We start from the raw sequence: 115343 nt of genomic DNA on the forward strand, positions 1-115343 counted from the left end.
GGTGGCGTGGGACGAGTGGGGCAAGAACCCCGCCCGCGCCGCGGGTGCGGTCACTTTCAACGTGCTGACGACGGTGTTCACCGGCGGTGCGGGTGGTGCGGCGGCGGGTGCGGGCAAGGCCGGCGCGGTAGCCAAGGCGCTGTCGGTGGCGGGCAAGGCGGGCCGGGTCATCGACCCGATGACCTACATCGCCAAGGGCGCCGGTGCGGGCCTGTCGAAGATCGGCGACATCACCAAGGGCCTGAAGGGCGTCGGCACCATCGACATCCCGGCACTGCCCGAGAACGCGGTCACGCTGCCGAAGGGATCGTCGGTGCTGCCGGACGGGACGGTGCACCTGCCGGAGGGTGCGGCGGCCCCGGCAGGGCTGCACGAGCTGCCGGGTGGCGGGTTCAAGGTGCCTGAGGACGTGCCGGTGGTGCACGAGGACGCGTTGCCGGTGAAAGCCGAGAGCGGCGATCCGACCCTGTACGCCGACAGCAACGGGAACATCGTGGACGGGCAGGGCAAGGTCCTGCTGGACGTGGACAAGCCCGGTACGCAGGACGTCGTGGACCGTCCCGCGGGCCCGGAGAGCACGGGTCCGGCGGGCGCGGACGTGCCGCGGGTGGACTCCCCGGCGAAGGTCCCGGCGCTGGCGGGCGCGGCCCCGCACACGGTGGACGCGGGCACCCACCTGAACCTGGCAAACAGCCTCGACACCAACCTGGGCGACGTCGGCCGGGCCACGGACAACCCGGCCACCACCCCGGCTGTCCACGCCGGAGGGGACGTACCGACGGTGCATGCCGGTGGTGACATCCCGACCGCGAGTGCGACGGGCAACCACCTGCCCGCCGGCCGGACCGACGACGTGCCGGCAGGCCATGCCGACGACCTCGGCCACGGCCCTTCCGCAAGCCACGAACCGCGAGGCCACTCCGGCGGTACGGATGGAGGCGGTAGCCACGCCGCCGGAGGCCACGACGGGGCAGGAACCGGCGGCCATGAGGGCACCCCCACGGATGGCGGCGGTGAGTCACCGGGACAGGGCGGTACGGGCTCAGGAGGCAGCGACGGCCCCTCCGGGCATGGCCCCGGCGAGCAGCCCGGCTGGGGCGGTGCGGAAGACGCCCCGGGGTGGGAGAGGCCATCGGACGACTCGGGTCCACTGGATCGAGGCGGTGACGCCGAGCAGCGGGTCCGCGAGCAGATTCGTGGAACGAAGGTCAAGCCGGGTGACGTCGATGCAATTCTCGACACTCTGGGCAACAGCCCGGCCGGCAAGGAGATCGCCGACACGATCGCTTCCGGACGCTTCCGGGACGCACAAGGCTTCTCCGACGTGGTGTCCAACCTTTCGCGACCGAGTGAACTTCCTGGCTCTCTCGAACAGATCCGTCTGGCCAACCGGCTCCACGAGAGCGGGTTGACCGACATCTCGTTCGAAGTGAAACAAGGCGGCCACGAAATCAAACCGGGTGTCTTCACGGGACCGAAGACGGACCTCGACCTCATGGCTCGGGATGCGAGCGGAAACGTCCACGGATGGCAATTCAAGGACATGACGGGGGCGGACTCGCCTGTCGAGGCGAGCAAGGTGGTGCGCAACATCTTCAAGAAGATCGCACAGCTCACGGATTCCAGCGCCGACGTGCGGACCTTCGTGGTCGACACCAAGACCCCCGCCCTCGACATGGCAACGGAAATCGGACGACTGCAGAAGGGTTACGAGGGCAAGAACGTACAGTTCGTCATCCGGTGCCCTGACGGCATGTTCATGATTCCTCGTGGTGGTACATTCACGCCGGAAGGAGCGCTGTGATCACCTCTACCCCCGTCGCCCGCTGGACCTGGGGACGTGACGACGAGTCGGCCGACGCCTTGGTTTGCTGTCTGCGGGACCTGCTTACCGCTTACCGCGTACTGGCTGATCACCGACTGGCAACGGATGCGCCCCTTGTTCATGTCTCGGTGTCTGAGGCTCGTAAGTCGAACAGTCTCCTCTTCAAGGGGACGCTCTCCACGGAGGCTCGTACGCCGGGCGAGTGGGACGCCGCGCGAGCTGCCGCGCAGCTGGCTGATCGGGTAAGGGCGGGAATGCGCGCCGGTGACATCGGTTCCGTGGACGCCTACGCCGAGTGCTCGGGCGATATCGTTACGGGCGCCGAAGGGGAGGTGGTCCGGCAGGAGAAGCTGTTCCGGCTCGGGGCTTCCTCATTTGCCGAGTTCGTCACTGTCGACCTGGTGACACACACCGATGCATGGCTGCCCTATGACCTCGAGGGGCGGCAGCAGTACGAGATCCACGCTGCAAACAGCCCTCGCTTGTCGGCGGCACTGAGCGCCCTGTCCGAGGTTCTCGCAGCAGAGACGGACCCGGACGACCCGACATACTTTTCAAAGCCCACCCAAAGCGGCGCCGACAACTTCTTCAATGCCGACGGTGCTGCATCGGACGTGTGGTCCAGTTTCGAGGTGCCGACCCGGTACGACGTCTTCACGCATGCTCCCGGGTTCGGACGCATCGGTTACCGTCGGACGGCTGAGGGTGAGGTTCTGTACGTGCCGGTCCGCGGAGCGGAAGGCGAGTTGCTCGGCTACCTGTGGGCCTCCGACGCGGACAACGCCGCGAGCTTCGAGCCAGCGGACGTCGGCGACGATGCGACCTACCGTGCAGGATTGACCTGGCTTGAGCGTCTGCGGGCTGCGCACGACCGAGGAATGTCGCCATCGGAGGCGCTGGCCGAGTTGTCGGCGACGTCTGACACCAGTGCAGGCCTCGTGGATCCGGCGAGCCAACCACGTACCGCCGTCCTCGCCGTCCTGCGCGACCGACAGCAGGACTGACGCACCCTCCCCCCCCCGCTCGCCATGACCGGCTTCGCGCGTGACACGGACAACCGCCTCCAGCAGCCGTCCCGGTCCAGCGCAACCGGTGTGGCGAAGCAGTTTCGGCGTGAATCTCCTGGCGGGCTGTCAGCGACCAGTGGTGCCCGGCGCGGAGAAGTGCTGGGGCCGAGCTCAAGCACTTCAAGCTTTTCTAGGGAGAAACGCGTTGGTCTCGATCATCACCCGCCACCCCTTTCCCACGGGGAATGCGGAAGAGGGCATCGCCGTCCTTCAGGAGAATGCACATGACCTGCTCGAGGGACTGGAGGCGGATCCGAGCAGTTTGGGCGATGCCCTGAGCACGACTCTCACCCTTGCCGAAGCTCACTGCCTCATGGATCCACGGGCAGCGATCTACCCCACGCGGGACGCCTGGGTGACCGCGATGCAGGTCGGTTCCGCCGTGTTCGCCACCGCATTGGCGCCCAAGGGGAACGTGCGCTGCCGCATCGCGCACAAGGACCTCACCCTGCAGGCCACAGGCCCGCAGTGGTACGTGCACCCCGGGGCATGGCTCACGGCCTTCTACTTGGCTGTGGCGTGCCGGGAGAAGGACAGGATCACGGCACTGTGCCAGGTTCCCTTGTCCCTGCTGCGCGAGAACGGCGCGCAGTTCGAGGAGCATGACTACGCCTGGATCGACACCCTCCAGACCTACTGGCTCGGAGGTCAGGACCTCGTTCCCAAGTTGGTCTCGGCAGTGGACGGCACCGACCCCGACACCGTCTCCGACCCGGAAACGGTGAGCAAACTCGTTTACCCGCCGATGGAAATGTTCCATCGCTTCATCCGCAAGGATCACGAGGGCTTCACTCGCGCGCTGACCCAGGCACTCGAACTGCACAAGCAGTACTGGAGCGAGGAGGACCGCGCGGTCAACATCGGGGGACTCGTCGCCTTGGCCCCGCTCGCCATCGTCTGCCTCGCCCATGACGCGGGCATGCCCATCGAGGTCGAGTCCGAGTACCTGCCTGCCGTTCTAATCGGACGCAACTGGTGCGGAGAATTTCCCACCTGACGTGCCCCTGAGATCCCGTCCGTCATGGTTCAGCACGGCCCGCCCGGTAAGTCGAGAAGCGGTTACAGCCGAGGCGCGCATTTCCCCGGAGCACAGGAGCTGCTTCCGTCGGTGACGTCGCCGACGGAAGCACAGCTACTCAGAGGGAGCAAGTGGTCACCCGCGTAACCCGCCATGAGTTCCGCACGGACAACGCGGCCGAACTCATGGCGCCCATCCTCAAGAGCGCCAAGGACGTACTCGACCACGTCGAGACCTCGGAGGACGATCGGTAAGACGCCCTCCCGACCGCGCTCACCGTCGCGAAGTGGCGCTGTCTGACGGATCCGACAGCAGATGAGTTTCCGTCATGGGAGGCGTGGGTCACCGCCATGCAGATCGGCTCCGGGCTCTTCGCCGCCGGCGGTGCCGGCGAGGGCACCGTGCCGTGCCAGGTGGGCAGCACCGGTGAGGTCAAGCACCTCCCCTGACAGGTTCTGACGGTGTCCTACGGCAGGTGCCGGTAAGCGATCGGTTCGGCTTCCCGCAGTGGCATCTTGACCAGCGTTCCCGACCTGTTGATGAGGAGTTCGGGAATCTCGTCCTCGTAGAACCGCACTTGGCCGATGACTCCGTCGGCCCTCGCGTTGAACGCGAGCATCTCCGCCAGTGCGACCAGCTCGGGCAGGAGCTCCGCGTGGATCTCCTGGCGAGCCGTCAGGGACCAGTGGTCGGAGGCCTGGACGAGCCGGCCGGTCAGTAGTCCGCCGATGCGCGTGGCCGGGCCCCGGTCCGCGAGCAGGGGGACGAAGTCCGGCCAGTCCACCTCGCCGCTGCCGTCGTCCGGGCTGTCGCCCTCCAAGTGACGGCGGAGGTGCGCGAGTACGGCGTCCGGCAGGTTCGGCGACAGGTCGAGGGCCAGGTCAACGGCGAACACGTCACTCATGTGGGGTGAGTCTAGGACCGGATGGAGCCGGGAGCAGACACGGGGCACCCACCCCGTAGGGTCACCGGTATGACACCGGACGACCTCGCCGATTGCGAACTGCCGATGCTCTCTGCCGCACAGGCCACGCACCTGCGCGCACTCGCCTCCCCGCACTACCGGGAGGGACACCAGTACTCCCTCGCGTCCTTGGCGCGCACGTGCAGCGGGACGCCGGAGGAGCGCTGGCCCGAACTCGTCGCCGCGCACTTCGACCGCCTGCGACAGGCGAGCCAGGGCGATGAGAGCGCGGAGGAACTGCTCCGGGGTGTGCACGCCCGGCTGCTGCCCGTCGACTCGATTCCTTCCGAACTTCTCGGCTCCCTGCGGTACGCGCGCGTCGTGGCCGACGGCCTGGTCTTCGCCTACGCCCTGGACGGGTCCACCAGTGTGCGGCTCCTCACCGACCGGGACGTGGAGCGTGCCGGGCTCCAGGCCCTCGGGGAGGCGGCGCGCGCAAACCTGATGCAGGTGCCAGTGCGCCACGAGGAGGTGGGCGTCGAGGGCGGGGCGAGGCTGCATTCCGTCTACGGGGACTCCCCGTTCGTCGCCGGCCAGGCGCTGTTCCTCGCGGAAGTCGCCTGGAAGGTCGTCGGCGAGGCGATTCCGGACGCCGGTGCCCTGGTCGTGGTGCCCACGCAGCACAACCTGGTGTACCACCCGATCGCGGACGGTTCCGTCGTGGAGGCCGTCAACAGCCTCGCCGCGTATGCCCTGGGCGCCCACGAGGACGGTCCGGGCGCGCTGTCACCGCGCGTCTACTGGTGGCACCGCGGCTCCCTGACCTCGCTCACGGTCATCGATCACGAGACCCTCACCTTCTCCGTGCAGCCGCCGCCGCACCTCTTGGGCCTGATGAAGGGCCTGGTCCGTCTCGACCGCGCCGGCCGTCTCGCCACCCGCGTCGCCGCTGAGCCTGCCGGGCTGGGCGAGCTCATGCGGGGTGCCGCGGAGTCGATGGACCACCTCGTGCAGGACCCGGCTACCCTGGCCGACGCGTTCCGCTCCATCGTGGCACTCGCCCACGCGCGCTGCGCCTACGATCCGGACGTGGCGCACATCGACACGTGGGACGCGTGGGCCACCGCGGCTCGGCTCGGCTCCGCGCTGTTCACCGGCGCGCCGTCACAGGAGTGCCGCCTGGGCGAGGACCTCGTCTGGCAGGTGCCCGCCTTCCCGGCCGAACCGCCCGCGGACGCCCGGGGCTGGCTCGACGCCCTCTACCTCGCGGTCGTGTGCCGCCAGACGGACCGGATCGCACGGCTGTGCCGGGTGCCGTCGGAGACACTGCGCGAGGACGATTCCGTGGACGAGTACGTCCTGCACTGGATCGACACCCTACGGGCCTACTTCTCGGACGGCCCCAGCATGGATGACGTCGTCCAGAAGCTGATCGCCACCATCGAGACGTCGGGGCGGGACGGCGTGACCCGCGCGCCGACAGAGTTCGTGAACGCGATCGACTACCAGCCCGCCGCCCTCTTCCACCGGCTCATCGCGCGTGACCACGACACCTTCGCCAAGACGCTCGCCGAGGCCGTCGCGGAGCACGGCGGTTACTGGGGCGAATCGGCGGCCCCGCGCGCCCGGGTGGCACTCGGGCCGCTCGCGATCGCGAGCCTCGCCTACGACTACGGGTTTCCCGTCGATCCCGCGCAGCGCTGTCTGCCCGCGCACCTGCTCAACCGTCAGCGGCTGGGGGAGAGCTCCTGACGACCGGGGTCGCAGACCCTGCTAGAACAGGCTCAGCAACGCCTCCGCCGGGTCCGTCAGGCTCGTGTCGCCGCCGGGCAGGGGCAGTTCGAACCACACCGTCTTGCCCCGGGGCGTGCGGCGGGAGCCCCACGCGGCGCTCAGGAGGCCGACCAGTTGGAGTCCCCGGCCGCCCTCGTCGGTGTCGCGGGCCCGGCGGCGGCGGGGCTGGACCAGGCCGGAGTCCCACACCTCGCAGACCAGGGTCCGGTCGAGCAGGAGGCGCAGCCGGATCTCGCCCTCGCCGTAGCGCAGGGCGTTGGTGACCAGTTCGCTGACCAAGAGCTCCGTGGTGTCGACGAGGGGTTCCATGTCCCAGGCGAGCAGCTGGGCGCGGGCGTACTCGCGGGCCCGGCCCACGCTGCGCGGCTCGCGCGGCAGGGTCCAGTCGCCGACGGATTCCGTCGGCAGGCCCTGGACACGTGCCATCAGCAGCGCGATGTCGTCCTCGCCGTGATGGGTGTCGAGGGTGTTGAGGACGTGGTCGCAGACGTCCTCCAGCGGCTGGGCCGGGTCGGAGAGGGCGCTGACGAAGGCCTGGAGGCCTTCGTCCAGGGGGTGGTCGCGGCTTTCGACCAGGCCGTCCGTGTAGAGCGCGAGCAGGGCGCCTTCGGGCAGTTCGACCTCGACCTCCTCGAAGGGCTCCCCGCCGACGCCGAGCGGCATGCCCGGCGGCACGTCGAGCATCAGCGCCGCCTCGCCCGGCTCGACCAGCACCGGCGGCAGATGGCCCGCGTTGGCGAAGGTACAGCGCCGGGTGACGGAGTCGTAGACGGCGTAGACGCAGGTGGCGAGGTACACCTCCGACAGGTCGGCCTCGCGGGGGCGGCGGGCCGCCCGGGTCGCCTGCTGGACGCCCCCGGGCGCGCCGAGGCCACGGGCGATCTCGTCCAGCTGGGAGAGCACTTCGGCCGGTTCGAGGTCGAGCTGGGCCAGCGTGCGGACCGCCGTGCGCAGTTCACCCATGGCGACGGCGGCGCGCAGGCCGCGGCCCATGACGTCGCCGACGACCAGCGCGGTGCGGTGCCCGGGCAGTTCGATGACGTCGAACCAGTCGCCGCCGACCTCGCTCGGCCGGCCGGTGTTGACGTTGCCGGGCAGATAGCGGCAGGCGATGTCGAGGCCGGAGGCCTCCGGGTCGCCGGGCGGGAGCAGGGACCGCTGCAGTATCAACGCGCGTTCGTGTTCGCGTCGGTAGAGGCGGGCGTTGTCGATGCAGACCGCGGCCCGGGCGGCGAGTTCGACGGCCAGGTCCCGGTCGCGGTCGCCGAACGGCTCGCTGCCCTTGGTGCGGGCGAACTGCACGAGTCCCACGACGGTGTCGTGGGCGACCATCGGCACGGCGAGCGTGGACTGCACGAGCCCGCCGTCCTCGCCCGGGACGGTCTGGGGCCGGGCGGTGCGCAGGGCGTCCGCACAGGGCGAGTTGAACGGGTAGTGGTGGACGGCGCCGACCGCGACGGGCACACCGGCGCCCGCGAAGGGCGCGTCGGAGACGGCGCTGGCGAACGCCACCCGGCGCAGCTCTGCGCTGCCGTCGGCGAGCCCGGGCGGCGTCTCGTCGCCGGCCAGCAGGCCCTGGTAGAGGTCGACGGTGGCCAGGTCGCAGAAGCCCGGGACGACGACGTCGAGGAGCTGCCGGGCCGTGGTCTCCAGGTCGAGGGAGTTGCCGATACGGGCGCCGGCCTCGTTCAGCAGGGCCAGGTTGCGCCGGGCGGCGGCGGCCTCGCGGGCGGCGGCGCGGCGAGCGGTGATGTCGATCCCGAGCCAGGCGATCCCGATGGGACGGCCCGAACCGCTGTGCACGCGATAGAGGTTGACGGACCAGTGGCGGCGCTCGTCGGAACCCGGCACGAAGCCGGTGACGTGCATGTCGGTGATGGAACTGCCGGTCTCCAGCACCCGCCGCAGCGTGGCGGCGACCCGGTCGGCCTCGCCGCGCTGGAGGTAGTCGTGGACGCCCTTGCCGCGGTGGTCGTCGACGTCACCGCCGAAGATCGACGCGAACCGCTGGTTGACGCGGCGGACCCGCAGATCGGTGTCGATCAGCAGGAAACCGAACGGGGATTGACTGAAAATGGCCTGCGAGGCGGCGAGGTCGGTCTCGATGCTGCGCAGGGTGCGCACGTCGACGACGATGCATACGGCGGCCTTCTCGCCCTCCTCGGTGCGCGTCGGCATGACGTACACCTCGGCGAGCCCCTCGTGGCCGCATTCCCCCTCGGCGCCGCTGGGCATCCGGAAGGGCACCACGCCGGTCCACTCGCGACCGTCGAGGATCTCGGCCATCTTGCGCATACCGCGCTCACGGTGGCGCGGGTCGATGAACGCCTCGATGGGGTCCATGCCCACGGCACGGTCGGCGCGGATGCCGAACAGGTGCTCGGCGCGCAGGCTCCACTGGTCGACGAGCCCGTCGGGGCCGATGGAGAAGGACGCGACCTTGATGTAGTCGTAGATGGAGCCGGGGGGACTGCTCTGCCACATGGCGTCCCCCTGCGGGACCCCGTCGGCGGCGAGCGCACCACCCACCGCGGAGGCCAGGCCGTCGGCAGCCCTCGCCCTCGCGCCCTCCGACGGGTCCTCGGACTCCGTGGCCTTCGCTGGTATCTCGCTCACGCGAACCGTCCCCTCCAGCTCACCGCGTCCGGCACCGGTCACCGGGGGCGGCTGCCCGCAGTATCCAGCACTACGGTGCCGCACAACACGGTGTTCACGATCACAGCACGGTCCCGATGGTTTTCGGTCCGGACCGTGACAACACTGCCAGTCTTCTAACCAGGGGACACGCCATCGAATCCCATGCACCGGCAACCGCCACTGGCCTGAACCAATCGCTCTACAGCGGCGATCCGTACGTACACCGGATATTCACTCCGGCACCGCGAGTTCGAACCACACCGTCTTGCCCGTGGCACCGGGCCGGGTGCCCCAGCGACGGGAGGAGGACGCCACCAGATGCAGCCCGCGGCCGCTCTCGTCCTCGAGCCGGGCGGCGCGCTCGCGGGGTGGGTCCGGCAGCGGGTCGGAGACCTCGACCAGGAGAGCGCCGTCCAGGCCCGAGCGGCGCACCAGGCGGACTCCGATGGGGCCGGTGGCGTGCCGCAGGGCGTTGGTGACCAACTCGCTCACCAGCAGCGCCGCGAGGTCCGCGAGGCTGTCGAGGCCCCAGTCACGCAGTTGGCCGCGCACGGCCTGGCGGGCGGTGCGCACGGCGCCCGGTTCGGCGGGGAAGGTCCAGTCGGCGCAGTCGTCCTCGGTGTCGATCACGCCGATCACTTCCCAGGCAGGAGCCCCACCCATGTCCGGTTTCATGGGGTTAATGGGCACATACCCGATATTGGGAGCGGAGTACCGCGGGGAGCAGCGCACTGTGGCACGAACGGCGTACAGAGCGCTGGTACGGCAGTGCGATGGAAGCCACGCGCCCCCGGCAGGCTTCAGGCGCCGGGCCGTTCCGGCCTTCCAGGCCTTTCAGGTGCCGAGATCCTCCGGAGTTCCGGAAGCGGGACCGTGGGAGGCCGGGAGGTGCGCGATTCCCAGGTGGGCGAGGGCCTGCCGTACGGCCGGGACGTCCTGGTCGAGCCACGGCACGTCCCAGATCTCGTCGGGGCCGAGCCAGCGCAGTTCGTCGTGGTCCTGGAGGGGCGCGGGAGCCGCCGAGCCGGGGCGCAGCCGGGCGGTCCAGAGGTGCAGGACGTAGGGCGCCCGAAGGGGCCACTCCCCCGGAACGCGCCCGCCGACCTCGGCGTCGACGCCGAGTTCCTCGCGCAGCTCCCGCGCGAGCGCCGCGTCGGCCTTCTCCCCGGGTTCGACCTTGCCGCCGGGCAGCTCCCAGCGCCCGGCGAGCTCGACGGGCGCGCTGCGCCGGGCGGCCAGCAGCCGCCCGTCCTCGACCAGCGCGGCCCCCACGACGATCCGCTCACTCATGCCGGGAGCCTACGGGAGCACCGCCGGCCTCCGGGGCGGCCCTCCCCGGGGCGCCCTCGCGCCGGTCAGTCGTGCGCCACGGCCGGCCCGTCGTGGCCGAGCCGCTCGACCCAGTAGAGCTGCTTGTGGCCGCGACCGTCGAGGCTGTCCGCGATCCTCTGGGCCTCGGCCCGGGTCGCGTACCGGCCCACGCGGTAGCGGTTGCCGTTGTCGTCCTCTCGTATCACGAGCCAGGGGAGAGTGACCGTGCTGTCGTTCATCGCGCCCCTCCACTTCCCGCCCGCGGCCTGTGCCGTGCCCCGCCCGCCGAGGAAACCGCAATGCGCATATGCCCGAGCCTACGCCTTACCTTCACGGAGCGAATACGGGTTTTCACGAAGAGGTACGCAACCAGCCAGAACGCAGGGGGCGCACGGCGGTGAACGCGCCGTCCGTGCGCCTCTGGGCAACCGGCTTCGGGCATACCGCATACACCGCTGCCGACCTGCGTGAACGACGGTGGGCCGGGGGTCGTGCGGCACCCCGGCCCAGGTCGGTCCGTACGGCGATCGGGTGAGCGGGGCGCGCGAGAAGCGCGCCGCGGGGCGGATGGGAGCGTGCGCTACTTGACCGGAAGGTGGTAGGCGACCCGGTACCGATCGGCCGGAATGACCACGTCGGCCGTCTCCACCGGACGTCCGGAGGCGTAGAAGGTCCGCTGGATGACCAGGACCACGTGCCCCGGGACGCCGCCCAGGACGAGCAGCTCCTCGGCGAGGCCGGGCCGGGCGCCGACCTCCTCCGTGACGTTGTCCACGACCACGTCGATGGCGCGCATGCGCTCGACGACACCCATGCCGCCGACCGGCCCTTCCTCCGGCAGCATCACGGGCGTGCGCCCCGTGACGGTGAGTGGCTCCCAGGAGGTGGAGAGCATCATCGCGTCGCCGCCCTCGCGGTAGAGGTACCGCGTGCACATGACCCGCTCGCCCGGCTCGATGCCCAGCCGTCCGGCGATCGCGACACTCGCCTCGGCCTGCTCGCTGCTGGATTCCCAGGTGCCGCGCCCCTCGCCGTCGGCCTGCTCCTGGCGGAACGGCGTGGCCCCGCCGGACGGGCGGTAGCCGGAGCGGGAGATGCGGCGGGGCACGGGCCGCTCGCGCACATAGGTCCCCGAGCCGGAACGGCCCTCGACCAGGCCCTCCGCCATGAGCACCTTGCGGGCCTCCAGCGCGACCGTGTCCGAGACCCCGTACTCCTGGCGGATTCTGGCCTGGGAGGGCAGGCGGGTGTGCGGTGGGAGCTGACCGTCGACGATCTTCTTGCGGAGATCACCCGCGACGCGCAGGTACGCCGGCTGCTCACCGAATGTCACTGGCCGCTCCCATCAGGTTGTACAGACAGCTACAGCGTGGCAACCGTAGGTTGTGCGGGGCAAGCAAAGGCCAGAGAATCACTCGATGTGATGACATGGGGTGGCGGAGGGCTTTACGCAGGCGGTTTCTCCCCGCTATAGCCGCCCTCACACCTGCGCTTCGGACTCTTCCCTCTCGCCTTCCCCGGGAGCCGGCGGGGTCGCCGCCAGACCAAGGGCCTTGCGCGCCGTGACGGTCGCCAGCCCGTCCACGGAGCCGTACGCCTTGCCGTAGTGCGCGTGGTAGGTGCCCGCGTCACCCGCCGTGCTCGCCCTCTTCCACTCCGTCCGGGCGTCCTCCAGGTCCGCCACGAGGTCGGCGACGGGCGTGCGGGCGCGGGCCGGCCAGGGGTGCGCGCGCAGGGCCTCGATCTGCTCGCCGAGCACGTCGTGGACCTGGGCGGCCCAGGCCCGGTGGGCGGCGAGGTCCTCCTCGGGGGTCTTCTCGGGCTCCTCGTAGAGCGCCGCGTCGAGGGCGTTGGCCGTCGACAGGAAGACGACCTGGTGGGTGTCGAGGGTGGTGGGGTCGCCGCGCAGCGAACCGGTGAGCCCGGCCCCGGCCTCGGCGTTGCCGAAGAGGCAGGTGATCGCGCGGTCGCCGAAGCGCCAGCTCTCCCGGGACGGCATCAGGTAGTACACGTCGACATCGGCCGGCATCGCCCAGGTGTCCATCGCGTACTGGTCCTGGAGGGCGTAGCACTTCTCGTCGGCGACGTCGGTGATCCGGGCGTCTCCCGGGAAGGGGCCGCCGGGCAGGGTGACGACCGCGAACACCTCGCCGTCGTGCCCGCCCCGGCACGGCACCCGGTCGACGTCGAGGGTGTCGCCCTCCAGCCCGCCGGGCGCGTCGAAGCAGTCGCCCTTCTCCAGCGACAGGCTCTCGTTGCCCCGCGCGGTGTCCTTGAACCCCTCCCAGACCTCCGACGCGGCCCCCGTGGACAGCAGCACCGCCCACAGTGCGATCCCGGCGGACGACAGCACCGAACCCGCGATCGCCATGCCCCGCCCGCTCTGCCCGGACCGCCGGATCTGCCGCAGCGCGATCAGCCCGAGCACGAGCCCCGCGGCGGGCAGGAAGCAGAGCACGCCGAGAACCAGTGCGGCCACGGCGAGCGCGTTGACGGAGACCGGAGTGCCGTAGGGGCGGCCGACGGGGCCGTAGGGGCTGTTGAGGCCGTGATCCAGGGCTCCCTGGGGCCGGTTCGCCGGAGGCGGGCCGAACGGGTCCCGGGGCTGCTGGTGCCCCGGGGGCGGGGGTATCGACACGGTTTGCGGTGCTCCTGGCTGAGGCGGTGAGAGAGCGGGCCGTCCGGAACCGACGTACGGCTGGGCGCATCGTAAGCGGCCCGATTGCGGGGGCGGAATGCGGGCGACAGGCGAGGCGAGACGGGCGGCGAACGCCTTCCGAAGGCATGGTGGTCCCGGCGACGCCTGCCTCCCGGGTACGTCGGAGGGTGACGGCCGGTCGGAGCCGGTGCGTCATCCCGTGCGGTGGCCCGTCACCCGGCGGCAGGCCCGCGCATACGCCCGCACCAGGGGCCGCTGCCCGTCCCCCCGTCTCCAGGCCAGGACGTAGCGGCTCGGGGCGAGGCCGCGCACCGGACGGGCCGTCACACCGCCCAGCGTGAGCAGGGGGACGTTGCCCTCCGCCACGAGGCAGACGCCGAGGCCGGCGGCCAGGGCCTCGTACGTCTCCTCGGTGCTCGCGATCTCGGCGCCGATGCGGGGCGGGCGGCCACCGCGTGCGTCGAGGGCGAGCCAGTGGTCGCGCAGCGGACCCGTGCTCTCCGGCAGGGCGAGGAACGGCTCGTCGAGCAGGTCGGCGAAGTCGATCGCGGTGCGCCCGGCGAGCGGGTGGGTGTCCGGGAGGGCGACCATGAGCGGTTCCTCGGCGACGACCGTGAAGTCGTAGCGGTCCTGGCCGGGCAGCGGCAGCCAGACGAAGGCCAGGTCGGCGGTGCCGTCGGCGAGGCCGGCCGTCGGGTCCTCCCAGTTCACCTGCCGGATCCGGACGGCGGCCTCCGGGTGGGCCGCCGTGAAGCGGGAGCGGATCGCGGGCAGCAGGCCGCCGCGGACCGGGCTGGTGCTCATGCCGACGACCAGGGTGCCGCGCCGCGCCGCCCGGACGGCGTCCACCGCGGCCGCGCCCTCCTTCCACGCGTCCAGCACCCCGCGTGCGTGCGGCAGCAGCGCCGTACCCGCTTCGGTGAGCTCCACGCCGTGCCGGTCTCGCCGGAACAGCTCGGCTCCCAACTGCCGCTCCAGCGCCCGGATCTGCTTGCTCAGCGCGGGCTGGGACACGTACAGGCGCTCGGCGGCCCGGGTGAAGTGCAGTTCCTCCGCGACGGCGACGAAGTAACGCAGGTCCCGCAGATGAACGTCCATGCTCATAACCATCGGCTATCACCGAATGTCTTGGACGGGCCACCGCCGTGGGCGAGAGGGTGACGGACGTAACGACACGAGACGGGGAGCTGTCATGAACAAGGTGTGGCTGATCACGGGGGCGAGCAGTGGGTTCGGGCGGGCGATCGCCGAGGCGGCCCTCGCCGCCGGTGACGTGGTGGTGGGCGCGGCGAGGCGCCCACAGGCGCTGGACGATCTGGTCGCCGCCCACCCGGGCCGGGTGGAGGCGCTGCGCCTGGACGTCGCCGACACCGGCGCCGCCGAGGCCGCGGTGCGGGACGTCGTGGCGCGGCACGGCCGGATCGACGTGCTGGTCAACAACGCGGGCCGGACACATGTCGGGGCGTTCGAGGAGACCACCGAGGACGAACTGAGGGCGCTGTTCGACGTGCACGTCTTCGGCCCGGCCGCCCTCACCCGGGCCGTGCTGCCGCACATGCGGGAGCGGCGCTCGGGCGCGATCGTGCAGATGAGCAGCATGGGCGGGCAGATGTCCTTCGCGGGCTTCTCGGCGTACAGCGCGACCAAGTTCGCCCTGGAGGGCATGTCCGAAGGGCTCGCGGACGAGGTCGCCGAGTTCGGGGTCAAGGTGCTGATCGTCGAGCCGGGCGCCTTCCGCACCGGCCTGTTCGAGACCGGGCGGGCGGGGACGAGTGCGGACAGCGGGGTGTACGGCAAGGTGAGCCGGACCCGTGGCGTCGTCGCCGGCGGCGACGGCACCCAGCCCGGCGATCCGGCCAAGGCCGCCGCCCTCATCCTGGCCGCCCTCGACGCCGAGCACACGCCCCTGCGCCTGCCCCTCGGCGACGACGGCGTCAGCGCGGTCCTCGGCCACCTCGACCAGGTGCGGGACGAGGTCGTGGCTTGGGAGAAGCGCACCCGGGACACCGGGTTCGACGACTGACGGCGGGTGGTCAGCCGGAGCCCCGGCGCAGCCGGCCGAGTTCCGCGTTCATCTCCGCGAGGAACCGGACGACCACCTCCAGCTCCTCTGAGCTGAAACGGCCGCGGGCCGCGTCGGTGCTCCGGGCCAGGGGGCGGAAGTAGTCCCGGGCCAGGCCCCGGGCCGCGTCGGCGTAGTGCAGGTGCACCACGCGGCGGTCGCCGGCGTCGCGGACCCGGCGGATGTGCCCGGCCCGCTCCAGCCGGTCGAGACAGGCGGTCACGGCGCCGGACGTGAGATTGAGCTGCCCTCTCAGGCGGCCCGGGGTCATGGGCTCGCCCGCCGCTTCCGGGTCGGAGTCGGCGTCCAGGATCGCGATCAGGGCCTGCATGTCGGTGAGGTGCAGGCCCTGTTCCTGGGCGAACTCCTGGGCGATGCGGTTGAACTCGCTGTTCATCCGGCGCAACAGGACGGCGAAGGTCTGCAACCCGGTGGGGTCGTCCGCCGGAAGAGATGCCGTGGGTGCACCGGAGCCGCTCATCCCCCCAGCCTAGTATCTCTCAATCATTGAGATACTTTATGAGTGAGTTAGTTCCATCGCGACTCACTTCCTACGGCATGGGATGCGCATGAGTACCGCACATGGCTGGGCCCGGCGGCTCGTACCGCTCGTTCTGCTGCTGGTCTGGCTGGGGGTGGGCGGAACGCTCGGCCCTTACGCGGGCAAGCTCGGCGAGGTGGCCACCAACGACCAGGCCGCCTTCCTGCCGCGGAGCGCCGAGTCCACCCGGGTGCTGGACGCCCGCGCGGCCTTCGAGCAGTCCGAGACCGTGCCGGCCATCGTGGTCTGGACGGCGGACGGGCAACGGTTCACCGAGGACCGGCAGGCCGAGGCCACCCGGGCCGTCGCCGCGCTCGCCGGGAAGCCCGGCGTCGTGGGCCGCCCCTCCCCCGCCCTGCTCTCCGACGACCGCGAGGCGATACAGGCCGTCGTCCAGCTGGAGCCCGACCTGGGCGACGAACTGCCCACCGTCCTCGACGCGGTGCGTGAGGCGGCCGGGGCCGTACCGGACACCACGGCGCGGATCGCCGGGCCCGCGGCCGGTCAGGCTGATCTGGCGGACGCGTTCGCGGGCATCGACGGACTGCTGCTCGGCGTGGCCCTGGGCGCCGTGCTGCTGATCCTGCTGCTGGTCTACCGGAGCGTGCTGCTGCCGTTCCTGATCATCCTGGGGTCGGTCTTCGCGCTGGGCCTCGCCTGCGCGGTGGTCTACGCACTGGCCGACCGGGACGTGGTCCGGGTCGACGGACAGGTCCAGGGCATCCTGTCGATCCTGGTGATCGGCGCCGCCACCGACTACGCCCTGCTGCTGGCCGCGCGCTTCCGGGAGGAACTCGCCCTGCGCGGGGACCGTTTCGGGGCCGCGACGGCCGCCGTACGCCGCTCGTTCGGGCCGATCACCGCCAGCGCGGCCACCGTCGCGCTCGGGCTGCTGGCCCTGCTCGCGAGCGACCTCACCAACAACCGCGCCCTCGGGCCGGTCGGCGCCATCGGCGTCGGCTGCGCCGTGCTCGTCACCCTCACCTTCCTGCCGGCCGTCCTGGCCCTGCTGGGCCGTGCCGCCTTCTGGCCGTCCCGGCCGAAGCCGCCGCAGGAGGCCGCCGGGGGCAGTGGCGTGTGGCGGCGGGTCGCGGCCGTTGTGGCAGCCCGGCCGCGCCGCACCTGGGCGGTGACGGCGCTGCTGCTGGCCGGGGGCGCGGCCTTCTCGCCCGCCCTGTCCTCCAAGGGCGTGCCGCTCGACGAGATCTTCGTGAACGACGCGCCGTCGGTGGCCGCGCAGCGCACCCTGGGCGAGCACTTCCCCGGCGGGTCCGGCAACCCCGCCGTGATCATCGCCGACGCCGGCCGGACCGCCGAGGTGACGGCCGCCACGCGCGGCACCGAGGGCGTCGCCTTCGCGGGCGCCGTCTCCGCCTCCGGCCGTCCCGGGGCGGGCAAACCGCTGGTCGTCGACGGGCGCGTGCGCGTCGACGCGACCCTGAAGGCCGCGGCGGACAGCGACGCCGCCAAGGAGACCGTCGAGCGGCTGCGCACGAGGGTGCACGCGGTGCCCGGCGCCGACGCCCTGGTCGGCGGATACACGGCGCAGCAGTACGACACCCAGCAGACCGCCGCGCGGGACCGGACGGTCATCGTGCCGGTCGTGCTCGCGGTCATCCTGCTGATCCTCATGCTGCTGCTGCGCTCGCTGCTCGTGCCGGTGCTGCTGGTGGCGACCGTGGGGCTCAACTTCCTGGCGACGCTGGGGGTGTCGGCGCTGGTCTTCCAGCACCTTTGGGGGTTCGGCGGGACGGACGCCTCGGTGCCGCTGTACGGCTTCGTGTTCCTCGTGGCGCTCGGCGTCGACTACAACATCTTCCTCATGTCCCGGGTCCGGGAGGAGGCGCTCGCGCACGGCAACCGGCAGGGCGTGCTGCGCGGGCTGACCACCACCGGCGGCGTGATCACCTCGGCGGGGGTCGTGCTCGCCGCGACGTTCGCGGCACTGATGGTGATCCCCCTGGCGTTCCTGGTGCAGATCGCGTTCATCGTCGCCTTCGGGGTGCTGCTCGACACACTCGTGGTGCGCTCCCTGCTGGTGCCCGCGCTGATGATCGACATCGGGCCCCGGGCGTGGTGGCCGAGCGCTCTCGCCCGCCGGGAGGACTGAACCGCCCGCGCCGACCGGGAGTGCATCCGCCGCGGGCACCGGGCCGGAAGTGTTCCCGTCAGGGCCGGGCGCGATCCGGCCGCACGGGCAGCGGTGCGGGGCGCCGGGGAGGTACGGGTATGACGACGGACGGGCAGCGGCTGCACTGCCTGGTCACCGGGGCGTCCGGATACATCGGCGGGCGCCTGGTGCCGGAACTGCTGCAGGAAGGACATCGCGTCCGGTGCCTGGCCCGCTCCCCCGGCAAGCTCCGCGACCACCCCTGGGCAGCGCACGCCGAGTCGGTCCGGGGTGACGTCACCGACCCCGAGTCGGTCGCCGCCGCCATGCGCGGAGTCGACGTCGCCTACTACCTGGTGCACGCCCTGGGCTCCGGCTCCCGCTTCGAGGACACCGACCGCGCCGCCGCCCGGATCTTCGCCGAGCAGGCCCGGGCCGCGGGCGTACGGCGGATCGTCTACCTCGGCGGGCTCACGCCCCAGGGCGTCCCGGAGGCCTCGCTCTCCCCGCACCTGCGGTCCCGGGCCGAGGTCGGGCAGATCTTCCTCGACTCCCCCGTCCCCGCGACGGTGCTGCGGGCCGCCGTCGTCATCGGCTCCGGCTCGGCGTCGTTCGAGATGCTGCGCTACCTCACCGAACGCCTGCCCGTCATGGTCACGCCCAGCTGGGTGCACACCCGCACCCAGCCCATCGGGGTGCGCGACGTGCTGCGCTACCTCGTCGGATCGGCCGGCATGCCCGACGACGTCGACCGGGCCTTCGACATCGGCGGGCCCGACGTCCTCACCTACCGGGACATGATGCTGCGCTACGCCGCCGTGGCCGGGCTGCCGCGGCGGTTCATCGTGCCCGTCCCGGTCCTCACCCCGCGGCTGTCCAGCCACTGGGTCGGCCTGGTCACCCCGGTGCCCGCCTCCCTGGCCCGGCCGCTGACCGAGTCGCTGCGGCACGAGGTCGTCTGCCGCGAACACGACATCGCCCGGTACGTGCCGGACCTCCCGGGGCGGCCGCTGCCGTTCGACGAGGCGCTGACCCTGGCGCTGCGCAAGGTGCGCGAGGCGCAGGTCGCCACCCGCTGGTCCTCGGCATCGGTGCCAGGAGCGCCCAGCGACCCGCTCCCCACGGACCCGGACTGGGCGGGCGGCAGCCTCTACCAGGACGAACGGCAGCGGCCGGTCGACGCGCCCCGGGCGGCGCTGTGGAAGGTCGTCGAGGGCATCGGCGGCGAGAACGGCTGGTACTCCTCCCCGCTCGCCTGGGCCGTCCGGGGCTGGCTGGACCGGTTCGCGGGCGGGGTGGGACTGCGCCGCGGACGGCGGGACACCGAGCGGCTGAGGGTCGGTGACTCGCTCGATTTCTGGCGGGTCGAGGAGCTCGAGCCCGGTCATCTGCTGCGGCTGCGCGCCGAGATGCGGCTGCCGGGACTCGCCTGGCTGGAGATGTACGCCGAGACCGACGACGACGGCCGCACCCGCTACCGGCAGCGCGCCCTGTTCCATCCGCGCGGCCTGCTGGGCCACGCCTACTGGTGGAGCGTCGCCCCGTTCCACTCCGCCGTGTTCGGCGGCATGGCCCGCAACATCGCCCGGGCCGCGTCCGAGGGCACCGGCGGGCCCCGCCGGGCCGCGCGCGTCCGGCGGTCCCGCGAGCGGCGAAGCGCCCGGCAGCACCGATCGCCATCCGCACCACCGCACCAGGAGTGACGCCATGACCGTCGCGGTCGTCCTGTTCACCTCGGACCTGCGTCTGCACGACCATCCGCCCCTGCACGCCGCGCTGCACACGGCCGACGAGGTGGTGCCCCTGTTCGTCCGCGACCCCGCCGTGCACGCCGCCGGCTTCGACGTGCCCAACCGCGCCGCCTTCCTCGCCGACTGCCTCGCCGACCTCGACTCCTCGCTGCGCCGCCTCGGCGGACGGCTGGTGGTGCGCAGCGGTCCGGTCGCCCGCGAGGTCCGCGCGGTCGCCGCCGCGTGCGGGGCCACGGAGGTGCACATGGCGGCGGGGGTCACCGGCTACGCCCACCGCCGCGAGGAGCGGCTGCGCGAGGAACTCGACGCCGGCGGGGTCGCGCTGCGGGTGCACGACAGCGTGGTCACCGCCCTCGCGCCGGGGGCCGTGACACCGCTCGGCTCGGACCACTTCGCCGTGTTCACCCCCTACATGCGCCGCTGGTCCAAGGAGCCGCTGCGCGACCTCCTGCCCACGCCACGTGCGGTGCGGGTCCCCGACGCGGTGCGCGGCGAGGACCCGCCCTCCCGCCCGGAGGCGGCGGACCTGTCGCCGGACCTCCCGGCCGGCGGGGAGTCGGCGGGGCGCGAGAGGTTCGCACGCTGGGTGGACACGGGCCTGTCCCGCTACGAGGAACGGCACGACGACCTGGCGGGTGACGCGACCTCACGCCTGTCGCCCTACCTCCACTTCGGGGCGCTGTCGCCGGTGGAGGTCGTCCGGCGGGCCCGCGAGCGGGGCGGTCCCGGGGCGGAGGCGTTCGTCCGCCAGTTGTGCTGGCGCGACTTCCACCACCAGGTCCTCGCGGCCCGGCCCGAGGCGTCCGTCCGGGACTACCGCTCCCGGGACGACCGGTGGCGGGGCGAGGAGGACGCCGCCGAGGAGATCGCCGCGTGGCGGGAGGGCCGCACCGGCTACCCGGTGGTCGACGCGGGCATGCGCCAGCTGCGCCACGAGGGCTGGATGCACAACCGGGCACGGCTGGTGGTGGCGAGCTTCCTGACCAAGACGCTGTACGTGGACTGGCGGATCGGCGCCCGGCACTTCCTGCGGTACCTGGTGGACGGCGATCTGGTCAACAACCAGCTGAACTGGCAGTGGGTCGCGGGCACCGGCACCGACACCCGCCCCCACCGTGTCCTCAACCCCGTGCTCCAGGGCAAGCGCTACGACCCGGACGGCAGCTACGTACGCCGCTGGGTGCCGGAACTGGCGGACGTCGCCGGCGCCGCGGTGCACGAACCCTGGCGGCTGCCCGACGGCGAACGGGCCCTGCTCCGCTACCCGGCGCCGCTCCTCGACCTCGGCGAGGGCCTGGCCCGCTTCCGGCAGGCCCGGGGGCGCGACTGAGAGCCCGGATCCCGGCGCATCCGAAACACCGCTCCCCGCGGAAGCACTGATGTGCGGATGACCGGAAGCGAGAAGGGGTTGCGCATGCTTGGACCGCGGCCGACGGTGGCCGGACCGGCGGAGACCGACGACGCCCCGCTCACTGCTGCCGGGGCCACGCGTGCCATGGAGGCGGTCCTCGAGCGGGTGCTCGAGGCGCGGCTGTGTCAGGCCCGCGACACGGACGCGGTGTTCACCCGCGAGATGGCCGAGCGTGTCGCCGCGTTCGTCCGGCGCGGCGGCAAGCGGCTGCGCACGGCGTTCGTGTGGTGCGGCTGGCGGGCCGCGGGCGGCTCCGGTGACGCGGACGCCGTCCTGCGCACGGGCGCCGCCCTCGAACTGCTGCAGGCCTGCGCCCTCGTCCACGACGACGTGATGGACGGATCGCCCCTGCGCCGGGGCGGCCCCGCGCTGCATGTCGACTTCGCCCACGGGCACCGGGCCGGCCGGACGAACGCCCGGGCGAACGGGTCCGCCGAGACGTTCGGGAGGTCGGCGGCCGTGCTCGCGGGTGATCTGGCGCTTGCGTGGGCGGACGACCTGCTGACCGAGACGGCGCTCGCCTCGCCGTACGGCCCGCGGCTGTACGACGAATGGCGGGCCATGCGCACCGAGATGGTCGCCGGGCAGTACCGCGACCTGCGCGCGCAGGAGAGCGGCTCGTCCGGCGCCGAGGAGGCGCTGACCATCGCCGTCCTCAAGAGCGCCCGGTACACGGTCGCACGGCCCCTGGCGCTCGGTGCCGCTCTGGCCGGTGCCGACGCGCACACCCTGGACGCGCTGCGGGCGGCGGGCCGGTGCGCGGGGCTGGCCTTCCAGCTGCGCGACGATCTCCTCGGCGCGTTCGGGGACCCGGCGCTCACCGGCAAACCGGCCGACGACGACCTGCGCTCCCGCAAGCTGACCCCACTGCTCGCCGTCGCCGTCCGGCTCGCGGAGGCGGGCGGCGACCGGGACGCGGCCGCCGTGCTCGCCCCGGACGCGGACGCCCTGCCGGGGCACACCGTCGAGCGGATGCGGGCGGCACTGGAACGCACGGGCGCCCGGGCCGAGGTGGAGTCGAGGATCGCGGACCTGGCGGCCGCCGGTCTGCGGCGCTTCGAGGAGACCGGTGCGGCCCCCGCCGTGCGGCGGGAGTTCGCCGTCCTCGTCGAGCGGGCCTCGGGCGTCGCCCCGCGGCACGCGCAGGAGCTCGTATGAGGACCGTGACGGGCCCGACGGACCATGTCGTCGTGGTCGGCGCCGGGCTGTCCGGACTGGCGTGCGCCCTGCACCTGCTGGGCGCCGGCCGGCGGGTCACGCTCGTCGAACGGGACGCCGGGCCGGGCGGGAGGGCCGGGCGGGTCCGGCTCGGCGACTACCTGGTGGACACCGGACCCACCGTGCTGACCATGCCGCAGCTGGCCGACGAGGCGTTCGCGGCGGTCGGCGAGCGCCTCGACCGGCACGTCGAGCTGGTGGCCCTGCACCCCGCCTACCGGGCCGGATTCGCGGACGGGTCCTCGCTCGACGTGCACACCGACGGCGACGCCATGGAGGCGGAGGTGCGGCGTTTCGCCGGACCGGCGGAGGCGGCGGGCTACCGCAGGCTGCGCCAGTGGCTGGAGCGGCTGTACCGGGCGCAGATGCGCCGGTTCATCGACACCAACTTCGACTCGCCGTTCCAGCTCGCGCACCCGGACCTGGCCCGCCTCGCCGCCCTCGGCGGTTTCGGGCGCCTCGACGGCCGGATCGGCCGCTTCCTGTCCGACGCCCGCCTGCGCCGGGTCTTCTCCTTCCAGGCCCTGTACGCCGGTGTGGCCCCGGCCCGGGCGCTCGCCGCCTACGCGGTGATCGCCTACATGGACACCGTGGCCGGCGTCTGGTTCCCCAAGGGCGGCATGCACGCGTTGCCCCGGGCGATGGCGGACGTGGCCGCCGGTGCCGGTGCGGAGCTGCGCTGGTCGGCCGAGGTGAGCGCGCTGGAACGCTCCGCCGGGCGGGTGCGGGCGGTCCGGCTCGCCTCGGGTGAGCGCATCCCGTGCGACGCGGTGGTGCTGACCTGCGAACTGCCCGCCGCGCACCGGCTCCTGGGCCGCACACCCCGGCGCCCGGTGCCGCTGCGTCACTCACCGTCGGCGGTGGTCCTGCACGCCGGGACCGACCGCACCTGGCCTCATCTGGCGCACCACACGCTGTCCTTCGGCGCCGCCTGGGAGCGCACCTTCGACGAACTGACCCGCTCGGGAGCGCTGATGAGCGACCCGTCGCTGCTGATCACCCGGCCCACGACGCACGACGCCTCGCTCGCGCCGCCGGGCCGCCACCTCCACTACGTCCTCGCCCCCTGCCCCAACACCGCCGTCGGCCCCTCCGCCGCCGCCTGGCGCGACCTCGGCCCGCGGTACCGCGACAGCCTGGTCGCCGAGCTGGAACGGCGCGGCCTCCACGGGTTCGCGGACAGCGTCGAGGAGGAACTGCTGGTGACGCCGCTGGACTGGACGGCGCAGGGCCATGCGGCGGGCAGTCCCTTCTCGGTCTCCCACACCTTCGCCCAGACCGGGCCCTTCCGGCCGCGCAACCTCGTCCGCGGGCTGGACAACGTGGTGCTCGCCGGCTGCGGGACGACCCCCGGTGTCGGCGTACCGACCGTGCTCATCAGCGGGAAGCTCGCCGCCGCCCGCGTCACCGGCGGCGGTGCCCGGGTGCCCCGAGCGGTCCGGGCCTTCTACCGCCGCCCCTCCACCCCGACCGGAGCAGGTGCCCATGACCCGTCGTGAACTGGACGCCGCCGGGATCACCGACCCCGGCCTGCGCGCCGCCTACAGCCGGTGCCGGCAGCTCAACGCCCGCCACGGCCGCACGTACTTCCTGGCCACCCGCCTGCTGCCGCTTGAACGCCGTACGGCCGTGCACGCGCTGTACGGCTTCGCCCGCTGGGCCGACGACATCGTCGACGACCTGGACCGGCGCCTGACCCCCGACGAGCGGGACCTGCTGCTGAAGCGACTGGAGGGCGACCTCGCGCACGCGCTGCGCACCGGCGGCGGGACCGAACCGGTGGTCCGGGCCGTGGCCGACACCGCAGACCGCTACGACATCGACGTGGACCTGTTCGCCGACTTCCTCGCCTCGATGCGCGCCGACCTGACCGTCACGGACTATCCCACCTATGCCGACCTGCGGGACTACATGCACGGTTCGGCCGCGGTGATCGGCCTGCAGATGCTGCCCGTGCTCGGCACGGTCGTCCCGCGCGAGGAGGCGGCACCGCACGCGGCGGCCCTCGGGGTGGCGTTCCAGCTGACCAACTTCCTGCGGGACGTGGGCGAGGACCTGGACCGCGGCCGCGTCTACCTGCCGGCGGACCTGCTGGCCGCCCACGGCGTGGACCGGCCGCTGCTGGAGTGGAGCCGGCGCAGCGGCCGCCGCGACCCGCGCATCCGGGCCGCACTGGTCGCGGCCGAGGCCCTGACCAGGGGCGTGTACCGGGAGGCGGAACCGGGCATCGCGATGCTCGACCCGCGGGTGCGCCCCTGCATCAGGACCGCGTTCACGCTGTACGGCGGCATCCTCGACGCGATCGCGCGGCACGACTACACCGTGCTGCACCGCCGTGCCGTCGTGCCCCGCCGACGGCGGGCGGCCACCGCCGCGGCCGGTGTCCTCAAGGTGGCCCGCGCGCGGGCGGCCCATGCGGCGGCTCCGGCCGCACCGGAACGGAAGGGGCAGGGTCGTGGCTGACCGAGCGGACAGGACACGCTGGACCTCACCCCTGCGGCGGCGCCGCGGCCCCGGCTGGGCGGAGCAGACACCGACCTGGCGCGCGGCCCGTCCGGCGCTGATCGCCGACACCCTCAAACGGGCGTCCGCCCGGCCCTCCGGCAACTGGTTCGTGGTGGGCGCCTCCCGGGACGTGCGCCCCAGCCGCCCCTACGGCAGGACCGTCGGGGGCGTGGAGGTGGTGCTGTGGCGCTCCGCGGCGGGTGAGCTGCGGGCCGGGCCAGGCGTCTGCCCCCACCTCGGTGCCCCGCTGCGGGACAGCCGGGTGGTGTGCGGGACGCTGGTGTGCCACTGGCACGGACTGGCCCTGGAGGGCTCCACGTTCGCCGGCTGGCAGCCGTACCCGGCCCACGACGACGGCGTGCTGGTGTGGGTCCGGCTGGACGCGGTGGGCGGTGAGGAGCCCTCGGAGCGGCCCGTGGTCCCGGCCCGGCCCGCGCCGGGCAGCGGGGTGGACGCCGTGTTCACCGCGGCCGGACGGTGCGAACCGCAGGACGTTGTGGCCAACCGGCTCGACCCGTGGCACGGGTCCTGGTTCCACCCGTACTCCTTCGTCGACCTGACGGTCGTGGGGGAGCCGCAGGGCGACGAGGACGACGCCTTCGTCGTGGACGTCTCCTTCCGGGTGGCGGGCCGTCTGGTGGTGCCCGTGCGGGCCGAGTTCACCGCGCCGGAGCCGCGCACGGTCGTCATGCGCATCACCGACGGCGAGGGCGCCACGTCCGTGGTGGAGACCCATGCCACGCCGTTGACCGCCACCGACGCCGAGCAGCCGCGGACGGCCGTGATCGAGGCGGTCGTCGCCGCCTCGGACCGGCCCGGTTTCTCGCTGGCCCGCGCCGCCGCACCCGTGCTGCGCCCCCTGATGCGGCAGACGGCCGGGCGACTGTGGCGCGACGACCTCGCCTACGCGGAGAGGCGCTGGGAGTTGCGGAGCACCGGGCGGTTCCCCGGGTGACGTGAACCCGGTCGCGCGGCACCGGGTGATCCCGGGGCGGAACGACCCCGCCGGACGGGCCTGCGCGGAGCGGCCCGGGCCCGTCCGGCGGCCTGACGTCACGGGTGTCACGGCGTCCCGGCCGGGGGGATCGTGTCATGGCCGGCTCACGGCACGGCCGGCGTCACGGCGTCACGCCCGGTGTGCCGGGCGTGACGCGAGCGCGCCGAGTGCCCGCAGCGCCCGGGAGCGGCCCGCCCGTGGCACGGTCCACAGCACCTGGCCGCGGACGCCCCACCCGGCGAGCAAGGCGTTGGACGCCAGGAAACCGGTGGTGGCGGCGCGTTCCATCAGGGCCACGGGCAGGTCGCAGCGCAGCCCGTCGCCGGCCAGCGTCAGCCACGGGTGCGGGGTCCGCACGGTGGGGCGCCGATGGTGGGTGCCGACCGGGAAGAGCGGGCAGTCCGAGCGCCACTCGTGCCGGGCGTCGACGATCCGCGCCGCTGCGGTCTCCGGGTACACCCGGTGCAACTGCCCGAGCAGCGCGTCCTGCACGGCCCCGGGGTCCGCACCGGGAGTGACGGCGTAGGCGTGCAGTTCCACCACGGAACCCCCGTGCTTCTCGGCCCAGCGCGCGGCCTCGCCCTCGTAGCGTTCCAGGACGCTGATGTTGTCGAGGCCGGCGTAGCCGCTGGTGCCGAGGAAGCCGGGGCGGTCGGCCCGGACCGGCCGGTCGAGCCAGAGCCGCGACACGAGGAACGGCGGGGCGGTGCGCAGGGCGGCGATGCCGTCGCGCCAGGGGGCGGTGCCCAGGCCGGGCGAGGCGGCGACGACCCGGCGCAGTCCCCCGGTGTCGAGCGCGAGCACCACCGCGTCGTGCCGGTCGGTGCCGGTGCCGGTGCGCACCTCGGCTCCGTCGGTGCCGACGGGGTCGACGCCGTCCACGGGGGTGCCGGTACGCACGGTCGCGCCGAGCCGCCCGAGGTAGTCGCCGAGCGGCTCCCACAGGGCCTGCGGGAAGGGCTCGTCGGGCACGTCGAAGAGCAGCCCCTCCGAGGAGCCGAGGAAGTAGATGTGGAACATCAGCATCAGTTCGGCGGCGGAGAGTTCGCGCGGGTCGGCGAAGAAGCTGCGCGAGAACACCTCGAAGGCCAGGTGGTGGGCGGCCTCGGGGAAGCGGACGCGTTCGAGGAAGGCGGTCGCGCTGATCCCGTCGAAGCGTGTGTACACGTCGGGCACGCGCACGTCCGTCAGCGGCAGCGCCGCCCGGGCGTCCAGGGCGGTGAGGTCGCGCCAGCCGAAGGTGGGGCTGAGGGCGACGAAGCCGAGGGCGCTCAGGGGCGGGGTGCGCGGGACGCGGGCGAAGCTGTCGGTCAGTCCGCCGCTGTGCCGCAGGGGGTAGTCGGGCAGGGGGGTGAGCCGGGCGAGGGCGGGGTCGGTGCGCCGCAGCAGGCCGCGCAGGTTGTAGTACTGCCGGAAGAAGGCGTGGAAGCCACGGCTCATGGTCACCTCGGAGCCGTCGGCCAGCCGGGTGCGGTACCCGGCGAGGCGGCCGCCCAGGGAGTCCTCACGTTCGTAGAGGGTCACCCGGGCGCCGCGTTCGGCCAGTCCGGTGGCCGCGGCGAGTCCCGCGATGCCGCCGCCCACCACGGCGACGGACGGCGCGTCCCCGGGCGCGAAGCGGTCCCGGCCGGGCGCCGGCATCAGGATCTCGGCCTTGCGGTCCCGGCCGCGCCGGGCGGCCGGGCGGGGGCTCGTCGGACGGCTCGGCGGTGTACTCCTCGGGGAACTCGTCGCGGGACTCATCAGGTCGCCTCCCCGGCCGCGGCTGACCCGTTGCGGGCGACGAACGTGTGCGTGATGCCGGTCTGCCACCCGGCGAGGGGCAGGGCCCGCGCGCCCGTGAACCCGGCGCGGGTCAGCCGCCCGGTGAAGCCGGAAGCCGTGTCGAAGTCGAGGACGCTGTGCCACAGGTGCCGGTACAGGGCCCGGTCACCGGTGAGCGTGCCCGCCGGGATGATCACTCCCTGGCAGACGGCCGTCCACAGCGCCCGGTGCGCGGGCGAGCCGCCGAGGCTGTACTCGTGGACGGCGAGGCGCCCGCCCGGCCGCAGCAGTCCACGCACCGTGCCGAGGACGCCGTCCGGGTCGGAGACGTTACGGAACAGGTAGGCGGCGAAGACCGCGTCGAAGGGCCCTTCGCCGGCCGTCGCGAGCTCCTCGGCGCTCAGGTGCAGGAAGCGCACGGTGCCGGGCCAGGCCTTGGCCATGGCCCGCCGCAGCATGCCGGCGGAGGCGTCCACCGCGGTGATCCGCGCACGGGGTGCGGCCCGCAGCAGGGCCCGGGTGGAGGCGCCGGTGCCGCAGCCCAGGTCGAGCAGGTGCAGCCCGGCCCCGTCCTCCGGGAGCCCGAGCCGGCGGGCCGAGCGCAGCAGGTCGGCGCGGTAGCCCGGGTTGAGGCCGGTGAGGCGGTCGTAGGTGTGGGACGCGTGGTCGAAGGCGCGTGCCAGATCGCGGTCGCGCAGCAGGGTCATCGGGGGCTCTCTCCGGTTCCTGGGGCGGGGTGGGTGCGGCGGGGCAGGAAGGGCACTTCCAGCGCGGTGCGCAGCATCGGGCCCACCGGGGTGCGCAGTCCGATGCCCCACTCCTCCCGGAGCGAGGTGGCGCCGTCGAGGAAGCGCAGCAGGCGGTGGGCCGGGGTCCGGCGGAAGAGACCGGTGAAGAACGCGGGCCCGTCGATCCGGCCGGTGTCCAGGGCCCGCAGCAGCACCGCGTCCATGGCGAGCGCCCGCCGCCCGTGCGGCGCCGGCACGACGGTGCGGTTGCCGTCCCGCAGTGCGGCGGCGACGGCCCGGCTGTGCCGTTGTACGGCCGCGAAGGTGTAGCCGGTGGCGGGGCGGGTGGCGCCGCCCGCCGTCCCGATGCGGAAGACGGCCGTACCGGTCCGCCGGGGGAAGCGGGCGTCGGTCATGGGGATGACGCCCCGCTCGGCGCTCTCCACGGCGAACTCGCCCAGGCCCAGCACCTCACGGGCGTAGTGACCGAGCGCCTCCTCGTACGCCGCGGTCGTCAGCGGGGTCCGGGAGAACTCGGTGTACTCGACGAGCGCCCGATCCGGGGCCAGCGGCAGGACGTAGCCGAAGGCCAGGCCGTGCCGCGGCTGCGGTACCCGGAAGTCCATGAGGTCGGCGACCGCCGGATCGAACCGGTCGGTGCGGGTACGCACGAACCAGCCGCGGAAGTGCTGCAGCAACTGCGTCCGGGCGGGCGGCAAGGCGCGCAGGGGGCGCGAGTCGAACACGAGCCCGGCGCGCAGGGTCACGGTCCGGCCGCCGGGTGCCGTGCAGCGGACCTCGGCGCCTCCGGGCACGTCGCGCACCGTGTCGGCGGTCGCGCGCAGCACCCTTCCTCCGGGCGACCGCGCCAGCCGGGCGTGCACCAGCCGTTCGAACGCCGTGGAACGCACCATGCGGTAGCGGGCGGGGGCCGGGTCGACGGTGAGCGGGCTGCCGTCGGAGGCGTGCACCCGCAGCAGGGGCCAGCTGGCGGTAACCGCTTGGCCGAAGCCGTCGTCACTGTCGTCGCCCTCGCCATGGTCCCAGTAGCACCAGGTGCGCTCCGCCGGGCGCGCGGGACCATCGGGCGGCTCCACCACGGTCACGGTCGCGGCGGCGGTGCCGACCAGCCGGTACGCGAGGCTGAGGCCCGCGGCGCCGCCCCCGAGGATCACCACGTCCGGCGCGCCGACGGACCCGCGGTTCACCGGGCCCACCGCACACCGCCCATGTCCGCACCCCGCTCCCGGCCACATCGCCGACTGTGTTCTGTCCGTTCACCGCTTCTGGCCGTCGGCGGTGTTCGGATGCAGCCGGGTACGGTCGGCCGAAAGCCACCGCGAGACGGATGCGGTCGGCCGGACTCACCGCGGCACGACCGATTCCAGAACGGCGACGGCCTCGGCCAGCCCCGTCGGACGCGGCAGTCCGGCGACGGTCCGGCCGCTCCAGCCGGGCCCTATCGTCAGAACGACCGGCTTGCGGCGGGCCCCGCGCACCCCCCACTCCATCGCGGCCACGTGCTGGGCCAGCGGCCGGCTGGCGGTCGCGCGGGACTGCGCCCACAGTCCCACCGCCGCGGGCCCCGTTCTGCGGACTGCCGTGACGAGGGACTCCACGGGCAGGGCTCCGCCGAACATCCGCACCGGCAGACCCCGTTCGGCGAGTGCGGCCGCCAGCACCTCCAGGGGCAGCGTGTGGTTCTCCCCCGGCACACAGGCGAGAACGACGGTCGCGCCCGGGCGGTCGGGGGCCGCGGGCGGGGCGCCACGCCGCAGTGCGCCGGAGACGTGCCAGGACAGGAAGTGCTCGACCTCGACGTATCTCTCACCCGAGCTCTCCCACTTGCGGCCGACCGCCTGGAGAGTCGGCATGATCACCTCGGTCCAGGCGGCAACCAGCCCGTGCTCGGCGATCGCGGACTGGAGCAGGTCGTCCAGGGCGGGGGCGTCGAGGCGCAGTGCGGCACGGGCGATGCCCTTGCATTCCTGACGCACATCACCGAGGCGCAGCCCGCTGCCTGCACGGCTGCGGGTGGGAAGCGGGGCGCCTGCGCGGGCGGGGGTGCGGTCCGACGGTGGCGGTGCTGTGCCGGCGTCCGGCGGGCCCGGGTCCGTCGGCCCTGGCCCGGGTGACGCCCCGGCCGAGTCCCCCTCCCGCGCCGCTCGGGCGGCCGGGCCGGTGAGAGTTTCCCCCTGCGTCGCTCGGGTGCGACCGGCGGGAGTCGGTGCGTGCGTCGTTTCGCCGAGGACCGCGTGGGCCGCCTCGGCGGGGGGTATCCCGGTCGCGGTCAGTGCGCACATCCGCTCCAGCCGGGCCACGTCCGTCGGGGTCCACCGCCGGTGCCGGCCCCCGGTGTGCGCGTCGGGTCCGAGGCCGTAGCGGCGGTCCCACGTGCGGACCGTGGTGGGGGCCACCCCCAGCCGTCTGGCCACCTCTCCGGTGGTCAGCCCACCACCGATGGGCCCACCACCTACGGTCCCGTCACCGATCGGCCCGCCACCGGTCGGCCCTGCACCGGTCAGCCCTCCAGGCCCTCCACCGGTCGGCCCTGCACCGGTCGGCCCTCCAGGCCCTCCACCGGTCGGCCCTGCACCGGTCGGCCCTCCAGGCCCTCCACCGGTCGGCCCGCCCTCGCGTCCGCGGCCTTCGCTGTCCCGTTCGTGTGCACCCATACCCCCGACTGTACGACGCACAAACGACGCACGTTGAGCCGCGTCGTTTGTGCACCGAACACTGGCCTGGAGCGCACGGGCGCGGCTCACACAGCGCGACCGGTGCGGTTCGGCAGACGGCCTTCCGTCCCCGCACGACGCACTGCAGGAGGAACCAGGCCATGATCACGAACACCCGACTCACCGCCCCCGCCGCGCCAACGGAGGAAACGCGGTACGAGGAAGAGCTGGCCCGTGGCCTCGTCGCCGCCGACGAGGAGGCGTTCGCCGCGATCTACCGGCGCTGGGGCTCGCTCGTCCACACCATGGCCACCCGACTGCTCGGCGACACCCACGAGGCGGAGGACGTGACCCAGCAGGTCTTCCTCGGTGCCTGGCACGGCCGGGCGGGCTTCCGCCCCGAACGGGGCCCGCTCGGCGCCTGGCTGGTCGGCATCACGCGCCGCAAGATCGTCGACGCGCTGGCGGCCCGGACGCGACGGCTGACACTGATCGACTCGGCCGGCCGCGACGCGGACACCACCGGCCCCGACGAGGCGGCACCGGACCGCGTCCTGGACCGGGTGCTGCTGGTCGACGCCCTGGCCCGGCTGCCGCGCCACCAGCGGGAGGTGCTGTGCATGGCCTTCTACGAGGACCTGACCCAGGCGCAGATCGCGGAGCGCACCGGGATGCCCCTGGGGACGGTCAAGAGCCACGCCCGTCGCGGCCTGCACCGGCTGCGCATGGTGATCGAGCAGCACCGGGCCGCCGACGCGGATCTGTAGCGGTGCCGCCGAACACGCATCCGCGGCGGCCCCCACACCCGAAAACAGGACCGAGACTCCGCACCGTACGGAGACTCCGTTCGAAGGGATGATTCCCATGACCTCCCACACCCGCATCGCCATCGCCGCCTCGGCCGGAGCCTGTGCCCTGGCCCTCGGCGTATCCGCTCCCGCCCTGGCCGACCAGCAGGAGCAGGCCATGGTGTCCGTCTTCCACGGCATCCCCGGCATGACCGTGGACGTGTACGCCAACGGCGACGAACTGATCGGCGACTTCAAGCCCGGCACGGTGACGGACCCCACGTCCCTCGACGCCGGCACCTATGACATCAAGATCTTCGAAGCGGGCAAGGATCCCAGCGGAACTCCGGCCCTGGAGAAGAAGATCGAGGTGCCCGAGGGCGCGAACGCCACGGTCGCCGCCCACCTCTCCGCCGACGGCACACCGGAGTTGACGGCCTTCACCAACGACGTCTCCCAGGTGGACGCCGGCAAGGCCCGCCTGACGGTCCGTCATGTCGCGGCTGCCCCGGCCGTCGACGTCCGGGCCGGCGGCCAGCCCGTCTTCAGCAACCTGACCAACCCGAAGGAGGACACCGCCGAGGTCGACGCGGGCACCCTCAACACCGATGTGGTGCTGGCCGGCACGGACACCGTGGCCATCGGCCCGGCCGACCTGAAGCTCGGCGAGGGGACGAGCAACGTCGTCTACGCGTGGGGCAGCGCCGACGACAAGAACCTGGCCCTGGCGACGCAGACGTTCAGCGGCATGGCGTCGTCGCCCCGCGGAGTTCCCGCGGGCGGCAGCGGTGCCGCCGTCGCACCGAACTCCTCCGACCTCGACGCGGCCTGGGCCGCCGGGGCGGGAGCGGTCGCGGTGGCGGGCGTGCTGGTGGCCCGCCGGGCCGTCCGCCGACGTGGCTGACCGCGCGCGCCGGCTGACGGGACCGATGCTGGCGGCTGCCGCCCTGGCAGCCGCCCTCGGTCTCCCGGCCGGACCGTCACAACCGGCCGCACCGGCCCCCGACTTCGCTGCCGCACCCCCCGCACGGGCGACCGGCCCGACGACGCAGGCACCACCGAGCACGGCACCGGTCCCACCGCCCCGCCGCGTCCTGCTGCCCCACCCGGGCGTCGACGCCCGGGTCACCCCGGTGGGCGTGACGGACCGGGGCGAGATGCAGGTCCCCGACGAGCCGTCCATGGCGGGCTGGTACCGCTACGGCCCGGCGCCGGGCAGCGCTTCGGGTTCGGCGGTGCTCGTCGGACACGTGGACAGCGACACCGGGGCCATCGGCGAATTCGCCGGGCTGTACGACGTACGGCGCGGAGACCGTGTGGAGGTGCGGCGGGCCGGGGCGGAACCGGTGCGGTACCGCGTCGTCTCACGCGTCACCGTCCCCAAGGACGAGCTGCCCACCGCGGCGTTCCGCCGCACCGGCACCCCCGTCCTCACGCTCATCACCTGCGCGCCCCCGTTCGTCCCCGAGCGGGGCGGCTACCAGTCCAACCTCGTCGTCACGGCGGAGCCCGTGAAGTCCGGGAGGGCGCAGTGGCCCACGTAGAGCCCGCGCACCTGGTGGAACTGGCGCTGGGCAACGCCACCCCGACCGAGGCCGACACCGAGGCCCTGCGTCACGTCGACCAGTGCGCCCGCTGCCGTGACGAACTCAGCACCCTGACCCGCCTGGTGACCGCGGCCCGCACCGCTCGATTGGTGGACCTGCCGACAGCGCCCCCGGAACGGGTCTGGCGGCGGATCAGCGGAGACCTCTCCCCGGAGACGAGGACTCCCGAGCCACCCCCGCGCATCCCGGACCGCAGGAGGCGGGCCCTTCTCGCTCTGCTCGCCCTCGCCACCGCCACCGTCGTAGCCGTCGCCCTCCGCTGCCTGCACGGGCGCTCGAGAGTCGTGCGGGGCGGGGGCGTCCCTTAGGGCCGGACGGAGCTGTCCGAGCCACGCGACACCGCAGCGCTCAGCCGACACCTGCGGGGCCTCACACGACCCGCTCCGCTGCCTTCCTCGGGGCCGCGGATGCGGCCCACTCGTCAGGAGTCGGTGAGGCTCACGTCCAGTATCTGACGCCGTTGCTCCCTACCCATGCGCCGTTGCCCTTCACCGCCGTAGGGATGGGGCCTCACGAGGTGGTGGCAGCTCCGATCGTTCCGCTGTCCCCCGCCCTGGCCGCGGGCACCGTACCGTCGCCCACCAGATCCATGACCGCGTCAGTGTGTTCCCTGATCAGATAGTCCATGGCGTGCTCGGTCGACGACTGATACTCAAGCTGCTCGCTGTAGAAGCGAAGCCGCTCCTGCGCGTCCTCGATGATCTCGCCCCAGGTGCGTACCCAGATCCGGTACGTGGGCTGGTTGACAGCACATCCAGGCATCCGGTCCTGCTGGTGGGCAAGTTGGCGAAGACCGTCGTCCATGGCATTGCCGACGAGCCAGAAGTCCCAGGTCACCTTGGGGTCCCGGAACCGGTCGTCGTTCATAACCGCTTGCGCATAGCTGTTGATCTGCGTGAACTCGGACATGCCGAGGGTGACACTCGACCTCTTGAGTTCGATCACGAGGTGGTGACGCTCCCCTTTCCGCTGCCGGGCAGCACGGGACAGCATCAGGTCGACGATCCCCCGACTCCCGTCCTCCCTCAGAACGGGGGCCGGTGCAGGTGTGTCCCGATCGAGAAGACGACAGTGCTGTCTCAGTACCTCGTTCAGACTCCGGTCGCTGACGTGCAGTCCGTACTCCTCGCCGAAGATCCAGCACTCGTTCTCCAGGATCCGGTGCAGCTCCGTGCGTTCCTTGACCCGCCCCTTGGCCACGGGGTCGAAGACGAGGTGCTCCAGGGCAGACAGGAAATCGAGGCGTCCGGTTGTCGCGGTCGACGCCTTGATGAGGGCGGACAGCGGCGTACGATCCAGCAGCCGACTGAGCTCTGTCTGCTCCTGCTTGGAAAGCGCGAATAGCTCCTCGGCGATGCGCAGCACTTCGCCCGGTTCGTGGGTCAAGACGGAGCGCAGAAGCGCGAAGGACACCTTCTGGGCCCTCTTGCTCGCCGGCAAGTGCCGGACGACCGCGGTCGCCACGGCGTCAAAGGTCTCGCGCTCCGCTCGCTCCTGGTCGTTGGCGGGCTCGCCTGCATACGGGTAGAAGCCTTCCGCACGCCACGAGTCGACGAGCTCACGACGGCGCTCATCGGCTCGGGAACGGAAGTGCTCACGCATACGCTCTCGGGCTTCGGCCAGCACCTCGGCAGCGGGCCCCTCCGGTGTCCAATCGGCGAAGGCGAGGTCGCCGACCGAATCATCCTCGAACCCCGACCAGGACAGGTACGCCGTGAAGTGGAAGCCCGGAGCCTGGATCTCCGGCTTCAGCTGCGCCAAGGACATACCTCGGCCGTCGCAGAGGAACAAAGCCCGGGAGTACGGACGCGACCATTCGATGATCTTCAACTGGGCCGACGGGTGAGAACTGTCCGACGGAGCCGCCACCTCGTACGTCTCGACGTGAACCTGCTCAGACGCCGGGTCCAGCCGCGTCCCGTCGTAGGTGATGCAGATGTCCGGGTACGCCTCCAAATGGAGCGCGAAGGCGGCAGTCAGCGCCGTACGGGCGGCGTCCTCGGTCAGCTTCTGGAGGTCTTCCCCACCGAACGCCTCGAAGATCGTCCCCGTCACGTCGGCCGTCGGCTCGGGATCGCTGACGTCGAACTCGTCCATGGAGCCGCGATCGGACTCGATGACCACACGACGGCGGATCCCCTGCATTCCGCTCACGCTGGTCCAGCGCACCTCGCTGCCGAGCGCGAAGGCCCGGACTCGGCCTCGCCCGTTCTTCCCGTGCAGCACGCGCTTCTTGACCTCGCTGACCTGCGCGCGCTTCTTCCAGGACGTACCGATCTGCTCGAAGTAGTCGCCGCACTTCTCCGCCGCGATACCAGTGCCGTCGTCGATCACGGCGACCCGGTCGACTCCACCGAAGTCGTTGCGCTCAAGCGCGACGGTGACAGTCTCGGCGTCCGCGTCGAGAGAGTTCCAGATCAGCTCCTCGACGGCTCCGACGGGATGGCGCAGGCGTGCCAGCTCCTCGACGTGCCCCCGCCCTACGGTCAACCGAAGCTTCGCCATGGGGTCAGCACCTTCCGCGTCATCGTCATCTGATGGGACTGAGGGGAAGCTGGACGCCTCCCCCATTTTTAACTCGCATAGCCGATAAACGTCACTCGATATATTTTCGAGCAACGGAAATGCGTCCACTGTCCCTACAGGCTTCAGTGCAGACATGGGGCTGTTGCCGTGGAGAAGGCCGCGTCGGACACAAGTGGTCCTCGCTGCACTCAACGCCCCGTCCATAGCTCGTCAGAGAGCGGTGCGTCATTCAGGCGATCACGGCGACTACGCCAGTCCGGCAGGAAGCCGTCCATCAGCTGGGCGAAGCGCTGGCCGTGTCCCCGTTCGAGATAGTGGACCATCTCGTGAACGACGACGTACTCAAGGCACTCTGGATGCTTCTTGGCCAGTTCGGAGTTGAACCACAGGCGGCGGGTCTCCCGGTTGCAGGAGCCCCACTTGGTCTTCATCCGGCGGATACCCCACCACGGCACCGAAAGCCCGAGCTTGGTCTCCCAGCGGTCGATGAGCGCAGGGATCGCCTGACGGAGTTGCTCACGACACCACCCGTCGAGCAGGTCGCGACGGCGCTCCTCACTCGTCCCGCTCGGCACGTAGAGCACCATTCGGTCGCCGTCGAGTTCTACATGCGGGCGTCCGGGCCGCTCGATGACCTTCAGGCGTCGTCGCACACCCCACACGTAGTGGGACTCCCCGCTGACCATCTCGCGCACTGACTGACGCTCCGCCGAGCGCAGTTGATCCTGCTGGCGCTTGATCCACGGCAACCGCTGGATGACGGCCAGGCGGACCTGATCGTCATCCAGCTGCTGAGGCGCGGCCACCCGAACGCGCCCTATGGGGGGGTATACACCGATATGCAGGTTCTTGATGTCCTTGTAGACCACGTGGACGTCAATGCCCCGGACCGCGAGACGGGCGCTAGTGGTACTCATGCCTTGCCTTCACCAGTTCAAGGAGCTCATCAAGCCGGTCGAAATCGTCGGGCAGCGCTCGCTTCAGCGCGTTCCGAACCTTCCGCTCCCTTAACGGGTTACCCACCCATGCATGCGGCTTCGAGTGGAGCACCGCGGTGTCGACCTCGACAGCCAGTCGCTCATCAGGGAGGAAGAAGTCGACCAATGCCCGCTTCGCCCCGTTATTGGCCCAGGCGGGGTACTTGTACGTGTCGTCGGACTCTCCTCTACCGAGCTGCGCGGCAGTCTCCAGCAGTTTGGCGAGGTAGTCCTGGTACTCGATCGCGCCCTGGCGCCGCTCCTCGATTATGGCGTCGAGCAGCTCCGACATCTTGTCGAAGTACTTCGGATTCGTCGCATGCTCTTCAATGATCAGCTTGCGCATGTTGTTGGCGACCGTCTCGGCGACGGCTTCAGGGCTGCTCTTGATTCCCTTCGGCAGCTTGTCGAGGGCCCCGGCGCCCAGTTCGACGATGAGTTGAACGAGGCCGGTGTCCTCGAAGTCGGACACGGTCTCGGACGCGTCCGCCTGGATGTAGGTGTCCAGAAGGAACCGCATACCGGCCTCGTACTGCTTGAAGTCGACGTCCTCGCCGGCTCCGAGCTTCACCTCGTCGCGGACATCCGTGTAATGCCGGATCTCGGCGCGGATGTCCTCGGCCTCCTGGCTGGTGTATCCGGCGGCTTCCATGTCGTTGGCCAGGTTTGCGAAGGCCCGCGTGACCGCGGCAACGGCCTTGTAAAGCTCGACACGCTTGGGCTCATTGGCCTTGAGCTGCTCGGCGTTGCCGGGATCAGCCGCACAGAAGTACTGCTGGTACTGGAGCGTGTTCCGGGGCTGCGCAACCACCTCGCAGAGCGCACGGATTCGTTCCAGCGCTTCGTCGAGAGCCTCTCGCCCCTTCTCGATCCGGTCAGTCAGCAGGCCCTCGATGTCCTGTGGTTCGTACCCGTCGAGCGCCCCGGACGTGTAGTCGGTGATGGCGTCCTGTAGGGAGTTGAACAGGTCGCGGTAGTCGACAATGCAGCCGAACTCCTTGTCGTCTCCGTCGAGTCGGTTGACCCGGCAGATCGCCTGGAACAGGCCGTGATCGCTCATCTTCTTGTCGATGTAGAGGTACGTGGCGCTCGGCGCATCGAACCCGGTCAGAAGCTTGTCGACCACGATGAGCAGGCGCATGCGGCCAGGCTCCTCGACAAACTGTCGCTTGACCTCCTTCTCGAACTCGTCAACCTTCGTCATGGCAGCGTCTTCGGACTCTCCGAAGTGGTCGGCGAGCATCCTTCGATAGATGTCGTACTGACGCAGCTTCTCCGTCTGGCCTGCGCCGGAGTCCTCCTTGGAGATATCTCCGGGCCTCGGGGCGTAACTTGTGACGATGGCGCACTTCCCTCGGAAGCCCGCGTTGCAGAACAGCTCGTAGAACTTGCATGCCTGGTAGATGCTCTCGCCCACGAGCATGGCGTTACCGCGCCCGTCCATCAGGCGGGGCTTGGTCTCCATGTCGAGCAGGATGTCCTGCACGATCTGCTTCGCCCGAGGCTCGGAGGAGACGACCTTCTGAATCGTGCCCCAGCGCTTCTTCAGCTCCGCCTTCGACAGGTCGGTCATGCCCCGGGTCTTGGCCTCGAACCACTTGTCCACCTGCGCTGGCGATGTCAAGTGCTGGTCGATGGAGCGGGCTTCGTAGCAGAGGTCGAGCACGACGCCGTCCTCGACGGCCTCGTCGAACTTGTAGGTGTGGATGAACGACCCGAACTTCTCCATGCTGGTGGCCTTGTCCGCCTTGAGCAGCGGTGTCCCCGTGAACCCGATGAACATGGCGCCCGGCAGCAGGTCCTTCATCGCGTCGTGCATCTTGCCGGACTGAGTGCGGTGGGCCTCGTCGACGAAGACGAAGAGGTTGCCCTTGGCCTTGAAGCCCCTGGGGATCCTGGCCTTGAGCTCCTTGATGAACTCGTTGTCGGCCTTGGATCCGTCCTTGCCATCCGCCGAGCTACCGAACTTGTGCACGAGAGAGCAGATGAGCCACTCGGCAGACTTGTTCAGAGTGTCCAGGAGGTCCACGCCACTACTGGTGCGATAGATCTGCTCGTTGACGCCGTTGAAGACCTTCTCGATCTGCTCGTCCAGCTCGGTGCGATCGGTGATCAGCAGGACTCGGGCGTCGTCTTGGTGCTCCCGGATCCACTTCGCCAGCCACACCATCGTGAGCGACTTCCCCGAACCCTGGGTGTGCCAGATGATGCCGCCCTCGCGACGACCGATACGTTCCTGCGCGGCCTTGACGCCGAAATACTGGTTGTGACGGCACGCCTTACGGACACCGGAGTCGAAGACGGTGAAGTCATGGACCAGTTCAAGCAGCCGCTCCTTACCGCACATCTGAAGCAGAGCCCGGTCCAGCGGCTCCTCGACGTCAGAGGGCTCCTTCCACTGCAACCAGTACTTCTCAGGCGTATCGATGACGCCGTAGCGCAGGCCCTCCACGTCGTTGCCGGCGAGCACGAGCTGGACGGTGGAGAAAAACGACCGGATGAACCCAGGCTTCTGATTCCCGATGGTCTGCCGGATGCCCTCGCTCACCGCCACCCTGGAGCGCTTGAGTTCCAGAGTCACTAGAGCCAGGCCGTTGACGTACAGCACGATGTCGGGTCGCTTCGTCTGCTTCCCGACGATCGTCACCTCCTCGACGACCACGAAGTCATTGGCCTCCGGGTCGTCCCAGTCGATGAGCTTGACCGTCTCGTACTGCTCACCGGCGCCCGGCTTGACCGTGACGCCGTAGCGCAGCGACTCATAGACAGCACGGTTCGCCTCGTACAGGTCACGGCCGCTACCGAGCGCGGCAGCCTTCTTCAACTTCTCGATCGCCTTGCTGACGAGGGTGCTGTCATAACCGCGGGCACGGAGGTTCAACTCCAGCAGCTCGACCTCGATGTTCGAGTTGCCGGTGCGGTACTCCCAGTTGCCAAGGTAGCGGTAGCTCAGCTGCTCCTTGAACAACTGCACGACCCGGTTCTGCGCCTTGCGTTCTACCTGCCCGACGTCACTCATTCGTCGCCTCCCCCTGAACAGGCAGGCGCATCCGCCCAGTGAGGAGCTCCTGCATCATGCCCCTCTTGACCGACCGGGCCTTTTCCAGCCGACGTCGCAGAATCCCGACTTCCTCGTCCGCGGCAGACAGCACCTCAGCGATCGCTCTCTGTTCCGCACGGTCCGACGGCACGGTGATCTCAAAAGAATGAGCGTCGTTCCGATTGAAGGTGGGCACTCCCGAACCGCTGGCAAACCGTTCCAGCCCGAGGTGCGTGAGGAAGTAGTAGGCGAATGTGACATCCATCCGCTCGAAACTCGTGACCCACAGCGACGTGTTGTGCGGCCAGTAGTCCTCTTCGACGAGGTGCACCCTGCCGATCGTCCCTGAACGCCCCGTGACCACTCCCGGGCCCTTGACCATGGCCTTTACGTGGTACCGAGCGATCCCGTTGGAGTACACGACAGGGTACGGCCCCTTCACGACCTGGGAGTTCGGCAGGTCGAATCCTCGCTGCAGAGGAAGAAAATCCTTGAGCGGGCTGGTGGTCCATTCTTCCCGGTAGCCGGGAAGTCGTGTCCTGCCGGTGAGGAGCTGCTGCATGAGTGCCTGCCTGATCGCCTGCTTCTTGGCGATCAGGATGTTGATGTGCTCGACGGTGGCCTGTGCGTCTTCGAGCACAGCGACGACGGCGTCCTGGTCGGCCCGTGCCGGAAGGTGAACGGGCAGGGCGGACAGGATCGCCGTGTTCAGGTTGAGCATCGTCCCGCCGACGGCGTTGTCCTGCAACCAGGTCTGGGCCGGCCATGAGCCCAGGTAGTGGGCCACATACTCCGAGTTGACCTCACTGAGCCTGGTACCGAAGCGAGCGGCGAGGCAGCCTGTTCCGCAGAGCCAGCCTGTCTGTTCCGCCCGGATGATCGATCTGCGGCCGACGTCGCCTCGGCGGCTGAATACGATGTCGCCCTTGCGTAGAGCGTGCCGCCGCAGGCGGCGGGCGTCCTTGTCGCCGACCCTCGAGATACCCGCCTCGATGACCTCGTTGTCGCCCAGGTTCATCGGCATGATCAGCGGAGTTCCGAGCAAGGTGTAGTCACGTGCGTGGAGTTGGCTCCCAAAGGGCCCCGTCTGGATCACACCTCCGGTGCGAGTGACGATCTCGCCCAGTGTCATGAACTCGCCCTGCGTGGCATGGCGGCTCATCACCGCACCCCCATGGCGGCGAAGTGATCCGCGAGGCGGGCAGAAACTGCCTCCAGTTCGGCCTCGATCGCACCGGCCGTCTCCGTGTAGCGCCGACCGAGTTCATGAATGCGTTCGATCAGGGTGAGCGTGAGCGACTTGGCCACCGATTCCACGCGCGCCGTGATGACCGTGCGCCACTTGTCGTCCAGCACGAGTGTCCGCACGTCGCTTTCCGTGAGATCGCCGTACTTCTTCAGTGTGGCGAGGTTGAGCGCCGCTTCGGCTTCCTTGACGGCTTTCCTGGCCACGGCCTCCGCGTTGTAGAGCCTGATCAGGTGGGTCAGGGCGGCTACCTCGTCAGCGTCCGCGCCTTCATGCCGCGCGACCTTGAGGCGGGCGGATGCGAGTACCTTGTTGATCTTGTCGTCGTCCATGGCACCCGCGAGGAGGCCGTCCTCGACGGCGTGCTCCTCGACGTACTCCTCGATCTCGCGGCCGGCGTCCTCCGCCGCCGTCACCAGCGCGTCCGCTTCGGCCCGCTCCTTCGCGAAGTAGCGCGCGACGATCAGAGCCGGTGGGACGAGGTCCGTCTTGTACTTGACGGCGCTGCGTCCCGAGCCCACTACGAGGTCGGGAGCCTCGGAGAATCTGCGGCCCTGATCCACGGTGATCCTTCGCGGCTCGGCGGCCCCTCTCCAGCCGTCGTTCATGATGATGAAGACGTCATCGTGAACGGTGTCGTGCCAGTACGTCATGAGCTGCTCGTAAACGTCGTACTCGTCCAGCAGGGGCACTGGCTTGAAGCGCGCGAGTAGATCGTCACCGACAGTGGCGATGAGGTCATTGGGCAGGGTGTCGGCGCTGATGTCCTCGAGTCGCTCACGATGGGCACTGAACCACTCGCCGACGAGTTCACCGACGAGGTCGGTGAACTCGTAGAACTCGGGCGATTCGAGGATCGCCTGCTGAATCTCGCTCACGTCGACGGTCAGGTCGCTGTATCCGGGACGGTTCGGCTGGAACAACTGGGCGCGCAGCCGGGGGAAGGCGTCCCAGTAACTGCTGAGCGCGTCGAGGTCCCGGTCGGGGATGCCGCCGTGCAGGTGCGCATGGAGGTCCTGGATGTCCTCGGGCTCGGAGGAGTCGATGTAACGGGAGAGGTTGAGGTTGTAGCCGTTCTTCGGGTCGGCGATCTCCGACAGCGGGACCATGCGCGAGTAGCGGTCGATCGGGATCTGACGCGTGAAGGTGTCGACGATCTTGTGGATGTCCTGGCTGCGGAGGCGGTTCTTGTTGCCGTCCTTGATGAAGCCCTTGGACGCGTCGATCATGAAGACGCCGGTGCGGCCGACGGCGTTCTCCTTGTCGAGCACGATGACGCAGGCAGCGATGCCGGTCCCGTAGAAGAGGTTCATGGGGAGGCCGATGATGCCCTTGATGAACCCTTGTTTCAGCAGACGTCGGCGGATGTCTGCTTCGGCATGGGGACGGAAGAGTACGCCATGCGGGAGGATGACCGCCGCCTTGCCTGTGCTCTTGAGTGACTTGAGGATGTGCAGCAGGAAGGCGTAGTCGCCGTTCTTCTCCGGCGGCCGGCCGTACTCGAAGCGGCCGTACTCCTGCTCCAGCCCATTGCTCCAGGACTTGATCGAGAACGGCGGGTTGGCCACGGCGAAGTCGAACGTCTGGAGTCTGTTTCCGTTGGTGAACTGAGGGCTCGTTATCGTGTCGCCCTTGAGGATCTCAGCGTCCTCGTTCCCGTGGAGGATCATGTTCATCTTGGACAACGCCCACGTGGCGTTGTCCTTCTCCTGGCCGTAGATCGTGATGCCGCGCGGCGCCTCGGCAGCGACCTTCAGGAGAAGCGAGCCAGAGCCACAGGTCGGGTCGTAGACCGTCTGGTCCTGGCGGGTGTCCTTGGTGATGCCGACCACCTTGGCCAGCACACGGGACACCTCGGCGGGGGTATAGAACTGCCCCTTGCTCTTGCCGGACTCCGTGGCGAAGTGGCGCATGAGGTACTCGTAGGCATCGCCGAGGAGATCGTCGCCCTCGGCGCGGGAGCCTCGGAAGTCAAGGTCGCTGAAGATCGTGACCAGCTTGGACAGCCGGTCCTGGATCTCTTTGCCCTTGCCGAGCTTCTCCTCGTCGTTGAAGTCGGCGAGGTCGATGACGTTACGCAGGTCGTTCGCTTCGGCCAGCCGACTGATGATCTTGTTGAAGCGGTCGCCGATCTCCTTGTCGCCCTTCGCGGCGACCATGTCGTCGAAGGAACCGCCGGGCGGGACGTCGATGAGACTGTCGGGGTCGGCCTTGGCCTTGTCGGAGACGTACTTCACGAAGAGCAGCGTGAGGATGTAGTCCTTGTACTGGCCGGCGTCCATCCCGCCGCGCAGCTCGTCGCAGCTCTTCCATAGCGAGCTGTATAGGTCTGTCTTCTTGAGGGCCAAGGCTCTTCTTCCCGGTATGTCATGGCGGTCGCGCGGGCCGCCAACCCTGATGCCTGCGGCGTGACGCACGTCGCGCGGCCGTCTCCAACCGTCGATGCGTGTTCCACGCAAGCGGCAGCCGAGTCCACGCAGGAAGCGTAGTAGAGAGAGTGGCCGAGCTGACCTGTATGGGAAGAGAGGCACCTCGCGGCCGACGCCAAGCAGAGCTGTCCGGCGGGCGGGCCACAGAACGAGGACGGCAATCCGCTGCGGCGGCCAGAGGATGCACCTTCGCGAAGACTCGAAGACGTACGAGCGCCACGGAACCTGATCGGGCGATGTCGGGTGATTGCCTGACAGGCGAGGGACGGGTCCCGTAGATCTGTGCCCGTGACTGACTCCACGCCCAGCGTCGCCGCCGGAGGGAGTGCCAGCTGCCCCGTCGCCCCTGGAACGCCCGCATCACCAGAGCGAACGACGTGCACACCCGCCTGAATCCCTCGTGGCCGGTGCGTCCCGTGTGCCCCATGCACTTGATGTCCACGGCCGCCCCGTCCTGTGTCCCGTTCATCGCTCCCAGCCGACGACCTGCACAACAAGAGGTTCGGGTTTCCAGAACGGGAAACCGGTCCGCCGTCGCTTCGTCCGGGTCAATCCCTTCAGCTGCCCTCCGCTCCCCCACCGGAGCCCCAGGTCAGAGCTTCTGAGAGTTGCCGCCAGGGTCAGCACCAAGTCAGCACACGACCCGGAAACAGCCTGAACCCGCAGGAAAAAACAGGAAGGGGCCAGACCCGATGATCTGGCCCCTGACCTGGGGATTCATGCCCTGACCAGCCACGCCAGCCGATCAAGGACTCAGGCACTACACGTTGAACCGGAACTCCACCACATCCCCGTCCTGCATCACATACTCCTTGCCCTCCATCCGCGCCTTCCCCTTCGCGCGGGCCTCCGCCACCGACCCCGTCTCCACCAGGTCGTCGAAGGAGATGACCTCCGCCTTGATGAAGCCCTTCTGGAAGTCGGTGTGGATGACGCCGGCGGCCTCGGGGGCCGTGGCGCCCTTCTTGATCGTCCAGGCCCGGGATTCCTTGGGGCCGGCGGTCAGGTACGTCTGGAGTCCCAGGGTGCGGAAGCCGACGTGGGCGAGGGTCGCCAGGCCCGGCTCCTCCTGGCCGACGGACTGGAGGAGTTCCAGCGCCTCGTCCTCGTCGAGCTCGGCGAGGTCCGCCTCCAGCTTGGCGTTGAGGAAGATCGCCTCGGCCGGGGCGACCAGCGCGCGCTGCTCGTTCTTGAAGTCCTCGTCGGTCAGCTCGTCCTCGTCGACGTTGAAGACGTAGAGGAACGGCTTGGTGGTGAGCAGGTGCAGGTCGTGCAGGAGCTCCTCGTTGCCGGAGCCCTGGACGATGCCCGCGGAGAACAGCGTGTCGCCCTTCTCCAGGATCTCCTTCGCCTCCTCGACGGCCTTGACCTTCGGCGCGATGTCCTTCTTGATGCGCGACTCCTTCTGGAGGCGCGGCAGGACCTTCTCGATGGTCTGCAGGTCAGCGAGGATCAGCTCGGTGTTGATCGTCTCGATGTCGTCCTTGGGCGAGACCTTGCCGTCCACGTGCACGACGTTCTCGTCCTTGAAGGCACGGATGACCTGGCAGATCGCGTCGGACTCGCGGATGTTCGCGAGGAACTTGTTGCCGAGGCCCTCGCCCTCGGACGCGCCGCGCACGATGCCGGCGATGTCGACGAAGTCGACCGTGGCCGGAAGCACCCGCTGCGAGGAGAAGATCTCGGCCAGCTTGGTGAGACGCGGGTCGGGGACGCCGACCACGCCGACGTTCGGCTCGATGGTGGCGAACGGGTAGTTGGCCGCCAGCACGTCGTTCTTGGTCAGGGCGTTGAACAGGGTCGACTTGCCGACATTCGGCAGACCGACGATTCCGATCGTGAGCGACACGTTGCGACTTCCCGTGAGTGGAGGGCCAGGGGGCCGGTTCCCGTGAGTGCAGGGCCTGAGGGCCAAGGGGGCGGCCGATCCACCAGTCTACGGCGTGTCCGGAACCGTACCGGCGACGTATCGAACGCTTGGCCAAGCCCGGTCGACGGTGTGTCTGAGGGGCCATTCGGCATATTGAACGACCTAAGTTGGTGCTGTGGAGCGATACAGGACGCGATCTCCCCAGTACGGACCGCGACAGGACCGGCCCGGGCGGCCCCGGCACCCCGTGCCGTCGCAGTCGGGACGGGGGGCGCGGACCGAGCCCGTGCGCTCGGCACGGCCGCCCTGGCAGCGGCGTCCGGCTCCGGCACGAGGGCCCGCGCCTGCGCCGGCGCCCGCCGCGGGAGGACCGCCGAACCCCCGGCTGACCGGGCGGGGCAGCGGGCTGTTCTGCACGGTGGTGATGTTCCTGCTCGGACTGCTCTGCGCGACGCTGTTCGCGGCGTCCCTGACGGCGTACGGCGTGCTGTTCCTGCCGGTGTGCGCGCTGACCGCCCTCTGGGTGCGCCCGGGGGACCTGATGACCGCGCCCGTCGCGGTGCCGATCGCGTTCGCCGTGGGACTGCTGCCGGTGGCCGACGCCGAGGGAGGGACCGGCGGCACGCTGATGAGCCTGGTGACCGCGCTCGCCACACAGGCCGGGTGGCTGTACGGAGGGACGCTGATCGCCGGTCTGATCGTGATCGTCCGGCGGATCCGGCTGCTGCACCGACGGCGGGCGGCGGGAGTCCGGCCACCGGTCTGACGCCCTCCGGCCGGAACGGCCGCGGCGCCGATCACCGGTCTCACACCGCCCGGCCCGAAACAGCGCTAGTGTCCGGCCGCCCGCATCGCCGCGCCGACGATCCCCGCGTTGTTCTGCAGCTGCGCCGGGACGATCTCGGCCTTGATGCCCTCGATGTGGGGCAGGAACTTGTGGGACTTGCGGCTGACGCCGCCGCCGATGATGAACAGCTCCGGCGAGAACAGCATCTCGACGTGGGCGAGGTACTTGCGCACGCGGTGCGCCGCCCAGTGCTGCCACGACATGTCGTGGTCCTCGCGGGCCTTGCTGGAGGCCCGCTTCTCCGCGTCGTGCCCGTCGAGCTCCAGGTGGCCCAGCTCGGTGTTGGGCACGAGGACGCCGTCGGCGAAGACGGCGCTGCCGATGCCGGTGCCGAGGGTCAGCAGGATCACCGTGCCCCGGCGGCCGCGGCCGGCGCCGAAGTGCATCTCGGCGACGCCCGCCGCGTCCGCGTCGTTGACCACCGTCACCGGCAGCCCGCCCAGCCGCTCGCCGAGCAGCGCACGGGCGTCGGTGTCGATCCAGCTGTCGTCGACGTTCGCCGCCGTGCGGATCGTGGCTCCGTCGGTGACCACGCCAGGGAAGGTCACACCGACCGGGCCCGTCCAGCCGAAGTGGTCGACGACCTGCCGGACGCCGTCGGCCACCGAGTCGGGCGTGGCCGGGTGGGGGGTGAGGACCTTGTGGCGCTCCTGCGCCAGGTCGCCCTTGTCCAGGTCCACCGGCGCACCCTTGATCCCGGATCCGCCGATGTCCACTCCGAAGATCTGCATGGCCCTACGTTACGACGAACGACTGACCGTCACAGGCCGGACAGCGGCTGCTGCCCGGCCTGTCCCCGATCACTCCGCGGAATGTTCACCGGTGCCGGCCCCGCCCCGCTCGGCGGCCAGGGCGGCGGCCTCCTCGCGCAGGTCACGGCGCAGTTCCTTGGGCAGGGAGAACGTGATGGACTCCTCGGCGGCCTTGACGATCTCGACGTCCTCGAAGCCGCGCTTGGAGAGGTACTCCAGGACCTGCTCGACCAGGATCTCCGGGACGGAGGCGCCGGAGGTGACGCCGACCGTGGTCACGCCCTCCAGCCAGGCCTCGTCGATCTCGTCGGCGAAGTCCACGAGATAGGCCTCGCGGGCACCGGCGATCTTGGCGACCTCGACGAGCCGCTTGGAGTTGGAGGAGTTGCGCGATCCGACGACGATGACCAGCTCCGACTCGGCGCCCATCTGCTTCACGGCCAGCTGGCGGTTCTGCGTGGCGTAGCAGATGTCGTCGCTGGGCGGGGAGATGAGCTGCGGGAACTTGTCCTTCAGGGCGTCGACGGTCTCCATGGTCTCGTCGACGGACAGCGTGGTCTGGGAGAGCCAGACGACCTTGGAGGGGTCGCGGACCTCGACCTTCGCCACATCGCCCGGGCCGTCGACGAGCTGGATGTGCTCGGGGGCCTCGCCGGAGGTGCCGATGACCTCCTCGTGGCCCTCGTGGCCGATCAGGAGGATGTCGTAGTCCTCGTTCGCGAAGCGGACGGCCTCCTTGTGGACCTTGGTGACCAGCGGGCAGGTGGCGTCGATGGTGGCGAGCTTGCCGCGCTCGGCCTCCTCGTGGACGACGGGGGCCACGCCGTGCGCTGAGAACATGACGATGTTCCCCGGGGGCACTTCCTCCGTCTGCTCGACGAAGATCGCGCCCTTCTTCTCCAGGGTCTGCACGACGTACTTGTTGTGGACGATCTCGTGCCGGACGTACACCGGAGCGCCGTACTGCTCCAGGGCTTTCTCGACGGCGATCACGGCGCGGTCCACACCCGCGCAGTAGCCACGGGGGGCGGCGAGCAGGACACGGCGGCCAGGCGAAGCAGACATGCGTCCCATCGTAAGGCCGCGTCCGGCGGGTCGAAGATCGCGTGTGCGCGCCGTTCCCGCGGATGCCGGTGCCCCAGGGCGGCTGAGCCGTGTTGTCGGTGGTGCCCACTACCCTCGCGGCATGGCTGTGAACACGACTCCGGAAGCCCCGCTGCCCGTCGGCGAGGTGTCGCGGCTCATCGGGGGCTGGATCGACCGGCTCGGGGCGGTGTGGGTCGAGGGGCAGATCACTCAGTTGTCGCGGCGGCCGGGTGCCGGTGTGGTGTTCCTGACACTGCGCGACCCCTCGTACGACATCTCCGTCAGCGTCACCTGCTACCGGCAGGTGTTCGACGCCGTCGCGGACGTGGTGAGCGAGGGCGCCCGGGTCGTCGTCCTCGCGAAGCCCGAGTGGTACGCACCGCGGGGGCAGCTGTCGCTGCGGGCCGCCGAGATACGGCCCGTCGGAGTGGGTGAACTGCTCGCGCGGCTGGAGCAGCTGAAGAAGGCCCTCGCGCGGGAGGGGCTGTTCGCGCCGGAGCGCAAGAAGCCGCTGCCGTTCCTGCCGCAGCTGATCGGGCTGGTGTGCGGACGGGCCTCGGCCGCCGAGCGCGACGTGCTGGAGAACGCCCGGCACCGCTGGCCGGCCGTCCGTTTCGAGGTGCGCAACGTCGCCGTGCAGGGCGTGCACGCCGTGCCGCAGGTCGTGCAGGCGGTGAAGGAGCTCGACGCGATCGACGACGTGGACGTGATCATCGTCGCCCGGGGTGGCGGCAGCGTGGAGGACCTGCTGCCGTTCTCCGACGAGCAGCTGATCCGCACGGTCGCGCAGTGCCGTACGCCGGTGGTGTCCGCCATCGGGCACGAACCGGACAACCCGCTGCTGGACCAGGTCGCCGACCTGCGCGCCTCCACCCCCACCGACGCGGCGAAGAAGGTCGTGCCGGACGTCGGCGAGGAGTACGAGCGGGTGCGGCTGCTGCGGGACCGGGCGCGGCGGTGTGTGGCGGCGCTGGTGGAGCGTGAGGAGCGCGGCCTGGCGCACGCGCTGGCACGGCCGTCGATAGAGGATCCGCACCGGATGATCGATGTGCGGGCCGACCAGGTGGCGGACCTGCTGGACCGGGGCCGGCGGTGTCTGCGGCACCAGCTCGACCGGGCGGACTCGGAGCTGGCGCACACGCACGCGCGCGTGGTGGCCCTCTCCCCCGCCGCGACCCTGAAGCGCGGTTACGCCGTGCTGCAGAAGGCGGACGGGCACGCCGTCCGCGACCCGGGCGAGGTGGAGGCCGGCGAGGCCCTGCGCGCGCGGGTCTCCGAGGGTGAGTTCTCCGTACGAGTGGACACATAGGGTGGGTGGATGACCAGCGAGGTTGACGAGACACCGGGCACGAGCGAGGCGCTCGGGTACGAGCAGGCGCGGGACGAGCTGATCGAGGTCGTCCGGCGCCTGGAGGCGGGCGGCACGACGCTGGAGGAGTCCCTGGCGCTCTGGGAGCGCGGCGAGGAGCTGGCGAAGGTGTGCCGGCGCTGGCTGGACGGGGCCCGGGCGCGGCTGGACGCGGCGCTGGCGGAGGAGGCCGCGGAGGACGCGGAGGACGCGGACACGGAGTGACCGACCGGGTCGTTCGGCTCGGGGTGACACACGACACCCTCAGGTTAGTTGAACGTTGAACTTCACTGGCGTACGGTCGAAGACGTCAGCCGATCTTCCGGACCAGACACGAGAAAGTGCATTCATGACCCTCGTTCTTGACCCCGCCGCCCAGGACCTGCTGTTCCGCGAGGCCCGGTCCGCCAACACCTTCACCGACGAGCCGGTGACCGACGAGCAGGTGCAGGCGATCTACGACCTGGTCAAGTACGGTCCGACCGCCTTCAACCAGACCCCGCTGCGCATCACCCTGGTCCGCTCCCCCGAGGCCCGCGAGCGCCTGGTGACGCACATGGCCGAGGGCAACCGGCCCAAGACGGCGAGCGCCCCGCTGGTGGCGATCCTGTCCGCGGACAACGAGTTCCACGAGGAGCTGCCGCACCTGTTCCCGGCCGCCCCGCAGATCAAGGACGTCTTCTTCACCGAGCGCCCGGCCCGCGAGAACGCCGCCGCGCTGAACGCCGCCCTCCAGGCCGCGTACTTCATCGTCGGTGTGCGCGCCGCCGGTCTCGCCGCCGGCCCGATGACCGGCTTCGACTTCGAGGGTGTCCGCAAGGAGTTCCTGGACGACGACCACACCCCGCTGATGGTCGTCAACATCGGCCGCCCCGGCCCGGACGCCTACCACCCGCGCTCCCCGCGCCTGGAGTTCGACCAGGTCGTCACGACCGTCTGACCTGCGAAGACGGCAAAGGCCCCCGGCGTTCTCGGGTTCGAACCCGAGAACGCCGGGGGCCTTCCTCGTGCGCCTACTTCGTCTCCAGCGCCCCGGCCATCCTCGCCAGCTGCGCGAACGACGCGGTGCCCGTCACGACCGTCGTCGAACCCTTGGTGCCCTGCAGGACCAGCGCGTCGTAGCGGCCGCCCTCGTAACGGGTCCAGGTCTCGCCGTCGATCTTCTGGGTCTTCCCGGTCTCGTGAGCGCCCTGTGTCGCCTCGTCCAGGAAGACGGGGCGGCGCTGAGTGGACTGCTCGACCGCCACGTACTCCCCCTCGGGATCGTGGAAGCCGAGGTGCCAGGCGTCGTACTCGTCGCCCCGGAAGCGGACGGAGGTGGCCTTCCATGCGCCGGGCAGGCCCTCGGGCGCGGCCACGGGGTAGGAGGCGGCGCGGCGTGCCGTGAGCAGCTCGACCCGGTAGTCGACGGCCTTGACCTCGGGCGCGCTGTCGTCGTGCGGGATGAAGAGGTACACGAAGCCCGCCACCAGGATGATGATCCCCATCGAGAGGATCATGTCCCGCGCCGTCTTCTGCTTGCCGTTCTCGCCTGCCACGCCCCCTATCGTCGCAGGTCCCTGCGGCGCTCATCCGTGGGGGCCCCTGCTCATTTTGCCGACTCGGGGATAGAGTCGGGCGACAACACCCTCATCCGGCCGTCGCCGTACAGAAAGGTGCGCTCCGATGACCGAACATCATCATTTGCCGTCCGAACTCGATGTGCCCTCCGAGGCTCCCGACCGCAACCTCGCCCTGGAGCTCGTCCGGGTCACCGAGGCGGCGGCGATGGCCGCGGGCCGCTGGGTCGGGCGGGGTGACAAGAACGGCGCCGACGGTGCCGCGGTGCGTGCCATGCGGACCCTCGTCTCCACCGTCTCGATGAACGGCGTCGTCGTCATCGGCGAGGGCGAGAAGGACGAAGCCCCGATGCTGTTCAACGGGGAGCACGTGGGCGACGGGACCGGGCCCGAGTGCGACATCGCCGTGGACCCGATCGACGGCACCACGCTGACCGCGAAGGGCATGACGAACGCGATCGCGGTGCTGGCCGCCGCGGAGCGCGGGTCCATGTTCGACCCGTCCGCCGTCTTCTACATGGACAAGCTGGTCACCGGGCCCGAGGCGGCCGACTTCGTCGACATCAACGCCCCGGTTGCGGTGAACATCCGCCGCGTCGCCAAGGCGAAGCGGTCCGCGCCGGAGGACGTGACGGTGGTGATCCTGGACCGCCCGCGGCACGAGGGCATCATCAAGGAGATCCGGGACACCGGGGCACGCATCAAGCTGATCTCCGACGGCGACGTGGCCGGCTCGATCCTGGCGCTGCGGGAGGGCACCGGGGTCGATCTGCTGCTCGGCATCGGCGGTACGCCCGAGGGCATCATCTCGGCCTGCGCGGTGAAGTGCCTGGGCGGCACGATCCAGGGCAAGCTGTGGCCCAAGGACGACGAGGAGCGGCAGCGGGCGATCGACGCGGGGCACGACCTCGACCGGGTGCTGACGACCGAGGACCTCGTCACCGGCGAGAACGTGTTCTTCGTGGCGACCGGCATCACCGACGGCGAGCTGCTGCGCGGGGTGCGCTACCGGGCGGAGACCGCGACGACCGACTCGATCGTGATGCGGTCGCGGTCGGGCACGGTCCGCCGGATCTCCTCCGAGCACCGGCTGAGCAAGCTGCGGGCCTACAGCGCGATCGACTTCGACAAGGGCAAGTAGCGCCGCCCGGGCCGGGCCCATGAGGGCCGGTTGAACGAAAGGGCGTCCCCGGTGCGGCGGGGACGCCCTTCTCGTGCCGCTCGGCCGTCAGCCGGCCGCGGCTATCCGGTCCGCCGGGCGGGCCGTCTTCTTCAGTTCCATCTCGCGGCGGCGCCGCCGGGCCAGCACCACGCGGCGTTCCGCGGCGGTGAGACCACCCCAGACTCCGTAGGGCTCGGGCTGCAGCAGGGCGTGTTCGCGGCACTCGACCATCACGGGACAGCGGGCGCAGACCCGCTTCGCCGCTTCCTCCCGCGACAGCCTCGCGGCGGTCGGTTCCTTGGAGGGGGCGAAGAACAAGCCGGCCTCGTCGCGCCGGCACACGGCCTCGGTGTGCCACGGGGCGTCCTGGTCCCTGTCTCGCGCCGGCACCCGCGGGGCCGGAACGGCAGCGACCTGCAGGGACGAATGCGGCGGTTGCAGCACGGTCTACTCCTGACGACGGCTTCGCGAGCGAGCGACGATGCAGCAAGGCCTACCCGCTGTACGCGCGCCTATGCACTGAGTTCCGAACCGCCGGTTTCGGAGCGTTCGCGGCTGTCAATGCCCCAGGTGTCTGCGCAAACTCCGGTCGACCTTGCGCTGCACCCGGTCCAGGATGTCCGCGACGACCTTGCCCCGCCTCGGCCGGGCATCGACGCTGCCCAGGACGGCCCAGCCGTCGACGTAGACGATGGGGGCCTCCGGGTCGTCCGAGTCGAGCGTGGCCACCTCGAAGCTGCCGAGGACGCCGCCGCCCATGCCGCGCAGCGACACGTTCTCCGGGACGCGGATGTCGACGCTGCCGAAGATCGCGAAGGACTTGACGACGACCTGCTGGTGGTCGAAGAGGGCCTCGCTGAGGTCTATCTCGACGCTGCCGAAGATCGCGTAGGCGTGGATCCGGCGGCCCACGCGCCGGCGCCCCTTGCGGACGGCGGCGCTGAACACCGCGACCACGTTGTCGTCCGGGTCGATGGGGATGGCACCGGCGGTGGGGCGCCAGGGGGCCGGGGTCCGGGCCGGGCCGAGGCCCTGGCGGTGGGCCGCGGGCAGGTCCCGCACGAAAACCTCTAGCTCGCCGACGGTCCTGGCGCGCAGCACCCCCTCGACGCGCTCGGCATGCTCGTCCACGGTGAGGCGGCCCTCGGCCAACGCGTCGTGCAGGAGGTCGGCGATGCGGTCGCGCTCGGCGTCGGACGCGCGGAGCCCGGAGGCGGCGGGCACGCCCTGCCGCGGCGGATCCGGCTTCTGGAGGTCCTGCTTCTGAAGGTCCACGACAGCAGCGTACCGAAACACGATAGATCGCGATACCCCCCTCCGAGACCGGGCAGGACGAACTGAGCCTTACCTCACAGGCTCGCTGTCAGCGGCAGGTTCTACGCTGGTTGGCGCCCGCCAACGGAGGCGGGCCGTCGTCTGCCGAGTGAGGAATGGGCTGAGATGCCTGAGTTCGCGTACACCGATCTGCTCCCGCAAGGAGAGGACACCACCCCGTACCGGCTGGTGACCTCCGAGGGTGTCTCCACGGTCGAGGGGCCGGACGGGCGGACCTTCCTCCAGGTGGAGCCGGAGGCGCTGCGCAAGCTCGCCGAAGAGGCGATCCACGACATCCAGCACTACCTGCGCCCGGCCCACCTCGCGCAGCTGCGCCGCATCATCGACGACCCCGGGGCGTCGGGCAACGACAAGTTCGTGGCGCTGGACCTGCTGAAGAACGCCAACATCGCGGCGGCCGGCGTGCTGCCCATGTGCCAGGACACCGGCACGGCGATCGTCATGGGCAAGCGCGGGCAGAACGTGCTGACCCAGGGCCGCGACGAGGAGGCCCTGAGCCGCGGCATCTACGACGCGTACCAGAACCTCAACCTGCGCTACTCGCAGATGGCCCCGCTCACCATGTGGGAGGAGAAGAACACCGGTTCCAACCTCCCCGCGCAGATCGAGCTGTACGCGGCGGACGGCGGCGCCTACAAGTTCCTCTTCATGGCCAAGGGCGGCGGCTCGGCCAACAAGTCGTTCCTGTACCAGGAGACGAAGGCCGTCCTGAACGAGTCCTCCATGATGAAGTTCCTGGAGGAGAAGATCCGCTCGCTGGGCACGGCGGCCTGCCCGCCCTACCACCTGGCGATCGTGGTCGGCGGTACGTCCGCCGAGTACGCGCTGAAGACCGCGAAGTACGCCTCCGCGCACTACCTGGACGAGATCCCGGCCGAGGGCTCCGAGCTCGGGCACGGCTTCCGCGACAAGGAGCTGGAGCAGAAGGTCTTCGAGCTGACACAGAAGATCGGCATCGGCGCCCAGTTCGGCGGCAAGTACTTCTGCCACGACGTGCGCGTGGTGCGCCTGCCCCGGCACGGCGCGTCCTGCCCGGTGGCCATCGCGGTCTCCTGCTCCGCCGACCGCCAGGCCGTCGCGAAGATCACCGCGGAGGGCGTCTTCCTGGAGCAGCTGGAGACGGACCCGGCGCGCTTCCTGCCGGAGACGACCGACGAGCAGCTCGACGAGAGCGGCGACGTCGTGAAGATCGACCTGAACCAGCCGATGGAGACGATCCTCGCGGAGCTCACCAAGTACCCGGTGAAGACCCGCCTGTCCCTGACCGGCCCGCTCGTCGTGGCGCGTGACATCGCGCACGCCAAGATCAAGGAGCGGCTGGACGCGGGCGAGGAGATGCCGCAGTACCTGAAGGACCACCCGGTGTACTACGCCGGTCCGGCCAAGACGCCCGAGGGTTACGCGTCGGGCTCCTTCGGCCCGACCACGGCCGGCCGGATGGACTCCTACGTGGAGCAGTTCCAGGCGGCGGGCGGCTCCAAGGTGATGCTCGCCAAGGGCAACCGCAGCAAGCAGGTCACCGACGCGTGCGACGCCCACGGCGGCTTCTACCTGGGCTCCATCGGCGGCCCGGCCGCGCGCCTGGCCCAGGACTGCATCAAGAAGGTCGAGGTCGTCGAGTACGAGGAGCTCGGCATGGAGGCCGTCTGGAAGATCGAGGTCGAGGACTTCCCGGCCTTCATCGTCGTCGACGACAAGGGCAACGACTTCTTCCAGGACCCCGCGCCCGCGCCCACGTTCACCTCCATTCCGGTACGCGGGCCCGGACTCGCCTGACCACGGCGGTGATGATTCGCCTCCGCGGGGAACAGTGGTCGCGGCGCTGACGCTGTGACACGTGGAGGTGATCGTCGATGACCGACGAGCAGGACAGGACCGAGTACCGCACCGAGCACGACTCCATGGGCGAGGTGCGGGTGCCCGCGCACGCCAAGTGGCGTGCCCAGACCCAGCGGGCCGTGGAGAACTTCCCCGTCTCCGGGCAGCGCATCGAGCGTGCGCACATCGAGGCACTGGCCCGCATCAAGGGGGCGGCGGCCAAGGTCAACGCGGAGCTGGGGGTCCTGGACAAGGACGTCGCGCAGGCGATCCAGGAGGCGGCCGGGGAGGTCGCCGAGGGCAGGTGGGACGAGCACTTCCCGGTCGACGTGTTCCAGACCGGGTCGGGGACCTCGTCCAACATGAACACCAACGAGGTCATCGCCACGCTGGCGAGCGAGCGGCTGGGCAGCGGCGTGCACCCCAACGACCACGTCAACGCCTCCCAGTCCTCCAACGACGTCTTCCCGTCCTCGATCCACATCGCCGCCACCGCCGCGGTGACGCGCGACCTGATCCCGGCCCTGGAGCATCTCGCCGCCTCCCTGGAGCGCAAGGCCGAGGAGTTCGCCGATGTGGTGAAGTCCGGTCGGACGCACCTCATGGACGCCACGCCCGTGACGCTGGGCCAGGAGTTCGGCGGATACGCGGCCCAGGTGCGTTATGGCATCGAGCGTCTGGAGGCCGCCCTCCCCCGGCTCGCTGAGCTGCCGCTGGGCGGTACGGCCGTGGGCACGGGCATCAACACCCCTCCCGGCTTCTCCGCCGCCGTGATCGAGGAAGTGGCCCGTACGACGGGGCTGCCCCTCACCGAGGCCCGCAACCACTTCGAGGCGCAGGGCGCCCGGGACGGCATCGTCGAGACCAGCGGCCAGCTGCGGACCATCGCGGTGGGGCTGACGAAGATCGCCAACGACCTGCGCTGGATGTCCTCGGGACCGCGCACCGGCCTCGCCGAGATCGCCCTGCCCGACCTCCAGCCCGGCTCCTCGATCATGCCGGGCAAGGTGAATCCGGTCATTCCCGAGGCGGTGCTGATGGTGGCGGCCCAGGTCGTGGGCAACGACGCCACCGTCGCGACCGCCGGCGCCGCCGGCAACTTCGAGCTCAACGTGATGCTGCCCGTCATCGCCAAGAACGTGCTGGAGTCGATCCGGCTGCTGGCCAACGCCACGCGGCTCCTCGCCGACCGGACCGTCGACGGCATCACCGCGAACCGCGAGCGGGCGCGGGAGTACGCGGAGTCCTCCCCCTCCGTCGTGACCCCGCTGAACAAGTACATCGGGTACGAGGAGGCCGCGAAGGTCGCCAAGAAGGCGCTGGCCGAGCGAAAGACCATCCGTCAGGTCGTGCTGGACGGCGGGTACGTGGAGCGCGGGGACCTGACCGCGGAGCAGCTCGACGAGGCGCTCGATGTCCTGCGGATGACGCACCCGTGACGAAGGGGCTCGTTCGTGTGCCCGGCGCGTGAACCGTGACACGCGCCGCAGCGTCGTATGCCTACGGCACCTAATATCTGGTCATGGCAGACGGTGGAGCGATGAGACGCGTGGAAACGGGCGGTGCGGCAGGCTTCTGGGCGCCCGGGAGCCGCATCCTGTGGCGATACCGGGAGAACGGCGGCACGCAGGTGCACATCGCGCGGCCCGTCACCGTCGTCCGGGACGACGCGGACCTGCTCGCCGTGTGGCTGGCGCCCGGCACCGAGTGCGTGAAGCCCGTGCTCGCCGACGGCACGCCCGTACACCTGGAGCCGCTGGAGTCGCGCTACACCAAGCCGCGGACCGTGCAGCGCGACCGGTGGTTCGGCACGGGCGTGCTGAAGCTGGCCCGGCCCGGCGAGCCCTGGTCGGTGTGGCTGTTCTGGGAGCCGGGGTGGCGGTTCAAGAACTGGTACGTGAACCTGGAGGACCCCCTGGCCCGTTGGGCTGGCGGCGTCGACTCCGTCGACCACTTCCTGGACATCTCCGTCCATCCCGACCGCAGTTGGCACTGGCGGGACGAGGACGAGTTCGCCCAGGCCCGCCGGGACGGGCTGATGGACGACCAACTGGCGGAAAAGGTACAGCAGGCGGGGCGGGACGCGGTGGAGGTGATCCGCGCCTGGGGTCCGCCGTTCTCGGAAGGCTGGCAGCACTGGCGCCCGGACCCCTCCTGGGCTGTACCGTCACTGCCGGAGGACTGGGATCGGACGCCCGCGCATGTGTCCTCATGAGACCCTTGATGCGCCCCCGGGCAAGAAACGTAGGATCGTCCTCCGCAAGGGCGCGCGGCGGCAACTACCGGAGCACGCGCTGGGCTTGACCGATCGTCACCGAGGGGCGGCAGGACGTGAGCGAGGGGTACGAGGGCAACACCGGAAGGGCTTGCGCCACAGGCCCTGAGGGCCGTCAGAAGGCTCCTGCGGGCCGCAGACGGTCCGCCGGTGGCACAGGAACAACCTCTGACCACGCGGGAATTCCGTTCCTGGGGCACGTAATCCGGGTATCGGAGTTTCGGCGGGACCCACTGCGCGCGCGGCGCGCAGCCCCGGACGGATGGATTCGACACGCGTGACGGAGCAGCCGACCTCGTTCGAACGCCCCCAGGCGGGCGCCGACCCTGCGGACCCCCGCGGGGCTCTCGTGCATACCCCGGCACCGGCGCGTGCGCCCGGCGCCTTACCGGTACAGGGCCGCCCCGGCGGCGACGTCAGCGTTCCGGTCACGACGGCACACAGCACGGGCACGTCGGAGCCGGGCACCTCCACGCCGTTCGGCAAGGGCAAGGACACCGTGAGCGACCCCGCCTCCGAGCACTCCCAGCCGGGTGCCGAGCAGACCGCCGAGCGTGAGACGCCTCGGCCGCGCCCCGCCCCCGAGGGCATTCCGGTCCAGCCGGCCGACGAACAGGACCGGCCGCCGGTGACCAGCGACGGGCAGGAGCGCCGCAGCGGCCAGAGCCTGCCGCCCGGCCGCCCCACGCCGATGCGGCGGGACGGAGACCGGCTCAGGTTCGTGGGGGCCGCCACCCGGCGGATCGCCCGCGGCATCGACCTGGACGAGATCGTCATGGGGCTGTGCCGGGCCACCGTGCCCACCTTCTCCGACGCGATCCTGGTCTACCTGCGCGATCCGCTGCCCGTCGGTGACGAGCGGCCCACCGGCCCGCTGGTGCTGCGGCTGCGCCGCACCGACCGGATACCGGCGGAGCGCGACACCGAGAACGGCTTCCTGCCGGCCGCGCAGCCCGAGCCGAACGAACTGGACACGGTCGGCGCGGAGCTGTGCGAGGTGCGGCCCGGCAGTGCGCTCGCGGAGGTGCTGCGGGGCGTGCGCCCGGTGTTCACCGACGCCCCCGCGGCCCGCGCCGCGCTGCCGGAACTGCTCGGGGAGGACGGCGGCTTCGCCGTGCCGGACGGGCAGCGCGCGATCCTCGCCCCGCTGCGCGGACGGCGCCGCGTGATCGGTGCCGCCCTGTTCCTGCGCCGTCCCGAGCGCATCGCGTTCGACCCGGACGACCTCCTGGTCGCCGCCCAGCTCGCCACGCACAGCGCCCTCGGCATCGACAAGGCCGTGCTGTACGGCCGCGAGGCCTACATCGCGGACGAGCTGCAGCGCACCATGCTGCCCGAGACGCTGCCCCGCCCCACGGGCGTGCGGCTGGCCTCCCGGTACCTGCCGGCGGCGGAGACGGCCCGGGTGGGCGGCGACTGGTACGACGCGATCCCGCTGCCCGGCAGCCGGGTCGCCCTGGTCGTCGGTGACGTCATGGGCCACTCCATGACCTCGGCCGCCATCATGGGCCAGTTGCGCACCACGGCCCAGACCCTCGCCGGCCTCGACCTGCCGCCGCAGGAGGTCCTGCACCACCTCGACGAACAGGCCCAGCGCCTCGGCGTGGACCGTATGGCGACGTGCCTCTACGCCGTGTACGACCCGGTATCGCACCGCATCACCATCGCCAACGCCGGTCATCCGCCGCCCGTCCTGCTCCATCTGGGCGGTCGCGCCGAGGTACTGCGCGTGCCCGCCGGGGCCCCGATCGGGGTGGGCGGCGTGGACTTCGAGGCGGTGGAGCTGGACGCGCCCGCCGGCGGGACGCTGCTGCTCTACACCGACGGCCTGGTCGAGTCCCGGCTGCGTGACGTGTGGACCGGCATCGAGCAGCTGCGGGAGAAGCTGGCCGCGGTCGCGCAGCTCACCGGGCCGGACCATCCGCCGCCCCTGGAGGCACTGTGCGACGAGGTGCTCGACATGCTCGGCCCGGGCGACCGGGACGACGACATCGCGCTGCTCGCCGCCCGCTTCGACGGGATCGCGCCGAGCGACGTGGCGTACTGGTTCCTGGAGCCGGAGGACGCGGCCCCCGGCCGGGCCCGCCGGCTGGCGAGGCGCGCGCTGTCGCGCTGGGGCCTGGAGGAGCTGAGCGACTCCGTCGAGCTGCTGGTCAGCGAGGTCGTGACGAACGCCGTGCGGTACGCGTCCCGGCCGGTCACGTTGCGCCTGCTGCGCACGGACGTGCTGCGCTGCGAGGTCGGCGACGACGTGCCGCAGCTGCCGCGGCTGCGCCAGGCACGCGCGACCGACGAGGGCGGGCGCGGGCTGTACCTGGTGAACCGGCTGGCCCGGCGCTGGGGCGCGACCCGGCTCAGCACGGGCAAGGTGGTCTGGTTCGAGCTGAACCGCGGCTGACCGTCCCGGACGCGTGAGGCCGACCGGCACAGGACCGCCCCCGGAGTGTCGCCGGGGGCGGTTCTTCTCCCACCCGAGGGCAATGTTCCCGAGGGCGGCGACCTTGGATAGGGCGCCCGGTGTTCGCCGGGCGCCCTTCGCCGTGCCTCCGGCTATCCGCCCTGTCCGCCGTCGCCTGGCTTGACCGGGTCGAACGGGTCGCCGCCACCGTCGTTCGGCGGTGTCGTCTGCGGGGTGGTGGGCGGGGTGATGCTGGGCGGGTTCGTCGACGGGGTGGCCGGCGGGGAGGACGAGGGCTTCTCCGTCGTCGGCGGCGGGGACGACGAGGGCTCCTCGGTCGTCGGCTCCTGCGTCGGCTCCTCGGTCGTGGGCTCCTGCGTGGGCGTCGGCGTCCAGGTCGGCTGGACGGCCGCGCCCTGCCGGGTCTCCAGGTCGAACTTGGTGACGTCGCCCATCACGCCGAAGGTGTACTGCGCCCAGATCCGCGCCGGGTAGTCGCCGCCGTTGATCCGGGGCTCGCCGAGCGCCTTGTACATCGGAACCTGGGCGTGGGTCTTGGCGTCCTCGCCGAACAGGCCCACCGAGGTGACCAGCTTCGGCGTGTAGCCGGTGAACCAGGCCGACTTGTTGTTGTCGGACGTTCCCGTCTTGCCCGCGACCTGCTGGCCGTCGCGCAGGGGGTTGTTGCGCACGGACGCCTGGGCGGTGCCGTCGTCGACCACGCCGGTCAGCACCGAGGTGACCGAGTCGGCGGCCTCGCGGCTGATGACCTCGTCGCCGACCGGGTCGGGCATGGTGACGTTCTGGTTGAGGTGATCGGCCGACTTGAGGATGGCCGGGGTGACCTTCCTGCCGTGGTTGTCGAGGGTCGCGTAGACACCCGCCATCTGCAGGGGGCTGGCGCCCATGCTGCCCAGGGTCTGTGCGGGCACGGCCTCCATGTTGCCGGTGTCCATGCCGAGCTTGCCCGCGACCTTCACCACTTCGGACATGCCGACGTCGACACCCATCTGCGCGAAGACGGAGTTGACGGACTTGTTCATGGCCGTCTGGACGGAGATCGGGCCGTAGTTCCGGTCGTCCTCGTTCTCGGGGGCGAAGCCCACCTTGGTGCCGTCCTCCACGACCGGGCGCTTGCTCGTGCCGTCGTAGACCGTGTTGGCCGTGATCGGCTTGCCGTCCTGCGTCTTCGCCTGCTCCTCCAGCGCCGCGGCCAGGATGACCGGCTTGAAGGTGGAGGCCGGCTGGTAGTCGGCGCGGGTGGCGTTGTTCGTGTAGTGCTTGAAGTAGTCCTCGCCGCCGTACATCGCGACCACGGCGCCCGTCTTCGGGTTCACGGACGCGGCGCCGGCCTGGACGTCCCCGTCGACCTTGCGCTTGTCGGGGTCGAGCCTGCTGGTCAGCTGCTGCTTGACGGACTTCTCCAGCGCCGCCTGCTTCTTCTTGTCGATGTTGAGCGTGAGGGTCCAGCCGCCGGCGTTGACCATCGCCTCGGCTTCCTTGGCGTTGTCGGCCGTGCCTTCGGCGACGAGCTGCTTCTCCAGTGCCGCGTTGGCCGAGTTGACCAGGTAGCCCTTCTGGCCCTCCATGCCGGGGGCGGGCTTGGGCTCCTCCGGTTCCGGGAACTTCATGCCGGCCCGCTCGGACGCGCTCAGCCAGCCCTCGTCGACCATGTTGTCCAGGACGTAGTTCCAGCGCGCCTTCACCAGTTTCTTACCGTCCTTCGAGGCGACGGCCCAGTCGTACTGGCTGGGAGCCTGGAGGAGTGCGGCGAGGTAGGCGCCCTGCGCGACCGTGAGGTCCTGGGCGTCCTTGCGGTAGTAGGCCTGGGCGGCGGCCTGGATGCCGTAGGCGTTGCGGCCGTAGTAGCTGGTGTTGATGTAGCCGGCGAGGATGTAGTCCTTGGACTTCTCCCGGTCCAGCTTCAGCGAGATGACCATCTCCTTCAGCTTGCGCGAGACGGTCTGTTCCTGCGTGAGGTAGTAGTTCTTGACGTACTGCTGGGTGATGGTCGAACCGCCCTGCGCGCCCCGGCCCGACAGCGTGTTGAACAGGCCGCGGGCGGTGCCCTTGAAGTCGACGCCGGAGTCCTTGAAGAAGGTCTTGTTCTCGGCGGCGACGAAGGTCAGCCGCACGCCCTTGGGGACCCGGGACAGGTCGACGTTCTCACGGTTGACCTTGCCGTCGCGGGCCATGATCGAGCCGTCGCTGTACTTGTAGATGTTGCTCTGCCGCTTGGCGTCGGCGTTCCCCTCGGGGATCCCGATCACCATGTACAGCACGATGAAGGCACCCATGCCCAGCAGGCACAGACCGAGGAAGGTGCCGAGGATCTTCTTCCAGGTGAAGAGCCTGCGTATGCCGCCCTTCGCCGGCGCCTCCGACGAACGGTGGCTCTTGGGTGCCGCCCGGCGCCCGGCGCGCTGTCTGGCGCGTCTCTCTTCCGCTCGTCCCATGGGTCCGATCCGCTCCGCTTCGTTCATGTGTGCTCACGCGTCACACAGGTTCGCCGCTCAGGTCAGCTCAGAAAGCTAACACCGGGAGATAAGAGATAGGGCAGCCGATCCGGCCCTTTGCGGACGTGACAATCAGCACCCATTCCCAACGGAACCGACGTTCGAGACACCCACAGGGTTGCCAGGAGCGGGAAAAGTGATATCACTTAGATAGACGGAAGCTAAGCAGGAGCGGCTTCCCAGGAGAAACGGGGGATCACCCATGTCCACTTCGGAACCGCAGGTCACGGCCGACGTGCCCGAGATGCCGGCGCCCCGCGTGCGGGAGTTCACCGCCCACAGCATCGGCGGCGGGCTCGCCCTGCTGCTGGGCCTGCTCGGGCTGCTGGCCGGCGCCGGGCTGATCGCGGCCGCCACCACGCTGCACGCGGCCGGCGCGCAGGCCGCGCTGATCATCGGCGGCATCCTGGTCGCGCTCGCCGCGTTCCTCGCCATGTGCGGACTGAACATGGTCGCCCCCGGCGAGGCCCGGGTCGTCCAGCTCTTCGGCCGCTACCGGGGCACCATCCGGCAGGACGGCCTGCGCTGGGTGAACCCCTTCACCTCGCGCACGAAGATCTCGACGCGGGTGCGCAACCACGAGACCGCCGTCCTCAAGGTCAACGACGCCTACGGCAACCCGATCGAGCTCGCCGCCGTCGTGGTCTGGCGCGTGGAGGACACCGCCCAGGCCACCTTCGAGGTCGACGACTACATCGAGTTCGTCTCCACCCAGACCGAGGCGGCCGTGCGGCACATCGCCATCGAGTACCCCTACGACGCGCACGAGGAGGACGGCCTCTCGCTGCGCGGCAACGCCGAGGAGATCACCGAGAAGCTCGCCGTGGAGCTGCACGCGCGCGTGGAGGCGGCCGGCGTGCAGATCATCGAGTCCCGCTTCACGCACCTCGCCTACGCCCCCGAGATCGCCTCGGCGATGCTCCAGCGGCAGCAGGCCGGAGCGGTGGTCGCGGCGCGGCGCCAGATCGTGGACGGCGCGGTGGGCATGGTGGAGGCCGCGATCGCCCGGATCACCGAGCGGGACATCGTGGAGCTGGACTCCGAACGGAAGGCGGCGATGGTCTCCAATCTGATGGTGGTGCTGTGCGGTGACCGGGCCGCGCAGCCGGTCCTCAACACCGGGTCCCTCTACCAGTGACGGTCCCTCCCGAAAGCCAGGGCCCGCAGCGCCGGCCGCAGCAGCAGCGCAAGCAGGTGCTGCTGCGGCTGGATCCCGCGGTGTACGAGGCGCTCGCGCGATGGGCCGGGGACGAGCTGCGGTCGGCCAACGCGCAGATCGAGTTCCTGCTCCGGAAGGCACTGGCGGAGGCGGGGCGCCTGCCGCGGGATACCGGGCCCCTGCCCCGGCGGGGGCGGCCTCCGGCGGGGCCCGCCTCCGGCCCGCCGTCGGCCTGACCACCCGGGCCGCACCGCTGTTACCAAAGCGTGACAACACGCTCCGACCTGCACGGCCCCACCCCACGCCATGACCTACACACTCGGCGTATACATACCGCGTATACACCCCGTGTACAGTCCTGCCATGTCCATCGGTCACACACTCCTCGGACTCCTGGAGTCCGGCCCGCGTCACGGTTACGACCTGAAGCGGGCCTTCGACGAGAAGTTCGGTCACGACCGGCCGCTCCACTACGGCCAGGTCTACTCGACGATGTCCCGCCTGCTGAAGAACGGGCTCGTCGAGGTCGACGGCATCGAGGCGGGCGACGGTCCCGAGCGCAAGCGGTACGCCATCACCGAGGCCGGCGTCACCGACGTCGCGCGGTGGCTCGCCACACCCGAGAAGCCGGAGCCGTACCTCCAGTCGACCCTCTACACCAAGGTCGTCCTCGCACTGCTCACCCACCGCGACGCCGGTGACATCCTCGACGGCCAGCGCTCGGAACACCTGCGCAGCATGCGGATCCTCACCGACCGCAAGCGCAAGGGCGATCTGGCCGACCAGCTCATCTGCGACCACGCGCTGTTCCACCTGGAGGCGGACCTGCGCTGGCTGGAGCTGACCGCGGCGCGTCTGGACAAGCTCCGTGAGGCGGTGACCCGATGACGATTCCCGCCGGTTCGCTCCTCACCGCCCAGGACCTGCGCAAGGCGTACGGGCCGACGACCGCGCTCGACGGCGCCGAGTTCTCCATCCACCCGGGCGAGGTCGTCGCCGTGATGGGGCCGTCCGGGTCGGGCAAGTCGACGCTGCTGCACTGCCTCGCCGGGATCGTGATGCCCGACTCGGGCACGATCATGTACAACGGGCGCGAGGTGACCGCCATGGGCGACGCCGAGCGCAGTGCGCTGCGCCGCTCGGAGTTCGGGTTCGTGTTCCAGTTCGGGCAGCTCGTGCCGGAACTCACCTGCGTGGAGAACGTCGCGCTGCCGCTGCGGCTGAACGGCTCCTCCCGCAAGGAGGCCGAGCGGGCCGCGCTCGCATGGATGGAACGGCTGGAGGTGGACGACCTCCGCAAGAAGCGGCCCGGAGAGGTGTCCGGAGGTCAGGGACAGCGGGTCGCGGTCGCGCGCTCGCTGGTGACCAACCCGCGGGTCGTCTTCGCCGACGAGCCGACCGGGGCGCTCGACTCCTACAACGGCGAGCGCGTGATGGAGCTGCTGACGGACGCGGCCCGGTCCGCCAACGCGGCCGTGGTGCTCGTCACGCACGAGGCCCGGGTGGCCGCCTACTCCGACCGCGAGATCGTCGTCCGGGACGGCAGGTCCCGTGACATGGAGCGCGTCGTATGAGCGTCGGGCAGTGGAGCCGGGACCTGGCCATGGGGGTCCGGTTCGCCTTCGCCGGCGGACGCGAGGGATGGACCCGGGCGCTGCTCACGGCCGTCGGTGTCGGACTGGGAGTGGCGCTGCTGCTGCTCACCACCGCCATCCCGAACGCGCTGGCGGAACGCGACCGGCGCGAGGAGGCCCGCAGCGACCACACCTTCAGCCAGCAGGAGATACCCAAGGCCGACGACACCCTGATCGTCGTGGACGCGGACACCACGTTCCGGGACAGGGACGTGCGCGGGCGGGTCCTGGAGGCGGAGGGCCCCCGGGCGCCGCTGCCGCCGGGCGTCCCGGCGTTCCCGGCCGTGGGCGAGATGGTCGTCTCCCCCGCGCTGAAGGAACTGCTCGCCTCCGACGACGGCAAGCTGCTGCGGGAGCGCCTGGACTACCGCGTCGCGGGCACCATCGGCGAGCAGGGGCTCGTCGGCTCCCACGAACTCGCGTACTTCGCGGGCGGCAAGGGGCTCGCGAAGGTGCTGGAGGGCCCCGCGAGCGGCGCCCGGATCGACCGCTTCGGCAACGACCTGGGGTCGTCCGACCGCTGGGACCCGGTGCTGCTCCTGCTGGTCCTGGTCGTCTTCGTGGTACTGCTGATGCCGGTCGCCGTGTTCATCGCCGCGGCCGTACGGTTCGGCGGCGAGCGGCGCGACCGCAGGCTGGCCGCGCTGCGGCTGGTCGGCTCGGACAGCCGGATGACCCGGCGGATCGCCGCCGGCGAGGCACTCGCCGGATCCGTGCTGGGGCTCGTCCTCGGCACCGGGTTCTTCCTGCTCGGACGCGAACTGGCGGCCTCGGTCGAGGTGTTCCGCGTCAGCGTGTTCCCCAGCTATCTGAACCCCTCGCCCCTGCTGGCCGTCCTGGTCGCGCTGGCGGTGCCGGCGGCCGCGGTCCTGGTGACGATCCTCGCCCTGCGCGGCGTGGTCATCGAGCCCCTCGGCGTGGTGCGCACGGCCAAGCCCTCGCGGCGCCGCCTGTGGTGGCGGCTGCTGCTGCCGCTGGGCGGGATCGCGCTGCTCTACCCGATGATCGGGCAGGGCAACGACGGCGGGGACTTCAACCAGTACCTCGTCGTGGGCGGCGTGATGCTCCTGCTGGTCGGCGTCACGGCACTGCTGCCCTGGGTGGTGGAGACGGTCGTGGCCCGGCTCGGCTCGGTCGGGGTCGCCTGGCAACTGGCCATACGCAGGCTCCAGTTGAGCAGTGGTGCGGCGGCCCGGATGGTCAACGGCATCGCGGTGGCGGTGGCCGGGGCGATCGCGCTGCAGATGCTGTTCGCCGGGGTGGAGGGCAACTACACCAGGGCGTCCCAGTACGACGTCTCGCGGGCGCAGATGAGCGTGGACGTGCCGGAGGGCAGCGACGCCGCCCCGGTCGCCGCGCAGTACCGCGACACCGAGGGCGTACGCAAGGTCACCACCCTGTCGGATTTCCATCTCGGCGACCAGCGCGAGGCGGACGCCCTCGTCCAGATCACCGTGGCCGACTGCGCGTCGCTGCGCGAAGTCGCGACGCTCCCCGCCTGCCGCGACGGTGACGTGTTCGCGGCCAAGGGATCGGAGTACGAAAGCGACAGCGATCGCCTGGCCGTGCCCGGCACGGCCCTGTGGGCCGAATCGGAAGACTCCGACCGCGCCGGCGACCGCACGGTCACCTGGACCGTGCCGCGGAACATCCGGCAGGCCGAGTCCCGCGAGGACCCCACCGGGTACGAACGCGGCGGCATCCTGATCACCCCCGGCGCGCTGCCCGGGAAGCTCAAGACGCTCATGTCCACGCGGCTCTTCCTGAGCGTGGACCCCTCGGTGCCGGACGCCTACGACCACGTGCGCAATACGGCCGCGCGACTCGACCCGACGTCCCAGCCGATGACCTGGCACAGCATCGAGAGCGACGACCGTTACGCCACCATCCGCACCGGTCTGTCCGTCGGAGCCGCGTGTGTGCTGGCCCTGATCGGGGCGAGTCTTCTGGTCTCGCAGCTGGAGCAGTTGCGCGAACGCCGCAAGCTGCTGTCGTCCCTGGTCGCCTTCGGCACCCGGCGCCGCACCCTCGGCCTGTCGGTGCTGTGGCAGACGGCGATCCCCATCGGGCTGGGTCTGCTGCTCGCCGCGACGGTGGGCATGGCCCTGGGCGCGGTGCTGCTGCGGATGACCAACACATCGGTCCGGGTGGACTGGCCGAGCGTGCTGTCGATGACCGGCATCGGCGCGGGCGTCGTCCTGGTGGTGACGCTGCTGAGCCTGCCGCCGCTGCTGAAACTGATGCGGCCGGACGGGCTGCGGACCGAGTAGGACCGGGTCCCGTACGAGCTGTCCGGCGCCCTGGCCGGGTCCCGTGGAAGTACGGGACCCGGCCGGCGGCGCGAGCGCCGTCAGCCGTCCTGGTCCAGGACCCGTACGGGCAGCGGCCGCAGGGCCTGCCGCAGGGCGGCCGCCAGTTCCTCGTACTCCGCGCCGCGTGCGGCTCCCGACCGCATCGCCAGTGCGATCCGGCGGGTGGGGGCCGGGTCGGCGAAGTACCCGGTGAGGAGCTGGTTGCTGCGGGAGATCTCCACCTTCAGGGCGGTGCGCGGCAGCAGCGTCACGCCGAGTCCGCCCGCGACGAGCTGGACCAGCGTGGACAGCCCGGCGGCGGTCGTGGTGACCGGCACGTCGTCGCGGCCGGCCTCCCGGCAGATGTCGAGGGCCTGGTCACGCAGGCAGTGCCCCTCGTCCAGCAGCAGCAGGTTGAGCTCGCGCAGTGCCTGCCGCGGGATGCCCTCGCGCCCGCCGAGCTCGTGCTCGAGTGGCGTGACGAGTACGAAGTCCTCGTCGAACAGAGGCAGTTCGGCTACGCCCGGGACACCGAGAGGCACCGCGAGCAGCAGCAGGTCCAGCCGCCCGCCGGCCAGACCGTCGAGCAGGCTGGCGGTCTGCTCCTCGTGCACCTGGAGGTCGAGCTGCGGATACCGTTCGTGGACGAGCCGCAGCACCGTCGGCAGCAGGTAGGGCGCGACCGTCGGGATCACCCCGAGCCGCAGCACCCCGGTGAACGGCGCCCGGACCGCCTCCGCCTCCTCCAGGAGCGCACCGACCTCCCCCAGAACCGCCTTGACCCGTACGGCGATCCGCTCACCCTCGGGCGAGAGCAGCACCTTGCGCGTCGTACGCTCGAGGAGCGTCACTCCGAGTGATTCCTCCAGAGCGGACACGGCACCCGAGAGGGCGGGCTGGCTCATCCCGATCGCCGCCGCCGCGTCCCGGAAATGAAGGTGCTCGGCGACCGCCGCGAAGGCACGGAGCTGGGCGAGGCTGGGTTGCCTGCGTTTATTACCGAGCGTCACTGATAACTACCTCCGATCAACTCGACCGAGTGTAGCTATTTCCGTAATCAATCGAGCCTGTGCCAACATCAACACAGTCCAACCCATGGGAAACCCCCGCGATCCGGGAGTTTCTTCGCTGCAAGGAGTGCGTGTGCTCACCGTCGGTGACAAGTTCCCCGAGTTCGACCTGACCGCCTGCGTCTCGCTGGAGAAGGGCAAGGAGTTCGAGCAGATCAACCACAAGACCTACGAGGGTCAGTGGAAGGTCATCTTCGCGTGGCCCAAGGACTTCACCTTCGTGTGCCCGACCGAGATCGCCGCTTTCGGCAAGCTGAACGAGGAGTTCGCGGACCGCGACGCGCAGGTCCTCGGTTTCTCCGGTGACTCCGAGTTCGTCCACCACGCCTGGCGCAAGGACCACGACGACCTGCGCGACCTGCCGTTCCCGATGATGGCCGACTCCAAGCACGAGCTGATGCGCGACCTCGGCATCGAGGGCGAGGACGGCTTCGCCAAGCGCGCCGTGTTCATCGTGGACCAGAACAACGAGATCCAGTTCTCGATGGTGACCGCGGGCTCGGTCGGCCGTAACCCGAAGGAGGTCCTCCGGGTCCTGGACGCGCTCCAGACGGACGAGCTGTGCCCCTGCAACTGGTCGAAGGGCGACGAGACCCTCGACCCCGTCGCGCTGCTCTCCGGGGAGTGATCTGACATGTCGCTGGATGCCCTGAAGTCCGCGATACCGGACTACGCCAAGGACCTGAAGCTCAACCTGGGCTCGGTCATCGGCAACTCCGACCTTCCGGCCCAGCAGCTGTGGGGCACGGTGCTGTCGACGGCCATCGCCTCGCGCTCCCCGATCGTGCTGCGCGAGCTGGAGCCCGAGGCGAAGGCGAACCTGTCGCCGGAGGCCTACACGGCTGCCAAGGCCGCCGCCGCGGTGATGGCGATGAACAACGTCTTCTACCGCACCCGCCACCTGCTGTCGGACCACGAGTACGGCACCCTGCGCGCCGGCCTGCGGATGAACGTCATCGGCAACCCGGGCGTCGACAAGGTCGACTTCGAGCTGTGGTCCTTCGCGGTCTCCGCCATCAACGGCTGCGGCATGTGCCTCGACTCCCACGAGCAGGTGCTGCGCAAGGCCGGCCTCGACCGCGAGGTCGTCCAGGAGGCGTTCAAGATCGCCTCCGTGATCCAGGCGGTCGGCGTCACGCTGGACGCCGAGGCGGTGCTGGCCGAGTAGTCCTCGGTCACCCCTCTCACGCCGACAGGGCCCCGCCCACCTTGACCGGTGGACGGGGCCCTGTCGGCGTTTCCGGCTACTCCGAGGGGGCCTCGGGCGTCGGCTCGGCGCTGACCGCCGTGGCCCCGCGCGGCCGCACCGAGTGCCGCAGCGCCGACTTCTGCGAGTACGACCGCAGATACCCGGCGACCGTGTTCGTCACCGCGACCAGCGGCACGGCGACGACCGCACCGCCGATCCCGGCCACCATGCCGCCAGCCGCGACCGACAGCACCACCGCCAGGGGATGCACCCGCACGGCCCGCCCCAGGATGAACGGCTGCAGGATGTGCCCCTCGATCTGCTGCACCGCCAGCACCACGACCAGGGTCATGACGGCCGTGAACACCCCCTGGGTGACCAGCGCGACGACGACCGCCAGTGCCCCGGAGACCACCGCGCCCACCAGCGGGATGAACGCGAACAGGAAGATGAACACCGCCAGCGGCACGGCCATGGGCACGTCGAGGAAGTAGATCCCGAGACCGATGAAGATGGCGTCGATCAGCGCCACGATCACCGTGCCCCGCACATATGCCGTCAGCGTCCGCCACGCCGCGGGACCGGCTCCGGCCACTCCCGGCCGCGCCGCCGCCGGCACCAGCTTCAGCGTCCACTCCCAGATGCGCTTGCCGTCGTAGAGCAGGAACAGCGTGCAGAAGACGGACAGCAGGATCCCGGTCAGCGCCTCGACGACGACCGTGACACCCTCGAGCCCCGCCGAGGTGATCTGGTCGGTGTTCGCCCCGACGGCCTCACGCAGGTTGGTGGCGATCTCGTTGATCTGCTTGTCCGTGACGTGGAAGGGGCTGTTCAGCAGCCAGTTCCGCAACTCGTCGATGCCGTCCTGGATCTGGCCCGAGAGGTCGTCGATGTTCTCCATGACCTGCCAGGTCACGAACCAGCCGATGAGGCCCATGACGACGAAGCCGAGGACGGCGGTCAGCGCGGTGGCCGGTCCGCGCGGCACGCCGTGGCGCCGCAGACGCGCCACCGTCGGCTGCAGCATCGCCGTGATGAGCAGCGCGATGACGAACGAGAGCACCACGAGCTGGACGGCGCTGATGACCCGCATCAGCACCCAGAGCGTGCCCGCGAGGACGAGGAGTCGCCAGCCGGCCTCGGCCGCGACCCGCACGCCCCACGGCACGGCCAGCGCGGGATCGGGGCGGGCGGCGACGTCGGGGGCGTAGTCCGGGGGCGGCGGCACGTGGTCCTCGGCGAGCGTCACGGAGTCGGGGTCGTCCCGCTGCCGTTCGGCCTCGGCGCGGCGTTCGTTGTACCGCTCGCTCATCTCGGTCAGTCCGGCACCGAGCCGGCCGAGCCACCCTGGCACTCGCGACATGATCCGTCCTTTTCCCCCGTCTTGGCGCACCACTCCCCCGAGGAGTCGTTCGTCCGACCGTACATGGCGCGAGCCCCGCACCGGACGACGGTGCGGGGCTCGCGCGAGGAGACGGGATCGGCCGGGGCCGGTCGGCTCAGTACCAGTTGTTGGCCTGCCAGAACGACCAGGCGTCACAGGGGCTGCCGTAGCGGTCGTTCATGTAGTTGAGGCCCCACTTGATCTGGGTGGCCGGGTTGGTCCGCCAGTCGGCGCCGACGGACGACATCTTGGAGCCGGGCAGCGCCTGGAACATGCCGTAGGCCCCGGAGGAGGGGTTGACGGCCTTGTAGTTCCAGTCGGACTCGTGGTCCACGATGTTGCTGAAGCACTGGAACTGGCCCGACGGCACCAGCTGCCTCGCCATCGCCTGGATCTGGGCGATGCTGTAGGAGCTCGCGACGGGGAAGTCGGAGATGTCCTTGGAGCGGCTGGCGGCGGCCTTGGCCTCCGCGCGCTCCTTGGCGGCCGCCTCGGCGGCCTTCTCAGCGGCTTCCTTCTTGGCGATGGCCGTGTCGGCGGCGGCCTTGCGGGCGGCCTCCTCGGCGTCCTTCTTCGCGCTCGCGTCCGCCTGAATGGCCTGTGCGTCGGCCTGCTGCGTCAGCGACGCGGTCTGCACCTGGGCCTGCTGGCCCGCGGGGATGTCCGCGAGCAGCGTGGCGCCGGTTGCCGTCGCTTCCGCGTCGTTGTTCTGCGCGGTGCTGCCCGAGGCAACGCCGACGACGCTTCCGACAGCGGTGACCGCCGTGGCCGAAGCCACTGCGAATCCCCGGACCGAGATCCGGCTCACACGGTTTCCTTCCAGCATCGCCCGCTTCGGTGACCCTCGCGGACGCAATCGTGCCCCTGGCACTGGCCTCCCCAACTGCGGGGTCACGGGAGGCGCGGGCCCGGTGGGCAACTCCCTCGGGGGGAGCGCCGCGTGTTGCTCGGGCGGCATACGACATCGCTATGCAGTTGATGCTGTTGCTTTTGTGGTGCCGTACCGCTGGGGGTACAGGTGTGTCGTATGCGGGGCCTGACAGGAGTGAGACTCTGCCGTAACCCGACGGGGCAAGGCAATTCCGAGTTGCGTGTGAAAGCTCACATCCCGTTTGGCGCAGGAAATTCCACGGAACGGCCACACGCGAAGGCGCCGCCCGGCTAGGCTCTTCGCCTTTTCCGGACGGCGCCAACTATCGCATAAGCGCTACTACTTACTGCGACCGGTCAGATCTGCCCGTCTTCGAGCATTTCGGTCACAAGGGCGGCGATCTGGGACCTCTCGGACCGTGTCAGGGTCACGTGCGCGAAGAGCGGATGCCCCTTCAGCTTTTCGACGACGGCGACGACACCGTCGTACCGGCCGACCCTGAGGTTGTCCCGCTGGGCCACGTCGTGGGTGAGAACCACCCGTGAATTGGCTCCGATCCGGGACAGAACGGTAAGAAGCACGTTCCTTTCCAGCGACTGGGCCTCGTCGACGATCACGAACGCGTCGTGCAGCGAGCGTCCCCGGATGTGGGTGAGCGGCAGGACCTCCAGCATCCCGCGCGCGGTGACCTCCTCGATGACCTCCCGGGACGTGACCGCCGACAGCGTGTCGAAGACGGCCTGCGCCCAGGGACTCATCTTCTCGGCCTCGGAGCCCGGCAGATAGCCCAGCTCCTGCCCGCCCACCGCGTACAGCGGACGGAAGACCATCACCTTCTGGTGCTGACGGCGCTCCAGCACCGCCTCCAGACCGGCGCACAGCGCCAGTGCCGACTTGCCGGTGCCGGCCCGGCCGCCCATCGACACGATCCCGACGTCCGGGTCGAGCAGCAGGTCGAGCGCGATCCGCTGCTCGGCACTGCGGCCCTTGATGCCGAACGCCTCACGATCCCCGCGCACGACCCGCACGTTGCCGTCGGCCGTGACCCGCCCGAGCGCCTTGCCGCGCTCCGACTGGATCATCAGCCCCGTGTGCACGGGGAGGCCGGAGACCTCGGGCACGTACACGTGGCCTTCCTCGAAGAGGATGTCCACCTGCTCGCCGGGCAGGGTCAGTTCGGACATTCCGGTCCAGCCGGAGGAGTCCGTGATGGCGAGTTCCGCGCGGTACTCCTCGGCGAGGAGTCCGACGGAGGACGCCTTGATCCTGAGCGGGAGGTCCTTCGACACGACGGTGACGTCGAGTCCCTCGGCCTGCAGATTGCGGGCGACCGCGAGGATGCGGGAGTCGTTGTCCCCCAGGCGGTAGCCGCTGGGCAGCACGCTGGGGTCCGAGTGATTGAGCTCGACACGGACGGTCCCGCCCAGGTCCCCCGTGGGGATGGGGGCGTCGAGGCGACCGTGCCGGACCCGCAACTCGTCGAGCAGGCGGAGGGCCTGCCGGGCGAAGTAGCCGAGTTCGGGATGGTGCCGCTTGGCCTCCAGCTCCGTGACCACGACGATGGGGAGCACGACCTCGTGCTCGTCGAAGCGGTTCAGGGCGTTCGGGTCGGCCAGCAGGACGCTGGTGTCGAGAACATAGGTGCGCCGGTCGGGCTTGTGGCGCTTTGTGCTGGTCACCACGGAAGGACGTACCCCCTCGGATGAGGTCGGGGAGCGACGGTATGGAGCTGGACCGGTCGTCGGCCGCCCTGCGCGGGCCGAGAACCGGCCCTCCGCCTCTTCGTCCGTGCTGTGACCGCACGATCGGGCTGGTGCAAAGGGCCTCCCGGGCGGACGGCCCCGTGCCGTCCGCTGAGATCCGACACCCGTGGTTCGGGCGTCGACCTGTCTGGGTTATGCCCTCGAACGAGCGTCGCCATGCAACGGCATATGACGGCGAGCCGGTGAACTCGGCGTTACAAGCGTCACCAAGGGGGTATGGGGAGGCGCTGTGACGTGGGACGTCCTGCGTTCGGGTGACCGTCTGCGGGTACGTCAGCCGCCGTAGCGGCGGTGGCGGGCGGCGTAGTCGCGCATGGCCCGCAGGAAGTCGACCTTGCGGAACGCCGGCCAGAACACGTCACAGAAGTAGTACTCCGAGTGGGCGGTCTGCCAGAGCATGAATCCGGACAGCCGCTGCTCGCCGCTGGTGCGGATCACCAGGTCGGGGTCGGGCTGGTGGCTCGTGTAGAGGTGACGCCCGATCATGTCGATGTCGACGGCCTCGGCGAGCGCCTCCATCGAGGTGCCCTTGTCCCGGGCGTCGAGCAGCATCGACCGTACGGCGTCGGCGATCTCCTGGCGGCCGCCGTAGCCGATGGCGACGTTGACCACTATGCCGTCGACGTGCGCGGTGGTCTCCTCGGCCTCCTTGAGGATCGTCTGCAGTCCCGAGGGCAGCAGGTCGGGCGTGCCGACGTGGTGCACGCGCCAGCGGCCGTCGGCGGCCAGGGTGCGCACGACGTCCTCGATGATGCCGAGCAGGGGGACGAGCTCTTCCTGCGGGCGGTCGAAGTTGTCCGTGGACAGGAGCCAGAGGGTGACGACTTCGACGTCGGTCTCACTGCACCAGCCGAGGAACTCCTCGATCTTCCCGGCCCCGGCCCGGTGGCCGTCGACGGTGCTGGAACCGGCGGCCTTCGCCCAGCGCCGGTTGCCGTCCATGATGACGCCGATGTGCTTGGGCACCTGAGCGTGGTCCAGGTGACCTTCCACCCGGCGTGCGTACAGCCTGACCAGCAGGCCACGCAGCTTGTCGCGCAGGTTCACGTGATTGTCAGCCCCTCCGTACGGATCGGACAGGCCGCGGCGTGCGGCCCGGTCGTGGCCGCGGGCGGTCCCTGCCCGGATGGCAGTCCCCGGAGGCGAAGCCTACCCTCGCCGCGCCCGTGGGCCGCCAACGGGGGCGGAACGAGTGGTTCCGGCCGATGCTTCCAGCCGCTCGGCCGGGCAAGAAAAACGGGCCGGTCCGTGGGGGGGAGACGGACCGGCCCGAGGGGGGGTTTCCACCATAACCCTTCGTGAGTGCTGCCGCGCGCATCGGCATGCCACAACTACTCTCCGGAGCCGCCCGGCGACATGGCGATGCATACGGAGGCCCTCATTCAGGGCCCGCCTCCGGCCGAAACTCGGTGCATGAGCTGGGGAATCAGGCGTTCCACGGCGGAGGCCGGAAGGTTTGCCGCACCTTGGGCCCACTCGGGTGACTTGTCCCGACATCCCCCCGACGGGTGACGCACATGTGAACGCCTGCTTGACCCGGGAACGGCTGCGGATCGCCGCACGCCCCCCGCCTGCCGATGCTTTGCCGACGGGACGTCACCACGGTGCGGCTCGACGGGTGGCCCCTGGCACCGCGCAGCCCCCTCCACTGCGCGGTACCGCCCGCGCAGCTTTGCTCACGCGAATTGCCTCGTCCGAATGTACGTGAGCGGCGGCACGGAAGCGAGCCGGCGGCGATAACGATGTGAAAACCCTCGTCGGATGATGCGCAAGTGCGGTGAGCGGGAGGAGTGACGCCCGCCCTTAAGGATCACGTGGGACGCGGCGAGTGCGCGGCGGCAGTTTCCGACCAGGCCGGCCGCGACCGGGACGCCGGTCGCCGAGGTGGTGGAGGCGGCGCCGGAGCTGGTGGTGGGAGAGGTGACGGTGGGTCCGCACGCGTGATCACCGGGTCGGCGCGGCTCAGCCGGGCTTGCGTGCGTCGAAGAGGTGGCGGGTGCTGTGGGCGACGAAGGGCCCCTCGGCCTGGATGCGCTCGTGCAGTTCACGGAGTCGCGGCTCGTACGCCTCGACGGTGAATCCGGGAACCATCCAGACCACCTTGCGCAGGAAGTGCACGACCGCGCCGATGTCGTGGAACTCCATGCGCAGCCGCTCCGCCCGCAGATCGACGACATCGAGCCCGGCGGCCTCGGCGTCGGCCCGCTCACGGTCGGGGTGGCGGGCGCCGCGCACCTCGTCCGGCTGGGGCCCGAGGAAGTACTCGACGAGTTCGAAGACGCTGCTCGGGCCGACGTGCTGGGCGAAGTACGTCCCGCCGGGCTGGAGGACGCGGGCGATCTCGTCCCAGTGGGGGCGGACGGGATGGCGGCTGACGACCAGGTCGAAGGCGCCGTCGGCGAAGGGCAGGGGGGGCATCGTCGGCAGCGGCGACGACGCCGACACCACGCGGACGAAGCAGGGCGGTGGCCTTGGCTACGTTGGGCGGCCAGCCTTCGGTGAGGAGGGGCGGCTGGGAGGCTGGGGTGTTCTCGGGAGGGGTCTTGTGGGCGACCCTGGCGAGGGCGAAGTCCAGCACTTCTCCTCCCCCGGTCTGCACATCGAGCACCGCACTTGCCCGGCCCAGCCGCTCGGCCATCGACACGGCGTACCCCCAGGAGGGGCGCGCTTCCGTCGCCCGCCCCTCGAACCAGGAGAAGTCCCAGCCCTCTGTGGGGGCGGAGGCTCCTTCGGCGAGGAGGTCTTCGAAGGTGGCGGAGTGTGGGGGGTGCGAGGGGTTCGGGAGGTGCGTCACCGGGGGTGCTCCTTACGCGAGGACTAGCATGACGTGCTCGTTGTCACCGTGCCGGACGGTGCCGGTCCGCTGGAAACCGTGCTTCTCGAGGAGGCGTACGGAGCCGGTGTTGTCGATGACGGGGTCGGCGTGCAGCGGCCGGTTCTGCTCCCGCTCCAGGAAGAGGGAGAGGGCGCGGCTGCCGATGCCGCGGCCCCAGTACGGGCGGCCGAGCCAGTATCCGAGGAAGCGGCGGTCCGCGTCCCACCAGGCGACGACGCTGCCGGCGGCCTCGCCGTCGACGGTCACGGCCTGGACGAAGACGGTGTCGTCCCCGAGGACGTTGGTCTTCCAGTGCCGCAGGAACGCTTCGCGCGGCCGAGGGGTGAACCTCGACCGCCGGACGGCTTCCGGATCGTGCTCGTACGCGAGCAGGAACTCCAGGTCGTCTTCCACAACGTCGCGCAGCCGTACGTCCACGTGGTCATCGCTCATGCCCGGAGTGTGGCAGCGACCACGGACAACGGGCCTCACGGAACGAGCGGGCGCACCTCTTCCGCCGCGAACCGCACGAACCCCTCAGGGTCGGGTTCGTCCGCCGTCGGTTGCAGGACGACGCTGTCGGCTCCGGCCTCGACCAGGCGCTCGACGGCCTTCGCGACGGCTCCGGCGTCCCCGGCGACCCCGAGGTCCGGTACGGAGTCGAGCCCTTCGGCGACGAGTTCCGCACGCAGCCGGGTGTCGGCGTCGGGCCCGGTGGCGGTGAGCAGGTAGACGACGACGGGGTGGTGCCCGGCCCCACGGCCGGCCGCCGCCCGCCCCTCCTCGACGAGCTGCCGTGCCGTACGCACGCCCTCGGCGTTGGTGGCGGCGGTGAGGATGGTGCCGTCGGCGGCCTGGCCGGTGAGCCGCAGCGAACGCGGCCCGGTGGCTCCCGCCAGCACCCCGCTCCGCGGACCGTGCGGCGGCCAGTCGAGGGCGACGTCGTCGAGCTTGACGTATCGGCCGTCGACCGTGACCCGCTCGCCGGCCAGCAGGGCCCGGAGCGCGACGAGATGCTCTCGCAGCAGGGTGACGGGCGACTCGACGCGGGCGCCGACCTGCCCCATCCAGTCCTGTACACCGTGTCCCACACCGAGAATCGCCCGCCCGGGGAACATCCGGTGCAGCGAGGCTGCCTCCATGGCGGTGATGGCCACGTTCCGCAGGGGCACGGGCAACAGCCCGACCCCGACCCGCACCCGCTCGGTCCACGCGAGAGCGGCTGCCGCGGTGGAGATCCCGCCTTCTCTGAAACAGTCCTCCCAGAGCCAGAGCTCATCGAGCCCGGCGTCATCGGCCAGCCGGGCAACGGACCTCAGTCGCTCGGGGGCTAGTTGGGGGCGGAAGACTGCGCCTAGGGGGGTCATGGTGGCTTCCTACCCGTTCCGGGGAGCGTCGGACAAGGAGTTTTGTGTCTCGTGGAAAGCCGGCGTGCGCAGTGGATGCCGGGTAGGTCTCAGCGTCTTCGGTGCCGGGTTCGAGTCTGAGAGACGTCGGTCTCGCCGTCGCGGTCGCCGTGATGCCGGTCACCGGTACGGACGCGGTGACGGACACCGGCTTGAAGTCGGCGGCGTCCAGCCACGCCCAGGTCGGCAGGATTCGTCGTCACTTTCGCGCCGTAACGGTTACATGACGCTCCCAGACGAGGCGTCAGCGGCGATGCTGCTCAGGGCGTCTCAGTCAGGAATCAGCAAAGGCACGACTCCGTGGGCCCATGCGAGGGGCGGTCGATACGGATACGTTCGGGGCGGCGAGCCGCCGGCAGGTGGTGGCACGGCCGGAGGGGGTTACGGATGGGGCGGCGCTGGCAGGACGGGCGTGGGGAATTGGTCGTGCCGGGGGATGACGGGGAGCCGCCCCTCAGGGTGCCGCTGGAGATAGCCGGCTCCTATCGGGCCCGAACCAGGGGGCTGTTGGGGCGGGACTCCATCGACGGGGCGATCCTGCTCTCCCCCGCCAACAGCGTGCACACCTTTCGTATGCGCATGCCGATCGATGTCGCCTACCTCGATCGGCGTTTTCGGGTCATCGCCGTGCAGACCATGCGGCCCGGGCGGCTGGGGATGCCTCGGTTGCGGGCCCGGCACGTGGTGGAGGCCGAGGCCGGGGCGATGGGCGAGTGGGGGGTGCGGGAAGGAACGCGGGTGGAGGTCGTCGGGCCGGTGGAGTGAGGTGAGTGGCCTCGTTCGAGGGGCGCGGGTGGTGCTGCCAGGGCCTCGGCCGACTCCACCGTCCGTTCGGCGAGGCGACCGGGGTCCGGGATTCATAGCCGGCCAACAACGCACCCAGCGGCCGCATTGGATGGAGTCGCTTTGATGAGTACCGACTTGTATGGATGTCGTCCTCGTGCGCTCACCATGGAACATGCCTTGGACGCCGACCCCACCACCAGCGCTCGGTCTTCTCCTCGTTCCCGGGCTCGGTGCCTGCACGGAAGATGTCGTCCAACCGCGTCACAGAGGATCGCAGGCCGCCGGCGTATACGTCGTCGACCTCGCGCACGAGACGCGCCAACTGTCACGACTTCAGGCGTTGCCCTGCGCCGCCTCGGACAGCAGGCGCGTCGCTTCGGCCACCGCGACGTTCCGGTCGATGTAACGCATGGCGAGGTCCAGGGCCCAGGGGGCGAAGTGGTCCTCTTGCCAAAGCCCGGAGAGAATCCCTTCCGCGGTCCAGGCGCCGATGCGCGCGGCCCACCGGTCGCTGAACTCTTCGGGCCCTTCGCCTTGCACATCCAGCCCCAGCTGCCGGCACTCGTGCCAGCCCTCGGTCATGCGCTCACGAGTGACGAGCCTGGTATCGGGCATCAGATCTCGCAGAACCATACGGATCTCCAGCCAGTCGGGGCGCTCATCCTCGTCCTCGTCCCAGTCCCCCTCCCACTCGGGAACGGGCTCCGGAAACGGCAGCCTCGTGCTGGGCAGAAGTGCTTCGAGAACGGCGCGGGCTTGAGCGAACCGCTCCTGCTTCGGTTCCTCCTCGATCTCCCAGCCACCGTGCCAACCGGTGGTCACGTCTCGAACCACCTCTGGCAGCAACAGCTCCTCATCCTCGAGAGGACGGCCCTCCATCGCCCGATACTTCGGCTCACGCAGACGCCTCAGCCACCAGCGGCCCCAGCGTCGATCGCCCTCGTCCACACGCGTGTCGGGCACCAGTCGTGCCAGCGCCTGCTCGCCGTACGGCACACCCAGTTGGAACAAGACGCTGATCGCGTCGTGGGCCGCAAGTCCGGCGCGCACACACGCCTCGGCGAGAACGGCTGCCTCAGCCGTGGCCGTCACGCCGCCGCGCTCGGCGGCTTTCTTCAGAGAAGACAGCAGGCCACGGATGCGGGACGAGGCCGCCCTACGGGCATGGTGGGCGTTGAAGAGCCGCCGCTGCCCGTCGGTAAGCGGAAGGTCAGGCTCCCTCTCAAAACGCTCGTAGAGTCCGTGCAACTCTTCGGAGGTCCAGTAGCCCCCGGTGCTCGGCGGAGCGTCGGCCATCGCTGCCGCCGGCTCCCCGAGGATCCCGGCCGCCTGCTGATCGTCGGTCATGAGACCCTCAAGTACTGCATCGCTGTCTTCGGGTCCTTCATCTTGCCGAAGTAACCTTTGTCCACGCCGAAGCCCGGTGAACGGGATCCACAGGCATCGCGCGACTTCCCACGGCACCGAAGGCCAGCTCTGAGGCACTGGCCTCCGAACTCCCCAGCATCCCGCTCTGGGATGCGTCTGCGGCGACCTCCTCGATCACGCGAGGTTGGACCGACTCCACCGCGCGGCCGGCGAGATGGGGCGGGGTCAAGGCCAGCCATCAGGACACTCAGCGGGCCGCATTGGATAGAGTCGCTTTTATGAGTACCGACTTGTACGGATGGTTGGAATGCAGGCCCCACCCTGGTCGCCATGGCAGTGAAAACGTGCCGTGGGAGCCCTTCTCTGAACTCCGGCACCTTCATTGGGCCCGTGATTACATGTCGTGGTCAGCACTCTTTGATGTCCGGAGTGTGGAGCCTGTCAGAGCTCTCTTCCCTGAGCGCGGAGCCCCTGTAGATATTTCGGACACGGTACGAAGGGATGCGGACGATTTCGAGGGCCACAGTCATTCGTGGTTCTCGTGGAGTGAACTGTCGGCTGTCGACTGGAACGCCCCCTGCACCGACGGCCCGTCTCGGCACTGGGTCCGCCGCTGGTCCCGTACGCACGAAGGACCCCTCGAACCCGAGGGATTGACTGCGCTCCCGGATGAGCTGTACGACTCGGCCGCGGCCCAGTTCGGAGAAGGCAACATCGCTCCCTCCCGGTGGCCCGCCGACGGTGAACTCCTGCTCGGCAACGAGGTGTACCGCCCTGTCTCCCCTTCCTACCGCGACCTGGTACCGGCCGATGGACCATGGCAACCCGTGTTCGATGTGATGGGCACACTGGCCGAACTCCATGGTGAGGACAACGTCCGCCTCTTCGTCTGGTTCGGTGGCTGAACGGGGGCAGCACCAGTCGTGCATCACGCGGTGACGGTTTCCGATCCGTCACCCTCCTTCTCGTCTTCGCCCCGGCCCACTGTCATTCCAGACCTAGGTACTCCAACGCCCCCTTGGGGTTGTCGTTCAACCTCTTCCAGTCGATTTCCTCACCTCTGCTGTACTTGTCCTCCAGCGCCCGTTGCATATCGCCCAGCTGCTTGGCCGTGAAGCTCGCGTCACCGATGCGAGTGTCAACTCCCTTCTCGTTCATGAGCTGGGCAGGAGAGACCTTCTGCCCCTTGATGGGCCGGAAAACCTCGGTCCACTTATCAGGCTTGTCGATCTCGACTCGAGTCGCCCTGCCCGGATTCGCCTTCTTCCACTCGGAGAGCGTGTTGATCTTTCCGACGAATTCCGGCTGACGCGTCGGGTTCACCGTGTTCTTCACTTCGACCAGGTGCACCCTGCCGTCCCGCCCCTTGTACAGGACATCGGCGTCCGGCACGTTCGACACATCCACGGTCTCTCCGGGCGCGACCTCGACCTGACGCCGGTTGTGTTCCGAGCCGACGGCGGTGTGCACGGTGCCGTCGGGTGCCGCGTCCTCCGAGGCGCGCCGCACACCGCGCACCTCAGCAAGCATCTCCTCGAGCCGGCTGGCGGTACGCGCGTTGGTCACCTCGGAACCGAGCTTGCTCGCGCCCGCCCGATCGACGTTCTCGCGTCGTGCGAGATGAGTGAGCTCGTCGAGCGCGGCCGCCGCCTGGTCCTTGCCGATCTCCTTCTTGCCGGGGTTCTTCTTGGCGTTCCTGACGAAGTCGTCGATGTTGCGCTCGTCGATACTGAGCCTGCCCTGCCTGATGGCGGCCTTCGCCGCCGCCGCCTGGGCATCCAGCGCCAGTTGCTGCGCCTCGTCCGCTTTCTCCCGGGCATCCTGGGCCCCCTTCTTGGCCTCCTCGTCGCAGCCGTCCTGGGCGAGGACGACGTACGGGGAGTCGGACGGGCCGGCGGCGAGGATCGTGGCGCCTGTGCCGGAGGAGCCGGTGATGAGGCCGGTGGTGATTCCATGCGGGTTTCCGCCGTACGGGATCCGGCGGGCTGGCGCCGCGATGGTGCAGCCCGATTCCCGGGCCTGCTTCTCGGCCGCGTCCGCCGCCTCGTCGGCGTCCTTCGCGGCCTTCCGAGCGCCCTCGGCATCACCCGCCTTGGCCGCCTTGCGCGCCTTCTCCGCCGCGTCGGACGCCTTGTCGAGGGCTTCACCGACCTCGGCCAGCTTCTTGAACTTGGTGAACTTCGTGATGGTCTTCGGGCTGAAGATACCGACGACGCCGACCACGGTGTTGCCGATGGAAGCGCCGTAGTTGCCCTTCTCCCAGTTCTCCTTGTCGACGAAGGTGTCGGTCGCCAGGTCGGACACGAAGTCCTCGGGCGAATTGACCCAGCCCCATACGGAGGAGACGTAGTTCCCCTTGTCCCACTTCTCGCCCAGCTCGTCGGCCTTGTCGCCCCACCAGTTGCCGGTGTAGCCCTTCAGGCCGTTCCACGTGTCCTTGACCGAGCCGACCGGGTCGCTGACGACGTCCATGGTGTCGGCCAAGAAGCTCTTGGTCGGGGCCACGAAGAAGCCGCGGACGTGGTCCATGAACGTCTTGTCGTGGCGCTCCTGGTCGTGAACGTCGTCCCAGAGTGACTTGTCCTCGAACGGGCCCGGAGCGAGGGGGACCGTGTCGTTCGGGCCCGCGCCGTCGTAGGTGATGAGCTGGGCCGACGTGGGGATGCCGCTGCCGTCGCCCGTGTCACCGGCGCCCGTGGCTGTGCTCGTGCCGTCGCCGGTCTCTGCGTCTCCCTGGGTGCCCGCATCGCCCTGCGCCGCGGCGTCGTTGTCCCCCGCCGCACCCGTCTCCGTACCGTCGCCCTGCGGAGCGGGGCAGGCCGTGCCCGTCACCGAGCAGATGGCCGACTGGATGCCGTCGGCGATGCGGCCGCCGAGGCCGCCGACCGAGAGCGCGACGATGATCGCGGCGACCACCGCGATGAGCCCCGCGTACTCCACCGCCGTCTGGCCCTCGTCCCGCCGCCAGCGGATCATCCTCGCGGGGCTGAACGGCCGCCGCTCTTCCCTGTCCTGGGGAGCGCTCTGGAACCACTCACGCGACCGGGCACGGCGCAACAGCACGATGACGGCCACCGGCATCGCCGCCTGTGTGATGCCCCGCGGATCACCGTGCAACAGCGTGCCGAACGACAGCCACACGATCCATGCCTGTACGGCGATCAGGGCACGACTCGTCCACACCCCGCCCTGCCACAGGCGCCGGGCCAGGTAGATCCCGGCCACGCTGGGCAGCGAGTCGTACACCAGGATCCCGAAGATCTCCCCGGAGTAGTACGTCACCACCGACAGCACGGTGACGACGTACAGCACCGTCAGCGCGAACTGCACCCACAGCAGTACCTGCGCCCAGCCCAGCTCCCTCGGCAACGGCGAACGCCGGACCCAGGACGGGCCGTTCTGTGCACCCTCTGTTCCGTGCGGGGGTATTCGGTCACCGGCAGGGGACATGTGCGACCTCAGCTCAGCTCGATACACGGCCGTTCACGGCGAATACCGAGCCGAGGCTAAGGAACGTCGATCACTCGCACATGGGCCCGTGGCCCCAACTCTGGGCCCATTCGCGGTGACTCAACTCTCGGTGCGCGGAAAGGAGACCTCGACGCGGCGGTTCTTCTTTCGGCCGGTCTCCGAGGAGTTGTCGGCGATGGGGTACTGCTCCCCGTAGCCGCGGACCTCGTACGTGACGTTGGAGTCGGTCAGTTCCTGGTCGAGGACGTTCTGTACGGCGTCGGCGCGCTTCTTGGAGAGGACGTCGCCGTGTGCGGAGGAGCCGAGGTTGTCCGTGAAGCCGAAGACGCGGATCTTCGTCGCGTTCTGCGTCTTGATCTCCTCGGCGATCGCGGAGATACGGGCTTTCGCCTCGCCACTGAGTTTCGCGCTGTCCTTGCCGAAGAGGACCTCGGCCTGGAGGGCGAACTTGACGTCGGCGTTGGTGTCTTCACGGCGTTCGTCGCCGCTTTGGTCTTCTACGACCTGTTTGATGTCGAGGACCTTGGGTTCGGCGAGGGTCGCGCCTTCGGGAAGCTTGAGGTCGGGGTCGTTGGGGTCGACCTCTAAGGGGGCGGAGGCGGAGGCCTCGGTGCCCGGGGGAACGCCGGGAGTTTCGTCGGCGTGTGCCGAGAAGGCGCCGTAGAGGTTCGTGGCGACCATGAGACCGGTGGCGGTGAGGACCAGGGCGAGGCGTGGAGTCGCCGATCGCGTACGCGTGCGGGTTTTCATGGCCGGCCTCACCCGGAGATCTTGATGGTGCTGCTGGAGAAGGTCGGGACCTGGAGAGTGACGTCGGTTGCGCTCGCGGGGGGTGCGGGGAACTGGACGAAGACGGGGATGGTCTGTCCGGACTCGATCGTTGTGAGCCCCGTGGTCGTCAGCGGCCGCCCGTCGGTATCGCGCAGCACGTAGTAGCGCTTCTTACCCTTCGAGTCTACGAGTGTCGCGCCGCCGAGTGATGTGCCGTGCTTGACAATCTCGGTCTCGTCACCGCGAAGTGCCGACGGGATCACCAGTGAACCGGATCCGTCATTCTTGAACTGGCCGTTCACGGTGAGGAATCCGCCCGTGTCACGCTGCGCCGACGTGATCTGAAGGAGCAGACCGTCCTTGCCCTTGAGTTCGGCCAGTGGAGCCTCCGACTTCCCCTCCTGAGCGCTCGGGGCGGAGCCGCGGTCCTTGGAAGCGGAGGCCGAGGTGTCCGGCTTCTTGTCGTCGCCACCACCGCCGCCGCAGCCGACCGCGGCCATGGCAAGACCGGCAGCCATGGTCAACGCGACCATCCTCCTGCGGGCCCTCTCAGTGAACCGCATGCTCATCTCTCCGCTTCCTTCATCACTCGTCATTCGCTTCTGAGTCGGCCAAGTGGACGTCGAAGAGATCCTCGGGTTCCGGAAGCTCAGTGAGATCGTCCGGTTTCAGATCCCAGTTCTTGCCGTCGCAGGTAAGGCGAGGGAGCACGTCGTCTCCCGCATCCTCGGCAAGGGGCTTGACCTCGCAGCGGAACTCGATGACGGCTTTTGCACTGGCCGTCGACCTCTTCTGCGCCGTGGCAGGGACTATTGACTCCCCCATGGGCTTTCGTGTCTGCACGACGACGTCGTAGCCCATGGGCACTCCGGTGCTCGAACACCTTTCGACATCGGCGTCGTTCTGGCCGGCGAGCTGAGATGCTCGCGAGCACGGATCACCCGCGAGCTGTACATCGCCGTCGAAGATGTCCTGCCACTTGCCGGGGTCGAGAACTGCTTCGACCCACTTGCCTGCAAGCTGCTCCCGAGCGTCCTGAGCCGCCGCAAGCGCCGCGGCGTCAGCAGCCGTCTGGGCGCCACCCCGGTTCACGGTGGCCTGGCCGACCGCGAAGTAGACGAGCGCAAGGAAGAGCAGGCCCCCCACCACCGTGATGTAGATGGGGAAGGCCTGCCCTGCGTCGCCGTAGCGAGGTCGTGTCAATTCCCGACCCGGTTGATCAGGTTCGTGATCCTGTCGAGGATTGTGCTGCCGATGCTCGTACCCGTGATCGCCAGCACAATCGCCACCACCACCGCGATGATGCCCAGGTACTCGACCGCCGTCTGCCCCTTGTCGGCGGCGCGGCGCTGCATCGCCTCGACCGTCGTGTTCTTCCAGCCGTTCACACGGACCTTGGTCGCGACGGCGGTCTTCAGCATCAGGTCGCTCATGGTGTTCCCCTCCGGGTTCGGCCGTGTCGTTGTCGACACGAGGAACGTATGGCGGTACGCCCTGTCCGCAAGAGGGCCCCAGGGCCCAATTCCGGGCCCACTCGCTCGGGCCCAACGGGTTGTTCCCCCATCGCGTCACCGAGGTCACCCCAGTCCCCGGCCCGTGTCCGGTGCCGTGCCGATCCACTTCGCGGCGGCCTCCGAGCGGCTCGTGCTGTGCAGCTTGGCGAAGATGCGGTTGATGTGGTTCTTGACGGTCTTCTCGCTGATGAAGCACGTGGCGGCGATCTGCTGGTTGTTCATGCCGGACGCGATGAGGTCCATGATCTCCGCCTCCCTCGTGCTCAGTTGGAACCGCGACCTGTCGGGAGCGGCCGGACGGCCACTCGTCCACTCAGACGAAGACTGTCCCACATGCGGTTGCATTTGCGAAAGGATTTCGGGAGAAGTGGGCGGAGGTGGGGCGAGGGGAGGCGTCAAGTGCGCTGGTTGAGCTGGGTTCTGAGGTTGACTATACGATTTTGCGGAAGTGGAAATTCCGTATGCAGTCGCACTCGACGACCCGCCGCCCAGGCCTTCCGGCAGAGGCGGCCCCGGCGTCCGGTCCCGGCGGAGTTGGGCCAGCAGGGCGCCCGCCGCCGTGGGCGTGAAGTGGGCCCTGCCCTCCTTGATGTCCCGTACGGCGTCGACCAGCTGGTCGGCCGTGAACTCTCCGTGGACCAGGTAGCCGCCCGCTCCCCGGCGCAGGGCCTCCTGGACGATCTCGGACTCCCTGCTGTAGGTCAGCATCACCACGGGAGCGATCCCCACCAGGTACGGGAGGGCCGAGATGCCGTCCACGCCGGGCATGCGGACGTCCAGGAGGACGACGTCGGGGCGGTGCTGCCGGGCGGCGTCACAGGCCTGGCGGCCGTCGGTGGCCTCCGCCACGACCTCGATGTCCGCGCGGCCGGAGAGCAGCGCGGTGAGGCCGGCCCGGACGACCGGGTTGTCGTCCGCCACGACGACCCTGAGGCGGCGGACCGGTGGTGCCGGTTGTGGGAGGTCGGCGAACGGGTGGTGCGGTGGCGGCTGCGGAGCGCCGGTGGGGTGGGGTGTCCGGTCCGGCATCAGGGGCCTCCTCTCGAGTCGTGAGGTCGTGGGGTCATGCGGTGGGGCTGGTCAGGGCGGCCAGGGGGAGTTCCAGGCGGACCTCCGTGCCCTGGGAGTGACCGCCGCGGCCGATGCGGATGCGGGCGCCGACCGAGGCGGCTCGTTCGACCATGCCGACCAGGCCGAAGTGGCCCGCTCGGCGGAGTTGTTCGAGGGTGGTGCCGGGCGGGAGGCCGCGGCCGTCGTCGTAGACGCTGATGCGGAGCAGGTCGCCGTGGACGCCCGCGCTGACGTCGACGCGGGTGGGGTGGGCGTGGCGTTGGGCGTTCTCCATGGCTTCCGAGGCGATGGTGAGGAGCTGGCGGGCCACGGCCGGGGGGACGGGGGGCACGGCGTGGGCGCCGGTGGGGCGGTAGACCGCCGGGAGGCCGGTGCGGGTGGCGAAGTCGCGTGTCCGGGCGGCGAGTTCGACCAGGACGTCCGTGGTCTGGGACGGGTCCGACTCGCGGCGGAGGTCGGCCAGGAGTTCCCGGGATTCCGCGGCGGCCCGGCGGGCCGAGCGGGCGACCAGTGCGGCCTGCCGGCTCACCAGGTCCGGGTCCATGCGGTCGGCGTTCGCCGAGGTGGTCAGGCCGTCGGCGGCCAGGGCCACGCCGTGCAGGGTCTTCGCGACCGAGTCGTGCATCTCGCGGGCCAGGCGGGCTCGTTCGGCACTGACCGCTTCCGTCACGGCGAGCCGGGCCTGGACGGTGGTGAGGGCCTGGGTGGCCGCGCCGAAGCGGAGCATGAGGTTGCGCAGGCTGGAGCCGACGGCGCCGGCGATGACGCAGAGGCCGGGCAGGAGGGCGGACTCGGTGATGCCGGGTGCCGGGTCCTGCTGTGCCGCGTGGATGAGAAGCAGGAGGAGTGCCTGCAACGAGGCGAACACCGCCGCGCCGCGCCAGCCGTAGACCAGGCCTGCCAGGAGGGGGGTGCAGACGCTGACGTAGGCGAGGGTGCTGTCGGGGCCGGCGGCGATGAGGAGCAGGGCGCCGAACAGGGTGTCCACGGCGAGGAGGGAGGGGTGGCGCAGGAGGAGGGGGCCGAAGCGTTCCCAGTCCCGGAAGAGGACGTAGGAGGTCATGAAGGTGACGACCACGGCCGCGCCGACGAGGCGGGTGGGCAGGCCCTCGTTCGCGTTGACGAGTGCGGTGGGGGTGGCGAGGGCGATCATGGCCAGGCGGAAGCCGAAGACCTGCCGGCACATGGCCTGGAGGGCGTTGACCTGGATGTCGATCGCGGGACCGGTGGGATGGGTGCTGCCCTTGTCTTCGGCCGGGAGCCGGTTCCCGGCCGCACCGGCCGGGCCGCGGCCGTCGTCGGGCGCGGGTGGCCCCTGGGGGAACGCTGCGGCGGATCGGTCGCGCAATGAGGATCCCGGCGCACCGTTCGCGTTCGCCTCCGGTGCGCTGCCCGCGGGCGTCGGCGCAGGCGTCGGCGTCGGGCCCGGTGCTCCGGCGTCCGCCGAGGCCCCCCGCGGCATCCCTGGCTTCTGCCGTCCACCCCCCTTGATCCGCAGCGTCGGCTCGCCGCCCACCGCCGCCTCCCACCCCGGTGGCAGCGCGGGCGTCACCGATGTCACCGGTACGTCCGGGGCACCCGTGCGGACATGCGCCGGCAGCACGGTCCCCGCCGGAGGCGTCGTGATCTCCGGTGTCTGGTCGGCCCGGCGGCGGCGACGGCCCAGCAGCCTCGTCCGCTCCCCTGTCATCGACATGCCCGTCGCCCCTCCCCTACTTCCCCGTGACCGAGCCGAAGTCCGTGCCCGAGCCGAGGATCAGGCCGGCGCCGAGCAGGAGCATGGTGGCCGGGACCATGAAGGTCGTGATCATCATCGTGGCCTTGGGGACGGCCCGGGCGGCCTTGCGGCGGGCGTTCTGCGCGTCCGTGCGACGCATGTCCTTGGCGAGGGACACCAGCGTGTCGACGATCGGCGCGCCCAGTTCCTCCCCCTGCTGCAGCGCCGTCACGAACATGGCGACCTGCTCGGAGTCGTTGCGACGGCGCAGTTCCGCGAAGGCCTGGCGGCGGCTCATGCCGAGGTCCATCTGGCGCAGGGTGATGCGCAGTTCGTCGGCCCAGGGGCCCTCGTAGCGGGAGGCGACCCGGTCCAGCGCCTGGCGGAAGCCGAGGCCCGCGCTCACCACGACCGCCAGGACGTCCAGGAAGTCCGGCAGGGTCCGCTCGATGACGTCCTTGCGGATGCGGATCGCCGACCAGATGCCGACCTCCGTCCAGAACGCGCCGAAGGCCAGCAGGAGCAGGGCGACCAGCAGTTGGCCGCGCATGAGGAAGACGAGGAAGCCGACGGCTCCCAGGAAGCCGTAGACGGCGCGCCGTGCCGCGTACCGGTCGATCGTCAGGCCGCCGGGATTGCCCGCGAGGTCGATTTTGCGGCGGTACTTCGCCACCTGTTTGGGGCCCATCAGGCGCAGGACGGCGGGCGCGTAGCGCATGCCCATGCGGTCGATGAGGGAGTCGACCGCGCCGGTGCGGGTGGAGCCGACCTCCAGGGCGAGTGCGAGGTCGCCGGGCAGTTTGGCCTCCGCGCGGTACATGCGGATGCCGGCGAAGACGCCCCAGACACTGAGGCCCGTCAGCAGGGCGAGCAGCAGTCCCATGGTTGTCTCCTGGCTCTCAGACGTCGATGCGGGACAGGCGGCGGATGAGGACGAAGCCCACGGCGTACAGCGAGAAGGCGATGATGACCGCCGCCTGGCCGAAGGCGGAGCCGGTCATGCGGTCCAGGGCGCCGTCCTTCACCCCGTTCATCAGGAACAGGGAGCCGACGCCGAGGACGGGGACGGCGTACGAGGTCATGTTGACCTGGGAGAGCTGGGTGCGGACCTCGCGCCGGGTCTCCTTGCGCTCCTCCAGCGTCTCGGTGAGGTTGCGCAGGGCGCTGACCACCTGGCCACCGGCCCGGTTGGACAGGACCAGGGTGGTGACGAGGACGACCAGTTCGCGGGAGGGGAGGCGGTCGGCCAGTTCGCCCAGCGCGTCGTCCATCGAGGCGCCGACCGCCAGCTGGTTCGACACTTTGCCGAGTTCCTCGCCTGCCGGGGCCTCCATCTCCTCCGCGGCCATGCCGATCGCGGTGCGCAGGGCGAGGCCCGCCTGGGTGGCGTTGGCGAGGATCCGGGCCATCTCCGGGAGCTGGTTGATGAACTTCTCGATGCGTTTCTGGCGTTGCCAGTTGAGGAACTGCACGGCGACCCCGATGCCCAGCAGTCCGGCGAGCGGGCCGAAGAACGGTGCCAGCGCCGCCTGGCCGATCAGCCACAGGCCCGCGACAGTGGCGAGCATGTAGACGAAGAACTCACCCGGGGTGATGTCCAGGCCGGTCGCCGCCAGACGCAGTTCCAGTTTCTTGCCGAGCCTGGTGCGCCGCAGACGGCGGTCGATGCCGCGGAAGTTGCGGCGCCGGCCGCCGGCCTCGATGTGTCCGGTGGCGGACAGGCGGTCGACCAGGGCCTGGCGTTGTGCCTTGCCCATGGCGTAGGAGTGCAGGCCGACGACCACGAGGGCGCAGGTCAGCAGAGTGACGCCGGTGGTGAGCGTGATGAGCGTGTGCAGTTCCATCGGTCGGTCCTACCTGGCTTCTCGGGTGGCTAGCTGGTCCGCCGACTGAGCGATGCCGAACGCCTGGGGAAGGGGCTGGCTCGCCATGTAGAGGCGGTCGGCGGTGCGGCGTGGGAGCGGGAAGTACTCGAAGGCTCCGTGGATGCGGCCGTCGGAGGTCATGGGCCGCGCGTGGAAGCGGGCGACCGTGACCAGGCGGTACGGGTCGCTGCCGTGGCTGTCCATCAGCGCGATCTCGGTGATGCGGCGGGCGCCGTCCGCGAACCGGGTCAGCTGCACGATGACGTCGACCGCACTGTTGATCTGGTCGTGCAGCGCCACGAAGGGGATCTCCACGTCCGACATGGACGCCAGGGTTTGCAGGCGCATCAGCGCGTCCTCGGCGCTGTTGGCGTGGACGGTGGCGAGCGAGCCGTCGTGGCCGGTCGACATCGCCTGGAGCATGTCGAGGGACTCGCCGCCGCGGACCTCACCGACGACGATCCGGTCGGGTCGCATGCGCAGCGAGTTGCGGACCAGGTCGCGGATCGTCACCTGGCCCTTGCCCTCGACGTTCGGCGGGCGCGACTCCAGGCGGATCACATGCGGCTGCTGGAGCTGGAGTTCGGCGGAGTCCTCGATGGTGATGATGCGTTCGCCCTGCGGAATGAGCCCCGACAGGGCGTTCAGCAGGGTCGTCTTGCCGGTGCCGGTCGCGCCGGAGACGATGATGTTGAACTTTGCCTGCACCAGGCCCGCCAGCAGGTACAGCATGTGCTCGTCGAGCGAGCCGAGGCCGATCAGTTCCTGGAGCGTGAAGGAGCGCGGGAAGCGGCGGATGGTGAGGGTGGCGCCGGTCAGGGACAGCGGCGGGATGATGACGTTGACGCGTTCGCCGGAGGGCAGGCGGGCGTCGACCATCGGGTTGGACTCGTCCACGCGGCGGTTGACGGTGGACACGATCCGCTCGATCGTCTGCATGAGCTGGTCGTTGGAGGCGAAGCGCAGGGGCAGTTGCTCGACCCGGCCGCCGCGCTCCACGAAGATCGCGTCCGGGCCGTTCACCATGATCTCCGTGATGGACGCGTCCTCCAGGAGCGGTTCCAGGATGCCGAGGCCGAGGGCCTCGTCGACCACCCTGCGGATCAGCTGCGAGCGTTCCACCGTCGACAGGACCGGGCCCTCGCGGCTGATGATGTGGCCGAGCACCCGCTCCAGCCGGGCCCTGCGCTCGGCTGCGGCCAGCGAACTCATCTCCGCGAGGTCGATCTCCTCCAGGAGCTTGGCCCGGTAGGAGGTGACCAGGTGGCCGTCCTCGCCCCGGTTGCCGTTCTCCTCGGGGGTGTTGATGCGTGCTCGCAGGCTCATGAGTGCGGGGCTCCTTGCTCGTCGCTCAGTGGTCGCGCGGCATCGTGGCGGTCTTACGGGCTGTTCCGAAGTCGTCCTTGCCCGGGAAGACCGACGGGATGGTGATCTCGGCTGTGACCGTGACCTCGTCCCCGCCGGTCGGCGCCGAGCAGCTCGTCCCGTCTGCCAGCCAACTGCTCACCGCCGCCCTGCAGTCGGCCTCGGACGGGCCGTCCAGTGACGCGCTGCGCGCCCCCGTCCTGGCCGCCGTGCCCGCCTGCTGGGCGGTGTAGGCGATCAGGCCGAGCTGCACGGCCCCCAGGGCGACGATCAGCAGGATCGGCAGGAAGCCGATGTACTCGATGGCGACCTGGCCGCGGTCGCGGCCCTTGCGACGTCCGGTCATCGCGGTTTCGCCTCCTCGACCGCCCCGGCGTGGCCGTGGACCGTGAACCCGAAGGACAGCGTGCCGGGGAAGAGGACCGGGACCTCCAGGTCCACGTCCGCTGTCACGTATCCCGAGCCGCCGCAGGTCACCTCGGCCCCGGAACGCCACGCGTCCGACAGGTGCTCGAGCCCGGCCGCCTCGCACACCCCCTGCCGCACGCCCCGCTCCGCCGCCGTCCCCTGCCGGACGGCCTCGTCCGCGGCGTTGCCCGCGAGGATGTACGTGTAGCCGACGAGGACGGCCTGCCACAGGGCGATCAGCGTCACGATGATCGTCGGTGTCATCCCGAGGAACTCGATCGTCACCTGGCCCTTGTCCCGCTCCCACCGCTCTCCTGAAGGCACCCTCACCCCTCCTTCCTCCGCCGAAAGCCCACCGCCCCCCGGCCCCCCTTCTGGGCACCGTCAGGGGCCTTGACCAGTCCCAGCTCCCCCGCCAGTCCCCACAGGGCCTGCTTCACGGAGCTCTTGTTCTCCAGTTCGTGGATGCGGCCCGCGTCCACGACGCTCTGCAGTTCCTTGAAGTTGGCGGGGACCACGGTCGCCGCCACCGCCGTGCCGGTGATCTTCTGGATGAGGGGCGGCTGGATCTCCGTACCGCGCGAGTGCCGGTTGACGACGACGGTCGTCTCCTCGGCCTTGCGGATCTGCAGCCGGTCCCACATCCGCACGGCCCGTTTCGCGCCCCGTACGGCGACCACGTCCGGCGTGGTGACGAGCAGGGCCCGGTCGGCCATCTCCACGGCCGCCGCGCCGGCGCCGCCGAGCTGGGCGCCGCAGTCGATGACGACGACCTCGTAGCGCGAGCGCAGGGCGCTGACGATCTGCCGGGCGGCGCGGTCGGTGACGTCCTCGCCGCGTTCCCCTTCGGCGGGGGCGAGGAGCAGGGCGAGGCCGGTGTCGTGGCGGAAGACAGCGTCGGCGAGGACGCGCGGGGAGATGTCGGTGATGGCGGCGAGGTCGACGACGGAGCGGCGGAACTGCACGTCCAGGTAGGAGGCGATGTCGCCGGTCTGGAGGTCCATGTCGACCAGGGCGGTGCCGCGGCCGGAGGCCTGGGCGGCGAGGGCCAGCTGGATCGCGGTGAGGGTGGCCCCGGCGCCGCCCTTGGCGCCGCTGACGGTGACGACGGTGCCGCCGACGCCGGTGAAGACGTCGCCGCCTGCACCCAGGTGACGTCGTACGCCGGTGGACCACTGGGCGACGGCCTGGACGCGGCTGGCGAGTTCCTCGTAGCCGAGGGGCAGGGCGACCAGGCCGCGGGCGCCGTAGTCCATGGCGGCCTGGAAGAGGCCGGGGCTCGCGTCGGAGGTGACGAGGATGACGCCGACGGCCGGGAAGCGCAGGGCCACTTCGCGGATCAGTTCCAGCGCCGGCACGGGGCCGATCCGCTCGTGGACGATCACGACCTCCGGCAGCTCGTCGACCGACTCGGCGGCGAGGCGCGCGAGGGTGTCGATGAGCTGGGTGGAGTCGACCACGGGGGCGACGGGCTCGGCGTCCGGGAGCTGGCTGAGCAGTGTCGTGACGGACCGGACCGCGTCCGTGTCACCGACTGCCGGGAGGATCCTCGTGGGCATGGCAGCCTCTCACTTGTCCTTCGCGAGTTCGTACGTCCGGTCCTTCTCGGGGACGGTGGTGTCGCTGCCGGGCGCGACGAGGGCGAGGCGCACGCGCTTGGCGAACGACTCGGCGTAGGTGATGCGCTGGGCGTCGAGGGCGGACAGGGCGAAGGTGATCGGGACGCCGTCGGTGGGCTGCTGGGTGCGGTTGCTCTCCTCGGGTTCCAGCGCGGTGAGTTCGCCGACGTCGAGGACCTTGGCGTCGGTGACGATGATCTTCGACTGGTCGGGGTCGCCCTCGCGGGCGCCCTCGAAGGTGGCGTAGACGTTGACCGAGGCGCCGGGCGTGATCTTGCCGGCCACGCCGGTCGCCGCGTCGATCATGATGGCGACCTCCTGCTGGCCGGGCTGGAGGGCCGGCCGGCGGACGATCATGTCGGACTGGAGCAGGGAGCCCGCGCGCAGCGTGGTGACGGCGATCTTGCCCTGTATCTCCCGCAGGTCGGTGACCGCGTTGTCGGACAGCCACCGTTCGGGCATCTTGATCTTCTCGAACTGGCCCGTGGTGAGGGTGGTGTAGGGCTGCACCTCGGACTTGAGCCGGTAGGCGGTGACCTCGGGGCCGACCTTCGACTCCACGTCGCTGATGACGGAGAGCACGCCGGCGAAGGCGCCGAGGGCGCAGACGACCGACAGGAGCAGGAGAATCACGCCGCGGCGCTGACGGGAGTTCATGAACCGGACAACCTCGTTGGGGATATCGGTCGAGCGGGATCGGAACAGTGCTGACGAGCGGTGTCAGGCCTCAGCCGACGGCCGTTCGGCTCTCGAGCTGCTGGTGGGGCGGGCTGTCGTGGACGGGTGGCAGGGCCGAGCAGAACACGCAGCGGTCTCCGATGACGTCGATGCCGCACCAGTGGCACCGGCTGCGCCGCACGGAGGTGACCAGCTGGTAGAGGACTGAGAGGTCGGGCAGGTAGCTGCAGAACTCGACGAGCCTGCCGGTGCCCCACCAGCCGGGTGATTCGGCCGGGAGCGGGGTCTCGCGCAGCCCCTGCACCTTCCAGGAGGGGGCGAGGGTGCCGGTGACCCAGTCGGCGGGGAGCTGGCCCTTGGCGAGAAGCATCCAGGTGCCGAACTCGGGGCCGGGCAGCTGCGCTTCGGGGGTGATCCTCACGAGGTGCGGCTCGGGGTGGGCCAGGACGCCGAACTGGCTGCCGGGCACCCAGGACTTGGCATGCGACTTCAGGCCGACGGGCACGCGGTCGAGGCGGGTGACGGAGTTCAGCAGCGCGCCCGCGTGGATGTAGTGCACGAGCAGCCGGCCGGCGGAGGCGAGCACGCCGGGGCTGATGTCACAGGAGGCGAGTTGCCGTAACTGGCGGGCCAGAACGGCCAGTCCCAGGGGTGGCAGGTCCGGCCGGAACAGGGCGATGCGGTCGCTTTCCATGAGGGAGCGCAGGGTGTGCAGCCGTCGCTGCACCGCGGTGGGCGCGGCCTGCGAGCAGACCACGATCACATGCCCGTGGTGCTCGATCAGGGCCTGCATCTCGGCCAGCGCCTGCTCCAGGGGGCGCCGGTCGACGTCCCGCAGCACGACGGCGGGCAGGGTGCGTTCGTCCTGTGGTGGCAGCGCCATGTCGGCGCTGGTCACGGCAATGGCAGTTGGCACGCGCAGCTCCCCGTTTCCCCATGCCGGTCGGAACGCCGGGTGTCACTCCGGCGCACCGTGTCGACTTCACTGCGTGACTACCTCAGCACTGTATCCACGCCTCTGTGACCGGAGAACAGCCTTTGTGTAGCTGGAGCGCAACTGCCGTTGCACAAGAGGCGTCAAAACGGGGCAGGTTGAGCATCTCGCCGGTCGCCCGGGCGAGCCCGGGGCGCTTCCCGGCGGGGGTCAGGAGTGACGGTGGACCTCCGGGCGGGGCCTGCGGTCCACGCCTGACGCGGCGCCATCCTCCCGGCCTCCCGCCCGGCCGCCCGGACGGGCCGCACGGCGGGGCCGCCGCTCGAGCAGTTGGTCTGGACCTCTTGACAGGCGCTTTGGTCTGGACCATTTTCTTGTCATGTCCCCACACAGACGATCCCTGCGGCTCTGGTCGGGTGCCGTCACGGCTGCCCTGGCCCTCACCCTCACGACCGTCGGCCAGGCGAGCGCCGCCGACGTCGACAACGCCCGCAACGCCGGCTTCGAGGCGGGCCTGAGCGACTGGACCTGCTCGGCGGGCAGCGGCACGACGGTCTCCTCCCCCGTCCGCACCGGTACGGCCGCGCTGCGGGCGACCCCCTCGGGGCAGGACAACGCCCGGTGCTCCCAGACGGTCCGGGTGAAGCCGGGCTCGACGTACACACTCGGCGCCTGGGTCCGCGGCGGGTACGCCTACCTCGGCGTGACGGGCACGGGCACGACGGACGTGTCCGCCTGGACGCCCGACTCCGCTTCCTGGAAGCAGCTGTCGACCACCTTCACCACGGGCTCCTCCACGACCTCGGTGACGGTGTACACGCACGGCTGGTACGGGCAGGCGGCCTACTACGCGGACGACGTGTCGGTGTTCGGTCCCGACGGCGGCGGGGGCACGGACCCGGGGCCCACGGTCCCCTCCGCTCCGGGCGGCCTGAACGTCTCGGGGACGACGTCCTCGTCCGTGTCACTGGCGTGGAACACGGTTGCGGGGGCGACGGGTTATACCGTCTACCGCGACGGCACGAAGGTGACGGCCGTCTCCGGGACCTCGGCGACGGTGACCGGGCTCGCGGCCTCGACGTCGTACTCCTTCCAGGTCACGGCGACGAACGGGGCCGGTGAGTCGCCGAAGTCGGCGGCGGTGACGGGTACCACGAACAAACCGAACGGGCCGGGCCCCGCCCTGCCCGAGCACGCGGTGACCGGCTACTGGCAGAACTTCGACAACGGGGCGACCGTCCAGCGCATCTCCGACGTCCCCGCCGCCTACGACATCATCGCGGTGGCCTTCGCCGACGCGACGGGCACGCCCGGGGCGGTGTCCTTCACCCTGGACTCGGCGGGGCTGAAGGGCTACACCGTCGACCAGTTCAAGGCAGACGTGAAGGCGAAGCAGGCCGCGGGCAAGAAGGTCGTCATCTCGGTCGGCGGCGAACGCGGCACCGTGTCGGTCAACGACGCGGCCTCGGCGGCGAACTTCGCGGACAGCGTGTACTCCGTCATGCGGACGTACGGCTTCGACGGCGTCGACATCGACCTGGAGAACGGCCTGAACGCGACGTACATGACGCAGGCGCTGCGTGCCCTGTCGGCGAAGGCGGGCCCCTCGCTCGTCCTGACGATGGCCCCGCAGACGATCGACATGCAGTCCACGTCCAACGGCTACTTCCGCACCGCGCTGAACGTGAAGGACATCCTCACGGTCGTCAACATGCAGTACTACAACAGCGGTTCCATGCTCGGCTGCGACGGCAAGGTCTACAGCCAGGGCTCGGTCGACTTCCTGACGGCCCTGGCCTGCATCCAGCTGGAGAACGGCCTCGCCCCGTCCCAGGTGGGCCTGGGCCTGCCGGCCTCGACGCGCGGGGCGGGCAGCGGCTACGTCTCACCGGCCGTGGTGAACAACGCCCTGGACTGCCTGACCAGGGCCACCGGCTGCGGCACCTTCAAGCCGCCGCGGACGTACCCCGGCCTGCGCGGCGCGATGACCTGGTCGACCAACTGGGACGCCATGGCGGGCAACGCCTGGTCCAGCGTGGTGGGGCCGCACGTGCACGGGCTGCCGTAACAGCCCCTAGCCCGCCGGACGGTAGTGGCCGAGCACCCAGGCCAGCTGCGGGAACCACTCCTGGAGCCGCGACCTGGGCTTGGCCTCCACCACGCACTCGAAGAACCGGCCGTCCAGGTGGATGACGGCGACCATCAGGGCCTTGCCGCTCGGGCTCGCCCGGTAGTGGACGCTGCGGATCTCGGGCCAGCGGAACTCGACCGAGAGACCGGACGACTCGAAGGCGACGCCCGCAGCGTCGACGACGACCGCGTTGCGCTTGTCGACGGCCAGGAAGTCCGGCCCGCCCGCCGCCGGCTGCTGCGGCGGCGGTGGTGCCTGGACGTACGGCGGCGGCTGGGGCGCGTGGGCATACGGCTGCTGCTGCGGCGGCGCCTGGCCGTACGGCTGCTGCTGCGGGGCCGTGTACGGGGGCGGCGCCGGCGCGTAGTGCGGTGGGGGCGGGCCGAAGCCGGGGCCGGGGGGCGGTGGCTGCTGGGTCACCCGGCCATTCTCCCTGCCCCTTGCCCTAGAAGAACTCCCCCCACGGCTGGTCCCAGATCTGCTTCACGCACAGGATCAGGAACAGCAGGCCGGCGACGGCGAGCATGGCGTTGCTGAGGGCTCCGTTGCGCCACTCCCGGGGCGTGCGGGAGGAGTTGAGGAGCCAGATCAGGGTGCCGGCCAGGAAGGGCAGGAAGGCCGCGCCGAGGACGCCGTAGATGATGATCAGGCGGAAGGGCTGGCCCTCGAAGAGCAGGATCATCGGCGGGAAGGTCAGCCAGAGCAGGTAGGCACGGAACGGCCAGGAGCGTTCGCGCGTCCCGGAGGCGACCTCCTCGCCCCCCGCCCGGCTCGTGTGCGAAAGGCGGGCCACGAAGTCGGCGAACATCAGGCTCACGCCGTGCCAGACACCGATCAGCGAGGTGAAGGACGTGGCGAAGAAACCGATCAGGAAGAACTTCGCCGTGGCCGAACCGTACTCCTTCTCCAGGATGTCGCCCAGCTGGATCAGCCCCTTGTCGCCGCTGGCGATGGCGACGTTCGCGGAGTGGAGCAGCTCGGCGCCGACGAACAGCATGGCGATGACGAAGATGCCGGTGGTGGCGTAGGCGACGCGGTTGTCCAGCCGCATGACCTTCATCCAGCCGGTGTCGGTCCAGCCCTTGGCGTTCACCCAGTAGCCGTACGCCGCGAGGGTGATCGTGCCGCCCACACCGCCGATCAGGCCGAGCGTGTTGAGGACCGAGTCCTTCTCGTCCGGCAGCACCGGCACGAGTCCGGCGAGGGCGTCGGGGAGGTTCGGCGTGACCCGGATCGCCAGGTACACCGTCACCACGAACATGACGCCCACCAGGACCGTCATGACCTTCTCGAACACCGCGTACTTGTTGAACCAGACGAAGACCAGGCCGATCAGACCGCAGGCGATGCCCCACCACTTGAGGTCCATCACGTCCGGGAACAGCGCCTGCAGCGGCAGCGCGCTCGAGGACATCGCCGCGGCGCCGTAGACGAAGCCCCAGACCACGACGTAGATCGCGAAGAACCAGGTGGTCCAGCGGCCGAGGCTCGCCCAGCCGTCGAACAGGGTGCGGCCGGTGGACAGGTGCCAGCGGCCCGCCGCCTCGGCCAGCGAGATCTTCACCAGGCAGCCGATGATCGCGGCCCACAGGAGGGTGTAGCCGAAGTTGCTGCCCGCGATCAGGGTGGCGACCAGGTCACCGGCGCCGACACCGGTCGCCGCGACGACGATGCCCGGGCCGATGTACTTCCAGCTCGCCTTCCGGGGTTGTGGGGGGTGGGTGGCCTCGTTCTCAGTGGTGTTTCCCGTGGTGTCCGCCATGATGGTCAAGAAATCCCAAAGCAGCCCGCGGGACAAGAGGGCCTGACCGGATCTTCACCCGATGCCCGTAGGACACCCGGCCCGGTCAGGCCCGGCGGAGCGCTACGGCCGTCGCCGACCACAGCCGTCCGCCCCGCACGTGCCGAGCTCGAACCACACGGTCTTGCCCGGCCCGTCCCGATGGCAGCCCCAGCGCTGGGCGAGCGCGTCCACCAGGAACATTCCACGGCCGCTCTCCCCGGTGCCCGCGTCCAGCACCCGCGGCAGACCGCGAGCGACGTCGGCGACCTCGCAGCGCAGGAGGCCGTGCGCGGCGAAGAGGGTGAGCCGGAAGGGGCTCCCGGCGTGCACCACGGCGTTGGTGGCCAGTTCGCCGACGAGCAGTTCGGCCACCTCCGCGACGTCACCGCGCTCGGCGAGCCCCCAGACCTCCAACTGCCTGCGGACCTCCGCGCGTGCCTCACGGACGGCGGAGGGCAGGGGTGCGTACTCGGCCCTCAGATGCCCCGCGCCCAGGGGTGGTTGCGGGAACGGGCCGTAGCGGGCGTCGGGGTCGGGGAGGTGGTGCCGCCCGGAGAGTTGCAGCATGGGTCCAGGGTGATCCCCCCGGGCGGTCCCGCGCACGGGGAGGACTACCCGTTCCCCTACCTGCTTGTGCAGGTGAGGACGTCACGCGTACTGGAGACGGACCGTCGCTCCGCCGGCGTCGTCGCGGATGTCCACGTAGGCGCAGACCTGACGGGCGTACCACAGCCCCGGCCCCGGATCCGGGGCGGCGGCCGGCGGGACGAAGCCGGCGAGGGGGTCGTCGAGACGGTGGGCCGAGCGCAGTTCGCAGACGCAGCCGGGAGCCTCGCCCCACAGCAGGAGGTCTCCGCCGAGGGGCGCGAGGGCGGCCGCGCTCTCCGCCACGGCGGCGGCGAACAGCTCGGCGTCCGCATCGGGCAGCCCTCGTCCCACGGCCCAGCTCTGTACGGCCGCGCCGTGCGGCTCCGGCAGGCGCAGCGCACCGGTGGGAGGCAACGGCAGGGGTACGGCGTCGAGTTCGGCGGCGAGCCGCAGCGGGTCCTCGTACACCTCGGTGTCGGGGTGGGTGCGGCGGGCCGCGGCGACGACGGCGGGCCCGGCGGTGCGGGTGTCGTACGCGCACAGGGCGGTCGTGGACATGGACGCGAAGAGGAGGTTGGCCAGGGCCTCGTAGCGGATCCACTCGGTGGTCTCGCGGGCCGAACGGCCGGCTCGGCCGCTCCAGACCGGCTCCATGACGAGGTGGAGCCGCCCGCCGGGGCCGGCGTGCGCCGCCAGGTACGCGGCGGCCCGGGCGACGGCGTTCGCGGCCGAGCCGGTGTACCAGTCGGTGTGCGGGATGCAGGTGACGTCCTTCGCGCCGGAGCCGAGGGCGTCGCGCAGGAGGTCCAGGTGGTGCGGGGCGGCGATGGCCACCGGCGGTGGTTCGCCGGAGGCGTCGAGGCCCTCGCCGAGGAAGGGCAGGGCGGCGGCCAGGAAGCCTTCGTCGGAGTCGAAGACGGCCATGCGGTGGTCGAACGGGCTGAGTACTCCGGTGCTCACGTGATCCCCTCGGGTGAGTGGGTGCGGTTGGGGGCGGGGCAGCGCTGGGCCGTCACCCAGGCGGCGATCTGGCTGCGCTTGCTGAAGCCGAGCTTGCCGAGGATGCGTTCCACATGGCCCTCGGCGGTGCGGCGGGCGATCACCAGGCGGTCGGCGATCTGCTGGTTCGCGAGCCCTTCGGCGACGAGTTGGGCGACCTCGGTCTCACGGCGGGTCAGTCGGACCGTGCCGTCGTCGTGCGGGGGCGCGCCGGCGGTGGCGGGTTCCGTGGGGTGCGAGCGGACCGGCTCCCGGGGCTCGTGGCCGGCCAGTTCCGCGGGACCGAGGGCCGCGCCCCGGCGGTGGGCCCGCTCGAACGCCTCGCGTCCCAGGGCCCGGGCAGCCCGCTCCTCGCTGTCCCGGCGTACGGAGTTGAGGGTGTGCGAACCCCAGCGGCCGGTGTCGATGTCGGCCCAGACGCGGTCGGCGCCGCCCAGCAGCACGGCGGCGTGCTCGTGGTCGCCGCGTGCGGCCGCGACCGACGCGAGCAGATCGAGGGTGAGGGCGATGCCGATGACGTCGTGGACGGCGAGTTTGAGCCGCAGGGCCTCACGGGCGTGCCGTTCGGCCCGGGGCCAGTCGCCGCGCACGGTGTGGGCGAGGGCGAGGATGCGCAGCACGTAGGACCGGACCCACTGTTCGCCGTGCCGCTCGCAGAGCGCGAGGGCCCGCTCGCACACCTCTGCGGCCCGCTCGGCCTCCCCCAGGTAGCCCAGCGCGCAGGCGAGTTCGACCTGGTCGAGGCCGGCGAGGCTGAGGTGCTGGCCGGGCACGGGGCCGCGGGCGACGGTGGTCTCGAAGTGCCGTAGCGCTCCGGGGAGGTCGTCCGAGAACAGCCGGATGACGCCGATGACGTACTCGGCGTGTGCGGCTTCGGCGTCGTCGCCGAGCGCGCGGGCGAGTGCGAGGGCGTCGGTGGCGTGGCGACGGCCTCGGGGGAAGTCCCGGCCGGCGGCGGCCAGCAGCCCCGCGACCCACAGGCCGCGGGCCCGTTCGCGGGTGGGTCCGGGGGCGGCGGCAAGGGCCCGGTCGAGCCAGTACAGGCCCTCGCGGGAGGCGCCGCAGGCGTGCCAGTGGAACCAGAGCGTGCCGGCGAGACGCAGCCCGGCGAGGGCCTCGCCGGGGGTGGAGAGGCTGAAGTCGAGGGCGGCGCGGAGGTTGTCCCGGTCGGCGCGCAGCCGGGCGGCCGTCTCCGGCTGCCCGGGCCCGAACCAGCCGCGCTCGCACTCCTCGGCCCGCCGTGCCATCCAGTCCCGCTGCCGCCGCCGGACGGTCTCCTCCTGCCCGGTGCTCCGCCGCAACTGCTCCAGCCCGTACTGCCGCAGGGTGTCGAGCAGCCGGTAGCGCACACCGCCGGGCCCGGGCTCCCGGCAGAGCACGGACTTGTCCACGAGCCCGGCGACGGCCTCCAGGACGTCGTCCGTGCGCAGGCCGGGCGGCGGGGCCGGCATCCCCGCGACCGCCGCCGCGGTCCGGGCGTGGGGGGCGGAGCCGTCCGGGTGCCGGTCGGGCAGGCCGGGCAGGGCGGGCGGTGCCGCACGCCGCAGCGCGACGAGCTGTCCCCGGCCCCGCGGAACCGGGAAGACGCCCCCGGCAGGGCGGGTGCTCTCCACGGGCCCGGCACCCTCCGGACCCGCGGCCCCACCCGAAAGCCCGGCACCCTCCCGGAGCCCGGCCCCGTCCACACACGCGTTCCGGGACGGGCGCCTGCTGCTCTCCGGGGCGGCGGCGTCCGCGCACACCGCCTCCGCCGTCTCCAGGTCGAAGCTGCCCGGCAGGACCGACAGCCGGGCCCACACCGTCTGCTCGGGGACGGTGCACAGGTCGTGGCTCCAGGCGACCGCGGCGCGCAGGGTCTGGTGGCGGGGCAGGGCCGCGGGGCTGCCGGTGGTGAGGAAGCGGTAGCGGTCGTCGAGGCGGTCCAGGAGCTGGTCGACGTCGAGGACCCGCATACGGACGGCGGCGAGTTCGATGGCCAGCGGCAGACCGTCCAGGCGGTGGCACAACCGGGCGACGGAGGCGCGGTTGGCGGGGGTGAGGCGGAAGCCGGGGACGACGGCGGCTGCCCGGTCGCTGAAGAGCCGGAGGGCGGGGTAGCCCTCGGCGGCGGACAGGTCGCCGTCCGGATCGGGCACCGGCAGCGGGCGTACCTCCAGCAGGTGCTCCTCGGTGAGGCCGAGCCGGTGCCTGCTGGTGGCGAGGATCCTCACGCCCTCGGAGCCGTGCAGCAGGGCCGCGGCGAGCCGGGCGCACGCGTTTGCCAGGTGCTCGCAGTTGTCGACGACGAGGAGCAGCCGCCGGTCCCGTACCTGTTCGACGAGGGCGTCCAGGGGCGGCTGGGCGGAACGGTCGTGGAGTCCAAGCGCGTCTGCGACGGCCAGTGGGACGAGGGCCGGGTCGTGCAGCCCGGACAGGTGCACGTAGCGCACGCCGTCCGGGAAGGCGCGCCGCACCCGGGCCGCGATGCGCGCCGCGAGCCGGGTCTTGCCGACGCCGCCCGGTCCGGTCAGCGTCACCAGCCGTGCGCGGGCCAGCAGTTCGCGGCCCTGGGTCAGTTCGCCACGCCGGTCGACGAAGCTGGTCGTCTCGGCCGGCAGGTGATGGTCCCGTCGTGGCGCTGATCCGCCCATGATCAGCCGATCCTCTGAGGGGTGGGGGTCCGGGGACCCGGACGCTCCGGCTCCCTGTGCGCGGCCTCACTCTCTCCGAGTCCCGTACATGGAGGCACGCCGGAGCCACCCCTGGGGGTGCACTTCCGCCGTGAAACCTCGACCGTGACGCCGCGCGCGTACACTGCACGGCCACTTTCAGTCTTGACCTGCTCATGCCATTAGCAGAACGATGTGCGCCACCCGCACCACGTACGTCGCACGGAACAACCCCACCTCCCGCAAGGAGTTTTCATGCGACTTCGCATACGAGGCTCCGGTGCCCGCACCGGCAGACGCACCGCGGCCCTCGCCGGCCTCCTCGCCCTCGTCCTCGCGGCGCCCCTGTCCGCGACGGCCGGCGACGCCACCGCCGACAGCGCCCGGGGGCCGGCCGCCTCGGCGGACGACGTCCGGCAGTACGAGATCCATCTGCACTCGACGGCCCAGGACCGCACGGCACTTCAGCGCACCGGCGTGACCGTCGACGAGGTCCACGGTCACGGTGTCGTGGTCTCCGGCCGCGCCGACCAGATCAGGAAGCTGCGCGCCCTGGGGTACGAGGTCACCCCGCTCGGCGCCGTGCCCGACCGGTCCGCCGGCGAGGACGACGTCCGGCTCCTCGACTTCCCGTCGGCCGACTCGAAGTACCACAACTACGCGGAGATGACGAACGAGATCAACTCGGTCGTCTCGGCCAACCCGTCCATCGCGAGCCAGCGCGTGATCGGCAAGTCCTACCAGGGCCGGAACATCGTCGCCATCAAGATCAGCGACAACGTGAGCACCGACGAGTCCGAGCCGGAGGTGCTGTTCACGCACCACCAGCACGCCCGCGAGCACCTGACCGTCGAGATGGCGCTCTACCTGCTGCGCGAGCTGACCTCCGGCTACGGCTCCGACTCACGCGTCACCGGCATGGTGAACAACCGCGAGATCTGGATCGTCCCGGACATCAACCCGGACGGCGGCGAGTACGACATCGCCACCGGCTCGTACCGCTCCTGGCGCAAGAACCGGCAGCCCAACTCCGGTTCGTCGTACGTCGGTACGGACCTCAACCGCAACTGGGACTACCGCTGGGGCTGCTGCGGCGGCTCCTCCGGCTCCGCGTCCTCCGACACCTACCGGGGTTCGGCCGCGGAGTCGGCGCCCGAGGTGAAGGTCGTCTCCGACTTCGTGCGCAGCCGCGTCGTCGGCGGCAAGCAGCAGATCAAGGCGGGGGTCGACTTCCACACCTACAGCGAGCTGGTGCTGTGGCCGTTCGGCTACACGTACTCCGACACCACGACCGGGATGACCGCGGACGACAACGCGGCGTTCAAGGCGGTCGGCCGGAAGATGGCCGCGAGCAACGGCTACACGGCGGAGCAGTCCAGCGACCTGTACATCACCGACGGGTCGATCGACGACTACCTCTGGGGCACGCACAAGATCTTCGCGTACACCTTCGAGATGTACCCCCGCTCCGGTGGGGGTGGGTTCTACCCGCCCGACGAGGTGATCGAGCGGGAGACCTCCCGTAACCGCGACGCGGTACTGCAGTTGCTGGAGAACGCCGACTGTATGTACCGGTCGATCGGCAAGGAATCGCAGTACTGCGGTTAGGTGACCGGTTCCTCGCGACCCTCGGGTGCGCCGTCCTCGAAGTAGGCGTCGAGGACGGCGTCCAACTGCGCGTCCCACTCCATGAAACGGCTCCTGGCCGGCGCCTCGATCTCGATCGGGTACCAGCGCCGGTCAGGGGTGTGGACGGTGACGGTGTACCGCTTGCCGAAGCGGGCCGTCTCCGTCTCCACCGCGCCGATCTCGTCCCAGCGGAACTCGCACTCCTGGTCGTCCAGGGCCATGCGTACGCCTCTGTGGTCGGCGACCAGCCGGGCGCGGCGGTCGGACGCCTCGAAGACGGGACCGCCGGGCGCGGGTTCCTCCTCCGGTCCGGAGGGTTCGGCCTCCGCCGTGTCCTCCGGCTCGGGGCCGGCCTCCTCGACTTCCTCCGCCTCCTCGACCTCCTCGGCCGCTGCGACCTCAGGCTCCTTCTCCGGCCCGTCCTCCTCGGTCCGTGCGGACGCGGGTGACGTGAGCCCGGGGATGAAAGCCGGGTCGAATCCGGCGCCTTCCAGGGGCTGGCTGCTCGAACCTATGCGCTGCTCCACAGCGGAGCAGTATGGTCGACAAACCTGTGCGGCACACAGCCGACCCCGACTTCGTTATCAGACGCCTACACGAACGGACTCCCGGAGGACGACTTCACAGGGCGAGCCGTCAGCCGAGTACGGCCAACGCGTCGATCTCGATGAGCAGGCCCGCCGGGAGGCCGACGTAGACGGTGGTGCGCGCGGCGGGCGGCTGGGTCAGCCCCTGCTCCTCGAAGTACGCGTTGTAGATCTCGTTCATCTCGGCGAAGTGGGCCACGTCGGTCAGGTAGACGCGGATCATCATCACGTCGTCCCAGCCGGAGCCGCCCTCCTCCAGGATCGCCTTGACGTTGGCCAGGGTCTGGAGGGTCTGCTCGCGCAGGGTCGGCCCGGCGGGCGTGGGCGCCTTGCCCTCCTCCGCGGGCAGGAAGCCGACCTGGCCGGCGACCTGGAGGATGTTGCCCTTCCTCACACCGTGGGAGAACTTCGCCGGCGGGGTGGTGTGGGTCTTCGGGGTGAGCGCGATCTTGTCCATCATGCGGTGCCCTTCACTGGTGTCCTGCCGGAGTACTCGCCGCTGATGGCGTCCGCCGTGCGGCGCACCAGCGGCAGGAGGGTGAGGAGTTCGTCGGCGGTGACGACGACGTTCGGCGCGGAGACCGACATCGCGGCGACGACCCGGCCGTCGGCGCCGCGCACGGGCGCCGCGACGCAGTTGATGGACTCCTCGTGGCCACCGAGGTCGGTGGCCCAGCCCTGTTCGCGCACCTTCTCCAGCTCGCGCAGGAACGCGGCCGCGTCGGGCGTCGAACGGGACGTGTAGGCGGGGTAGTCGAGCTTCTGCGCGATCGCCCGCCGCTCGTGCTCCGGCAGGTCGGCCAGCAGCAGCTTCGCGACCGCCGCGACGGTGAGGGCGACGGGCTTGCCGATGCGGGAGTACATCCGCACGGGGTAGCGGCTGTCGACCTTGTCGATGTAGAGGACCTCGCCCTCCTCGTACACCGCGAGGTGCACGGTGTGCCCGCAGCTCTCGTGGAGGCGGACCAGGTGGGGGTGGGCGATCTCGCGGACGTCGAGGTTCTCCATCGCCTCCTGGGCGAGCGCGAAGAGCCGGGCGCCGAGGCGGTAGCGCTGGTCGGACTGGCGGTAGACCAGGCCGTGCTCGTGGAGGGTGCGCAGCAGGCGCAGGGCCGTGGACTTGTGCACGCCGAGGCGGTCGGCGACCCGCCCCAGGTCGGCGGGGCCCTCGGCGAGCAGCGGCAGGATGCCGAGCGCGCGGTCGACGGACTGGCTCATGGCGTACGTACCTCCTCGGCGGCCCGCTGGGTCCCCTCGGTCCAGCCCGGGCCGAGTCGCAGTCTTCCCCATGCCGCGTCGTCCAGGGCGGCGAGCCGGTCGGCGTGCTCGCGCGCGGGCGGTGCCGCGAGGTCGCCGGGCACGGTGAGCGCGGCCGCGGCCATGAGGTGGCCGTGCCGCAGCCGGTCCCGGACGGGCAGGCCGCGCAGGGTGGCGGAGAGGAACCCGGCGGCGAAGGCGTCTCCCGCACCGACGGCGGCGACGACGTCGACCCGGGGTGCGGGCACGAAGGTGACGTCCCGCTGGTGGAAGACGGTGGCTCCGGCGGCACCCTGCTTGACGACCAGCACCTCGGGTTCGGGGAGGGCGGCGCGGACGGCTTCGGCGCTGTGCAGCCCCCATGCCTCGTCCTGTCCGACGAACACCAGGTCGGCGCACCGGGCGAGGTCGCGCAGGACCGCGGGGGCGTCGCCGCCCCGCCACAGGCCGGGCCGGTGGTTGACGTCGAAGGAGACCAGGGGGCGGCCGGGGCGGCGGGTGGTCAGCTCGCGCATCAGGCCGAGGCAGGTCCCGGACAGGGCGGCGGTGATCCCGGAGAGGTGCAGCACCCGGCCCGCGCGCACCGCCGCCGGGTCCACCGTGCCGGCGGACATCGCCGAGGCGGCCGATCCGGCGCGGTAGTAGGCCACCTCGTGGGCGGCGCCGGACCGGTCCCCGGCGGTGCGGAAGTAGATGCCGGTGGGGCGGTCCGGGTCGCGCCGGACGTGCGTGACGTCGACCCCGTACCCGCCGATCGTCTCCACCAGGTGGTCGCCGAACGGGTCGGCCCCCACGCTGCTGATCCACCGCACGGAGTGGCCCGTCGCCGCCAGCACACAGGCCACGTTCGACTCCGCCCCGCCGATCCCCCGCTCGAAGGACGGCACGTCGGCGAGGGGCCCCGGCCGGGACGGCAGGAACGTCACCATGGACTCACCGAGCGCGACGACGTCCACGACCTCGGGGGCGCCGGGGCCGTCGGGGACGTCTCGGGGTCCGGTGGGGGTCACGATGCTCGTCGCTCCTCGTCGGGGCCGTCGGGGGGCCGATGGCGTTTCATTGACCGGGGGTGGCCGAGATGTTAGACAGCGGTGAGCGCCCTACGCAATGGCGGTTGCAGATGCTGCAACAGAGCAGATCAGGAGAGTTCATGACGGCCGACAGCGCCCAGTCCCTCGCCCGGCTCGCCGCCGAGCGCGTCGACCACCGCTTCAAGGGCCTCCCGCCGGACGCGGACGGGCTGACCGTCGCCGAGCTGGCCGGCCAGCGCCGCAACCTCTTCACCGGCGGCTTCGCCACGCCCGTGCTCGCGCTGTCCGCCGAGCGCCTGGAGCACAACCTGAAGCTCATGGAGACCTACGCGGCCCGGCACGGCCTGGCCTTCGCGCCGCACGGCAAGACCTCCATGGCACCGCAGCTGTTCCAGCGGCAGATCGACCACGGGGCGTGGGGCATCACGCTGGCCGTGCCGCACCAGGTGCGGGTGGCACGGGCCTTCGGGACCCGGCGCGTGTTCCTCGCGAACGAGCTGGTCGACGCGGCGGCCCTGCGCTGGATCGCGGCCGAGCTCGACGCCGACCCGGACTTCGAACTGGTCTGCTACGTCGACTCCGTGCGCGGCGTCGAGCTGATGGACACCGCGCTGCGGGACGCCGGCGCCACGCGCCCCGTGGACGTCGTCGTCGAGCTCGCCGCGGGCGAGGGCGCCCGGACCGGTGTCCGCACGGAGACCGAGTGCGGGGCGGTCGCGGACGCGGTGGCGGGCACCCGGACCCTGCGGCTCGTCGGCGTGGCGGGTTACGAGGGCGAGGTGCCGAAGGCCGACACCGAGCGGGTGACGGCGTGGCTGCGGCGGCTGGTGGCGCTCGCCGCCGACTTCGACAAGGCGGGCCGTTTCGCGGGCCTGGACGAGATCGTGGTCAGCGCGGGCGGCAGCGCCTGGTTCGACGCGGTCGCCGAGGTCTTCGCGGATATCCCCGAACTGTCCCTGCCCGTGCTGAAGTTGCTGCGCTCGGGCGCGTACGTCTCGCACGACGACGGGCACTACCGCAAGCTGACCCCGTTCAACCGGCTCCCCGAGGAGGGCGCCCTGGAACCGGCGTTCCGCCTGTGGACGCAGGTGGTCTCGCGCCCCTCCGCCGAGCAGGCCTTCGTCAACGCCGGCAAGCGGGACGCGGCCTACGACATCGATCTGCCCTTCGCCCAGGTGATCCGCCGGGACGGTGCCGAGCGCCCGGCCACCGGCGTGTCCGTGACCGGCCTGTCCGACCAGCACGCCTGGCTCTCCACCACTGCGGAGGCGGACCTGGAGGTCGGTGACTGGGTCGGGCTCGGGCTGTCCCACCCGTGCACCTCGTTCGACAAGTGGCCGCTGATCCCGGTCGCGGAGGCGGACGGCACGGTCGTCGAGTACGTGCGCACGTTCTTCTAGGAGGCGTGCAGCGATGGAAGAGCTCGTCATCCGGGACGCGGACGTCGTCGACGGCTCCGGCGCGGACGCCTACCGCGCCGATGTCGTGGTCGACGGCGGCCGGATCGTCTCCATCGTCAAGGAGGCCGCGGCGGCCGGATGCCAGCGGCCGAGGGCCCGCCGGGAGCTGGACGCGGAGGGCCTGGTCCTCTCGCCCGGCTTCGTCGACATGCACGCCCACAGCGATCTGGCGCTGCTGCGCGACCCCGACCACAGCGCCAAGGCCGCGCAGGGCGTGACCCTGGAGGTCATCGGCCAGGACGGACTGTCGTACGCACCGGTCGACGACCGCACGCTCGGCGAGGTGCGGCGGGCGATCGCCGGGTGGAACGGCCCGGGGGACGACGTCGACTTCGACTGGCGCACGGTCGGCGAGTATCTGGACCGGCTGGACCGCGGCATCGCCGTGAACGCGGCCTACCTGATCCCGCAGGGCACGGTCCGGGCGCTCGCCGTCGGCTGGGAGGACCGCGAGGCGACCGAGCAGGAGCTGGACCGGATGCGGCTGCTGGTGGCCGAGGGTCTGGAGCAGGGCGCGGTCGGCATGTCGTCGGGGCTGACGTACACACCGGGCATGTACGCGCCCGACGCCGAACTGACCGAGCTCTGCCGGGTGGTGGCCTCCTACGGCGGCTACTACTGCCCGCACCACCGCTCCTACGGCGCCGGGGCACTCCGGGCGTACGAGGAGATGGTCGCGCTGACCCGCGAGGCGGGCTGCTCCCTCCATCTCGCCCACGCCACCATGAACTTCGGCGTGAACCGGGGCCGGGCACCCGAGCTGCTGACCCTGCTGGACGAGGCCCTCGCGGCCGGGTCCGACATCAGCCTCGACACCTACCCGTACACCCCCGGCTGTACGACACTCGCGGCCGTGCTGCCGAGCTGGGCGAGCGAGGGCGGCCCCGAGCAGACCCTGAAGCGGCTGGCGGACGAGGAGACGGCCGAGCTCATCCGGCACCATCTGGAGGTCACCGGCTCGGACGGCTGTCACGGCGTGCCCGTCGAGTGGGACACGATCGAGATCTCGGGTGTGAGCGACCCGGCTCTGGCCGATTTCGTCGGCCTGACGCTCCGGGAGGCGGCGGACCGGCGGGGCGAGACGCCCTGGGCGACCGCCCGCCACCTGCTGCTGGCCGACCGGCTGGCCCCGACGATCCTCCAGCACGTCGGCCACGAGGAGAACGTCCGGGCGATCATGCGCCACCGGGTGCACACCGGCGGCTCGGACGGCATCCTCCAGGGAGCGAAGCCCCACCCTCGCGCCTACGGCACGTTCCCGCACTATCTGGGGCACTACGTCAGGGAGTCCGGAGTGCTGTCGCTGGAGGAGTGCGTCGCGCACCTCACGTCCCGCCCGGCGGCGCGGCTCCGGCTGCCCGACCGGGGGCTGGTCCGCGAGGGTTACAAGGCCGACCTGGTGCTGTTCGACCCGGAGACGGTCGCGGCGGGCTCCACGTTCGCGGAGCCGCGCACGCTCCCGGTGGGCATTCCCCACGTCCTGGTCGACGGCCGGTTCGTGATCGAGGACGGCCGGCGCACGGACGCGCTGGCGGGCCGGGCGGTCCGCAGGACTCCTCCCGCGTGACCGCCCGGCCGGCACCCTGCATTACGGCCTTTTACGGCTTTTACGGCTTTGCGGCTTTTACGGCTTTTACGGCTTGGGCAGGGTGCAGCCGCTCGCGCTCAGGTCGAGCTTGTTGTCGATCCCGAAGCAGGCGGGGATCCCGTAGGTCTCCTGGGCGTAGTTGATGCCCTTGCGGACGGTGACATTGCCGTTCGCGTCGACCTCGCACGGGTTGTTCACCGTGCAGCGCTCGCCGTCCTCGTTGCCGGTGTTGTTGATGGCGACGACCTTGTTGGTGGCCTGGTCGACGACGGGCGAGCCGGACGTGCCGCCGATGGTGTTGCAGGCGGAGGTGTAACGGACCGAGTCCTTCCAGGTCCAGTCGCCCTCCTTGAGGGTGGGGACGAACCCGTCGATGTTGCAGCTGTAGATCCGCTTCCAGTAGCCGGAGGGGATGGAGATGGCGGTGCCGGCGACGGGGTGACTGTCGTTCAGCGTCAGCGCGTTGATGTTGTACGAGCTCTTGATCTGCGCGTACGTGGTGGTGAGCTGGTACAGCGCGACGTCCGTGTCGGTCATCGTGCCGTAGGCGAGCTTGGCGGCGCGCAGGGTGGCCACGCGCGAGCCGGAGGCGTTCAGCAGGGTGAAGGTGCGGCTGGAGGCCTTGTCGACGAGGACCTGGCCGGGGCCGGGGAATCCGGACTCCAGACAGTGGCCGTTGGTCATGACGAGCGCCGGGTCGTCGGCCTCGGAGTCCGGCATGCGGACGACCGAGCCGGAGCAGTTGCTGAGCGCGACGGTGCCGGCGAAGTTCACGGCCTTGGTCTGAGGGCCGCGGAGGCCGGACAGCGTCTGCTCCACGGACGTGACCACGCCGGAGACGGCGGACGTGGCCGAGCCCGTGTCCGCGGCCTTGCCGACGCCCGTGGGGGCGGCCTCGGCAGCGGTCGCGGGGGCCGCGCCGGCCCCGGCTATCGCCAGGGCGCAGAACGCGGCGGCGAGAGGTTTTCTCATGGGGGGTCCCCTCTTGCGACGGAGGCGGCCGGAAATCCTCCGGCCGCCTGCACGATTGTCATGTGCATTGTGATCGCGCGAAAGGGGATGGCACAAGAACCTGTTCCACAACCGGAACTCAGGCGTCCGGAGCGACCCTACTCAACCCCCCTCACGGGCAGGTCACTTGGGGCCCTTGGTGCCGCCGGGACCATGTCCGGGTTTCCCCTCGGGCCGGCCGGGGGCCGAGGCCGTGGCGGTGGGACTGGGAGTGGAGCCCGCCGGGGCCGTGGTCGTGGAGATGCCGGACGGAGGACGCGCGCCGCCTTCCGTGGCGGACGCGGACGGGGTCCGGCTCACCGTGAGGGACGAACTCGCCGGACTCGACGGACTCGTGGGCGCGGCGCCGGCCGGCTCACCGGAGTCCCCCGGCCGGCCCGCGGTCGGGGCGTCGGGGCTCGCCGCCGCACCGGCGTCCGCGGGTGACGCCGACGAGGACTCCCCCGCCGCCGGACCGGTACGGCCGCGTTCACCGCCCCGCGTCCCGCCGGAGGACCCACCCGAGAAGGAGACCCCGGCGATGAGCACGGCCGCCGACACGGCCCCCACGGCACCGGCGACGACCGCCACCCGGCGCGACCGCCACACGGGCGGCTTGTGCCGCCCCCGGTGCCCGGCCCGGGGCCGGCCATCCGACCCCGGCACCACCGGCAGCTCGCGCGTCTCACCGATGCCGTCAGAGCCGCCGGGAGGGGGGTGGGCGAGGGCGCCGCCGAAGCGGGCGGGCCCGCCGGTGCCGCCCAAGTGCGTCGGCCCGCCGCGGGCATCGTCCGCACCACCGTGGTGATACGCGTGACCGCCGGTGCCGCCGGGGTACGTCGGTCCGCCGCGGGCGTCGTCGGCAGCGTCGCCGGAGTACGCCGGGCCACTGTGCGTGCCGTACGCACCGGCACCGGAAAGGCCGCCCGTTCCGCCACCGCCGGTCGTACCGCCACCCGGGTGCGGCGTGCTCCCGGCGGCCGCCGGGCCGGTCGCGCCGTACACGTCCTGCCATCCGTGCGCCGCCGCCGGATCCGCGTAGGCGTCGTACGCCGGAGGTGCGGCTCCCTGCGGCAGGTAGACGTTCGGCGGGCCCTGCGGCTCACCGCCCGTCGCTCCCTCGGCGTAATCGAATGGCTTGAACATGGCGGGGCATTCTAGGGACTGAAGAGGCTGGTGGGACAGCGTGTGGCGATATCACCCCAAATCCCCGCGTCTCACGTGGCGGAAAACACGACCCGGGAGGCGTTACCGGGCCGTAAGCTCCCAGACATGCAGGTGATCCAGTCGACCAAGCTCGCCAACGTCTGTTACGAGATCCGGGGCCCGGTGCTCGAGGAGGCGATGCGCCTGGAAGCGGCCGGTCACCGGATCCTCAAGCTGAACACCGGCAATCCGGCCGCGTTCGGCTTCGAGTGCCCGCCGGAGATCCTGGAGGACATCCTCCGCAACGTCTCCACCGCGCACGGCTACGGCGACGCCAAGGGCCTGCTGGCCGCACGCCGGGCCGTCGTCATGCACAACCAGACCCTCGGCATCGAGACCGACGTCGAGCACGTCTTCATCGGCAACGGCGTCTCCGAGCTGATCGTGATGGCGATGCAGGGCCTGCTGGACGACGGCGACGAGGTCCTCGTGCCCGCGCCCGACTATCCACTGTGGACCGCCGCCGTCTCCCTGTCCGGCGGCACCGCCGTGCACTACCGCTGCGACGAGCAGGCCGACTGGATGCCGGACCTCGCCGACATCGAGCGCAAGGTCACCGACCGCACCAAGGCGCTCGTGATCATCAACCCCAACAACCCGACGGGGGCCGTCTACGACGAGGCGATGATCAAGGGTCTGACCGACATCGCCCGCCGGCACAACCTCCTGGTCTGCTCCGACGAGATCTACGACAAGATCCTCTACGACGGCGCCACGCACACCCCCACCGCCTCCGTCGCCCCGGACCTGCTCACCCTCACCTTCAACGGCATGTCGAAGGCCTACCGGGTCGCCGGTTACCGGGTCGGCTGGATGTCGATCTCCGGTCCGCGCGCCCACGCCGACTCCTACATCGAGGGCCTGACGATCCTGGCGAACATGCGTCTGTGCGCGAACATGCCGGGACAGCACGGAGTCGTCGCGGCGCTCAGCGGGCGCCAGACGATCAACGACCTGGTACTGCCGGGCGGACGGCTGCGCGAGCAGCGGGACACGGCGTACGAGCTGCTGACCCAGATTCCCGGTGTGACCTGCGTGAAGCCCAAGGGCGCGCTGTACCTCTTCCCGCGCCTGGACCCCAAGGTCTTCAAGATCAAGGACGACCGCCGCATGGTCCTGGACCTGCTCCGGCGCGAGAAGATCATGGTCGTTCAGGGCACCGGCTTCAACTGGCCGGAGCCGGACCACTTCCGGGTGGTGACCCTGCCGACGGTCGGGGACCTGACCGACGCGGTGGGGCGGATCGGCCACTTCCTGGACGGCTACAGCCAGCCCTGACCCGCACACGCCGCACACCGCACGCCCATGGACTGCCCGCTCACGCTATGTGCGCGGGCAGTCCGATGTTGTGAGCGGCTCAACTTTAGACGAAATCTAAGCTAGGATGGTTTCCTGTAAGAGCTCAGGAGGCCTTCCCATGTACGAACCGATCCGCACCAAGTCGGTCCACAGCACGGTGGACGGCCCCAACCCGGACTTCCCCCACCGTTCCCGCGAGGAAGAGCTGGACATCCAGCTCGCGGGCCATCTCGCCGCCCTGCTCGCCGTCACGGACGAGCTGCGCGCGACGGAGGGCTCGGCCGACCTGGACGCGGCGGCGGAGCGGCTCGCGGAGCAGGTGAGCAGGCTGCGCGGTGGACGCACTCCGGTGCGCGCGCCGATGACCGGCCGTCGCGGGGCCGGCGCCGCCGCCCTGCACCAGCGGGCGCACGCCCTGGCAGGCCGCGCACTGGTCGTCGCC

The 115343-nt window shown here is 70.8% G+C and carries 98 protein-coding genes and 3 pseudogenes (1 of these 101 running past the window's edge); 41 read left to right on the forward strand and 60 right to left on the reverse strand.

Annotated features, from left to right (window positions below; translation table 11 throughout):
* The 4 genes and pseudogenes from ADK65_RS39540 to ADK65_RS39695 all read left to right on the forward strand — a co-directional run.
* Positions 1-1804: pseudogene (locus ADK65_RS39540) on the forward strand (hypothetical protein); the annotation flags it as partial.
* Positions 1801-2829 carry a hypothetical protein gene (locus ADK65_RS34510; RefSeq protein ID WP_053675243.1) on the forward strand — a complete coding sequence of 343 codons (1029 nt, stop codon included), beginning with the start codon at positions 1801-1803 and terminating at the stop codon, positions 2827-2829. The pseudogene ADK65_RS39540 and the gene ADK65_RS34510, both read left to right, overlap by 4 nt.
* 208 nt (positions 2830-3037) lie before the next feature.
* Positions 3038-3889, forward strand: a complete 852-nt coding sequence (locus ADK65_RS34515; RefSeq protein ID WP_053675245.1) for an immunity 49 family protein — start codon at positions 3038-3040, stop codon at positions 3887-3889.
* 152 nt (positions 3890-4041) lie between these two features.
* Positions 4042-4164, forward strand: a complete 123-nt coding sequence (locus tag ADK65_RS39695; RefSeq protein WP_267889765.1) for a hypothetical protein — start codon at positions 4042-4044, stop codon at positions 4162-4164.
* A 212-nt stretch (positions 4165-4376) separates the two neighbouring features.
* Here the strand turns inward: ADK65_RS39695 and ADK65_RS34520 are convergent, their stop codons facing one another.
* The gene (locus ADK65_RS34520; RefSeq protein ID WP_063788083.1) at positions 4377-4814 is read right to left on the reverse strand and encodes a hypothetical protein; all 438 of its coding nucleotides are present in this window, start codon (positions 4812-4814) and stop codon (positions 4377-4379) included.
* Between the two features lie 69 nt (positions 4815-4883).
* On the opposite strand from ADK65_RS34520, the gene ADK65_RS34525 reads away from it, so the two are divergent.
* A complete protein-coding gene (locus tag ADK65_RS34525) occupies positions 4884-6566 on the forward strand; it encodes an immunity 49 family protein (protein ID WP_053675250.1) in 1683 nt (560 codons plus the stop codon).
* Between the two features lie 21 nt (positions 6567-6587).
* On the opposite strand, the gene ADK65_RS34530 is transcribed toward ADK65_RS34525, so the two are convergent.
* The 7 genes and pseudogenes from ADK65_RS34530 to ADK65_RS34560 all read right to left on the reverse strand — a co-directional run bounded on the left by ADK65_RS34530 (position 6588) and on the right by ADK65_RS34560 (position 14319).
* On the reverse strand, positions 6588-9224 hold the full coding sequence (locus ADK65_RS34530; RefSeq protein WP_053675252.1) for a SpoIIE family protein phosphatase: 2637 nt from the start codon (positions 9222-9224) through the stop codon (positions 6588-6590).
* A 252-nt stretch (positions 9225-9476) separates the two neighbouring features.
* A complete protein-coding gene (locus tag ADK65_RS34535) occupies positions 9477-9908 on the reverse strand; it encodes an ATP-binding protein (RefSeq protein WP_078956284.1) in 432 nt (143 codons plus the stop codon).
* 171 nt (positions 9909-10079) lie between these two features.
* A complete protein-coding gene (locus tag ADK65_RS34540; RefSeq protein WP_053675257.1) occupies positions 10080-10535 on the reverse strand; it encodes an NUDIX domain-containing protein in 456 nt (151 codons plus the stop codon).
* Positions 10536-10600: 65 nt separating this feature from the next.
* A pseudogene (locus ADK65_RS34545) lies at positions 10601-10828 on the reverse strand (SPOR domain-containing protein); the annotation flags it as partial.
* Between the two features lie 308 nt (positions 10829-11136).
* Positions 11137-11889, reverse strand: coding sequence for a GntR family transcriptional regulator (locus ADK65_RS34550; protein ID WP_053675261.1), 753 nt, complete (start codon positions 11887-11889; stop codon positions 11137-11139).
* 147 nt (positions 11890-12036) lie between these two features.
* Positions 12037-13194, reverse strand: coding sequence for a DUF4190 domain-containing protein (locus ADK65_RS34555; RefSeq protein ID WP_078956285.1), 1158 nt, complete (start codon positions 13192-13194; stop codon positions 12037-12039).
* Positions 13195-13407: 213 nt separating this feature from the next.
* Positions 13408-14319: a LysR family transcriptional regulator gene (locus ADK65_RS34560; protein ID WP_053675263.1), complete on the reverse strand. Its 912-nt coding sequence runs from the start codon at positions 14317-14319 to the stop codon at positions 13408-13410.
* An 88-nt stretch (positions 14320-14407) separates the two neighbouring features.
* On the opposite strand from ADK65_RS34560, the gene ADK65_RS34565 reads away from it, so the two are divergent.
* A complete protein-coding gene (locus ADK65_RS34565) occupies positions 14408-15238 on the forward strand; it encodes an oxidoreductase (RefSeq protein ID WP_053675265.1) in 831 nt (276 codons plus the stop codon).
* Between the two features lie 10 nt (positions 15239-15248).
* On the opposite strand, the gene ADK65_RS34570 is transcribed toward ADK65_RS34565, so the two are convergent.
* Positions 15249-15758, reverse strand: a complete 510-nt coding sequence (locus ADK65_RS34570) for a MarR family winged helix-turn-helix transcriptional regulator (RefSeq protein WP_053675267.1) — start codon at positions 15756-15758, stop codon at positions 15249-15251.
* An 88-nt stretch (positions 15759-15846) separates the two neighbouring features.
* On the opposite strand from ADK65_RS34570, the gene ADK65_RS34575 reads away from it, so the two are divergent.
* The 7 genes from ADK65_RS34575 to ADK65_RS34605 all read left to right on the forward strand — a co-directional run bounded on the left by ADK65_RS34575 (position 15847) and on the right by ADK65_RS34605 (position 25768).
* Positions 15847-17928, forward strand: a complete 2082-nt coding sequence (locus ADK65_RS34575; protein ID WP_053675269.1) for an MMPL family transporter — start codon at positions 15847-15849, stop codon at positions 17926-17928.
* 119 nt (positions 17929-18047) lie between these two features.
* Entirely contained in the window at positions 18048-19631 is a 1584-nt protein-coding gene (locus tag ADK65_RS34580) for an SDR family oxidoreductase (RefSeq protein WP_053675271.1), read from the forward strand.
* Between the two features lie 4 nt (positions 19632-19635).
* On the forward strand, positions 19636-21009 hold the full coding sequence (locus ADK65_RS34585; protein ID WP_053675273.1) for a cryptochrome/photolyase family protein: 1374 nt from the start codon (positions 19636-19638) through the stop codon (positions 21007-21009).
* Positions 21010-21093: 84 nt separating this feature from the next.
* Complete coding sequence (locus tag ADK65_RS34590) at positions 21094-22248, forward strand: polyprenyl synthetase family protein (protein WP_053675576.1); 1155 nt, start codon at positions 21094-21096, stop codon at positions 22246-22248.
* Entirely contained in the window at positions 22245-23807 is a 1563-nt protein-coding gene (locus tag ADK65_RS34595; protein ID WP_053675275.1) for a phytoene desaturase, read from the forward strand. The genes ADK65_RS34590 and ADK65_RS34595 overlap by 4 nt, the downstream gene beginning before the upstream one ends.
* The gene (locus ADK65_RS34600) at positions 23794-24771 is read left to right on the forward strand and encodes a phytoene/squalene synthase family protein (RefSeq protein WP_053675277.1); all 978 of its coding nucleotides are present in this window, start codon (positions 23794-23796) and stop codon (positions 24769-24771) included. The genes ADK65_RS34595 and ADK65_RS34600 overlap by 14 nt, the downstream gene beginning before the upstream one ends.
* A complete protein-coding gene (locus tag ADK65_RS34605; RefSeq protein ID WP_234353039.1) occupies positions 24764-25768 on the forward strand; it encodes a DUF5914 domain-containing protein in 1005 nt (334 codons plus the stop codon). Before ADK65_RS34600 ends, ADK65_RS34605 begins: the two co-directional genes overlap by 8 nt.
* Positions 25769-25939: 171 nt before the next feature.
* Here ADK65_RS34605 and ADK65_RS34610 read toward each other — a convergent pair whose 3' ends face one another.
* The 4 genes from ADK65_RS34610 to ADK65_RS34625 all read right to left on the reverse strand — a co-directional run bounded on the left by ADK65_RS34610 (position 25940) and on the right by ADK65_RS34625 (position 30794).
* Positions 25940-27553 (reverse strand): FAD-dependent oxidoreductase, encoded by a 1614-nt coding sequence (locus ADK65_RS34610; protein WP_053675279.1) that lies wholly within the window; start codon positions 27551-27553, stop codon positions 25940-25942.
* Complete coding sequence (locus ADK65_RS34615) at positions 27553-28281, reverse strand: class I SAM-dependent methyltransferase (protein ID WP_053675280.1); 729 nt, start codon at positions 28279-28281, stop codon at positions 27553-27555. Before ADK65_RS34615 ends, ADK65_RS34610 begins: the two co-directional genes overlap by 1 nt.
* Positions 28278-29510 (reverse strand): lycopene cyclase family protein, encoded by a 1233-nt coding sequence (locus ADK65_RS34620; RefSeq protein WP_053675580.1) that lies wholly within the window; start codon positions 29508-29510, stop codon positions 28278-28280. The genes ADK65_RS34615 and ADK65_RS34620 overlap by 4 nt, the downstream gene beginning before the upstream one ends.
* Positions 29511-29666: 156 nt before the next feature.
* Positions 29667-30794, reverse strand: coding sequence for a MerR family transcriptional regulator (locus ADK65_RS34625; RefSeq protein WP_053675582.1), 1128 nt, complete (start codon positions 30792-30794; stop codon positions 29667-29669).
* A gap of 344 nt (positions 30795-31138) precedes the next feature.
* Between ADK65_RS34625 and ADK65_RS34630 the strand changes: the two genes are divergently transcribed.
* From ADK65_RS34630 to ADK65_RS34645, 4 genes are all read left to right on the forward strand, one after another.
* Positions 31139-31744, forward strand: a complete 606-nt coding sequence (locus ADK65_RS34630) for a sigma-70 family RNA polymerase sigma factor (RefSeq protein WP_053675282.1) — start codon at positions 31139-31141, stop codon at positions 31742-31744.
* Positions 31745-31841: 97 nt separating this feature from the next.
* Positions 31842-32669 carry a DUF4397 domain-containing protein gene (locus tag ADK65_RS34635; protein WP_053675284.1) on the forward strand — a complete coding sequence of 276 codons (828 nt, stop codon included), beginning with the start codon at positions 31842-31844 and terminating at the stop codon, positions 32667-32669.
* Positions 32662-33309 (forward strand): class F sortase, encoded by a 648-nt coding sequence (locus ADK65_RS37745; RefSeq protein ID WP_234353040.1) that lies wholly within the window; start codon positions 32662-32664, stop codon positions 33307-33309. Before ADK65_RS34635 ends, ADK65_RS37745 begins: the two co-directional genes overlap by 8 nt.
* Complete coding sequence (locus ADK65_RS34645) at positions 33297-33680, forward strand: hypothetical protein (protein ID WP_053675286.1); 384 nt, start codon at positions 33297-33299, stop codon at positions 33678-33680. The genes ADK65_RS37745 and ADK65_RS34645 overlap by 13 nt, the downstream gene beginning before the upstream one ends.
* Positions 33681-33882: 202 nt before the next feature.
* On the opposite strand, the gene ADK65_RS34650 is transcribed toward ADK65_RS34645, so the two are convergent.
* From ADK65_RS34650 to ychF, 6 genes are all read right to left on the reverse strand, one after another.
* A complete protein-coding gene (locus ADK65_RS34650; protein WP_053675288.1) occupies positions 33883-35877 on the reverse strand; it encodes an ATP-binding protein in 1995 nt (664 codons plus the stop codon).
* Between the two features lie 209 nt (positions 35878-36086).
* Positions 36087-36767 carry a M48 family metallopeptidase gene (locus tag ADK65_RS34655; RefSeq protein ID WP_234353041.1) on the reverse strand — a complete coding sequence of 227 codons (681 nt, stop codon included), beginning with the start codon at positions 36765-36767 and terminating at the stop codon, positions 36087-36089.
* Positions 36768-36801: 34 nt separating this feature from the next.
* Entirely contained in the window at positions 36802-39894 is a 3093-nt protein-coding gene (locus tag ADK65_RS34660; RefSeq protein ID WP_053675292.1) for a type I restriction endonuclease subunit R, read from the reverse strand.
* Entirely contained in the window at positions 39887-41077 is a 1191-nt protein-coding gene (locus tag ADK65_RS34665) for a restriction endonuclease subunit S (RefSeq protein ID WP_053675294.1), read from the reverse strand. Before ADK65_RS34665 ends, ADK65_RS34660 begins: the two co-directional genes overlap by 8 nt.
* Entirely contained in the window at positions 41077-43509 is a 2433-nt protein-coding gene (locus ADK65_RS34670; RefSeq protein ID WP_078956290.1) for a type I restriction-modification system subunit M, read from the reverse strand. The genes ADK65_RS34665 and ADK65_RS34670 overlap by 1 nt, the downstream gene beginning before the upstream one ends.
* A gap of 841 nt (positions 43510-44350) precedes the next feature.
* On the reverse strand, positions 44351-45439 hold the full coding sequence (gene ychF, locus ADK65_RS34675) for a redox-regulated ATPase YchF (protein ID WP_030842729.1): 1089 nt from the start codon (positions 45437-45439) through the stop codon (positions 44351-44353).
* Between the two features lie 445 nt (positions 45440-45884).
* Here ychF and ADK65_RS40060 point away from each other — a divergent pair, with 445 nt between their 5' ends.
* A complete protein-coding gene (locus tag ADK65_RS40060; protein ID WP_420709138.1) occupies positions 45885-46226 on the forward strand; it encodes a DUF6542 domain-containing protein in 342 nt (113 codons plus the stop codon).
* A gap of 65 nt (positions 46227-46291) precedes the next feature.
* Here ADK65_RS40060 and ppgK read toward each other — a convergent pair whose 3' ends face one another.
* Together ppgK and ADK65_RS34690 are read right to left on the reverse strand one after the other, a co-directional pair.
* Positions 46292-47038, reverse strand: a complete 747-nt coding sequence (gene ppgK, locus ADK65_RS34685; protein ID WP_053675300.1) for a polyphosphate--glucose phosphotransferase — start codon at positions 47036-47038, stop codon at positions 46292-46294.
* A 69-nt stretch (positions 47039-47107) separates the two neighbouring features.
* Positions 47108-48133, reverse strand: coding sequence for a 4-hydroxy-3-methylbut-2-enyl diphosphate reductase (locus tag ADK65_RS34690; protein WP_078956292.1), 1026 nt, complete (start codon positions 48131-48133; stop codon positions 47108-47110).
* Between the two features lie 112 nt (positions 48134-48245).
* Between ADK65_RS34690 and xseA the strand changes: the two genes are divergently transcribed.
* The 3 genes from xseA to ADK65_RS34705 all read left to right on the forward strand — a co-directional run bounded on the left by xseA (position 48246) and on the right by ADK65_RS34705 (position 50433).
* Entirely contained in the window at positions 48246-49454 is a 1209-nt protein-coding gene (xseA, locus tag ADK65_RS34695) for an exodeoxyribonuclease VII large subunit (RefSeq protein ID WP_053675304.1), read from the forward strand.
* Between the two features lie 9 nt (positions 49455-49463).
* On the forward strand, positions 49464-49718 hold the full coding sequence (locus ADK65_RS34700) for an exodeoxyribonuclease VII small subunit (protein WP_053675306.1): 255 nt from the start codon (positions 49464-49466) through the stop codon (positions 49716-49718).
* A gap of 124 nt (positions 49719-49842) precedes the next feature.
* Positions 49843-50433 carry a malonic semialdehyde reductase gene (locus ADK65_RS34705; protein WP_053675308.1) on the forward strand — a complete coding sequence of 197 codons (591 nt, stop codon included), beginning with the start codon at positions 49843-49845 and terminating at the stop codon, positions 50431-50433.
* Between the two features lie 73 nt (positions 50434-50506).
* Here ADK65_RS34705 and ADK65_RS34710 read toward each other — a convergent pair whose 3' ends face one another.
* Positions 50507-51031 (reverse strand): DUF4245 domain-containing protein, encoded by a 525-nt coding sequence (locus ADK65_RS34710; RefSeq protein ID WP_053675311.1) that lies wholly within the window; start codon positions 51029-51031, stop codon positions 50507-50509.
* 127 nt (positions 51032-51158) lie between these two features.
* Here ADK65_RS34710 and glpX point away from each other — a divergent pair, with 127 nt between their 5' ends.
* Positions 51159-52193, forward strand: a complete 1035-nt coding sequence (gene glpX / locus ADK65_RS34715) for a class II fructose-bisphosphatase (RefSeq protein ID WP_053675312.1) — start codon at positions 51159-51161, stop codon at positions 52191-52193.
* Between the two features lie 87 nt (positions 52194-52280).
* Here the strand turns inward: glpX and ADK65_RS34720 are convergent, their stop codons facing one another.
* Both ADK65_RS34720 and ADK65_RS34725 read right to left on the reverse strand, forming a co-directional pair.
* Complete coding sequence (locus tag ADK65_RS34720) at positions 52281-52658, reverse strand: WhiB family transcriptional regulator (RefSeq protein WP_053675314.1); 378 nt, start codon at positions 52656-52658, stop codon at positions 52281-52283.
* Between the two features lie 114 nt (positions 52659-52772).
* Positions 52773-53489 (reverse strand): DUF1707 SHOCT-like domain-containing protein, encoded by a 717-nt coding sequence (locus ADK65_RS34725; RefSeq protein ID WP_053675316.1) that lies wholly within the window; start codon positions 53487-53489, stop codon positions 52773-52775.
* A 165-nt stretch (positions 53490-53654) separates the two neighbouring features.
* Between ADK65_RS34725 and ADK65_RS34730 the strand changes: the two genes are divergently transcribed.
* The 4 genes from ADK65_RS34730 to ADK65_RS34745 all read left to right on the forward strand — a co-directional run bounded on the left by ADK65_RS34730 (position 53655) and on the right by ADK65_RS34745 (position 60040).
* On the forward strand, positions 53655-55325 hold the full coding sequence (locus ADK65_RS34730) for a fumarate hydratase (RefSeq protein WP_053675318.1): 1671 nt from the start codon (positions 53655-53657) through the stop codon (positions 55323-55325).
* Positions 55326-55402: 77 nt separating this feature from the next.
* On the forward strand, positions 55403-56806 hold the full coding sequence (locus ADK65_RS34735) for a class II fumarate hydratase (RefSeq protein WP_053675320.1): 1404 nt from the start codon (positions 55403-55405) through the stop codon (positions 56804-56806).
* A gap of 83 nt (positions 56807-56889) precedes the next feature.
* Positions 56890-57582, forward strand: a complete 693-nt coding sequence (locus tag ADK65_RS34740; protein WP_053675322.1) for a DUF402 domain-containing protein — start codon at positions 56890-56892, stop codon at positions 57580-57582.
* 322 nt (positions 57583-57904) lie between these two features.
* Positions 57905-60040 (forward strand): SpoIIE family protein phosphatase, encoded by a 2136-nt coding sequence (locus tag ADK65_RS34745; protein ID WP_053675324.1) that lies wholly within the window; start codon positions 57905-57907, stop codon positions 60038-60040.
* Positions 60041-60192: 152 nt separating this feature from the next.
* Here the strand turns inward: ADK65_RS34745 and ADK65_RS34750 are convergent, their stop codons facing one another.
* Positions 60193-62496 carry a transglycosylase domain-containing protein gene (locus tag ADK65_RS34750; protein ID WP_053675585.1) on the reverse strand — a complete coding sequence of 768 codons (2304 nt, stop codon included), beginning with the start codon at positions 62494-62496 and terminating at the stop codon, positions 60193-60195.
* Positions 62497-62758: 262 nt separating this feature from the next.
* On the opposite strand from ADK65_RS34750, the gene ADK65_RS34755 reads away from it, so the two are divergent.
* The 5 genes from ADK65_RS34755 (at position 62759) to ADK65_RS34775 (ending at position 67619) form a co-directional block, all read left to right on the forward strand.
* A complete protein-coding gene (locus ADK65_RS34755; protein WP_053675326.1) occupies positions 62759-63694 on the forward strand; it encodes an SPFH domain-containing protein in 936 nt (311 codons plus the stop codon).
* Positions 63691-63951, forward strand: a complete 261-nt coding sequence (locus tag ADK65_RS34760; RefSeq protein ID WP_053675328.1) for a hypothetical protein — start codon at positions 63691-63693, stop codon at positions 63949-63951. Before ADK65_RS34755 ends, ADK65_RS34760 begins: the two co-directional genes overlap by 4 nt.
* Positions 63952-64078: 127 nt before the next feature.
* Positions 64079-64603 (forward strand): PadR family transcriptional regulator, encoded by a 525-nt coding sequence (locus ADK65_RS34765; RefSeq protein WP_053675330.1) that lies wholly within the window; start codon positions 64079-64081, stop codon positions 64601-64603.
* Entirely contained in the window at positions 64600-65289 is a 690-nt protein-coding gene (locus ADK65_RS34770) for an ABC transporter ATP-binding protein (protein WP_053675332.1), read from the forward strand. The genes ADK65_RS34765 and ADK65_RS34770 overlap by 4 nt, the downstream gene beginning before the upstream one ends.
* A complete protein-coding gene (locus ADK65_RS34775; RefSeq protein ID WP_053675334.1) occupies positions 65286-67619 on the forward strand; it encodes an ABC transporter permease in 2334 nt (777 codons plus the stop codon). The genes ADK65_RS34770 and ADK65_RS34775 overlap by 4 nt, the downstream gene beginning before the upstream one ends.
* 80 nt (positions 67620-67699) lie before the next feature.
* On the opposite strand, the gene ADK65_RS34780 is transcribed toward ADK65_RS34775, so the two are convergent.
* Positions 67700-68650 carry a hydrogen peroxide-inducible genes activator gene (locus tag ADK65_RS34780; protein ID WP_078956293.1) on the reverse strand — a complete coding sequence of 317 codons (951 nt, stop codon included), beginning with the start codon at positions 68648-68650 and terminating at the stop codon, positions 67700-67702.
* Positions 68651-68783: 133 nt separating this feature from the next.
* Between ADK65_RS34780 and ADK65_RS34785 the strand changes: the two genes are divergently transcribed.
* The gene (locus ADK65_RS34785; RefSeq protein WP_053675336.1) at positions 68784-69338 is read left to right on the forward strand and encodes a peroxiredoxin; all 555 of its coding nucleotides are present in this window, start codon (positions 68784-68786) and stop codon (positions 69336-69338) included.
* 6 nt (positions 69339-69344) lie between these two features.
* Positions 69345-69878 carry an alkyl hydroperoxide reductase gene (locus ADK65_RS34790; protein ID WP_031103031.1) on the forward strand — a complete coding sequence of 178 codons (534 nt, stop codon included), beginning with the start codon at positions 69345-69347 and terminating at the stop codon, positions 69876-69878.
* Between the two features lie 76 nt (positions 69879-69954).
* On the opposite strand, the gene ADK65_RS34795 is transcribed toward ADK65_RS34790, so the two are convergent.
* From ADK65_RS34795 to ADK65_RS34825, 7 genes and pseudogenes are all read right to left on the reverse strand, one after another.
* Positions 69955-71262, reverse strand: a complete 1308-nt coding sequence (locus tag ADK65_RS34795; protein ID WP_053675338.1) for an AI-2E family transporter — start codon at positions 71260-71262, stop codon at positions 69955-69957.
* Between the two features lie 136 nt (positions 71263-71398).
* Positions 71399-72109 (reverse strand): transglycosylase SLT domain-containing protein, encoded by a 711-nt coding sequence (locus ADK65_RS34800; protein WP_199825755.1) that lies wholly within the window; start codon positions 72107-72109, stop codon positions 71399-71401.
* Positions 72110-72510: 401 nt separating this feature from the next.
* Positions 72511-73836, reverse strand: a complete 1326-nt coding sequence (locus tag ADK65_RS34805; protein WP_053675340.1) for a PhoH family protein — start codon at positions 73834-73836, stop codon at positions 72511-72513.
* A 354-nt stretch (positions 73837-74190) separates the two neighbouring features.
* Positions 74191-74964, reverse strand: a complete 774-nt coding sequence (locus ADK65_RS34810; protein WP_053675343.1) for an isoprenyl transferase — start codon at positions 74962-74964, stop codon at positions 74191-74193.
* Positions 74965-75879: 915 nt separating this feature from the next.
* Positions 75880-76711, reverse strand: a pseudogene (locus ADK65_RS34815) (methyltransferase domain-containing protein).
* Positions 76712-76723: 12 nt separating this feature from the next.
* Entirely contained in the window at positions 76724-77185 is a 462-nt protein-coding gene (locus tag ADK65_RS34820) for a GNAT family N-acetyltransferase (protein WP_053675344.1), read from the reverse strand.
* Positions 77186-77220: 35 nt separating this feature from the next.
* Positions 77221-78099, reverse strand: coding sequence for an LLM class flavin-dependent oxidoreductase (locus ADK65_RS34825; RefSeq protein ID WP_053675346.1), 879 nt, complete (start codon positions 78097-78099; stop codon positions 77221-77223).
* 426 nt (positions 78100-78525) lie between these two features.
* Here ADK65_RS34825 and ADK65_RS34830 point away from each other — a divergent pair, with 426 nt between their 5' ends.
* Complete coding sequence (locus tag ADK65_RS34830) at positions 78526-78903, forward strand: DUF192 domain-containing protein (RefSeq protein ID WP_053675348.1); 378 nt, start codon at positions 78526-78528, stop codon at positions 78901-78903.
* Positions 78904-79257: 354 nt separating this feature from the next.
* Here ADK65_RS34830 and ADK65_RS34835 read toward each other — a convergent pair whose 3' ends face one another.
* Positions 79258-80271 (reverse strand): hypothetical protein, encoded by a 1014-nt coding sequence (locus ADK65_RS34835; RefSeq protein ID WP_053675350.1) that lies wholly within the window; start codon positions 80269-80271, stop codon positions 79258-79260.
* Between the two features lie 674 nt (positions 80272-80945).
* Here ADK65_RS34835 and ADK65_RS34840 point away from each other — a divergent pair.
* The gene (locus tag ADK65_RS34840) at positions 80946-81197 is read left to right on the forward strand and encodes a hypothetical protein (RefSeq protein WP_053675352.1); all 252 of its coding nucleotides are present in this window, start codon (positions 80946-80948) and stop codon (positions 81195-81197) included.
* A gap of 82 nt (positions 81198-81279) precedes the next feature.
* Here ADK65_RS34840 and ADK65_RS34845 read toward each other — a convergent pair whose 3' ends face one another.
* From ADK65_RS34845 to ADK65_RS34915, 15 genes are all read right to left on the reverse strand, one after another.
* Complete coding sequence (locus ADK65_RS34845) at positions 81280-83661, reverse strand: hypothetical protein (RefSeq protein ID WP_053675354.1); 2382 nt, start codon at positions 83659-83661, stop codon at positions 81280-81282.
* A gap of 201 nt (positions 83662-83862) precedes the next feature.
* Positions 83863-84513: an OmpA family protein gene (locus ADK65_RS34850; RefSeq protein ID WP_053675356.1), complete on the reverse strand. Its 651-nt coding sequence runs from the start codon at positions 84511-84513 to the stop codon at positions 83863-83865.
* 8 nt (positions 84514-84521) lie between these two features.
* Positions 84522-85103 carry a hypothetical protein gene (locus ADK65_RS34855; RefSeq protein ID WP_053675358.1) on the reverse strand — a complete coding sequence of 194 codons (582 nt, stop codon included), beginning with the start codon at positions 85101-85103 and terminating at the stop codon, positions 84522-84524.
* 16 nt (positions 85104-85119) lie between these two features.
* Positions 85120-85737 carry a pilus assembly protein TadG-related protein gene (locus ADK65_RS34860; RefSeq protein ID WP_053675359.1) on the reverse strand — a complete coding sequence of 206 codons (618 nt, stop codon included), beginning with the start codon at positions 85735-85737 and terminating at the stop codon, positions 85120-85122.
* Positions 85734-85967 carry a Flp family type IVb pilin gene (locus ADK65_RS34865; RefSeq protein WP_053675361.1) on the reverse strand — a complete coding sequence of 78 codons (234 nt, stop codon included), beginning with the start codon at positions 85965-85967 and terminating at the stop codon, positions 85734-85736. Before ADK65_RS34865 ends, ADK65_RS34860 begins: the two co-directional genes overlap by 4 nt.
* Positions 85968-86111: 144 nt before the next feature.
* Positions 86112-87077 (reverse strand): response regulator transcription factor, encoded by a 966-nt coding sequence (locus ADK65_RS34870; protein WP_053675362.1) that lies wholly within the window; start codon positions 87075-87077, stop codon positions 86112-86114.
* Between the two features lie 34 nt (positions 87078-87111).
* Positions 87112-88815, reverse strand: a complete 1704-nt coding sequence (locus ADK65_RS34875) for a sensor histidine kinase (protein ID WP_234353042.1) — start codon at positions 88813-88815, stop codon at positions 87112-87114.
* A 16-nt stretch (positions 88816-88831) separates the two neighbouring features.
* Positions 88832-89719, reverse strand: coding sequence for a DUF5936 domain-containing protein (locus ADK65_RS34880; RefSeq protein ID WP_053675364.1), 888 nt, complete (start codon positions 89717-89719; stop codon positions 88832-88834).
* Between the two features lie 16 nt (positions 89720-89735).
* Positions 89736-90680 carry a type II secretion system F family protein gene (locus ADK65_RS34885; protein ID WP_053675366.1) on the reverse strand — a complete coding sequence of 315 codons (945 nt, stop codon included), beginning with the start codon at positions 90678-90680 and terminating at the stop codon, positions 89736-89738.
* 9 nt (positions 90681-90689) lie between these two features.
* Positions 90690-92027 (reverse strand): CpaF family protein, encoded by a 1338-nt coding sequence (locus tag ADK65_RS34890; RefSeq protein WP_053675368.1) that lies wholly within the window; start codon positions 92025-92027, stop codon positions 90690-90692.
* Positions 92028-92052: 25 nt separating this feature from the next.
* On the reverse strand, positions 92053-92412 hold the full coding sequence (locus tag ADK65_RS34895; protein WP_053675370.1) for a TadE/TadG family type IV pilus assembly protein: 360 nt from the start codon (positions 92410-92412) through the stop codon (positions 92053-92055).
* Positions 92409-92738, reverse strand: coding sequence for a hypothetical protein (locus ADK65_RS34900; RefSeq protein WP_053675593.1), 330 nt, complete (start codon positions 92736-92738; stop codon positions 92409-92411). The genes ADK65_RS34895 and ADK65_RS34900 overlap by 4 nt, the downstream gene beginning before the upstream one ends.
* Positions 92739-92800: 62 nt before the next feature.
* On the reverse strand, positions 92801-94033 hold the full coding sequence (locus ADK65_RS34905) for an AAA family ATPase (RefSeq protein ID WP_053675372.1): 1233 nt from the start codon (positions 94031-94033) through the stop codon (positions 92801-92803).
* 9 nt (positions 94034-94042) lie between these two features.
* Positions 94043-94750, reverse strand: a complete 708-nt coding sequence (cpaB, locus tag ADK65_RS34910; protein ID WP_053675374.1) for a Flp pilus assembly protein CpaB — start codon at positions 94748-94750, stop codon at positions 94043-94045.
* 70 nt (positions 94751-94820) lie between these two features.
* Positions 94821-95654: a hypothetical protein gene (locus tag ADK65_RS34915; protein ID WP_053675595.1), complete on the reverse strand. Its 834-nt coding sequence runs from the start codon at positions 95652-95654 to the stop codon at positions 94821-94823.
* A 430-nt stretch (positions 95655-96084) separates the two neighbouring features.
* Here ADK65_RS34915 and ADK65_RS34920 point away from each other — a divergent pair, with 430 nt between their 5' ends.
* Complete coding sequence (locus tag ADK65_RS34920) at positions 96085-97773, forward strand: chitinase (protein WP_053675376.1); 1689 nt, start codon at positions 96085-96087, stop codon at positions 97771-97773.
* Positions 97774-97779: 6 nt separating this feature from the next.
* Here the strand turns inward: ADK65_RS34920 and ADK65_RS34925 are convergent, their stop codons facing one another.
* The 5 genes from ADK65_RS34925 to ADK65_RS34945 all read right to left on the reverse strand — a co-directional run bounded on the left by ADK65_RS34925 (position 97780) and on the right by ADK65_RS34945 (position 103836).
* Complete coding sequence (locus ADK65_RS34925; RefSeq protein ID WP_053675377.1) at positions 97780-98256, reverse strand: hypothetical protein; 477 nt, start codon at positions 98254-98256, stop codon at positions 97780-97782.
* Between the two features lie 25 nt (positions 98257-98281).
* Positions 98282-99598 (reverse strand): Nramp family divalent metal transporter, encoded by a 1317-nt coding sequence (locus ADK65_RS34930; RefSeq protein WP_053675379.1) that lies wholly within the window; start codon positions 99596-99598, stop codon positions 98282-98284.
* A gap of 102 nt (positions 99599-99700) precedes the next feature.
* Complete coding sequence (locus ADK65_RS34935; RefSeq protein WP_078956297.1) at positions 99701-100186, reverse strand: ATP-binding protein; 486 nt, start codon at positions 100184-100186, stop codon at positions 99701-99703.
* 81 nt (positions 100187-100267) lie between these two features.
* On the reverse strand, positions 100268-101167 hold the full coding sequence (locus ADK65_RS34940) for an MEDS domain-containing protein (RefSeq protein WP_234353043.1): 900 nt from the start codon (positions 101165-101167) through the stop codon (positions 100268-100270).
* Positions 101164-103836, reverse strand: coding sequence for an ATP-binding protein (locus ADK65_RS34945; protein WP_053675381.1), 2673 nt, complete (start codon positions 103834-103836; stop codon positions 101164-101166). Before ADK65_RS34945 ends, ADK65_RS34940 begins: the two co-directional genes overlap by 4 nt.
* A 273-nt stretch (positions 103837-104109) precedes the next feature.
* Here ADK65_RS34945 and ADK65_RS34950 point away from each other — a divergent pair, with 273 nt between their 5' ends.
* The gene (locus tag ADK65_RS34950) at positions 104110-105462 is read left to right on the forward strand and encodes a M14 family metallopeptidase (RefSeq protein WP_053675383.1); all 1353 of its coding nucleotides are present in this window, start codon (positions 104110-104112) and stop codon (positions 105460-105462) included.
* On the opposite strand, the gene ADK65_RS34955 is transcribed toward ADK65_RS34950, so the two are convergent.
* From ADK65_RS34955 to ADK65_RS34970, 4 genes are all read right to left on the reverse strand, one after another.
* Positions 105459-106010 (reverse strand): hypothetical protein, encoded by a 552-nt coding sequence (locus ADK65_RS34955; RefSeq protein WP_053675385.1) that lies wholly within the window; start codon positions 106008-106010, stop codon positions 105459-105461. The two genes, ADK65_RS34950 and ADK65_RS34955, sit on opposite strands and share 4 nt — an antisense overlap.
* Positions 106011-106119: 109 nt before the next feature.
* Complete coding sequence (locus tag ADK65_RS34960) at positions 106120-106530, reverse strand: RidA family protein (protein ID WP_053675387.1); 411 nt, start codon at positions 106528-106530, stop codon at positions 106120-106122.
* A complete protein-coding gene (locus ADK65_RS34965; RefSeq protein WP_053675389.1) occupies positions 106527-107288 on the reverse strand; it encodes an IclR family transcriptional regulator in 762 nt (253 codons plus the stop codon). Before ADK65_RS34965 ends, ADK65_RS34960 begins: the two co-directional genes overlap by 4 nt.
* Positions 107285-108337, reverse strand: a complete 1053-nt coding sequence (locus tag ADK65_RS34970; RefSeq protein WP_053675390.1) for a sugar kinase — start codon at positions 108335-108337, stop codon at positions 107285-107287. Before ADK65_RS34970 ends, ADK65_RS34965 begins: the two co-directional genes overlap by 4 nt.
* 140 nt (positions 108338-108477) lie before the next feature.
* Between ADK65_RS34970 and ADK65_RS34975 the strand changes: the two genes are divergently transcribed.
* Positions 108478-109758, forward strand: a complete 1281-nt coding sequence (locus ADK65_RS34975; RefSeq protein WP_053675392.1) for an amino acid deaminase — start codon at positions 108478-108480, stop codon at positions 109756-109758.
* Positions 109759-109771: 13 nt separating this feature from the next.
* A complete protein-coding gene (locus ADK65_RS34980) occupies positions 109772-111385 on the forward strand; it encodes an N-acyl-D-amino-acid deacylase family protein (protein ID WP_053675394.1) in 1614 nt (537 codons plus the stop codon).
* Positions 111386-111451: 66 nt separating this feature from the next.
* Here ADK65_RS34980 and ADK65_RS34985 read toward each other — a convergent pair whose 3' ends face one another.
* Positions 111452-112378: a S1 family peptidase gene (locus tag ADK65_RS34985; protein WP_053675396.1), complete on the reverse strand. Its 927-nt coding sequence runs from the start codon at positions 112376-112378 to the stop codon at positions 111452-111454.
* A gap of 162 nt (positions 112379-112540) precedes the next feature.
* Positions 112541-113542 carry a hypothetical protein gene (locus ADK65_RS34990; RefSeq protein WP_053675398.1) on the reverse strand — a complete coding sequence of 334 codons (1002 nt, stop codon included), beginning with the start codon at positions 113540-113542 and terminating at the stop codon, positions 112541-112543.
* A gap of 126 nt (positions 113543-113668) precedes the next feature.
* Between ADK65_RS34990 and ADK65_RS34995 the strand changes: the two genes are divergently transcribed.
* Positions 113669-114880 (forward strand): pyridoxal phosphate-dependent aminotransferase, encoded by a 1212-nt coding sequence (locus tag ADK65_RS34995; protein WP_053675399.1) that lies wholly within the window; start codon positions 113669-113671, stop codon positions 114878-114880.
* 139 nt (positions 114881-115019) lie between these two features.
* A protein-coding gene (locus ADK65_RS35000) for a hypothetical protein (RefSeq protein ID WP_053675401.1) crosses the window boundary here: on the forward strand, positions 115020-115343 show its 5' portion. It continues 96 nt past the right edge of the window; 324 of the gene's 420 nt are visible here — the first part of the coding sequence; its start codon is at positions 115020-115022; its stop codon lies off the right edge, out of view.

The sequence above is a fragment of the Streptomyces sp. NRRL B-1140 genome (genome assembly GCF_001280065.1).
In the GTDB taxonomy this organism is placed as follows: Bacteria; Actinomycetota; Actinomycetes; order Streptomycetales; family Streptomycetaceae; genus Streptomyces.

Bases quoted from the DNA above. Each gene is read 5' to 3' on its own strand.
- ADK65_RS34890 (WP_053675368.1), bottom strand. From the start codon at position 92,027: ATGAGCCTGCGAGCACGCATCAACACCCCCGAGGAGAACGGCAACCGG.
- ADK65_RS40060 (WP_420709138.1), top strand. From the start codon at position 45,885: ATGTTCCTGCTCGGACTGCTCTGCGCGACGCTGTTCGCGGCGTCCCTG.
- xseA (WP_053675304.1), top strand. From the start codon at position 48,246: ATGGCTGTGAACACGACTCCGGAAGCCCCGCTGCCCGTCGGCGAGGTG.
- ADK65_RS34935 (WP_078956297.1), bottom strand. From the start codon at position 100,186: ATGCTGCAACTCTCCGGGCGGCACCACCTCCCCGACCCCGACGCCCGC.
- ADK65_RS34990 (WP_053675398.1), bottom strand. From the start codon at position 113,542: ATGTTCAAGCCATTCGATTACGCCGAGGGAGCGACGGGCGGTGAGCCG.
- ADK65_RS34945 (WP_053675381.1), bottom strand. From the start codon at position 103,836: ATGGGCGGATCAGCGCCACGACGGGACCATCACCTGCCGGCCGAGACG.
- ADK65_RS34980 (WP_053675394.1), top strand. From the start codon at position 109,772: ATGGAAGAGCTCGTCATCCGGGACGCGGACGTCGTCGACGGCTCCGGC.
- ADK65_RS34800 (WP_199825755.1), bottom strand. From the start codon at position 72,109: ATGCTGGAAGGAAACCGTGTGAGCCGGATCTCGGTCCGGGGATTCGCA.
- ADK65_RS34705 (WP_053675308.1), top strand. From the start codon at position 49,843: ATGACCCTCGTTCTTGACCCCGCCGCCCAGGACCTGCTGTTCCGCGAG.
- ADK65_RS34540 (WP_053675257.1), bottom strand. From the start codon at position 10,535: ATGAGTGAGCGGATCGTCGTGGGGGCCGCGCTGGTCGAGGACGGGCGG.
- ADK65_RS34880 (WP_053675364.1), bottom strand. From the start codon at position 89,719: ATGGGACTGCTGCTCGCCCTGCTGACGGGCCTCAGTGTCTGGGGCGTC.
- ADK65_RS34870 (WP_053675362.1), bottom strand. From the start codon at position 87,077: ATGCCGGACCGGACACCCCACCCCACCGGCGCTCCGCAGCCGCCACCG.
- ADK65_RS34740 (WP_053675322.1), top strand. From the start codon at position 56,890: ATGGCAGACGGTGGAGCGATGAGACGCGTGGAAACGGGCGGTGCGGCA.
- ADK65_RS34735 (WP_053675320.1), top strand. From the start codon at position 55,403: ATGACCGACGAGCAGGACAGGACCGAGTACCGCACCGAGCACGACTCC.
- ADK65_RS34900 (WP_053675593.1), bottom strand. From the start codon at position 92,738: ATGACACCGACGATCATCGTGACGCTGATCGCCCTGTGGCAGGCCGTC.
- ADK65_RS34755 (WP_053675326.1), top strand. From the start codon at position 62,759: ATGTCCACTTCGGAACCGCAGGTCACGGCCGACGTGCCCGAGATGCCG.
- ADK65_RS34635 (WP_053675284.1), top strand. From the start codon at position 31,842: ATGACCTCCCACACCCGCATCGCCATCGCCGCCTCGGCCGGAGCCTGT.
- ADK65_RS34535 (WP_078956284.1), bottom strand. From the start codon at position 9,908: ATGGGTGGGGCTCCTGCCTGGGAAGTGATCGGCGTGATCGACACCGAG.
- ADK65_RS34915 (WP_053675595.1), bottom strand. From the start codon at position 95,654: ATGGCGCTGCCACCACAGGACGAACGCACCCTGCCCGCCGTCGTGCTG.
- ADK65_RS34745 (WP_053675324.1), top strand. From the start codon at position 57,905: ATGGATTCGACACGCGTGACGGAGCAGCCGACCTCGTTCGAACGCCCC.
- ADK65_RS34600 (WP_053675277.1), top strand. From the start codon at position 23,794: ATGACCCGTCGTGAACTGGACGCCGCCGGGATCACCGACCCCGGCCTG.
- ADK65_RS34790 (WP_031103031.1), top strand. From the start codon at position 69,345: ATGTCGCTGGATGCCCTGAAGTCCGCGATACCGGACTACGCCAAGGAC.
- ADK65_RS34770 (WP_053675332.1), top strand. From the start codon at position 64,600: ATGACGATTCCCGCCGGTTCGCTCCTCACCGCCCAGGACCTGCGCAAG.
- ADK65_RS34585 (WP_053675273.1), top strand. From the start codon at position 19,636: ATGACCGTCGCGGTCGTCCTGTTCACCTCGGACCTGCGTCTGCACGAC.
- ADK65_RS34520 (WP_063788083.1), bottom strand. From the start codon at position 4,814: ATGAGTGACGTGTTCGCCGTTGACCTGGCCCTCGACCTGTCGCCGAAC.
- ADK65_RS34565 (WP_053675265.1), top strand. From the start codon at position 14,408: ATGAACAAGGTGTGGCTGATCACGGGGGCGAGCAGTGGGTTCGGGCGG.
- ADK65_RS34610 (WP_053675279.1), bottom strand. From the start codon at position 27,553: ATGAGTCCCGCGACGAGTTCCCCGAGGAGTACACCGCCGAGCCGTCCG.
- ADK65_RS34850 (WP_053675356.1), bottom strand. From the start codon at position 84,513: ATGAAAACCCGCACGCGTACGCGATCGGCGACTCCACGCCTCGCCCTG.
- ppgK (WP_053675300.1), bottom strand. From the start codon at position 47,038: ATGCAGATCTTCGGAGTGGACATCGGCGGATCCGGGATCAAGGGTGCG.
- ADK65_RS34730 (WP_053675318.1), top strand. From the start codon at position 53,655: ATGCCTGAGTTCGCGTACACCGATCTGCTCCCGCAAGGAGAGGACACC.
- ADK65_RS34830 (WP_053675348.1), top strand. From the start codon at position 78,526: ATGGGGCGGCGCTGGCAGGACGGGCGTGGGGAATTGGTCGTGCCGGGG.
- ADK65_RS34700 (WP_053675306.1), top strand. From the start codon at position 49,464: ATGACCAGCGAGGTTGACGAGACACCGGGCACGAGCGAGGCGCTCGGG.
- ADK65_RS34595 (WP_053675275.1), top strand. From the start codon at position 22,245: ATGAGGACCGTGACGGGCCCGACGGACCATGTCGTCGTGGTCGGCGCC.
- ADK65_RS34630 (WP_053675282.1), top strand. From the start codon at position 31,139: ATGATCACGAACACCCGACTCACCGCCCCCGCCGCGCCAACGGAGGAA.
- ADK65_RS34820 (WP_053675344.1), bottom strand. From the start codon at position 77,185: ATGAGCGATGACCACGTGGACGTACGGCTGCGCGACGTTGTGGAAGAC.
- ADK65_RS34590 (WP_053675576.1), top strand. From the start codon at position 21,094: ATGCTTGGACCGCGGCCGACGGTGGCCGGACCGGCGGAGACCGACGAC.
- ADK65_RS34665 (WP_053675294.1), bottom strand. From the start codon at position 41,077: ATGAGCCGCCATGCCACGCAGGGCGAGTTCATGACACTGGGCGAGATC.
- ADK65_RS34570 (WP_053675267.1), bottom strand. From the start codon at position 15,758: ATGAGCGGCTCCGGTGCACCCACGGCATCTCTTCCGGCGGACGACCCC.
- ADK65_RS34950 (WP_053675383.1), top strand. From the start codon at position 104,110: ATGCGACTTCGCATACGAGGCTCCGGTGCCCGCACCGGCAGACGCACC.
- ADK65_RS34580 (WP_053675271.1), top strand. From the start codon at position 18,048: ATGACGACGGACGGGCAGCGGCTGCACTGCCTGGTCACCGGGGCGTCC.
- ADK65_RS34660 (WP_053675292.1), bottom strand. From the start codon at position 39,894: ATGAGTGACGTCGGGCAGGTAGAACGCAAGGCGCAGAACCGGGTCGTG.
- ADK65_RS34875 (WP_234353042.1), bottom strand. From the start codon at position 88,815: ATGTCGATGACAGGGGAGCGGACGAGGCTGCTGGGCCGTCGCCGCCGC.
- ADK65_RS34525 (WP_053675250.1), top strand. From the start codon at position 4,884: ATGACACCGGACGACCTCGCCGATTGCGAACTGCCGATGCTCTCTGCC.
- ADK65_RS34985 (WP_053675396.1), bottom strand. From the start codon at position 112,378: ATGAGAAAACCTCTCGCCGCCGCGTTCTGCGCCCTGGCGATAGCCGGG.
- ADK65_RS34650 (WP_053675288.1), bottom strand. From the start codon at position 35,877: ATGGCGAAGCTTCGGTTGACCGTAGGGCGGGGGCACGTCGAGGAGCTG.
- glpX (WP_053675312.1), top strand. From the start codon at position 51,159: ATGACCGAACATCATCATTTGCCGTCCGAACTCGATGTGCCCTCCGAG.
- ADK65_RS34775 (WP_053675334.1), top strand. From the start codon at position 65,286: ATGAGCGTCGGGCAGTGGAGCCGGGACCTGGCCATGGGGGTCCGGTTC.
- ADK65_RS34895 (WP_053675370.1), bottom strand. From the start codon at position 92,412: ATGACCGGACGTCGCAAGGGCCGCGACCGCGGCCAGGTCGCCATCGAG.
- ADK65_RS34765 (WP_053675330.1), top strand. From the start codon at position 64,079: ATGTCCATCGGTCACACACTCCTCGGACTCCTGGAGTCCGGCCCGCGT.
- ADK65_RS34995 (WP_053675399.1), top strand. From the start codon at position 113,669: ATGCAGGTGATCCAGTCGACCAAGCTCGCCAACGTCTGTTACGAGATC.
- ADK65_RS34690 (WP_078956292.1), bottom strand. From the start codon at position 48,133: ATGGGACGCATGTCTGCTTCGCCTGGCCGCCGTGTCCTGCTCGCCGCC.
- ADK65_RS34885 (WP_053675366.1), bottom strand. From the start codon at position 90,680: ATGGAACTGCACACGCTCATCACGCTCACCACCGGCGTCACTCTGCTG.
- ADK65_RS34575 (WP_053675269.1), top strand. From the start codon at position 15,847: ATGAGTACCGCACATGGCTGGGCCCGGCGGCTCGTACCGCTCGTTCTG.
- ADK65_RS34965 (WP_053675389.1), bottom strand. From the start codon at position 107,288: ATGAGCCAGTCCGTCGACCGCGCGCTCGGCATCCTGCCGCTGCTCGCC.
- ADK65_RS34930 (WP_053675379.1), bottom strand. From the start codon at position 99,598: ATGGCGGACACCACGGGAAACACCACTGAGAACGAGGCCACCCACCCC.
- ADK65_RS34865 (WP_053675361.1), bottom strand. From the start codon at position 85,967: ATGAGCGACCTGATGCTGAAGACCGCCGTCGCGACCAAGGTCCGTGTG.
- ADK65_RS34905 (WP_053675372.1), bottom strand. From the start codon at position 94,033: ATGCCCACGAGGATCCTCCCGGCAGTCGGTGACACGGACGCGGTCCGG.
- ADK65_RS34835 (WP_053675350.1), bottom strand. From the start codon at position 80,271: ATGACCGACGATCAGCAGGCGGCCGGGATCCTCGGGGAGCCGGCGGCA.
- ADK65_RS34560 (WP_053675263.1), bottom strand. From the start codon at position 14,319: ATGAGCATGGACGTTCATCTGCGGGACCTGCGTTACTTCGTCGCCGTC.
- ADK65_RS34825 (WP_053675346.1), bottom strand. From the start codon at position 78,099: ATGACCCCCCTAGGCGCAGTCTTCCGCCCCCAACTAGCCCCCGAGCGA.
- ADK65_RS34795 (WP_053675338.1), bottom strand. From the start codon at position 71,262: ATGTCGCGAGTGCCAGGGTGGCTCGGCCGGCTCGGTGCCGGACTGACC.
- ADK65_RS34975 (WP_053675392.1), top strand. From the start codon at position 108,478: ATGACGGCCGACAGCGCCCAGTCCCTCGCCCGGCTCGCCGCCGAGCGC.
- ADK65_RS34615 (WP_053675280.1), bottom strand. From the start codon at position 28,281: ATGACCCTGCTGCGCGACCGCGATCTGGCACGCGCCTTCGACCACGCG.
- ADK65_RS34855 (WP_053675358.1), bottom strand. From the start codon at position 85,103: ATGAGCATGCGGTTCACTGAGAGGGCCCGCAGGAGGATGGTCGCGTTG.
- ADK65_RS34960 (WP_053675387.1), bottom strand. From the start codon at position 106,530: ATGATGGACAAGATCGCGCTCACCCCGAAGACCCACACCACCCCGCCG.
- cpaB (WP_053675374.1), bottom strand. From the start codon at position 94,750: ATGAACTCCCGTCAGCGCCGCGGCGTGATTCTCCTGCTCCTGTCGGTC.
- ADK65_RS34750 (WP_053675585.1), bottom strand. From the start codon at position 62,496: ATGGGACGAGCGGAAGAGAGACGCGCCAGACAGCGCGCCGGGCGCCGG.
- ADK65_RS34920 (WP_053675376.1), top strand. From the start codon at position 96,085: ATGTCCCCACACAGACGATCCCTGCGGCTCTGGTCGGGTGCCGTCACG.